General features: G+C 71.6%; 90 protein-coding genes (1 of these 90 only partly in view). 46 read left to right on the top strand and 44 right to left on the bottom strand.

What is annotated here, in order from left to right:
* Positions 1-213 precede the first annotated feature (213 nt).
* Together K7C98_RS04295 and K7C98_RS04290 are read left to right on the top strand one after the other, a co-directional pair.
* On the top strand, positions 214-3,636 hold the full coding sequence (locus tag K7C98_RS04295; RefSeq protein ID WP_224190216.1) for a VIT domain-containing protein: 3,423 nt from the start codon (positions 214-216) through the stop codon (positions 3,634-3,636).
* Positions 3,637-3,771: 135 nt separating this feature from the next.
* On the top strand, positions 3,772-6,189 hold the full coding sequence (locus K7C98_RS04290) for a DUF4215 domain-containing protein (RefSeq protein WP_224190215.1): 2,418 nt from the start codon (positions 3,772-3,774) through the stop codon (positions 6,187-6,189).
* Between the two features lie 234 nt (positions 6,190-6,423).
* Here the strand turns inward: K7C98_RS04290 and K7C98_RS44600 are convergent, their stop codons facing one another.
* From K7C98_RS44600 to K7C98_RS04275, 3 genes are all read right to left on the bottom strand, one after another.
* Complete coding sequence (locus tag K7C98_RS44600) at positions 6,424-7,623, bottom strand: adenylate/guanylate cyclase domain-containing protein (RefSeq protein ID WP_224190214.1); 1,200 nt, start codon at positions 7,621-7,623, stop codon at positions 6,424-6,426.
* A complete protein-coding gene (locus K7C98_RS04280; protein WP_224190213.1) occupies positions 7,620-8,789 on the bottom strand; it encodes an adenylate/guanylate cyclase domain-containing protein in 1,170 nt (389 codons plus the stop codon). Before K7C98_RS04280 ends, K7C98_RS44600 begins: the two co-directional genes overlap by 4 nt.
* Before the next feature lie 241 nt (positions 8,790-9,030).
* Positions 9,031-10,611: a cellulase family glycosylhydrolase gene (locus K7C98_RS04275; protein WP_224190212.1), complete on the bottom strand. Its 1,581-nt coding sequence runs from the start codon at positions 10,609-10,611 to the stop codon at positions 9,031-9,033.
* A 489-nt stretch (positions 10,612-11,100) separates the two neighbouring features.
* On the opposite strand from K7C98_RS04275, the gene eno reads away from it, so the two are divergent.
* The 6 genes from eno (at position 11,101) to K7C98_RS04245 (ending at position 18,775) form a co-directional block, all read left to right on the top strand.
* Positions 11,101-12,390 carry a phosphopyruvate hydratase gene (eno, locus tag K7C98_RS04270; protein ID WP_224190211.1) on the top strand — a complete coding sequence of 430 codons (1,290 nt, stop codon included), beginning with the start codon at positions 11,101-11,103 and terminating at the stop codon, positions 12,388-12,390.
* A gap of 305 nt (positions 12,391-12,695) precedes the next feature.
* The gene (locus K7C98_RS04265; protein ID WP_224190210.1) at positions 12,696-13,454 is read left to right on the top strand and encodes an MYXO-CTERM sorting domain-containing protein; all 759 of its coding nucleotides are present in this window, start codon (positions 12,696-12,698) and stop codon (positions 13,452-13,454) included.
* 212 nt (positions 13,455-13,666) lie between these two features.
* Positions 13,667-14,476 carry a substrate-binding domain-containing protein gene (locus K7C98_RS04260; RefSeq protein WP_224190209.1) on the top strand — a complete coding sequence of 270 codons (810 nt, stop codon included), beginning with the start codon at positions 13,667-13,669 and terminating at the stop codon, positions 14,474-14,476.
* A gap of 458 nt (positions 14,477-14,934) precedes the next feature.
* On the top strand, positions 14,935-16,554 hold the full coding sequence (locus K7C98_RS04255; protein WP_224190208.1) for a hypothetical protein: 1,620 nt from the start codon (positions 14,935-14,937) through the stop codon (positions 16,552-16,554).
* Entirely contained in the window at positions 16,551-18,080 is a 1,530-nt protein-coding gene (locus K7C98_RS04250; RefSeq protein WP_224190207.1) for a hypothetical protein, read from the top strand. Before K7C98_RS04255 ends, K7C98_RS04250 begins: the two co-directional genes overlap by 4 nt.
* 104 nt (positions 18,081-18,184) lie before the next feature.
* On the top strand, positions 18,185-18,775 hold the full coding sequence (locus K7C98_RS04245; RefSeq protein WP_224190206.1) for a hypothetical protein: 591 nt from the start codon (positions 18,185-18,187) through the stop codon (positions 18,773-18,775).
* Between the two features lie 197 nt (positions 18,776-18,972).
* Here K7C98_RS04245 and K7C98_RS04240 read toward each other — a convergent pair whose 3' ends face one another.
* Both K7C98_RS04240 and K7C98_RS04235 read right to left on the bottom strand, forming a co-directional pair.
* Entirely contained in the window at positions 18,973-19,374 is a 402-nt protein-coding gene (locus K7C98_RS04240; protein WP_224190205.1) for a hypothetical protein, read from the bottom strand.
* A 555-nt stretch (positions 19,375-19,929) separates the two neighbouring features.
* Positions 19,930-21,879 (bottom strand): permease, encoded by a 1,950-nt coding sequence (locus K7C98_RS04235; protein ID WP_224190204.1) that lies wholly within the window; start codon positions 21,877-21,879, stop codon positions 19,930-19,932.
* A 714-nt stretch (positions 21,880-22,593) separates the two neighbouring features.
* Between K7C98_RS04235 and K7C98_RS04230 the strand changes: the two genes are divergently transcribed.
* The 3 genes from K7C98_RS04230 to K7C98_RS04220 all read left to right on the top strand — a co-directional run bounded on the left by K7C98_RS04230 (position 22,594) and on the right by K7C98_RS04220 (position 26,218).
* Positions 22,594-24,021, top strand: coding sequence for an FG-GAP repeat domain-containing protein (locus K7C98_RS04230; protein WP_224190203.1), 1,428 nt, complete (start codon positions 22,594-22,596; stop codon positions 24,019-24,021).
* Between the two features lie 369 nt (positions 24,022-24,390).
* On the top strand, positions 24,391-25,284 hold the full coding sequence (locus K7C98_RS04225) for a DUF1036 domain-containing protein (RefSeq protein WP_224190202.1): 894 nt from the start codon (positions 24,391-24,393) through the stop codon (positions 25,282-25,284).
* 259 nt (positions 25,285-25,543) lie between these two features.
* Positions 25,544-26,218 carry a hypothetical protein gene (locus tag K7C98_RS04220; RefSeq protein ID WP_224190201.1) on the top strand — a complete coding sequence of 225 codons (675 nt, stop codon included), beginning with the start codon at positions 25,544-25,546 and terminating at the stop codon, positions 26,216-26,218.
* A 119-nt stretch (positions 26,219-26,337) separates the two neighbouring features.
* Here the strand turns inward: K7C98_RS04220 and K7C98_RS04215 are convergent, their stop codons facing one another.
* The 4 genes from K7C98_RS04215 to K7C98_RS04200 form a co-directional block, all read right to left on the bottom strand.
* Positions 26,338-26,862 carry a DUF2505 domain-containing protein gene (locus K7C98_RS04215; RefSeq protein ID WP_224190200.1) on the bottom strand — a complete coding sequence of 175 codons (525 nt, stop codon included), beginning with the start codon at positions 26,860-26,862 and terminating at the stop codon, positions 26,338-26,340.
* Between the two features lie 256 nt (positions 26,863-27,118).
* On the bottom strand, positions 27,119-28,177 hold the full coding sequence (locus K7C98_RS04210; RefSeq protein ID WP_224190199.1) for a formylglycine-generating enzyme family protein: 1,059 nt from the start codon (positions 28,175-28,177) through the stop codon (positions 27,119-27,121).
* Positions 28,178-28,302: 125 nt separating this feature from the next.
* On the bottom strand, positions 28,303-29,385 hold the full coding sequence (locus tag K7C98_RS04205) for an FKBP-type peptidyl-prolyl cis-trans isomerase (RefSeq protein ID WP_224190198.1): 1,083 nt from the start codon (positions 29,383-29,385) through the stop codon (positions 28,303-28,305).
* 53 nt (positions 29,386-29,438) lie between these two features.
* Entirely contained in the window at positions 29,439-30,320 is an 882-nt protein-coding gene (locus K7C98_RS04200; protein WP_224190197.1) for a universal stress protein, read from the bottom strand.
* A 442-nt stretch (positions 30,321-30,762) separates the two neighbouring features.
* Here K7C98_RS04200 and K7C98_RS04195 point away from each other — a divergent pair, with 442 nt between their 5' ends.
* The 3 genes from K7C98_RS04195 to K7C98_RS04185 all read left to right on the top strand — a co-directional run bounded on the left by K7C98_RS04195 (position 30,763) and on the right by K7C98_RS04185 (position 34,439).
* Positions 30,763-32,694, top strand: a complete 1,932-nt coding sequence (locus K7C98_RS04195; protein ID WP_224190196.1) for an FG-GAP repeat protein — start codon at positions 30,763-30,765, stop codon at positions 32,692-32,694.
* A 304-nt stretch (positions 32,695-32,998) separates the two neighbouring features.
* Positions 32,999-33,712, top strand: coding sequence for a hypothetical protein (locus K7C98_RS04190; RefSeq protein WP_224190195.1), 714 nt, complete (start codon positions 32,999-33,001; stop codon positions 33,710-33,712).
* A gap of 124 nt (positions 33,713-33,836) precedes the next feature.
* Entirely contained in the window at positions 33,837-34,439 is a 603-nt protein-coding gene (locus K7C98_RS04185) for a hypothetical protein (RefSeq protein WP_224190194.1), read from the top strand.
* A gap of 46 nt (positions 34,440-34,485) precedes the next feature.
* Here K7C98_RS04185 and K7C98_RS04180 read toward each other — a convergent pair whose 3' ends face one another.
* The 6 genes from K7C98_RS04180 to K7C98_RS04155 form a co-directional block, all read right to left on the bottom strand.
* The gene (locus K7C98_RS04180; RefSeq protein ID WP_224190193.1) at positions 34,486-35,865 is read right to left on the bottom strand and encodes a WD40/YVTN/BNR-like repeat-containing protein; all 1,380 of its coding nucleotides are present in this window, start codon (positions 35,863-35,865) and stop codon (positions 34,486-34,488) included.
* 74 nt (positions 35,866-35,939) lie between these two features.
* A complete protein-coding gene (locus tag K7C98_RS04175) occupies positions 35,940-36,761 on the bottom strand; it encodes a hypothetical protein (RefSeq protein ID WP_224190192.1) in 822 nt (273 codons plus the stop codon).
* Positions 36,762-36,772: 11 nt separating this feature from the next.
* Positions 36,773-37,354, bottom strand: a complete 582-nt coding sequence (locus K7C98_RS04170) for an RNA polymerase sigma factor (RefSeq protein WP_224190191.1) — start codon at positions 37,352-37,354, stop codon at positions 36,773-36,775.
* 84 nt (positions 37,355-37,438) lie between these two features.
* Complete coding sequence (locus K7C98_RS04165) at positions 37,439-38,752, bottom strand: hypothetical protein (RefSeq protein WP_224190190.1); 1,314 nt, start codon at positions 38,750-38,752, stop codon at positions 37,439-37,441.
* A 325-nt stretch (positions 38,753-39,077) separates the two neighbouring features.
* Positions 39,078-39,857 carry a methyltransferase domain-containing protein gene (locus K7C98_RS04160; RefSeq protein ID WP_224190189.1) on the bottom strand — a complete coding sequence of 260 codons (780 nt, stop codon included), beginning with the start codon at positions 39,855-39,857 and terminating at the stop codon, positions 39,078-39,080.
* A gap of 8 nt (positions 39,858-39,865) precedes the next feature.
* Positions 39,866-40,048 (bottom strand): hypothetical protein, encoded by a 183-nt coding sequence (locus K7C98_RS04155; RefSeq protein ID WP_224190188.1) that lies wholly within the window; start codon positions 40,046-40,048, stop codon positions 39,866-39,868.
* A gap of 184 nt (positions 40,049-40,232) precedes the next feature.
* On the opposite strand from K7C98_RS04155, the gene K7C98_RS04150 reads away from it, so the two are divergent.
* The 3 genes from K7C98_RS04150 to K7C98_RS04140 all read left to right on the top strand — a co-directional run bounded on the left by K7C98_RS04150 (position 40,233) and on the right by K7C98_RS04140 (position 42,677).
* Positions 40,233-41,114, top strand: a complete 882-nt coding sequence (locus tag K7C98_RS04150) for an SDR family oxidoreductase (RefSeq protein ID WP_224190187.1) — start codon at positions 40,233-40,235, stop codon at positions 41,112-41,114.
* A gap of 127 nt (positions 41,115-41,241) precedes the next feature.
* Positions 41,242-41,691, top strand: a complete 450-nt coding sequence (locus K7C98_RS04145) for a transporter substrate-binding domain-containing protein (RefSeq protein WP_224190186.1) — start codon at positions 41,242-41,244, stop codon at positions 41,689-41,691.
* Positions 41,688-42,677 carry a cation transporter gene (locus K7C98_RS04140; RefSeq protein WP_224190185.1) on the top strand — a complete coding sequence of 330 codons (990 nt, stop codon included), beginning with the start codon at positions 41,688-41,690 and terminating at the stop codon, positions 42,675-42,677. Before K7C98_RS04145 ends, K7C98_RS04140 begins: the two co-directional genes overlap by 4 nt.
* Before the next feature lie 129 nt (positions 42,678-42,806).
* On the opposite strand, the gene K7C98_RS04135 is transcribed toward K7C98_RS04140, so the two are convergent.
* Genes K7C98_RS04135 through K7C98_RS04110 form a run of 6 tightly spaced genes read right to left on the bottom strand, consistent with a single transcriptional unit; the run spans position 42,807 to position 51,442 of the window.
* Positions 42,807-44,231 (bottom strand): hypothetical protein, encoded by a 1,425-nt coding sequence (locus K7C98_RS04135; protein WP_224190184.1) that lies wholly within the window; start codon positions 44,229-44,231, stop codon positions 42,807-42,809.
* Positions 44,231-45,223 (bottom strand): AAA family ATPase, encoded by a 993-nt coding sequence (locus tag K7C98_RS04130; RefSeq protein ID WP_224190183.1) that lies wholly within the window; start codon positions 45,221-45,223, stop codon positions 44,231-44,233. Before K7C98_RS04130 ends, K7C98_RS04135 begins: the two co-directional genes overlap by 1 nt.
* On the bottom strand, positions 45,211-48,498 hold the full coding sequence (locus K7C98_RS04125; RefSeq protein ID WP_224190182.1) for a hypothetical protein: 3,288 nt from the start codon (positions 48,496-48,498) through the stop codon (positions 45,211-45,213). Before K7C98_RS04125 ends, K7C98_RS04130 begins: the two co-directional genes overlap by 13 nt.
* Before the next feature lie 20 nt (positions 48,499-48,518).
* Complete coding sequence (locus K7C98_RS04120; protein WP_224190181.1) at positions 48,519-48,782, bottom strand: hypothetical protein; 264 nt, start codon at positions 48,780-48,782, stop codon at positions 48,519-48,521.
* On the bottom strand, positions 48,775-50,889 hold the full coding sequence (locus K7C98_RS04115) for an AAA family ATPase (RefSeq protein ID WP_224190180.1): 2,115 nt from the start codon (positions 50,887-50,889) through the stop codon (positions 48,775-48,777). Before K7C98_RS04115 ends, K7C98_RS04120 begins: the two co-directional genes overlap by 8 nt.
* A gap of 1 nt (position 50,890) precedes the next feature.
* A complete protein-coding gene (locus K7C98_RS04110) occupies positions 50,891-51,442 on the bottom strand; it encodes a hypothetical protein (protein ID WP_224190179.1) in 552 nt (183 codons plus the stop codon).
* A gap of 204 nt (positions 51,443-51,646) precedes the next feature.
* On the opposite strand from K7C98_RS04110, the gene K7C98_RS04105 reads away from it, so the two are divergent.
* Positions 51,647-51,835 (top strand): hypothetical protein, encoded by a 189-nt coding sequence (locus tag K7C98_RS04105; protein WP_224190178.1) that lies wholly within the window; start codon positions 51,647-51,649, stop codon positions 51,833-51,835.
* Between the two features lie 37 nt (positions 51,836-51,872).
* Here K7C98_RS04105 and K7C98_RS04100 read toward each other — a convergent pair whose 3' ends face one another.
* Positions 51,873-52,802 carry an alpha/beta hydrolase family protein gene (locus tag K7C98_RS04100; RefSeq protein ID WP_224190177.1) on the bottom strand — a complete coding sequence of 310 codons (930 nt, stop codon included), beginning with the start codon at positions 52,800-52,802 and terminating at the stop codon, positions 51,873-51,875.
* Between the two features lie 95 nt (positions 52,803-52,897).
* On the opposite strand from K7C98_RS04100, the gene K7C98_RS04095 reads away from it, so the two are divergent.
* A complete protein-coding gene (locus tag K7C98_RS04095; RefSeq protein ID WP_224190176.1) occupies positions 52,898-53,716 on the top strand; it encodes a helix-turn-helix domain-containing protein in 819 nt (272 codons plus the stop codon).
* On the opposite strand, the gene K7C98_RS04090 is transcribed toward K7C98_RS04095, so the two are convergent.
* The 3 genes from K7C98_RS04090 to K7C98_RS04080 all read right to left on the bottom strand — a co-directional run bounded on the left by K7C98_RS04090 (position 53,707) and on the right by K7C98_RS04080 (position 56,234).
* Complete coding sequence (locus K7C98_RS04090) at positions 53,707-54,303, bottom strand: hypothetical protein (protein WP_224190175.1); 597 nt, start codon at positions 54,301-54,303, stop codon at positions 53,707-53,709. The two genes, K7C98_RS04095 and K7C98_RS04090, sit on opposite strands and share 10 nt — an antisense overlap.
* A gap of 231 nt (positions 54,304-54,534) precedes the next feature.
* Entirely contained in the window at positions 54,535-55,644 is a 1,110-nt protein-coding gene (locus K7C98_RS04085) for a hypothetical protein (RefSeq protein WP_224190174.1), read from the bottom strand.
* Positions 55,641-56,234 carry a 4Fe-4S single cluster domain-containing protein gene (locus tag K7C98_RS04080; RefSeq protein ID WP_224190173.1) on the bottom strand — a complete coding sequence of 198 codons (594 nt, stop codon included), beginning with the start codon at positions 56,232-56,234 and terminating at the stop codon, positions 55,641-55,643. Before K7C98_RS04080 ends, K7C98_RS04085 begins: the two co-directional genes overlap by 4 nt.
* A gap of 138 nt (positions 56,235-56,372) precedes the next feature.
* Between K7C98_RS04080 and K7C98_RS04075 the strand changes: the two genes are divergently transcribed.
* Positions 56,373-58,472 carry an SDR family NAD(P)-dependent oxidoreductase gene (locus K7C98_RS04075; RefSeq protein ID WP_224190172.1) on the top strand — a complete coding sequence of 700 codons (2,100 nt, stop codon included), beginning with the start codon at positions 56,373-56,375 and terminating at the stop codon, positions 58,470-58,472.
* Between the two features lie 80 nt (positions 58,473-58,552).
* On the top strand, positions 58,553-59,659 hold the full coding sequence (locus tag K7C98_RS04070) for a redoxin domain-containing protein (protein ID WP_224190171.1): 1,107 nt from the start codon (positions 58,553-58,555) through the stop codon (positions 59,657-59,659).
* A 25-nt stretch (positions 59,660-59,684) separates the two neighbouring features.
* Here the strand turns inward: K7C98_RS04070 and K7C98_RS04065 are convergent, their stop codons facing one another.
* The 4 genes from K7C98_RS04065 to K7C98_RS04050 all read right to left on the bottom strand — a co-directional run bounded on the left by K7C98_RS04065 (position 59,685) and on the right by K7C98_RS04050 (position 64,343).
* The gene (locus tag K7C98_RS04065; RefSeq protein ID WP_224190170.1) at positions 59,685-60,965 is read right to left on the bottom strand and encodes a GTP-binding protein; all 1,281 of its coding nucleotides are present in this window, start codon (positions 60,963-60,965) and stop codon (positions 59,685-59,687) included.
* Between the two features lie 93 nt (positions 60,966-61,058).
* Entirely contained in the window at positions 61,059-62,783 is a 1,725-nt protein-coding gene (locus K7C98_RS04060; RefSeq protein WP_224190169.1) for a hypothetical protein, read from the bottom strand.
* Positions 62,784-63,062: 279 nt separating this feature from the next.
* Positions 63,063-63,479, bottom strand: coding sequence for an organic hydroperoxide resistance protein (locus K7C98_RS04055; protein WP_224190168.1), 417 nt, complete (start codon positions 63,477-63,479; stop codon positions 63,063-63,065).
* Positions 63,480-63,536: 57 nt separating this feature from the next.
* Positions 63,537-64,343 carry a hypothetical protein gene (locus tag K7C98_RS04050; protein WP_224190167.1) on the bottom strand — a complete coding sequence of 269 codons (807 nt, stop codon included), beginning with the start codon at positions 64,341-64,343 and terminating at the stop codon, positions 63,537-63,539.
* 326 nt (positions 64,344-64,669) lie between these two features.
* On the opposite strand from K7C98_RS04050, the gene K7C98_RS04045 reads away from it, so the two are divergent.
* The 3 genes from K7C98_RS04045 (at position 64,670) to K7C98_RS04035 (ending at position 67,184) form a co-directional block, all read left to right on the top strand.
* A complete protein-coding gene (locus tag K7C98_RS04045; protein ID WP_224190166.1) occupies positions 64,670-65,287 on the top strand; it encodes a hypothetical protein in 618 nt (205 codons plus the stop codon).
* 299 nt (positions 65,288-65,586) lie between these two features.
* Positions 65,587-66,057, top strand: coding sequence for a ribosome-binding factor A (locus tag K7C98_RS04040; RefSeq protein WP_224190165.1), 471 nt, complete (start codon positions 65,587-65,589; stop codon positions 66,055-66,057).
* The gene (locus K7C98_RS04035; protein ID WP_224190164.1) at positions 66,054-67,184 is read left to right on the top strand and encodes an RtcB family protein; all 1,131 of its coding nucleotides are present in this window, start codon (positions 66,054-66,056) and stop codon (positions 67,182-67,184) included. The genes K7C98_RS04040 and K7C98_RS04035 overlap by 4 nt, the downstream gene beginning before the upstream one ends.
* A gap of 170 nt (positions 67,185-67,354) precedes the next feature.
* Here the strand turns inward: K7C98_RS04035 and K7C98_RS04030 are convergent, their stop codons facing one another.
* Positions 67,355-68,452 carry an IS5 family transposase gene (locus tag K7C98_RS04030; protein ID WP_224190163.1) on the bottom strand — a complete coding sequence of 366 codons (1,098 nt, stop codon included), beginning with the start codon at positions 68,450-68,452 and terminating at the stop codon, positions 67,355-67,357.
* An 853-nt stretch (positions 68,453-69,305) separates the two neighbouring features.
* Here K7C98_RS04030 and K7C98_RS04025 point away from each other — a divergent pair.
* The 3 genes from K7C98_RS04025 to K7C98_RS04015 all read left to right on the top strand — a co-directional run bounded on the left by K7C98_RS04025 (position 69,306) and on the right by K7C98_RS04015 (position 73,600).
* Positions 69,306-71,339: a calcium-binding protein gene (locus K7C98_RS04025; protein ID WP_224190162.1), complete on the top strand. Its 2,034-nt coding sequence runs from the start codon at positions 69,306-69,308 to the stop codon at positions 71,337-71,339.
* Between the two features lie 25 nt (positions 71,340-71,364).
* A complete protein-coding gene (locus tag K7C98_RS04020) occupies positions 71,365-72,678 on the top strand; it encodes a hypothetical protein (RefSeq protein WP_224190161.1) in 1,314 nt (437 codons plus the stop codon).
* Positions 72,679-72,871: 193 nt separating this feature from the next.
* Positions 72,872-73,600: a hypothetical protein gene (locus K7C98_RS04015; protein ID WP_224190160.1), complete on the top strand. Its 729-nt coding sequence runs from the start codon at positions 72,872-72,874 to the stop codon at positions 73,598-73,600.
* 765 nt (positions 73,601-74,365) lie between these two features.
* On the opposite strand, the gene K7C98_RS44595 is transcribed toward K7C98_RS04015, so the two are convergent.
* A complete protein-coding gene (locus K7C98_RS44595) occupies positions 74,366-76,816 on the bottom strand; it encodes a DEAD/DEAH box helicase (RefSeq protein WP_224190159.1) in 2,451 nt (816 codons plus the stop codon).
* A 306-nt stretch (positions 76,817-77,122) separates the two neighbouring features.
* Between K7C98_RS44595 and K7C98_RS04005 the strand changes: the two genes are divergently transcribed.
* The 3 genes from K7C98_RS04005 to K7C98_RS03995 all read left to right on the top strand — a co-directional run bounded on the left by K7C98_RS04005 (position 77,123) and on the right by K7C98_RS03995 (position 79,382).
* Positions 77,123-77,857 carry a hypothetical protein gene (locus K7C98_RS04005; protein ID WP_224190158.1) on the top strand — a complete coding sequence of 245 codons (735 nt, stop codon included), beginning with the start codon at positions 77,123-77,125 and terminating at the stop codon, positions 77,855-77,857.
* Between the two features lie 210 nt (positions 77,858-78,067).
* Positions 78,068-78,343 (top strand): hypothetical protein, encoded by a 276-nt coding sequence (locus tag K7C98_RS04000; RefSeq protein ID WP_224190157.1) that lies wholly within the window; start codon positions 78,068-78,070, stop codon positions 78,341-78,343.
* Positions 78,344-78,530: 187 nt separating this feature from the next.
* Positions 78,531-79,382 (top strand): ketopantoate reductase family protein, encoded by an 852-nt coding sequence (locus tag K7C98_RS03995; protein ID WP_224190156.1) that lies wholly within the window; start codon positions 78,531-78,533, stop codon positions 79,380-79,382.
* A gap of 58 nt (positions 79,383-79,440) precedes the next feature.
* Here K7C98_RS03995 and K7C98_RS03990 read toward each other — a convergent pair whose 3' ends face one another.
* Genes K7C98_RS03990 through K7C98_RS03975 form a run of 3 tightly spaced genes read right to left on the bottom strand, consistent with a single transcriptional unit; the run spans position 79,441 to position 86,403 of the window.
* A complete protein-coding gene (locus K7C98_RS03990) occupies positions 79,441-81,789 on the bottom strand; it encodes a DUF4215 domain-containing protein (RefSeq protein ID WP_224190155.1) in 2,349 nt (782 codons plus the stop codon).
* Between the two features lie 38 nt (positions 81,790-81,827).
* Positions 81,828-84,068 carry a DUF1554 domain-containing protein gene (locus K7C98_RS03985; RefSeq protein ID WP_224190154.1) on the bottom strand — a complete coding sequence of 747 codons (2,241 nt, stop codon included), beginning with the start codon at positions 84,066-84,068 and terminating at the stop codon, positions 81,828-81,830.
* Between the two features lie 46 nt (positions 84,069-84,114).
* Positions 84,115-86,403: a DUF4215 domain-containing protein gene (locus K7C98_RS03975; RefSeq protein WP_346660262.1), complete on the bottom strand. Its 2,289-nt coding sequence runs from the start codon at positions 86,401-86,403 to the stop codon at positions 84,115-84,117.
* A 615-nt stretch (positions 86,404-87,018) separates the two neighbouring features.
* Between K7C98_RS03975 and K7C98_RS03970 the strand changes: the two genes are divergently transcribed.
* Both K7C98_RS03970 and K7C98_RS03965 read left to right on the top strand, forming a co-directional pair.
* Positions 87,019-87,552, top strand: coding sequence for a hypothetical protein (locus K7C98_RS03970; protein ID WP_224190153.1), 534 nt, complete (start codon positions 87,019-87,021; stop codon positions 87,550-87,552).
* 9 nt (positions 87,553-87,561) lie between these two features.
* A complete protein-coding gene (locus K7C98_RS03965) occupies positions 87,562-88,176 on the top strand; it encodes a hypothetical protein (protein ID WP_224190152.1) in 615 nt (204 codons plus the stop codon).
* A gap of 7 nt (positions 88,177-88,183) precedes the next feature.
* Here K7C98_RS03965 and K7C98_RS03960 read toward each other — a convergent pair whose 3' ends face one another.
* From K7C98_RS03960 to K7C98_RS03950, 3 genes are all read right to left on the bottom strand, one after another.
* Entirely contained in the window at positions 88,184-89,350 is a 1,167-nt protein-coding gene (locus K7C98_RS03960) for a DUF2169 family type VI secretion system accessory protein (protein WP_224190151.1), read from the bottom strand.
* Between the two features lie 2 nt (positions 89,351-89,352).
* Entirely contained in the window at positions 89,353-90,135 is a 783-nt protein-coding gene (locus tag K7C98_RS03955) for a hypothetical protein (protein WP_224190150.1), read from the bottom strand.
* A gap of 64 nt (positions 90,136-90,199) precedes the next feature.
* Complete coding sequence (locus tag K7C98_RS03950; protein WP_224190149.1) at positions 90,200-91,342, bottom strand: DUF2169 family type VI secretion system accessory protein; 1,143 nt, start codon at positions 91,340-91,342, stop codon at positions 90,200-90,202.
* Positions 91,343-91,554: 212 nt separating this feature from the next.
* Here K7C98_RS03950 and K7C98_RS03945 point away from each other — a divergent pair, with 212 nt between their 5' ends.
* Positions 91,555-93,099, top strand: a complete 1,545-nt coding sequence (locus K7C98_RS03945; RefSeq protein ID WP_224190148.1) for a serine/threonine protein kinase — start codon at positions 91,555-91,557, stop codon at positions 93,097-93,099.
* 16 nt (positions 93,100-93,115) lie between these two features.
* Here K7C98_RS03945 and tssI read toward each other — a convergent pair whose 3' ends face one another.
* Positions 93,116-95,311, bottom strand: coding sequence for a type VI secretion system tip protein TssI/VgrG (gene tssI, locus K7C98_RS03940; RefSeq protein WP_224190147.1), 2,196 nt, complete (start codon positions 95,309-95,311; stop codon positions 93,116-93,118).
* A 205-nt stretch (positions 95,312-95,516) separates the two neighbouring features.
* The gene (locus K7C98_RS03935; protein WP_224190146.1) at positions 95,517-96,050 is read right to left on the bottom strand and encodes a hypothetical protein; all 534 of its coding nucleotides are present in this window, start codon (positions 96,048-96,050) and stop codon (positions 95,517-95,519) included.
* Between the two features lie 671 nt (positions 96,051-96,721).
* Here K7C98_RS03935 and K7C98_RS03930 point away from each other — a divergent pair.
* Positions 96,722-97,357 (top strand): class I SAM-dependent methyltransferase, encoded by a 636-nt coding sequence (locus tag K7C98_RS03930; RefSeq protein ID WP_224190145.1) that lies wholly within the window; start codon positions 96,722-96,724, stop codon positions 97,355-97,357.
* A gap of 187 nt (positions 97,358-97,544) precedes the next feature.
* On the opposite strand, the gene K7C98_RS03925 is transcribed toward K7C98_RS03930, so the two are convergent.
* The 3 genes from K7C98_RS03925 to K7C98_RS03915 form a co-directional block, all read right to left on the bottom strand.
* Positions 97,545-97,991 (bottom strand): YciI family protein, encoded by a 447-nt coding sequence (locus K7C98_RS03925; protein ID WP_224190144.1) that lies wholly within the window; start codon positions 97,989-97,991, stop codon positions 97,545-97,547.
* A 165-nt stretch (positions 97,992-98,156) separates the two neighbouring features.
* The gene (locus tag K7C98_RS03920; RefSeq protein WP_224190143.1) at positions 98,157-98,675 is read right to left on the bottom strand and encodes a TlpA family protein disulfide reductase; all 519 of its coding nucleotides are present in this window, start codon (positions 98,673-98,675) and stop codon (positions 98,157-98,159) included.
* Between the two features lie 25 nt (positions 98,676-98,700).
* Positions 98,701-99,768: a DUF3570 domain-containing protein gene (locus K7C98_RS03915; RefSeq protein ID WP_224190142.1), complete on the bottom strand. Its 1,068-nt coding sequence runs from the start codon at positions 99,766-99,768 to the stop codon at positions 98,701-98,703.
* A 138-nt stretch (positions 99,769-99,906) separates the two neighbouring features.
* Here K7C98_RS03915 and K7C98_RS03910 point away from each other — a divergent pair, with 138 nt between their 5' ends.
* The 12 genes from K7C98_RS03910 to K7C98_RS03855 all read left to right on the top strand — a co-directional run bounded on the left by K7C98_RS03910 (position 99,907) and on the right by K7C98_RS03855 (position 114,285).
* On the top strand, positions 99,907-100,353 hold the full coding sequence (locus K7C98_RS03910; RefSeq protein ID WP_224190141.1) for a hypothetical protein: 447 nt from the start codon (positions 99,907-99,909) through the stop codon (positions 100,351-100,353).
* 29 nt (positions 100,354-100,382) lie between these two features.
* Complete coding sequence (locus K7C98_RS44590; protein WP_224190140.1) at positions 100,383-101,846, top strand: spermidine synthase; 1,464 nt, start codon at positions 100,383-100,385, stop codon at positions 101,844-101,846.
* 574 nt (positions 101,847-102,420) lie between these two features.
* Positions 102,421-103,344, top strand: a complete 924-nt coding sequence (locus K7C98_RS03900; RefSeq protein WP_224190139.1) for a hypothetical protein — start codon at positions 102,421-102,423, stop codon at positions 103,342-103,344.
* On the top strand, positions 103,341-104,423 hold the full coding sequence (locus K7C98_RS44585) for a DUF4266 domain-containing protein (protein ID WP_224190138.1): 1,083 nt from the start codon (positions 103,341-103,343) through the stop codon (positions 104,421-104,423). The genes K7C98_RS03900 and K7C98_RS44585 overlap by 4 nt, the downstream gene beginning before the upstream one ends.
* Complete coding sequence (locus K7C98_RS03890; RefSeq protein ID WP_224190137.1) at positions 104,414-105,604, top strand: DUF2271 domain-containing protein; 1,191 nt, start codon at positions 104,414-104,416, stop codon at positions 105,602-105,604. Before K7C98_RS44585 ends, K7C98_RS03890 begins: the two co-directional genes overlap by 10 nt.
* A gap of 176 nt (positions 105,605-105,780) precedes the next feature.
* A complete protein-coding gene (locus tag K7C98_RS03885) occupies positions 105,781-106,983 on the top strand; it encodes an FIST signal transduction protein (RefSeq protein ID WP_224190136.1) in 1,203 nt (400 codons plus the stop codon).
* Entirely contained in the window at positions 106,970-108,325 is a 1,356-nt protein-coding gene (locus K7C98_RS03880) for a sensor histidine kinase (RefSeq protein ID WP_224190135.1), read from the top strand. Before K7C98_RS03885 ends, K7C98_RS03880 begins: the two co-directional genes overlap by 14 nt.
* Positions 108,326-108,705: 380 nt before the next feature.
* A complete protein-coding gene (locus K7C98_RS03875) occupies positions 108,706-110,109 on the top strand; it encodes a selenium-binding family protein (RefSeq protein ID WP_224190134.1) in 1,404 nt (467 codons plus the stop codon).
* A complete protein-coding gene (locus K7C98_RS03870; RefSeq protein WP_224190133.1) occupies positions 110,106-110,828 on the top strand; it encodes a hypothetical protein in 723 nt (240 codons plus the stop codon). Before K7C98_RS03875 ends, K7C98_RS03870 begins: the two co-directional genes overlap by 4 nt.
* 127 nt (positions 110,829-110,955) lie before the next feature.
* Entirely contained in the window at positions 110,956-112,152 is a 1,197-nt protein-coding gene (locus K7C98_RS03865) for a V4R domain-containing protein (RefSeq protein ID WP_224190132.1), read from the top strand.
* Between the two features lie 7 nt (positions 112,153-112,159).
* A complete protein-coding gene (locus tag K7C98_RS03860) occupies positions 112,160-112,429 on the top strand; it encodes a hypothetical protein (RefSeq protein WP_224190131.1) in 270 nt (89 codons plus the stop codon).
* Positions 112,426-114,285: a PAS domain-containing hybrid sensor histidine kinase/response regulator gene (locus tag K7C98_RS03855; RefSeq protein ID WP_224190130.1), complete on the top strand. Its 1,860-nt coding sequence runs from the start codon at positions 112,426-112,428 to the stop codon at positions 114,283-114,285. The genes K7C98_RS03860 and K7C98_RS03855 overlap by 4 nt, the downstream gene beginning before the upstream one ends.
* A 24-nt stretch (positions 114,286-114,309) precedes the next feature.
* On the opposite strand, the gene K7C98_RS03850 is transcribed toward K7C98_RS03855, so the two are convergent.
* Both K7C98_RS03850 and K7C98_RS03845 read right to left on the bottom strand, forming a co-directional pair.
* Positions 114,310-115,215: a hypothetical protein gene (locus tag K7C98_RS03850; protein ID WP_224190129.1), complete on the bottom strand. Its 906-nt coding sequence runs from the start codon at positions 115,213-115,215 to the stop codon at positions 114,310-114,312.
* 56 nt (positions 115,216-115,271) lie between these two features.
* A protein-coding gene (locus K7C98_RS03845; protein WP_224190128.1) for an erythromycin esterase family protein crosses the window boundary here: on the bottom strand, positions 115,272-115,343 show its 3' portion. It continues 1,275 nt past the right edge of the window; the window shows 72 of its 1,347 coding nt (coding positions 1,276-1,347); its start codon lies beyond the right edge, outside the window; its stop codon occupies positions 115,272-115,274.

The following is a 115,343-nucleotide window of genomic DNA, read 5'->3' as shown; positions in this document are numbered from 1 at the left end:
GCGCGTGCGCCCGCTCGCGGGCCGGCGTGAGCGATCTGCTCGCAAGGCCCTGTAAGCGCTCCGCGTGGTCCGGCGCGAGCGAGCGGCTCGCCGCGAGAACGCCATTCATCGCCGGTCCGTACGCCGATCGGAGGCGCGTGCGCGGGAAGACCCGCGGCGCCGGCGATCGCGTTGCAGACCGGCGAACGATACCCTCGCCCAACCGGAGAGATCATGCGCCGTCACATCCCGCTCGTCGTCTGCCTCGGCCTCGCCGGCCTCGTCGCCTGCACCGGCCGCTCGGGCCCTGCTTCGGACACCACCACCACGCAGTCGCAGTCCCCCGACGAGTGCAAGCTCGAGTGGAGCGCCCCCGATCCGCAGCCGAGCGCCGGCGTCGCCCCGTTCTCGCTCACCACCCAGGACGGCACCGGCCTCCAGCTCCTCAGCGTCAAGAGCCGCGCCGTCGTCGAGGACCCGCTCGCCTTCACCGAGCTCCACCTCGCGTTCCAGAACCCGAACGACCGCGTGATCGAGGGTCGCTTCGAGATCAACCTCCCGCCCAACTCGGCGATCTCGCGGTTCGCGATGTTGATCGACGGACGCTGGCAGGAGGCCGAGGTCGTCGAGCTTCAGGCCGCGCGCCAGGCCTACGAGGACTTCCTCCACCGCCGCCAGGACCCGGCCCTGCTCGAGAAGAGCGCCGGCAACCGCTTCAGCGCCCGCGTCTTCCCGATCCCCGCCCGCGGCGTCAAGGAGATCATCGTCAGTTACTCCGAGGAGCTGACCTCGAGCAGCGAGCCCTACCGCGTCTACCTGCGCGGCCTGCCGCAGCTGCAGGACCTCGACGTCGAGGTCGTCGTGCCGAAGGGCGGCGGCGTCCGCGAGAAGACCCGGATCCACGAGACCAACTTCATGCCGCAGCGGGACCTCGAGCTCGCCACCAGCCGGCGCGCCCCCGAGGTCGGCCTCCGCTACGACCGCCTCGCCGTCGCCCGCATCACCCCCGACGTCAAGCTGCCGCAGGTCCCGGTCACCGGCGTCACCCTGTTGTTCGACACCAGCGCCTCGCGGGCCCTCGACTTCAAGGGCCAGGTCGCGCGCCTCGGCGCCCTGGTCGCCGAGCTGCGCGGCGCCGCCGGCGTCGACTTCCCGCTGACCGTCGCCTGCTTCGACCAGGGCGTCGAGCAGGTGTTCTCCGGCCCGGCCAGCAGCTTCAGCGCCGCCGCCCAGGACGCGATCTTGAAGCGCGGGGCGCTCGGCGCCTCCGACGTCGTCGGCGCGCTGCGCTGGGCCGCCAACCAGTCGAAGGTCCACGACCGCGTCATCCTCGTCGGCGACGGCGTCGCCACCGCCGGCGGCATCGAGCGCGACGTCCTGCGCACCGCCGTGCAGGAGCTCGGCCGCGCCGGCGTGCGCCGCCTCGACGCGGTCGTCGACGGCGGCCTGCGCGACGAGGCCGCCCTGCGCCAGCTCACCACCGCCGGCCTGCAGGACGCCGGCATCCTCGTCGACGCCCGCTTGCCCGCGCCGCTGGTCGCCTCGCGCCTGGTGCGGGCCACTCTGGCAGGTGTCAAAGTACATGTCCCCGGGGCCACGTGGGTGTGGCCGCAGACGCTCGGCGCCGTGCAGCCCGGCGATCAGTTCCTGGTGTTCGCCGACCTCCCGGTCGACAAGTCGATGCGCGTCGAGCTCGGCGAGCGCGGCGACGACGTCCGCGAGGTCAGCCTCGCCCCGAGCGAGCGGCCGCTGCTCGAGCGGGCGTGGATCCGCGCCAGCATCGATCGCCTGAGCGCGATGATGGGCCAGGAGGCCGCCGGCGACGCCAGGGCCAAGGCCGATCTCAAGCAGCAGATCATCGACCTCTCGACCCGCTACCGCGTGCTCTCCGACTACACCGCCCTGCTCGTGCTCGAGACCGACTGGGACTACCAGCGGTTCGGCATCGACCGCACCGCGCTGGCGGAGATCCTCACCGTCGGACCCGAGGGCGTCGCCGTCGTCGACCGCACGCGCTTGCCCGACAAGCCGGTCGCCGTCGCCGTCGCCGAGCCGATCGTCCCCGAGGAGCACAACCGCGACGTCGACGACGACGGGCCGCTGCGGTGGTTCTTCGGCGACGAGAAGGCGAAGGCGAAGCAGAAGAAGGACAGCGGCCGCGCCGCCGCCGAGCCGGCCCCCGAGGCCAAGTCGGCCACGGCCGCGCTCGCCCCGCCGAAGGCCGCCGACGCGCTGAGCGCCAAGGGCGGTCGCGGCGGCGACGCCGAGGTCGAAGAGGAAGCTCTCGGCAGCCTCGGCGGCGGCGGCGCTCCCGGCGGCGCGCCTGTACCCGACAGCGCCGATGCTCCCGCGCTCGAGCCCCCGCGCGACGAGGCACTCCGCGTGGCCGCCGCCGAGCCCGAGATGGCGGCACCGCCGCCGCCGCCGGCGCCGGTGGAGGCGCCGGCGCGTCGCGTGGCCAACGAGCAAGCCGACGCCCGGGCCATGCGCGAGGTCGACGATTCCATCGCCAGCGACGGCGAACGGCGCGCGACCACGCGTTCGCGCGGCCTGCCCGGGCACCGCGGCCCGGTCGCGCCGAACTGGGACCCGCGCCCGCAGCCGACCTACGAGCAGCCCAAGCAGGCCGATGCGTGGGAGGGGCGATTCGCCGACGTCATGGTCGAGGTTCGCGCCGGCCGCGCCGCCGAAGGGTTGGCCAGGGCGTGGGCCTGGCGCGACAGCAATCCCGGTGACGAGCTCGCGCTGCTCGGTCTCGGCGAGGCCGCCGAGGCGGTCGGCGATCGGGCCCTCGCGGCGCGCGCCTACGGCTCGCTGATCGACCTGTTCCCCGGGCGCGCCGACATCCGGCGCATGGCCGGCGAGCGGCTCGAGGCGCTCGGCGACGTCGGTTTGCAGCTCGCGATCGACACGTACGCGCAAGCCGTGACGCAGCGGCCCGACCATCCTGCCAGTCACCGGCTCTACGCCTTCGCGCTGGTCAAGGCCGGCCGTCACGCCGAGGCCTTCGCGGCCGCGCTCGCCGGGGCCCGCCGCAGCTACCCGGGCGGCCGCTTCGCCGGCGTGCAGCAGATCCTCGAGGAGGACCTCGCCCTGATCGCCGCCGCGTGGCTCGCGGCCCGGCCCGGCGACCCGGCTGCGCAGTCGGCGATCGCCGCCGCCGGCGTCACCCCGGACAGCAGCCCCTCGCTCCGCTTCGTCCTCAACTGGGAGACCGACGCCAACGACGTCGATTTCCACATTTACGACGGCAAAGGCGGACACGCCTTCTTCAGCCAGCGGCAGCTGCCCACCGGTGGCCGGCTGTACGCCGACGTGACCACGGGTTACGGCCCTGAATGCTTCACGATCCCCGGCAACGCCGCCGCCTTCCCGTACGTCCTCCAGGCCCACTACTACAGCCGCGGCCCCATGGGTTACGGCATGGGCAAGCTGCAGGCCGTCCAGCACGACGGCAAGGGCGGTCTCGCGTTCATGGAACACCCGTTCGTCATCATGAAGGACCGCGCGTACGTCGACCTCGGCCGCGTCGACAGGCCGCTGTCGGAGGCCCAGATGGTCGTTCCGCGCCTGCCCTCGGGCCCCGACCCCAAGGGTCAACCTTACGCCCCGTACACGCCGCCGCCCCCGGCCCCGCCGCCGCCGTCGCGTTACTGAGAGCGCCGCGCGCCGGCGTCGCCCCGGCGCGTGCGCGTGCGCTTTTGCTCGCGCCGCAAACCGTGCCCGTTCTCGGGTACGGTTCGCCTAATTCCACGATCCAGACGGATCGGCCGCGTCGCTACCACTGCTGCCATGGACCCGCCTCGCGGGGCCATGGTCGCTTCGAACCACCTGCTTTTGAATCACTTCTCGTCCACCGAGGCTCGTATGTTTCGCTCCCGCGATTTCTTGTTGAAGCTCGTCGCTCCCATCTGTCTGTCCGCCGTGGGTCTCACCGCCTGCGGCGACAACGGCAACAGCAACAGCTCCGCCAGCGAGTCGAACTCCGGTATCGCCACCGACACTTCGACCGTGGGGATGACGGAGCCGACCGCCGGCAGCGTGAGCATGTCGGCGAGCGAGGCGACCGAGGGCACCCTGGGGGTGTCCGAGTCGAACTCGGGCATCCCGACGACCAGCGGCATGGGGATCTCCGAGTCGAACTCGAGCGACACCATGCCGCCCGAGGACACGACCACGGGCGAGGGCGGCGGCGGCTGCGGCGACGGCGTCGTCGACCCCGGCGAGGAATGTGACAGCGGGCCGAACCTCGGCGGCGGCGACGAGTGCAAGCCCGGCTGCCTGCTCAACTTCTGCGGCGACACCTACCTCGGGCCCGGCGAGCAGTGCGACAACGGGGCCGAGAACGGCGACATGAACGCCTGCAAGTCCGACTGCAAGAACGCCTTCTGCGGCGACGGCAAGGTCGGCCCGGGCGAGGGCTGCGACGACGGCAACCAGAACAACGCCGACGCCTGCACCAACAGCTGCGCCCTGGCCACCTGCGGCGACGGCGTGGTCTCGGCCCAGGAGCAGTGCGACGACGGCAACGCCAGCAACGACGACGCCTGCACCAACAACTGCACCGCCGCCAAGTGCGGCGACAACTTCGTCCAGAACAGCAACGGCGAGCAGTGCGACGAGGGCGTGGGCAACTCGAACACCGGCGACTGCACGCTCACCTGCAAGCCGGCGGTCTGCGGCGACGGCCTGGTGCACAACACCGGCAGCGGCACCGAGGAGTGCGACCTCGGGGCCAACAACGGCCCGGGCCAGTCGTGCAACGCCCAGTGCAAGCTGAACACCTGCGGCGACGGCGACAAGAGCCCGAGCGAGCAGTGCGACGACGGCAACAACCAGGGCGGCGACGGCTGCACCTCGCAGTGCAAGCTCGAGGAGTGCGGCAACAGCGTCGTCGACCCGGCCGAGCAGTGTGACGACGGCAAGAACGGCAACCAGGACGACGGCTGCACCGACGCCTGCGCCCTGCCGAAGTGCGGCGACGCGATCGTCCAGCCGAGCATCGACGAGGAGTGCGACCTCGGCCCGGGCAACAACAACGCCGGCGCCTGCACCCTCGTGTGCACGGCCGCCACGTGCGGCGACGGCCTGATCTGGCAGAACCACGAGGAGTGCGACGACGGGGCCAACAACTCCGACTCCGGCACCTGCAAGTCGGACTGCACCAAGCAGTTCTGCGGCGACGGCCACGTCGGCCCCGGCGAGGCCTGCGACGACGGCAACCAGAACAACAACGACGGCTGCACCAACGTGTGCAAGATGGCCAAGTGCGGCGACGGCTTCATCCAGCCGGGCGAGATGTGCGACAACGGCGCGCTCAACAGCGACACCGGCACGTGCACGACCGCCTGCCTCCCGCCGAAGTGCGGCGACGGCTTCATCCAGCCGAGCAACGGCGAGGTCTGCGACAACGGCGTCAACAACGGCGACAGCAAGGCCTGCCTGTCGACCTGCAAGCCGAACGTCTGCGGCGACGGCAAGACGCACATCGGCGTCGAGGAGTGCGACGACGGCAACCAGAGCAACAACGACGCCTGCACCAACACCTGCAAGGCGGCCAAGTGCGGCGACGGCTTCCTGCAGGCGGGCGCCGGCGAGCTCTGCGACGACGGCAACCAGGTCAACACCGACACGTGCACGAGCATGTGCGTCCCGGCCAAGTGCGGCGACGGCTACATCCAGGCCGGCGTCGAGGCCTGCGACGACGGCAACGCCGTCAACGACGACGCCTGCAGCAACATGTGCAAGGCGGCCAAGTGCGGCGACGGCATCGTCCAGCCGGCCGCGCCGTTCAACGAGACCTGCGACCAGGGCGCCGACAACGGCAACAACAAGGCGTGCAGCGCCACCTGCAAGAAGACGTTCTGCGGCGACAGCATCAAGCAGACCCCCAACGGCGACAACGTCAACGAGGACTGCGACGACGGCAACCAGAGCAACACCGACGCCTGCACCCCGCAGTGCGCCAAGACCTTCTGCGGCGACGGCGTCACCCAGAGCCCCAACGGCAACAACGGCATGGAAGCCTGCGACGACGGCAACCAGAGCAACACCGACCAGTGCACCCCGACCTGCGCCAAGACCTTCTGCGGCGACACCGTCATCCAGAAGCCCAACGGCGACGGCCAGATGGAACAGTGCGACAAGGGCGCCCAGAACGGCGTGCCGGGCAGCGGCTGCAGCGCCACCTGCCAGCTCCAGGCCGGCTGAGCCGCCCCTTCGGCGCGCTCGACCTCACGGTCGCGCCCTGACGAGCATCCGACGCCCGCCGCGGAGCCGCCCGGCTCCGCGGCGGGTCTTTCTCTGGCATGTCTCGGCCGAGGCCGAGCGCCCGGCTCCGCGCCAGGTCATTCCTGACATGTCTCGATGGTCATGCTCTCATGAACATAACTCATTGGTCATGTCCTAATGACCATGACCATTCCGACACTCGCCCCGACCGCCTCACCCCTTGGCCGTGGCCGGGCTGCGGTAGCCCTCGGGCTCGCCGCGGACCACCGCCGCGCGCTCCTCGGCGGCCAGCTCGGCCCACGTCGCCGCGTCGACGACCACTTGCTCCGGCGTCGCGCGCTCCTCCATCGCGAACGCCGCCTCGATCGCCGCGCCCCACATGTCGTAGGCCAGCTTGTTCGTGCCGACCACCCCGGCGATCACCTCGCCGGTGCCGACCCCGACGCGCACCCGCACCCCGCGGGCCTGGCACGCCTCCGAGCGCTCGACCGCCGCGCGCATGCGCAGCGCCAGGTCGACGGCCGCGCGCGCCGAGGGCTCCCCGCCGCCCAGGCCGACCGCCGCCACGTAGGCGTCGCCGACCGTCTTCACCTTGTCCGCGCCGCGCTCCTTGCACACCGCATCGAACGCGCTGAACGTCGCGTTGAGCACGCGGACGATGTCCTCCGCGGCTGCCTCTTCGGCCAGGCGGGTGAAGCCGGCGATGTCGCACACCACCACGCTGACCTGCGGGTAGCGGCGCCCGACCCCCTCGCTGCCCTCGCGCAGCGTCGCCACGAACTCGGCCGGCAGCACCGCCCCGAGCAGCGCGTCGGTGCGGGCCCGCAGCGACCGCAGCTCGTCGCGCGTCCGCGCCGTCACCCGCTGCGCGTAGTAGGTCGCCACCGCCGTCGCGACCGCCACCAGCGAGATGTTGACGTGGAAGTTGTCGCGCACGTCCCCCGGCGCCATCTCCGTCGCCGGCAGCAGCGTCGACGCGAACGAGAAGCCGAGGAACGCCGCCGCGTTGAGGCCCGCCACCGCCAGCGCCGTCTGCCGGCGCTCGCTCGGGAACAGCATGAACGTCAGCACGATCACCGGCATGTACCAGTACTGCAGCCCGAAGCTCGGCCCGAACAGCGACGCCGCCCCCGCGGTCGACAGCAGGGTGTAGATCACGAACAGCACCGCCGCGACCGCGTGGTGGCCCCGCGACGACAGCACCAGCGACACGATCGGCGGCACGACCCCGGCCAGCAGCGCGTACGCCAGTCCGCCCGCCGAGGTCGTCGCCGAGCTCAGCGAGAGCAGCATCGTCATCATCGTGAAGCCGCCGGCCAGGAGGCACAGCCCGCGGAGGAACACCACGTGCTGGCTCTCGAGCGGGGCCGCCTGCGGCGCCAGCCCCAGCCGCATCAGCCGCCCGAGCTTCACGGCCGCGGCCCTGCCTTGCGCGCGCCGCGGACGAAGTACGTCTTCATCGCCCCCTTGCCCTTGATCTCGACCCCTTCGCGGGCGCTGCACTCGAAGCGGTGGTTGACCTTGGCGAACGTCAGCGGCGAGATGTGGACCTCGCCGGCCTGCCCGTGCATCTCCATGCGCTGCGCCGTGTTGACCGTGTCGCCCCACAGGTCGTAGGTCGGCCGCACCTGCCCGATCACCCCTGCGACCACCGGCCCGGAGTTCACCCCGATCCGCACCGCGATCCCCGGGGCCTGCGCGAACTCCTCGCGCAGCGCCAGCGCCAGCGCCACCAGCACCTCGGCGTGGTCGGGGCGGTAGACCGGCAGCCCGGCCGCGGCGACGAAGCTCGTGCCGGTCGTCTTGATCTTCTCGGCCCCGAACTCGGCGCAGCGGCGGTCGATCGCGGCGATCACCGCGTGCAGGCGGGCCAGCCAGGCCTCCGGCGTCTGGCCCTCGGCCGGCCGGTCGAGCCCGATCACCCGGCAGAACAGCACCGACGCGTCGCCGTGGCGCTCCGCGATCTCCTGCTCGCCCGCTTGCAGGCGGCGCCCGATCTCCTCGGGGAACACGCTGCGGAGCAGCCGCTCCGACTTGGCGCGCTCGCCCTCGAGGTCCGCCTCGGCCAGCGCGTTGAACGAGCGCGAGCCGTAGCCGACCAGCAGGATCACCGCCGCCAGCATCCCCTGGTGCAGGTATTGATTGTGCCCGTACACCGCCACGCGGCGGGCCAGGTCGCCGTCGAGGTCCCAGCCGTAGACCACCACGATCAGGCAGATCGACGCCGCCAGCGCCGTGCCCAGCGCCGCCGTCTGCTCGCGGCTGGGGAACAGCAGGAACGGCGTCGCCGCGCACAGGACGAGCAGGAAGAAGTTGCCGTAGTCGAGCCCGAGCGTCCACGAGCCCATCAGGATCGACGTCAGGATCGTCCCGTGGAACGCCAGCGCCGCCTCGCGCGGGCGGCCGCCGGCGTGGAGGGCGAACACGGCCAAGAGCCCGCCGACCGTGACCCCCAGGTGGACCAGCAGCTCGGGGTCGAGCGGCCTCCCGGTGCCGAAGTGGCCGGCGCAGCTCATCACGACGCCGACCAGGGCCAGCCCGTTCTGCAGGCGGATCCGCCGACCGTCCTCTCGGGACATGTCCGAACGGACACCGACTCGGATGGCCCGCGACAGCGCCGCTCGCACCCCCAGGACCCCGTTCGTCACCGCCATGGCACCTTACCGGAAACCCCCGCAGGCGTCCTGCCGGGCGGCTCGCCGCCGCGGCGCGAAAGCGAGCCGCGCGCGCGGGGCGACGGCCCCCGGCGGCGATCACGATCTATCTCTCGGGACATGCCCTGAAGGACACGCGGACATTCGTCTGCCGCGGCGCCGCGGCTCACCCGTCGACCGTCACGCGCACCTCGACCTGGGCCCCGGCCGGGGCCTGGACGCGCAGCTCGCCGCGGCTCGGGTCGAGGGTCCAGCACGCGCCCTCCGGCCCGGCCAGCGTCGTCAGTTCGATGTCGAGCGCCGCGTCGGCGAACCGGCGCGGCGGCAGGGCGATCTCGCTGACGCCGCCGTCGCCGGTCCAGCTGGCCGTCGCCGTCGGCTCGGTCCACGCGAACGCGCTGTCCGTCCCCGCGACCGCGCGCAGGTACGGGCGCACGAACACGTCGAGCTCCGCGCGTTCGCTGCCGTCGGCCGCCAGCACCGACAGGTCCTCCTCGTTCCACAGGACCTCGTTCTGCGAGCACTCCCACAGCGTGGACGACAACCGGCGCGCGTCCATGTGGTCGAGCGCGCGCCGCAGCCACTCGGGCCCGCCGGCCGTGCCGGCGACGACGCCGTACTCGCCGATCAGCACCCCGAGCCCCTCTTCTGCGGCGAAGTCGGCCACCTGGTCGAGGTACGGCTCCGGCATCATCCCGATCGACGGCATGCCCTTGACCAGCCCCGCGTCGTACATGTGCGCGGCGTACACGATCCCCTGGCCCTCCGGCCGCACGTGCTCCACGGGCTGCAGACCGACCGCGTCGACCCCCGGGTTGTCGAACAGGATCAGCAGCTCCTCGCCGGCTTGCTCGCGCAGCGCCGCGATCACCGTCGAGTGGAACGGGTTCAGCGTGTCTTGCTTCCAGGCCGCGATGTCGGTCGCGGAGCCCGAGCCGGGCTCGTTGAGGATCTCGAGCCCCACCACCCCCGGGTGGTCGCCCACGCGCGCGATCATCTGTCCCCACATGGCGAGGAACTGCGCCTGCAGCCCGTCCTCGTCGGCCCAGAAGCGGTCGAACGCCGCCTGCACCTCGCCGTCGAACACGTACTTGAGCCCCCAGTCGGCGTCGGGGCACGCGTGCTGCTGCGGCGGCGGGTCCTGCGGCAGCGTCCACGGCGGGAACCCGTCGCCGCAGTACGTCGAGGTGTAGATGTCCTGGTGGAAGTCCACGACCACCCGCAGCCCGTGCGACCACGCCGCGTCGACCATCGCCGCGTAGCGGTCGAGGTAGCGCGCGTCGTACTGCCCCGGCGCCGGCTCGAGCGCCTCCCACGAGAACAGCAGCCGCACCACGTTGATCCCCCACGGCGGCAGGCGGGCGAAGAACTGCTCTGCCGCCGCTGCGAAGGCCGCCTGCTCGATGTCCGCGTCGATCGGGAACGGCACGAACGGCGCCCACTTCGAGCGCCCGCCCGTGTTGACCCCGCGCAGCAGCACGTCGCGTCCGAGCTCGTCGTGCATCCGCCCGGCCGCGTCCAGCGACACGCGCGCGCTGGTCAAGAGGACAGGTTCGATCGGGCTCGCGCACTCGCCCGGCGCCAGCGTCTCCCCGGTCGTCGGCGTCGCCGTCGTCCCCGTCGCTGTCGTCCCCGTCGGCGTGTCCGTCGTCGCGCTCCCCGTCGTCGTCTCCGTCGCCGAGGAGCTCGCCGGCGGATCTCCGCCGCAACCGATCACCGCCGCCCACAACACCAGCGCTCTGCGCATGCCGCATGGTAGGCCGTTTGCACGCCGCCCGTCCACGCAGCCGACGCAGGCGTGGCCGCGATTCCCCGAGCGGTCCGCGTGAAGTTCCCGACGACCTTCGACCGCCGCCACGATCCCAATCACATGACTCTCGGGACATGCCCGAAAGTCTCGCCGCCGCCCGTCTCCTGGCCCCGCGCCGGCCCGGGCCCAGGCCCACGCGCCCTCGCTGGCTCGCGCCGTCTCGCACGCACGAACCTCTCTCGGCCGGCCTCACCAGGACGCAGCGACCTGCCGGCACCAGAGCCCGCTCGCCTGCCGGCTGCCCGGTCCGCGCCCGGGCGCTCGAGCGCGGGCGATCTCGACGGTGCCACGAGTGAGCACCCGCGCGGCGGCGACGATTCCCCCGCCCCGTCGCCCGCGTCTGCGAATTCGTTCAGCCCCGGCGCTCGTTCGCCGCGTCGATCGCCTCTGGCTTGCGGCCGCGCCGGCGCGCTACCTTCCCCGCCCATGAGCGTCATCCTCAGCGTCCATGGGCGGGAGATCCTCGACTCGCGCGGCAACCCCACGATCGAGGTCGAGGTCGTCACCGACCGCGGCAACCTCGGTCGCTTCGCCGTCCCCTCGGGTGCCAGCACCGGCGAGCACGAGGCCCACGAGCTGCGCGACGGCGACGCCGGGCGCTACCTCGGCAAGGGCGTGCGGCAGGCCGTCGAGCACGTCAACGGCCCGCTCGCCGACGCCGTCACCGGCTTCGACGCCTTCGACCAGCTCGCCGTCGACCAGGCCCTGCTCGCCGCCGACGGCACCCCCAACAAGTCGAAGCTCGGGGCCAACGCCGTGCTCGGCGTCTCGCTCGCGGTCGCCCGCGCGGCCAGCCTCGACGCCGAGCTGCCGCTCTACCGCTACCTCGGCGGCCCGCTCGCCGACGTGCTGCCGGTCCCGCTGATGAACGTGATCAACGGCGGCGCGCACGCCGACAACAACCTCGACTTCCAGGAGACGATGTTGGTGCCGCACGGCTTCGCCACCTTCGGCGAGGCGCTGCGGGCCGGGGTGGAGATCTTCCACAACCTCAAGAAGATCCTGCGCTCGCAGAAGAAGGTCACCGCGGTCGGCGACGAGGGGGGCTTCGCGCCCGACATGGCGAGCAACGGCGAGGCGCTGGCGGTGCTCGTGCAGGCGATCGAGACCGCCGGCTACAAGCCCGGCGAGCAGGTCAGCCTCGCGCTCGACGTCGCCGCCTCCGAGTTCTACGACAAGAAGAAGGGCGTCTACGTGCTCAGCGGCGAGGGCGGCCGCGAGCTCGACGCCGCCGCGCTCGTCGGCCTCTACGCCGAGCTCGCCGGCAAGTACCCGCTGGTCTCGATCGAGGACGGCATGGCCGAGGACGACTGGACCGGCTGGCGCCTGCTCACCGAGCGCCTCGGCGACAAGCTGCAGCTCGTCGGCGACGACCTGTTCGTCACCAACCCCGTCCGCCTGCAGCGCGGCATCGACGACCGCGTCGCCAACAGCATCCTCGTCAAGGTCAACCAGATCGGCACCCTCAGCGAGACCCTGCAGGCCGTCCGCCTGGCCCAGCACAACCGCTACCGCGCCGTCATCTCTCACCGCAGCGGCGAGACCGGCGACACCTTCATCGCCGACCTCGCCGTCGCCACCTCCGCCGGCCAGATCAAGACCGGCTCCGCCTCGCGCTCCGACCGCGTCGAGAAGTACAACCAGCTGCTCCGCATCGAGGAGCAGCTCGGCGAGGCCGCCCGCTACCCCGGCCCCGCGCTGTTCGGCCGCCGCTGACGCCCCCGCTCCCCCTCGAAGACCGCCGCCCGAGCAGCGCTCGCGCGGCGGTCCTTCCAATTGCGTCCTCAGGGCACGCGGTGCCACGAGCGTGACCGGCGTGTCCGAGGAAGGGCAATCGTGTCGGCATCAGCCGTCGCAAGCGCATGAGATCACGACGCGGCACGGCCTGTGCACGCGGCGACCCCGACGTGAGACCACGGAGTTCCCTCTCTCGTATCGCGCCCCTCATCGCCATCACCACGGCCGGCGTGGCCGCATGGGCGACGCCGCAACGATCGAGCGCCTGTAGCTGCTCGCCGGGCGTGACGATCGATGCGCCGCTCGCCGGCGACGTCGCGCCGGCGAACGCGCTCGTGTGGATGTCGACCGCGAAGAATTGCGGCGGAGATCCCGAGAGCATTCACGTGCGCGTCGACGGCGAGCCGGCGACGCTCGTCGCGGTCCCGGACGGCCCGCCGGGCCTGGCCTTCCGCATCGAGCCGGAGCCGAGCGTCGGGGCGGTGGTTCAGCTCGAGGGCTGCCCCGGCTATGCGAGCTGCGAGGAGGCCGGGGACGACGTGTACGGCAAGGTCGACGTCTCGTTCACGGCCGGCGTCCGCGACGAGAAGGCCCCCGCGGCGCCGCTGCTTCACGACTTCGACTACGTGATCGAAGACGTCATGCCGGGCGCGTGCGACAGCAGCAGAACGGAGCCTGCGCGCGAGTGGTCGTTCGTCGTCGACGGCCAGGCCGCCGAGGCGCCGCTCATCTATCACGTGACCGTGGGGCCGAAGGACGGCGACGAGCCGACGACGAGCCGCCACGTGGCGGCCGACGGCGCAGCCGACCTCGCGCTGGCGCTGCTGCGGCGCGAGGAGGACGCGGGCTCGGAGGTGTGCGTCACCGTGCGGACCTTCGACCTGGCAGGCAACGAGGCCGAAGCCGCGCGCGCGTGCCGCGAGCTCGGCCGGAACGAGACGCTCGAGCAGGGCTGCGCCTGCTCGAGCGGCGGATCGGGGTGGTCGGCGGTGTGGCTGCTCGTCGGCGCGTGGTCGCTGCGGCGCCGGCGGCGAGGTCGCTGACCGCCTGCCGCGAAGAGTGTCAGGCCGAGTCACATGTCCCAGAGGACATCCCGCTCCGACGCCCAACGAGCCCCGCTTTCGCACCTGAGCCAAGAGACATGTCTCGCGTCACAACTGCGCCCGGACCCGCGCCGAAGCCCCGTGTTTCACCCCGCATCGCCGCGCCCGCCGCCCCGCTTGTCGGTCGCCCCGCGTGTGGTCATGCTCGGGTCATGCGCGCGCGTCGGGCCTTCGGCTGCCTCATCCTGCTGCTCGCCGTCCTGGCGGCCTGCGGCGGCGGCGAGCGCGGCCGGCCGCTGCGGCTCGCCACCACCACCAGCTTGCAGGACAGCGGCCTCCTCGGCGTCCTCGTGCCGATCTTCACCGGCGAGCACGACCGCACCGTCGAGGTCAGCGCGGTTGGTTCGGGGCGAGCCATCGAGCTGCTGCGCACCGGTCAGGCCGACGTCGCCATCACGCACAGCCCGGTCGAGGAGGCCGCGGCGCTGGCCGGCGGGCGGATCGCTGCGCGCACGCCGGTCATGCGCAACGCCTACGTGCTCGTCGGTCCCGTCGAGTTCGCCGGCATCGTCAGCGGCGCCGGCGACGTCCGCGAGGCCTTGCGGGCCGCCGCCGGCTCGGGTCGCCGCTTCGTCTCGCGCGACGACGGCTCGGGCACGCACCAGCGCGAGCTGCAGCTGTGGGCCGCCGCCGGGGTCCCGCGCGACAGCGCCTTTTCGCTCCCGTTTCATGGCGGCATGGCCGAGGCTTTGGAGCTCGCCGCCCGCGAGCGCGCCTTCACCCTCAGCGACCGCGCCACCTTCCTCACCCGCGGCCGCGAGCTCGGCCTCGCCATCCTCTTTCAGGGCGGCGACGACCTCGACAACGTCTACGCCGCGCTCGAGCCCGCCCCGGAGCTCGGCACCGACGTCGTCGGCGCCCGCGCCTTCGTCGAGTTTCTCCGCTCTCCCACCGGCCGCCGCCTGATCGGCGGCTTCGGCGTCGAAACCGTCGGCGAGCCGCTCTTCACCCCGGTCGACTGACCCACCGCCCGCACATGTCCCTTGAGACATCCTCTCGACGGCGCGCGAAGACCCCGGAATCACAGGCCGTAGCGATGAGCCCTCGCCACGAGTGAGCCGTTTTACATGTCCATTCGGACATGTCCTTCGTTACACCCTGAACGATCGCCCCACCGATCCCCTCGCACGAACCGACTCGCGGAGGCCGGGGCGCACGCGCGCGTTCCCCTCCCTGCAGCCGGCCCCGGTCGAGCAGGTGGCGCGCCAGCCGGCCCCTGGCATCGACTGCTCGAGCCCGCCCGAACCATCCGGGCACCGCCGATCTCCCCCAACTCTTTCGTTCTCTCCTTAAAATCTTAAAATGGAGTTTCGGCGGCCTGCGCGTCGTCTGGTCGCACGAGGCCGCGGACCTGCGCGCAACCCGCCTGCGCTGACAGATCCTTGCCCTCCTCGGCGCCAGCGGATACCACCTCTTCAGCATGCTCGCCCCCCGCCGTCTCCGCGCTCTCGGCGCGGCGCTCGTCCTCGTCGGACAGGTCGTCGGCGGGTCTGCGGTCCACGCCGCGCCCGAGAGTCCCGCGCCGCCCGCCGCGCCGCCCCCCGAACCTGTCCCTGCGGACAGCCCCGCGCCGAGCGCCGACACCGTCCTCGACCTCGTGCTGCCTTGCGGCCTGCGCGTGCTCGCGGCCCAGGATCTCAGCCTCCCTGTCGCTGCCGTCGTCCTCGCCGTCGAGACCGGCAGCGAGGACGACCCGCCCGAGCATCCGGGCCTCGTCCACGCCCTCGCCTACCACCTCCACCAGGGCAACCGCGAGCTGCGTCCGGGCGAGGCCATCTCTGCCGCGCAGGACGCCGGCGGCGTCCACCTCCTGTCCACAGGGCCAGGTCAGGTCCGGTTCGAATCACTCGTCCCGGTCACTCGCCTCGACGAGGTCCTGTTCGCCGAGTCGCAGCGCCTTCGCTTCCCCACCGTCGACACCCGCCGCTGGGACATCAGCCTCGGCTGGGCCGCCGCCGACGTGCGCAGCCCGCCTGGCTTGCGCCCGCGCGACCTCGCCGCGCTCCACGGCGCACCCGGCCTCGCCCACGACGGCCGCGCCGTCGACCGCTCGCTCGCCGAGATCACCCCGGCCGCCCTCGCGGCCGCCCTCGCCAGCAAGTTCAACTACGCCCGCGCCACCTTGATCGTCGTCGCGCCCGAGCCGGCCGCCACCATCCTCGACCAGGTCCGGAACCACTTTCGCGACTTGCCGCCGGCCGCCCGCGCCCTGCCGAACCGCCCGCCGCCGCCCCCGCGCGCTCCGGTCGAACCCGCCGTCGGCACGACCCCCGGTCCTTCCGCCCTCGCTCCCGCAGCCGCGACCGGCAACCTCCTCGGCCTCGCCCCGCGCACTCCCGCCGGGTCCGCGGGCAGCGCCGCCGCGACCGGCAACCTCCTCGGCTTCATCCCGCCTTCCTCCCCCTCCAATTTCCTCGCGCCCGGCGACCCCGCTCACACCTTCCTCGCCCTCGCGCCCGCCGAGGCCGGCAAGCCGGCCGCCACTCCGGCCGCAGGGCCCACCACCCTGCCGACCCCCGCCCCGGCCGCCGCGCCGCCCCCGGCCACCGCCGGCAAGCCGCCGCTGTTCGCCTGGCCGGTCCCGCCGACCGCGGCCGCCTCCGCCTGGGCCGGCGCGATCTGCCGCGCGCTCAACCGCCAGAAGCCCGCCGCCGACGAGCCGCGCAAGTCGCGGATCGGCTGCGACTTCGACCCCGACCCGCGCCGCGCCGCTCTGGTCCTGCGCCCGATCGGCGCCGACGACCCGGTCGCCTTCGTGCGCGCCCGCCTGGCCCGCCTCGGCGGCCCCGACCAGGGCCTGCTCGCGTCCCAGGCCCAGTTCATGGCCCAGGCCATCCGCCTCTACGGTCGCACCCCGCTCGGCCTCGCCCGCCTGCTCGCCGCCTCGCCCGCGCAGCTGCCGGGACCTGTCCCTCCGGACAGCCCCGTCACCCGCCGCCGCGACGAGCTCCTCGGCCTCGCCAGCCTCGGCGGCCGGCCCGCCCTCACCCTCACCGTCGAGGAAGCCCTCCTCATCGGCCCCGCGGAGCCCAAGCCGTGACGCGACGTCTGCCGAGCACCGCCCTGCTGTGCGCCCTGTCTCTCCTGTCCTTCGGGCCAGGTTGCAAGCGCAAGGACACCGTCAAGGTCGAGATCTTCGACGACGCCCCGCCGCCCGCGCTGACCGAGGCGCTCGGCGCCCTCACCCCGCCGTGGCCCGCGCCCGAGCGGGTCGTCCTGTCCGACGGCCTGCTCGTCCACTGGCTGCGCGAGGACGCCACCCCCGCCGTCCACCTGCGCCTGGTCTTTCCGACAGGTGACCTCAAGCCCGCGCTGCAGGGCGCCCCCGCGCTGATCGCCGCGCGCAGCGTCGCCCTCGAGCTCGAGGCCCTGGCCGCCCGCCTGGCCATCCGCGTCGAGTTGACCCCCCGCGCCGGCCGCCACGAGATCGCCATCCACGGCGTCGACGCCGAGCTGCCGGCCGTCCTCGCCGGCCTCGGCGACATCTTCTCCGCCCCCGGCCTCGACGGTCCGCTCGCGCGCGCCCGCAAGCAGGTCGCCGGCGAGCTGCGCCCGCCCGACGCCGAGGCCCTCGCGCTCGGCACCCTCACCGCGCGCCTCCTCGGCACCGCCCCCGGCGCCGAGTTCATCACCGCCGGCGCCGTGCAGGAGGCCTCCGAGACCGCCCTGCGCGACGCCTGGGAGGCCCTCACCGATCCGCGCAGCGCCCTCCTCGTCGTCCACGCCGGCGACCCGCTCGCCGAGCACGAGGACGCTCTCGGCGACCTCGCCGCCCGCTGGCGCCAGCGCGTCAAGCTCATCGCCGCCGGCGAGCCCTCGGCCGAGGCGCTCGTGCGCCTGCGCCAGGGCCCGCGCCCCGCCCCGCCGCCGAATCACCACCTCAAGCGGCCCCCGCTCGCCCCGCTCGAGCGCATCGACCCTCCGGCCAAGAACCGCAGCCTGCTCGTCCTCGGCCGCTCGCTCGCCCTGCCCACCGTGCGCGACCGCAGCCTCGCCCGCCTGGTCCAGCGCCACCTCCAGGCCGAGCTCGACATTCGCCTCAGCATCACCGGCACCGTCGGCCTGTTCACGATCCACGTCCCCCTCGGCGCCGCCGGCCGCGGCAAGCCGGCCGCCGACCCGCTCGAGGAGGTCGAGGCCGCCGAGACCCCCGCCGACCCCGCCGAGGCCGACCCGCTGAGCCGCCGCCTGCGCCGCGAGCTCACCGTCATCCGCGACTACCTGCGCGAGCGCCCGCTGGCCCAGGACCTCCACGGCGCCGCGCAGCTGTGGCTCGGCGCGCGCATGGTCGCCGCCAGCGTCGGCGGCGAGGACTGGACCGCGCTGTGGAGCGAGGCCCTCGACATCTCCACCGCCGACGGCGAGATCGTCGCCGCCCTCACCCGCGACGCCGAGACCATGCTCGCCGCCACCCCCGACGAGGCCGCCGCCTTCATCACGCGCTGGCTCGACCTCGAGAAGAGCGAGCCCGGCTGGGCCTGGGTCGCCGTCGGCAGCGAGGCCGACCTCAAGGGCATCATCGCCGCCCACAGCAAGGGCATCCAGTTCGAGCCGCCGCCCGAGTGAGCCCGCGGCGCTGAAGGGCGCGACGCGTCGCCGGCGACGATCGACACGACGACGGACTCGCGCCGGTATCGGCCGAGCCGGCGGTCCTGCTACGCTCCGGCGCCGTGGGCCTGACGCGATGCATCGACATGGACCTCGCGTGTCAGCGCTGCGGCCGGTCCTACCTGGCGCGGATTCAGTTCAAGACCGGCGACGACTGCGACCAGCGCTACAGGCCCGGCCAGCGCGTCGACGATCTGCCCCGCGACGATTCCTGGGAAGGCATCGCCCTCCGCCACTGTCCGCCCTGCCACGCCGAGCTCCGCCGCGAGCGCGAGCGAGCCGCGGCCGACGTCCTCGCCGCATTCGTGCGTGACGGCCGGCTCGCGCTCCGCCCTCGTCGCGGCGGTCCGCTGCTCGATGGCGATGCCCTCATCGCGCTGGGCGCCGCCCAGGCGGAAGTCGCCGGCCGCGAGGCCGGCCTGAGCTTCCCGCCGCGAATCCTCGACGAGCTGTCCTGGCGCGATCCGGCAGGCGCCTGGACCACCCGCGTCGAGCACGTGTGGTCGCGCGCCGTCCACGACGCCCACGACGCCGAAATGCGCCGGCGCGGCTGGCCGGACGGCGGCGACCCGTGGCGCGAGGATCTGGCGATCCGTCTCGACGACGAGCGCCGGATCCACGTGGTCCTGCTCCCGTCCCCCCTCGAGCCTTGAGCACGCCCATTCGTCGCGTCCGCAGCTCGCCGTCGTCATCACTATCGCCGATCGTCGCAACCCGAGCGCCGCCGATTCGTCATTGCTATCATCGATCCCACGGAGCTGCGACGCGCCGAAGCGACGCAGCGGGGCGGGACCGCTCCCCCTCGAACGATCCCGCCTCACCGTCGCATCCCGCGTCCTGTGCCCCGCGTTCAGCGCGGCAGCGGCAGCTCCTGGGTGCCCTCGCAGATCCGCGGCCCGCCGCACGACTCGTCGATGGCGCAGATCCGGCTCAGCGGCTCGAGGGCCGCCGTCAGGTCGAAGGCGTCGCAGCGGGTCCGCGCGCACTCCTCGAGGCCGACGCGCGAGTCGGACATACAATCGACCACGCAGCTGCAGGTGCGGTCGTCCTCGCAGGCGGCCAGGCCGTCGCAGCAGGCGATTCGCAGGCACGAACGGCACTCGGGCTCGCCCTCCTCGGGCTCGCACTCGACACCGGGTTCGGTGGTGTCGTTTTCCACGGGGACCTCGCCCCCGGGCGTGTCGCAGGTTTGAATGAACGGAATGGTGAACACGAAGGTCGCCGCGAGGACGCTCGCAGGATGAACTAGCATGGTTTTTTCCTCCTCTACGCCGGTGGGACGTGCCGTACGCCTGTCCTCCCCCGTCGTCAGCCTGAAATCTGCTTCAGGCTGCGGTACCGTCAATCGCAGAATGTTGACATCGGCCACACGGTCCCACCTGTGACGAACTGCCCTGATCCCGCGACCACCCGACGAACGTGCGCTGCAGAACGGCGGTCCGCGGGCGATCGCCCCCATGCCCCCGGCTCGGCACGACGCGCCCGCCTGCCGCGCCGCTCGAAGCGAGTGCCGGCCGACACATTCGCGGCTGCGATCCGGGCCACACCCACACCAATGCGCCCGCTCTTCCCCCGCCCGCTGGAAGGCTCGAAGACGCCCGGCTCCGAGCCGCGTCTTCATCTCGTGTCAGCGCTCACAAAATACGCATTTTATGACGTGCCCGCAATGAAACACCCGCGACCGGCGGCATGCCAGCTATCCCCGGAATAGGCCGCGCAAGGCCGCCCCGCCGCCGACATTCGCCCGTTCAGCCCCCGTCCGCCAGCGCGACGGCGTCGGGCGCAGCTGCCCGCAGGTGCGATGCCCTCAATGGTCGTGCGAATGCCCCGCATGCTCGTGCGAATGCCCCGAGTGTGAGTGTCCCGCGTGCTCGTGCGAATGCGAGTGCCCCGCGTGCTCGTGTGAATGCCCCGAGTGCTCGTGCGAATGAGAGTGTCCCGCATGCTCGTGCGAGTGCCCCGCGTGCTCGTGGCAGCACCCCCCATGCTCGTGCGAGTGCTCCCCGTGGTCGTGCCCGTCGTGCGCGTGCGAGTGCCCCTCGCGCTCCCACAGCCGCGAGAAGAACGCGTGCGGCCCCTGGCGCACGAACGACAGCAGGAACAGGCCCACGAGCCCCCACGCGGCCACCTCTGCCAGCGGCCCGTGGCCCGCGTGGGGCTGCACGCCTGCGACCGCGCGCAATTGCGGCAGCGCCAGATCGACCACCAGCCCGAGCCCGACCGCCAGCGCCAGCATCGCCGCGGCGAACCGGACCGCGGTCGCGCGCCCGTGCTCCTGCGCCAGCACCCCGAAGCTCGTCGCGTTCGTCGCCGGCCCCGTCAGCAGGAACGCCAGCGCCGCGCCCGGGCTCAGGCCCTTGGCCAGCAGCGCGGCGACCAGCGGCGTCGCCCCCGACGCGCACACGTAGACCGGCACCCCGATCGCCGCGAACAGCAGCACCTGCGCCGGCCCGGGGATCGCCGTCAGGGCCGACGGATCGATCCACGGCTGGATCAGCGCCGCCACCAGCAGCCCGAGCCCGATCCACGGCGCCGTCGTATCGACCAACTCGCCGAAGCCGGCGCGCAGCCCCTCGCGCAGGCGCGTCAGCGCCGACCCGCGCGGCCCGGTCTCTCCCGCCGTCGTCTCGCCGATCCGCCGCGCCTTGCCGCCGACCCACCAGCCGACCAGCCAGGCCACCAGCGCCGCCGCCAGCACGCGCAGCACCGTCATCTCGGCCCCGAGCAGCGGCCACGACAGCAAGATCGCGTCGAGCCCGAGCTCCGGCGTGGCGATGAAGAACGCCATCGCCGCCGCCGCCGGCACCCCGCGCTGCAGCAGGCTGCGGTACACCGGCACCACCCCGCACGAGCACAGCGGCAGCGGCAGCCCCACCGCCATCCCGCGCAGCGCCTGCCCGGCCGGACCTCCGCGTTGCAGCCAGCGCACCGGCGCCTCCGGCATCAGCCCCGACACCAGCCCCGCCAGCGCGTACGCCAGCAGCAGCGCCGGCGCGCTGTCTCGCACCAATTCGCCGAGGGCCGCCAGCGTGCGCGCCAGCGGGTCGTCGGGCCCGTGCGACTCGGCGGCCAGCGCGACCAGGAGCCCGAGCCCGAACAGCCCGCCGCAGGCCGCCGCGATCCGGGCCTTGCGATCACCTGTCCCCTGGGACCTGTGCCCCACGACATGTAACAAGAGACCGCCGACCACCGCCTGGAACAGCCCCAGCCACCAGGCGTCGAGCGCGGCGAACGAGGCGTCGGCGAACACGTAGCCGGCCACCGTGGCGGCGGCGAGCAGCGCCAGCGACCCGGCGGCGACCAGGAACCCGGCCGGCGACAGCAGCCACCACACCGCCACCGCCACCGGCAGCTGGTGGGCGATCACCGCCACCTCGAGCCCGTGCGACTCGCCGCCCTCGAGGTGGGTCGAGGCCAGCGCCAGGCCGTCGGTGAAGGCGTGCAGCGCCATGCCGAGGATCGCCAGCGTCAGCGCCGCCCTGTGCGTGCCACCGGCCGCCATCCGCAACGGGCCCTCGGCGATCGCCGGTCCGGCCAGCCCTGCCAGCAGCGCCACGAACGCCGGCCAGCCGGCCAGCGCCAGCGCGCGGGGCACGATCTCGAGCGCCACCAATCCGGCCACCGCCACCAGCACGAAGCTGTCCAGCGCCGCCATCGTCACGCGCTCGCGCCGGGCCGCCGCGTGGAGCAGCGGGCCGAGCACCAGCGCCGCGACGCTGATTGCGAGGATCCAGGTGCCGTGAGAGTCGCCGGGCATCGAGGGCGCGACCATAGCCTGAAATCGCCGCGGGGCGGCACCGGGCCGCGCGCCGTCCCCCGCCCGCGTCGGCCCGCCGCGGGCCACGGAAAAGCTCCCTGAGCTCGCCTTCCACGGCCTCGCCGGTCGCACGCGGCGCCCCCGAAGGCTCACCGAGCTCGCCTCCCACGGCCCATACCGGCCGCATGTGGCGCCGCGAAGGGCCTCCGAGCTCTCCTTCCACGGCCCACACCGGCCGCACGGTGCCCCCTCGAAGGCTCTCCGAACTCGCCTTCCACGCCCCACACCGGCTGCACGGGGCGCCCCTCGAAGGCTCTCCGAACTCGCCTTCCACGCCCCCACGGGAGGCTCTCCGAACTCGCCTTCCCTCGGCTCTACCGCTGCGAGCCGCCCCCCGGCCACCGCTCCGCCGCGACCGCTGACGCCCGCCGCGCAGCGGTCCGCCGGCGCTCGGCGGCAGAAGTGGAGCCCCAGACCTGCGGCGCCGCCGGGCGGCGGGCGCCGCTCGAGCGTCGCGCGTCCGCCCGACCGGCGGCGCCTTGCGACCTGGCGGATGTGCCATGACCCATTCGCCATGTCCTTTCGCACACGACGCAGCGTGCCGCGCAGCGTGCGCGAAGCCTTGCGCGCACCTCCGCTTTTGCCGCTCACGCCGACCCGGACGGGCGACGGTGAGCGTTGACGGCCCGGGCCGCGGCCCGCCATTCTCCCGCCATGGCCTCTTGGACACGGTACGGCCTCGCGCTCGTCGCCCTCACGGCGTGCGGCGGCGGCGACGGGGACGACACGGGCGCGACGACCAGCACGAGCCTCCCTTCCACCATGACGATGGCGTCGATGACGATGCCGGGCACCACCACCGGCGACGAGACCGGCGAGACGACCACCACCGGCGGGACCGCCGTCGAGCCGACCACCGTCGCGCCGACCACCGTCGCGCCGACCACCGGTCCGGCCTGCGTCGACGGCGAGGAGGGCTGTCCCTGCCTGCCCCTTGCGACATGTCTCGCAGGCCTTGTGTGCACCGCCGACATCTGCGTCGGCGAGGACACCGACGGCGCCACCACCGACGCCCCGCCGGCGCTGTGCGGCGACGGCCAGCCGGCCCCGGGCGAGGTCTGCTTCAAGCCGTTCACCGCGCTCGGCATGGGCTCCGGCCCGATCTCCGTCGCCGTCGCCGACTTCAACAAGGACGGCAACGACGACGTCGCCTGCGCCAACAACATGACAAACAACATGACCGTACGGACAGGCAAGGGCGACGGCAGCTTCAACGCCCTCGTCGCCCTCGCCGTCGGCATGGGTCCGTACTCCGCCGCCGTGCCCGACCTCAACAACGACGGCGCGCCCGACCTCGTCACCGCCAACATGGCCGGCAACGACGTCTCGGTCTATCAGAACAACGGCGCCGGCATGCTCGTCGGCCAGCCGGCGATCGCCGCCGGCGCGGGCGCCCGCTACATCCTCGCCACCAACCTCAACGGCGACGACTACGACGACCTCGTCGTCGCCAACTACGGCGCCGACAGCCTGACCGTGCTGATCTCCGACGGCGTCGGCTTCCCCGCGCCGGCGACCGTCGGCGTCGGCACGGGGCCGACCTGGGTCGCCGCCGCCGACATGAACGGCGACGGCTCGCTCGACCTCGTCAGCGCCAACTACGGCGGCAGCAACCTCAGCGTCTCGCTCGGCAACGGCGTCGGCAACTTCGGCCCGCCGACCAACTCGCCCGCCGGCGGCCAGGTCTACGCCGTCGGCCTCGCCGACCTCAACGGCGACGGCGACACCGACGCCGTCGTCACCGTGCCCGCCGCCGGCCAGGTGTTCGTCCTCCAGGGCGACGGCCTCGGCGGCTTCGGCGGCGCGATCCCCTACCCCTGCGGCGCCGACCCCATCGGCCTCGTCGTCCACGACATCTCCGGCGACGGCGCCCTCGACCTCGTCGTCGCCAACCGCGGCGCCAACACCGTCAGCGTCCTGCGCGGCAACGGCAACGGCGGCTTCGGAGCCCCCGAACCGTTCGCCGTCGGCATGGCCCCCTACGTCGTCGCCACCGGCGATTTTAATAAGGACGGCGCCGTCGACCTCGTCACCGCCAACAACGGCGACAGCACCGTCAGCGTCCTGCTCGCCGACCCGTGATCGCGCTTCCCGGGGACCTGTCCCCGGGGACACATCGCGGTGCGCCGCCATCGGCCGACCCGCCGGCGGTTGGCGGGGACTGCCTGGGTGTGCCGTTCGGCGTGACGTTCGAGGCCGGCGCGCGAGCTCGTCGAGGCGAGCAAACCCATCGGCCGGCGCGTCGCTACGAAGCATGGGCACACGCCGGTCCGCGAGTTCGTCGGGCCACGAACGTGCGTCGAGTGGGCCTCCAGCCTCGCCTGGAGTCGGTGGCTCCTGGTGTCCCGGTTTTTAATGGATTTCTTAGTGGTCCGCTCGACCGCGTAATTCATTGTACGCACGCGTTCGTGCATGCGAGCGCGAACGAGACATGGTGGAAAAGAGGCAGAGATGACGACGATTGGAAGACTCACGCGGATGCTGGCCGTCGGCGGGCTCGGGGCGCTCGCCTGGTCCGACCACGCCGGCGCGACCGCATGCGACGGGAACACGATCGGCGACCTGTGCACGGAGCGCAACACCAACGTCTACACGATCCCCTGCCCGCTGTGGAACGACCCCTTCCGCACCTGCGAGCAGGAGATGGTCGACGAGCTCGCCAAGACGGAATGCTTCTTCCGCGAGTGGATCAGCTGCGAGACGGGTGTGGGCCTGTGCGACGCCTACCCCGCGCTCAACGGCGACCTGATCGCGTGGCTCGAGGACGAGCGCGACGAGGGGAGGATCAGCTCCGCCAGCGAATGCTACAACCTCGGCTCGAACGCCGAGCTCGCCGCGAGCGTCGCGGGCATGATCGTCGAGTACGTCGCGGACGTGGGCATCCCCGGCGCCAGCAAGCTGGTGGGCCACTTCCTCAACTGTGCCTGCAACGAGGTCGATTGGTCGGTCACCACCGAGCCGATCGTCAGGACCTTGAGGGTCTGCAACAATTCGAGCTACTCCGCCAACCTTGCCGTCGGGTACCGGGGCGATGACGGGGTCTGGGTGGCCGAGGGGTGGTGGGTGCTCGACCCTGGCCAGTGCGGCGACCCGATCACCGGGTACCGCGGAAACGGCATGTTCTACGCCGTCGCCAAGGGCCCCCTCATCGACGCCGACACCTTCGTCGAGTGGATCAACCGCGGTTATGATACCGCATACTTCTGCGTCCACCGCGGCGACGAGTTCACGTACACCGACGACGAATGCGTGAATCCGACCAAGTTCAACATCTACATGCAGGAATTCGGAGCGATCGACGATCCGGACAGGGACGGCATCCACCAGTGGAATCTCTCCAACTAGCCTGACGTGAGACCGGTGAGGTCTGGGCACGATGCCGTCAATAGCCAGAACGGGAGTCCATCTGCAAATCCTCGAATCAGACGGTACGAGCCATCTTGCTTGACAAAAAACTCGAGCTCATGGACCTTCGCCACCCGGATCCGCACTGGAGTGTTTGACTTCATCTGCTCCGCGATCAAGACCACCCCAACGACGGACAACCATGCCTGCTACTGAGCATTCCGCGGACGCCCACCCGCCGAGGTTATGGCTCGCGCTCGTGCTGGGGCTCGCGCCGGCATGCGGGGAAGAGCCCTGTGATCTCGGCATATCGTGGCCGACCCTCACGCTGCAAGACACCCGTGGGAACTTGCTGCCCCAGGCCACCATCGCCGTGACCTGGACGGGTGAAGACGAGCACGTGGTAGATTTCGAGCTCTCATGCGGTATCCCCGCAGAGCCGGAGTCCGGGCACGCCGACACGTGTATCGTCACCGTAAACTATGCCCGCGAGCCCGGAACTTACCGCGCCGGGACATTGGCGCTCCGGATCGAGGCCCCGGGTCTCGTACCGCTCGAGAAAGAGTACAGCCGCACCGTGAACGGCTGCGAACTCGAGCCCGAGATCGACGAAGCTCTGACCCTCGCGGACGATCCTGACGTGAATACGTTGTGCACAGCCATGTGCATGGTGGATACCGAGTGCGATCCGGACTCCGGTTGGACCGCCGATGAATGTACGTCCTCCTGTGAAGAGGATCTCCTGCTGGCGGGAGACGCGTCGGACGAGTGCCGCCCCGCGTTCGCCGCGCTCCATGCGTGCACCGGGGCGCTGTCATGCGCCGAGTATTCGGCGTTCGTCGCGGGCGAGCCGAATCCCTGCTCCGTCGCCGAGGAGGACGTATCGACGTGCGAGGGGCAACGCTCGTCCCCGGGGGCGGAGCCGTCGCCCTGAAACGCGAACGCATGCCGACAGGATCGCCGCGACCCCAGGTTCGGCGACGTGCGCCCGCCCGACGAGGTCGGCCCCCGCGCCCTGCAGGCTCGCGCCTGCGGAGCCGCGAGCCCGCGCGATCAGCTCCCTGCCTTGCCGTTCGCCCGCAGCCACTGATTCGTGTAGTCGGCCGCCTTCTGATAGCTCTCGCGCATCGTCTTCTCGAGGAACTTCTCGACCATCCCGCCGACGCCGAACATCTTGACCTCGATCTCGAACTCGGCGACGCGGTCGGACTGACCGGGGCCGGTGCGCTCGAGCCACATCTCGGCCTTGATCGTCGTCTTGTCGGCCAGCTTGGACGGCAGCACCTTCGAGAACCACTTCGGCGTGTTGGGCCCGCTGACCTCGAGGCGTCCCTCTTCCACGTACGACACCGAGTCGCCGAGCACCTTGCGGATCGCCGCCGGCGCGTCGATCTTCGGCGTCACCCGCACCTTCCGCGTCTTGCGGCCGTCGGGCGGGCTCGTCTCCTCGACGATGTCGAACGCCTCGAACTCGAGGCCCTTTTTATAGAGCTTCTCGTTGTAATCGTGGTCGAAGAACACCTCGCGCCAGAACGGCTCCGGCTCGATCGCGTACGGGTGCCTGATCGTGAACTTCATCGCCGGGGGTTTTTTCACGCGGCCGCGCCCGCGTCAACCGCCCCGCACCGCGCCTGCGCCCGCCTGCATCGCCCGCGCACTTCGGGGCCCCGCTGCATCGGCGAGCCGCACCGTCACCGCGCCGCGCAAGCTGCGCGGCCTGCGAAGTCTGCCAGCAGACGACGACCCCCGAGCCGTGAGCTCGGGCGCCGTCCCGCTCGCCTCACCCCGCCACGCCGCCGCGCCGGAACGGCTGATGGGGGACTCTCCGGCCCGCTCACCCCGCCGGGTCGCGCTGCAGCGCCGCCGCCTCGCTCGCGTTCGCGGCGCAGCGGAAGCCGAAGTGGTGGAACGGCTGATTGCTGGGGAAGTGCGGCCGTCGCCACACGCCGGTCGCGTAGGAGGCGTCCCAGTACCACGACCCGCCGCGGACGATCTTGCGCAGCTTGCCCGGGCAGTCGCGGGCCGGCTCGCCGTCCTTCGCGCACGGGCCGAGGGGGTCGACGCCCTCGCAGTCGGCCCCGCACTCGGCGTAGCTGCGGGTGAACCAGTCGGCCACCCACTCCCATGAATTTCCGGACATGTCGTAAAGGCCATATCGCCCCGGAGGCCGCGAGCCGACCTCCCACGGGCGCCCGGTCTCCGGCTTGCTGCCCTGCTTCTTGACCCCGCAGCCGCGCCCGGTCTCGTCCTTCAAAATCGCCCGCTCGCACGTCGCCGGCTCGTCGCCCCACGGGTGCAGCGCTCCGTCGGGCCCGCGGGCGCCCTTCTCCCACTGCGCCTCGCTCGGCAGCCGCTTGCCCTGGGCCTTGCAGTAGCCGTCGGCGTGGAACCAGCTCACCCCGTTGATCGGCTGCTTCGGCCGGTCGAAGTCGGTGTACGCCGGCCCACCTTTCGGGTCGCACTTCTTGGCCTTCACGCACGCCTTGTACTCGGCGTAGGTCACCTCGTTGAGGTCGAGGTAGTACGTCTGCAGCCACACCCGCGCCTGCGGCCGCGCGTGCTCCGGCCCGGTGTCGCTGCCGCGGATGAACCACCCGGCCGGGATGCACGCCATCCCCGGCGGCGGCGGGTCGAGGCAGGCTATCGGCGCCGGCGCCCCGGGAGGCGGCGGATCGGCGCTCGCACTACCTGTCCCTGCGGACAGCCTTGCATCGCCGCCCGCGCCGCCTGTCCCTGCAGCCAGCTTCGCGTCGCCGCCCGCACCACCTGTCCCTGCGGACATCCCGGCCCCGGCGGCCCCGCCCGGGCCAGCGAGCGCGCCCGCGTCGGCCGCCGGAGTACCTGCCCCTTCGGCCAGCTTCGCCGGGCCCTTCTCACCTGCCCCCACGGACATGTCCGCAGAGTCACCTGGGCCGGCGGCCGCGCCGACCCCCGGCCTCGCGGCACCGGGCGCCTGCTCCGAGGGACCTGCCCGACAGGACAGGCCCACGGAGAGCGCCACGATCGCCGCGGAGGGCCTCACTCGGCCTTCTTCTCCGCGGGCTTCGCGTCGGGCCTGGCGGGCTGGGCCGCCCCACCGGCGGGCTGGGCCGCGCCGGGCGTCGCCGGCTGGCCCGGAGCCGCCCCCGGCGCGGTGGCGCCGGCCGGCGGCGTCGGGGCCGGCTTGACCGACATCAGCTCGACGGTGAAGGTCAGGTCGGAGTTGGCGGGGATCTTGCCCTTGGCCCGCTCGCCGTACGCCAGCTTGGCCGGGATCTCGAGCTTGCGCAGGCCGCCGACCTTCATGCCGGCGATGCCGAGGTCCCAGCCCTTGATCACGCGGCCCTGGCCGAGCGGGAAGCTGATCGGCTTGCGCGCCAGCGACGAGTCGAACTCGGTCCCGTCCTTGAGCGTGCCGCGGTAGTGGACCGCGACCGTGTCGCCGGTCTTGGCCTCGGCGCCCTCGCCGAGCTTGTAGTCGGTGATCTTCACGCCCTCGATCGTCTTGGTGCCGACCGGCTTGGCCTCGAACGCGGTGAGCGGCTGCGGCGGCGGCGGCGGCGGCGTGAACGACAGCAGCTCGATGGTGAACACCAGCGTCGCGCCCGGGGGGATCTTGCCGGCCCGGCGGTCACCGTAGCCGAGCGCCGCGGGCACGATCAGGCGCCGCTTGCCGCCGACCTTCATGCCGACCACGCCCTCGTCCCAGCCCTTGATCACGCGGCCCTCGCCGAGCGAGAACGTGAACGGCCGGTTGCGCTTCTTCGAGGTGTCGAACACCACGCCGTCGGTCAAATACCCGGTGTAGTGGACCTCGACCTCGCCGCCCTTGACCGCCTCGGCCCCGTCGCCGACCACGAAGTCCTCGATCGTCAGCCCGCTCTCGGTCTTGTCGCTGCTGAGCGGCTTGCCGTCGAACGGCGGCTCGTACTTGATCGCGTCGGTCGGCTCGAGCGGCAGCGGCGGCGCCTCGGCCTTGGCGGGCTCGGCCTTGACCTCGGCCTTGTCGGGCTCGGCCTTGGCCGGTTCCGTCTTGGTGGTGTCGGTCTTGGGCGCCTCGCCGCCGGTGCAAGCGGCCAGGACGACGGGGAGGAGGAGCGCGAACGGAGCGCGGAACTTCATGGCGCGGCGTCTATATCTCACTTTCGCGGCGGGCGCACGCCCCACCGGCCTCGTCAAGCACGCGCGTCGGGCGGGACCACCAGCACGGGGATCGCGGCCCGGGCCGCCAGCTCGCTCGAGGTACTGAGGGCGATGACCCGCTCGACCCGGCTGAGCAGCCGCGATCCGCACACCAGGAACGGCGCCCCCTGTTCGGCCGCGACCGCGAGGATCTCCGTGATCGTGTCGCCATAGCGGACCACCACCGGCTCGCTGCGGCCGTGGTCGGCCAGCCACTCGGCGCTGCGGTCCTTGGCGGCCGCGATCGTCTGGCCCTTGAACTGCGCCAGCGCGTCGGTCGACCAGTAGATCTGCGTGTACTCCTCCGGCACGCTGACCACGCGCACGAACACCAGCGGCCGGCCGAGCGCCCTCGCCATCGCCGCGCCGACCTCGACCGCGCCGGCGCTCGCGTCCGCCGGCGTCACGGCGACGACGATGGGCCCGCTGCCCAGCTGGTCGGCGGCGAGGTCCGGAGGCACCACGAAGGTCGGCACCACCAGCCGCTGCAGCAGCCGGCGCGCCACGCTGCCGAGCCGCACCAGGTCGCGCCCGTCGCTGGCGGCCTTGCGCCCGACGATCAGCCCGACCGCGGTCCGCCCGGCCCGCGCGTTCGCCAGCGCCTCGGCCGGCTCGTCCGCCTCGATCAGCTCGACCTCGGCGTACGCGTCGCGCACGCCCGCCCGGTCCATCGCCAGCTCGGCCTCCGTCTTCAGCCGCTCGCGCACCCGCACCCGCCCCTCGAACTGGTCGAGCTGGTCGACCACGTCCGTGGGCGCTACGTGCACCCCCACCAGCTCGATCGCACCGCCCGTCTGCGCGCGCAACCACGCCCCGAAACGCACCGCGCCGTCGCTGCGGTGACGAAGGTCGACCCCGACGATCCACGAGTTCATGCCGCAACGATGACAGCGCTTGGCCGACGAGCAACGCAGCCCGCCACCCTCCAGCCCCGTCGCCTCGACGCGCCCGCACGCCGGCCCCGTCCTTCCAGCCCCCTCGCGCCCGCTTCGCCTGCCGCTCCGCGGCGCCCGCCAACCTCGCGAGCCCGACCGCGGCAACCCCGCCCTGGGCGAGGTCGGCAGCCCCCGCCCGCCCCCGCGCGGAGCAACATGTCTCTTCAGCCAGGTCATCAGCTCGACAACATGCCCCATTGAACATGTCTCAATAGACACATTTTGAATCACTCAACGAACCACAGACGTCGCGACGGGGGGCCCAAACGCAGTACCCAACCACGGTTGGGGTCCCCAACTCGGCCTGCCCCGGGACCGCCGCCGAACCCCGGGATCGCGGCCCGCGGGCCCTGGCATGGCGCTTGCCTTGTCCGCCGCCACGATGTCGATCCTCCCGCGTATCTATCCGCTCCTCACGCTCTGCACGCTCGGCTGCACGCTGCCTCCCGACTCTGCAGACACGACCACCACGACGGACGACGGCACCACCGGGACCAGCGCCGAGGCCCTCGAGGATCCGACGATCACCGAGTCGATCCTCACCTCGACCACCGAAGAGCCCACGAGCGGCACCACCGGCGGCGACGGCACCGGCGCCAAGGCCGGGGCGCCTCCCGCCGCCCCGACCCTCGCCCTCGGCTACTCACCGATCAAACAATACGACTTCTCGTGGGCCCCCGTCGCCGGCGCCGGGTACTATCAATTGTTCGAGCGCCCCTATCCCGGCGTCCCCGGCTGGTCGCAGCTCGGCGGCGATCTCGTCGAGGCCGCGACCTCCTGGTCGATGCCGATCCACCTGCGCATGGAAGCCAGCTATATGCTCCGCGCCTGCAACGCCTCCGGCTGCAGCGAATCGCAGCCGATCCCGGTCAAGCCCGCGGTCGACCAGGCGATCGGCTATTTCAAGGCCAGCAACGCCGAGAGCGGCGACTCCTTCGGCGGCGGCCTCGCCATCTCCGCCGACGGCACGACGATGGTCGTCGGGGCCACGTACGAGAACGGCGGCGCGCACGGCGTCGACGGCCCCCAATACGACAACAGCAGCCCGAAGAGCGGCGCCGCCTACGTGTTCGTGCGCGAAGGCGACGCGTGGAAGCAGCAGGCGTACCTCAAAGCCTTCAACGTCAACGCTGACGATCGGTTCGGAGGCGAGGTCGCCATCTCCGCGAGCGGCGACACCATCGCCGTCGGCGCCCGCTTCGAGGACAGCGCAGCCACGGGCATCGGCGGCCAGTCCACCGACAACAGCGCGGCCAATTCAGGCGCCGTCTACGTGTTCGAGCGCCAGGCCGGCGCATGGTCGCAGTCGGCGTACATCAAGGCCACCAACACCGGTCCGGGCGCCGAGTTCGGCTACGCGCTGGCGCTGTCCGCCGACGGCAAGACCCTCGCGGTCGGCGCTCCCGACGAGAGCAACGCCGCCACCGGCGTCGACGGCGCTCCAGGGCAGGGCGTCGCCCCCGAGTCCGGCGCCGTCTATGTCTATTCGCATGACGGCGGCGAATGGGCGCACCGCGCCTACCTGAAGGCGTCGAACACGGGCCAGCAAGACGCGTTCGGGGCCGCCGTCGCGCTGTCCGCCGACGGCACCACGCTCGCCGTGGGCGCGCCCTACGAGAGCAGCAGATCGCCGGGGATCGACGGCGATCAATCCGACGACTCGCTGATCTCGGGCGCGGCCTACGTGTTCAGCCTCAAGAACGACGTCTGGACGCAACAGGCGTACATCAAGGCGTCGAACCCGGGCTCCGGAGACTGCTTCGGCTACGCCATCGCGCTCGCGCTCGACGGCGACACCCTGGCCATCGGGGCGCCCCTCGAGTCCTCCACGAGCAACGAGATGGACGATGAACAGCCGAACGACTGGGCGCTCAACGCGGGCGCCGTCTACGTCTTCTCTCGTCGCTACCAGACCTGGCAGCAAGACGCCTATGTCAAGGCTCCGAACGCAGATATCGTGGATGCCTTCGGTGCTTCGGTCGCGCTGTCCGGGGACGGCGGCATCCTCGTCGCCGGCGCGCCGAACGAAAGCGGCGGCGACGCCGGAAGTTTCGCCGACCCTCTCGACGAGACCAAGCCTGACTCCGGCGCCGCCTACGTCTTCACGCGCGTGGCCGGCACCTGGACGCACCGCAGCTACCTCAAGGCGCCGAATTCGGGCAGTCACGAGTCGTTCGGCGCCGACGTCGCGCTCACCGCCGACGGCGGCACGCTGGCGATCGCCGCCCCGCTCGAGCGCAGCCTCGCCACCGGCATCGGCGGGCACCAGTACCCCAAGCAGGGGACGCAAGTCGGCGCCGTGTACATGTATTGACCAGGGCGAGGACGCGGCCCTGTCCTGATTCGGAATCGAAGGGCCGCCGCTGAAGCGGCCCTCCTCCGGCCGCAAGGTCGTGAACGAGCTGCAGGAGTTCCTCGCCGAGCTGGGCCTCGCCCTCGGCACGGAGCATCCGGAGTGGAGCCGCCCCGACGGCGAGCCGATCGTCCGGCCGTGACGCGGTGGTCTGCCATTTTTCCAGACCAAACTGATGCCCGCCCGGGCATCGCCTCGCGCCTTGGCCCGCGGCCTCACGAGCGCCACCACTCGCCGCGGGACGTATTGACCACTGTCTCGCACCGTGTCCGCGAAGACGCGTTCATTCCGGCACGCGACGGCGCGTTCCGCCGTCGAACATTGCTCGGATTTAGATCACGCGACCTCTGCATCCAGGCGCTTGCATGCATGGTCGGAAACGCTCTACACCCTTCGGGTCGTCTGGCGCATGACTGACCGAGCATCCGTGATGGTCGCCCTGGAGAACCTCTTGCTCGAGCTGTTCTCCGCCACCGAACTCCGAATGTGGGTGGCACACACCGAGATTGTCAAGGCACACGAACTCCCGGGGGAGCACGTCGCATTCGCCACGCTCGCCCATGATTTCGTGCAACTCGCCCTACGCCGCGGGCGTGTCGACCCCGCGCTTTTCGCGGCCTTGCACGAGGTCCGCCCTGGCCGGAAAGACGACATCGACCGTGTCAGCTCCTTGTATGAATCATGCGCGGCGCAGTTCCAGCCCTCTCCGGCAGGCGACTCGGCTCTCGCCTCCGTCTGGCACAAGCGCTTCAGACTCACCAGGAGCCTCCTCGTCGGCTTCGCCGCTGCCTGGTTGCTCACTCGAGCGTACCCCACGCTCGACGTCTCGAAGGCCCTGATCACCGTCGAGCGCAGCCTGTTCAAATTCCTTCCCCTACCCTATCAGCGCCTGGGTCTCCTCGGCGTCATCGCCATCCTGTTCCTGTGCACCTGTGCGTCGGGCGCACTGGCCTGGCGGGCGACGCGCCAGAGATCGTGATTCAACCGCTCGAATATCTCATCCCGGAGAATCTTCAAAGATGCTCAGTCCTGCGACCCTGTATCGCACTATCGCACTTGTCGCCCTTCTCTGCTCCTCCGCCTGCTCCGACGACAATGATCCGTTGTCGACGCTCAGCGCCCCCATCGGCACCTCCAGCGGTACCCCTCCCGGCACCTCGACCGACGACGCGACCACCGGCGCCGGCGACGATTCGACCAGCAGCACGTCCGAGGACCCGACCGGAGGCACAGGCCTGCCCGCCGATCGTCCAGCCTGCAACCCTGCCGACGATCTCGAGCCCAACGAGATCGAAGACGAGGCGTACGTCCTCAACAACATCACGGACGACGACAGCTCGGGAGACTTCGTCGAGTCGATCCTCGCGGGCGACGTCGACGTCGACTGGTTCGCCTACATGGGCCAGGACGTGGCCTTCGCCGTCGTCGACCCGACGAGCACCCTCGCAGCCGACCAGGAGATCCGGCTCTGCGTCTTCGTCGAGTGCGCGGACGGCAACACCGTCCCGTTCACCTGCGTCGACAGCATCTACGACGAATCACCGGACGGCCGGCCCGGCTGCTGTGACACGGGCGTGAGCGCCCTCGTCTCGATCGATCTCTATTGCGGCAACGACGGCGGCGACGAGAGCGCCTACATCTTCATGCGGGTCGATCGCGGCCATCCCGACGCGTGCGTCCCCTACGACATCGACTACCATTTCTGACCGACGCTCGAAGCGGCGCCACGAGGCCGCCGCTCCCGTTCCAGGCTCACCCGCCCCCGGGCTCGATCGACAGCCCGAGATAGATCACCGACGGGTCGCCCGGCAGAAACGTGATCACCGTGTCGTGCCACATGTTGTGCGTCAGCGTGATCTCGTCTGCCCCGTGATCGTAGCGGTACAGGTCGGTCCCGTAGGCCTGGTAGTTCGAGCCGAACACGAAGTACAGGATGTCCGGGTCGGTCGGGTGCGGGAACAGGTGGTTGCCGTTGTAAAGTTGGGCCTCGTTGGCCTCGATCACCGCCGTGAACGACAGCCCGCCGTCTTCCGAGCGGTACACGTGGCGTTGCGTCTGGTCGTTGGGGTCTTCGAGGTCGAGGCCCTCGACCCACACGATGTCGCCGTCGACCGGCGACACCACCAGGTTGAAGCCGTTGGCGTCGCCGGTGCTGAGGCCGGCGGCGGATTGCCAGCCCTCGCCGGCGTCGTGCGACACCAGCACGCCCTCGCCCAGCGCGCCGACCACCACGTGGTCGATGTCTTGCGGGTCGAACGCCACGCGATAGGCCAGGGAGCCGGCGAACGCCGGGATCCCGCTCGGCTGCCACGATTCGCCGGCGTCGATCGAGTCCCACAGGCGACCGGCCGAGTCGCCGATCCGCACGTGGTCGGGGTCGTTCGGGTCGACGCCGAGGCCGACGATCCCGTCCTGTCCGGCCGGCGAGCTCAACTTGTGGATCACCTCGTCGTCGACGCGCATGATCGCCTCGTTGTTGTCGCCGTACGCGTAGGCGCGCGTCTCGCCGGCCGCGTGGAGGCGCACCGCGGGCGCGTTCGGGTTGCCGGCCGGCCCGATCGAGTGCCACGAGCAGCCTGCGTCGCTCGACGCCAGGATCTGCTGCCCCGTGCCGGCCAGCATCGCCCCCGGCTTGCCGAGCGCCACCAGGCCGAAGGTGTACGTCACCGGGAAGATCTGCTGATCCATCGGTGCCAGCGTCGCGCCCTGATCGAAGCTGAACGTCACCGCCCCGGTGCCGGTCACCGACTCGCAATTCGGCGGCTGCCAGCCCTCGCCCGGGCCGGTCGTCGAATCCGAGGTGCTCGAATCACCGCTCGTGTCGCCCGTGCTCGTCTCGGTCGTCGCCTCGCCGGTCGTCGTCGTCGTCGTCTCGCTGCTCGCGGTCGTCTCCGTCGTCGGTTCGACCGCCGTCGTCCCCGTGCTGGTCGGCTCGACCGACGTCCCCGTCGACTCGGTCGTCGTCTCGCCGGTCGTCGGCGACTCCGTCGTCGGCGTCTCGTTCGTGGTGGTCTCGCTCGTCGGCTGCGTCGTCGCGTCGGTCGACGTGTCGGTGCCGGTCTGGCCGACCGGCAAGCCGTCGACGCACGCGCCGAGCAGGCACGCCGGCCCGGCGAGCAAGAGGATTCGCATGGAGGAGGAAGCGGACAAGTAATTCATGGCGCGTCTCGCGTTGCGAGTGTGTTTCCCGCCCGCCGCCCTCGCCATTAATCGATCGTCGTCGTCGTCTCCGGCGCTGCAGCGATCGGGCACGTCGCGCGCACCCGCTCGCGGTACGCCGAGCGGGGATACGCACGAAGAAACGCCTCCCGCGCGCGCTCCCCTCGAGTTCGCTCGCCCGCGTCGCACAGCGCCACCACCCGCAGCGCCTCGCGCTCCTCCGCCAGGCTCCCGCGGGCGAATTCGCGGGCGTGCGCCTCGATCGCCGCCAGCGCCGCGGCGGGCCGATCCGCGTCGAGCGCGTCCTTGATCTTCTGGATCAGCACCAGCTCGGCGAGGACCGGATCGCTCGCCGGCTCCTGGCCCGCCGCCGTCCGCTCCCCCGCGAGCGGACGCGGCTGTGATCGCGTCGGCTTGCGCGGCGCCGCCTCGACGATCGCTTCCGCCACCGGCGGCTCCACCGGCTCACTCGCCGCTTCTGGCGCCGGCTCCTGCTCGAGCATCACCGGCGCCGCCACCTCGATCACCGGCTTCGTCGCTCGCTCCGGCTCGACCTGCCGCGGCAGCGCCGTCCCCTGCGTCAGGTCGGCGTCTTGTGGTGCCATCAGCAGATCGGCCGGCCCCTGCGCCTGCCGCTGCTGCGTGCTCACCAACCAATAGGAGGACCCCGCGATCAGCAGCAGCGCCGCCGCCACCGCCAGCCAGCCGACCGGCATCGTGCGACGGCGACGCGGCGGCCGCAGCCGGATCACCGTCGCCGCGCGCGGAGCGGGCACCGCCGCTGCCAGCGCTCGCGCCATCCGCTCCTTCGCCGCATCGGACGGCCGCTCCATGCTGCGAAACGCGGCCACGAGCTCACGCGTGCTCACCGGTTCGTCGCTCATACATGCCTCCGTTCGCTGCGGGCGTGCAGCCGCAGGCGGAATCGCTCGAGTTTGGCCCGCGCCGCGCGCAGCCGCGAATACACCGTGCCCAGCGGGATCGTCAGCGCCTCGGCGATCTCCTCGGCCGTCATCTCCTCGATCTCCGTCATCTGAAACACCAGGCGCTTGTCGAGGTCGAGCTCGTCGAGGAACGATTGCATCAATTCGGCCGCCTGGCGCACGCGCACCGTCGCGTCGGGTTCGCGGGTCGTCGTGGTCGTCGTCGGCTGCGACAGCGCGGCCAGGCGGCGCTCGCGGCGGGCGTGGCTGCGGCGGTCGTGGAGCACGAGGTTGCGGGTGATGCCGAACAGCCACGCCCGCATCGATCCGCCGGGGCGGAATGTGTGGAGTTTGTGGTGCACGCAGAGGAACACCTCCTGGGTGACGTCCTCGGCCGCGTCGGCGGGGATCCCCAGGCTCCGCGCGATCCGCCACACGTAGTCCACGTGGGCGCGATAGATCTCCATCAGCTCCGGCACGCGCGGCTCCGCGGGCGGCGGCCCGTCGCTGGCGTACGGCGGTTCAGGCGCGGGGATCATGGCAGCGTGCTCTCCCGCGGCCGCCCGCTCGCATTAATGAGATTGCACGGGTGAAATCGCGCCCGCCCCTGACCGCCACGCCCATCAGAACAGCCGGGCCTCGAGCTGCACCCCCGCGCGCAGGCCCACGGCGCCGAGGCGGAAGATCGGGTCGTCGTTGTAGAGGAGCGTCGGCCGGTGCAGCGGCACCACCAGCTCCGCCTGCACCACCAGCGCACCGTGGCCCCGCAGCGCCCGCGGGACCCAGGCCAGCGCCCCGCCGCCGAGCGCCCCGCCCCACCACGTGCGGCCGTCCAGGTTCGTCGGGCTGCCGAAGCCCAGCGCCCGCATCGCCCCGAACTCCAGCCCCAGCCCCGCCTGCAGCTCGACCGGCCCGACGCGGCGCACCGGCCCTGCGCGCAGCGAGGCCGCGTGCACCGACACCTCGGCGCCGATGTCGCGCTCCACCGACCAGCGCGCCTCGCTGCGGAACAGCCGGGTGTAGCCCAGCGCCAGGCGGAGCCGCGGCCACGCCACGCCGAGCGCCGCCGTCAGCGCTGGCGTCACCCGCGGCACGATCCCCGCCGCCACCGCCGGCCCCACCTGCGCGAACGCTCGCGCGCGCGCGCCGCCCGACGCTCCGAAGGGACGCCCCCGCGCAGCGTCTCGCGCCCCGTCCAGGCCCACCGCCTGCGTCTCGCCGCTCGCCGCGCGACTGCGCGCATTCGTCTCGCCCTCGCCCCCCGCCGCCGCGCGACCGCGCCCATTCGCCTCGCCCTCGCTCCCTGCCGCCGCGCGAGTACGCCCATTCGCCTCGCCCGTCGCCGCGCGAATGCGCACATTCGCCTCGCCCCCGCTCCCCGTCGCAGCGCGCTCGCGCCCACTCGCCTCGCCCTCGCTCCCCGCCGACGCGCGCCCGCGCCCGTCCTCCCCGCCCTCGCCCGGCCCCGCCGCGCGCGAGCGCCCATGCGCGCCCATCGTCTCCTCGCCTCTCGCCGCCGCACCGGAGCTCCCGCTCGCCGCACCCGCGCCCGTCGCCCCTGGTCCTCGCTCTGCCGCCTCCGGCACCGGCACCGCCAGCGGGATCGCCTCCCTCTTGCTCTCCGGCGCCTCGACCAGCGCGATGCCGACGAGCAGCGCCGTCGCGTTCGCCGTCGCCTCGCAGTCGTGCAGCGTCAGCCGCCGCTCCGTCGTGCCGTCGTCGCGGGTGAACACCACCGCCAGCAGCCACCCCTCGCCCTGGCGCTTCACGCGGGCGTGCACCGCCGTCACGGCCGGCGAGACCGGCCGCGCGCCGACGACCTCGCGGATCCGCGCCTCCACGCGCTGGGCCTCGGGGCAGCCGGCGGGCGCCTCCCAGCGGATGGCGGGCAGCGCGTTCGCTCGCCCCGCCGTGAGCCCGAGCGCCGCCGCCAGCACGCACCCTGCGGCCCGCGCCGCGCGCTCACGTGTCCTCGCTGAGTCCCGGCTGCGCACGTCGCTCGCTGGCGGTGATACCACCTGGGCCCCGCCCGCGCCTCGGCGCCGTGCCCGAGCCGCCAGCGCACTCTGCCCCCTCGCGCGCATGCACCCCGGACCCGCGCCGAATTTCGCGCCCTCGCCTCGCCGATCATCGCGCCCGCCGGTCTCACCGATTCGCCGAGCAGCGGCCCTCCAATCTCGCGACCCGCGCCCCGGCCGGCGAGATCGAAACCTCGGGACATGTCTCGAGAGACATATCCATCGACTCGCCTGACGGCCGCGACTAGCGGCGCGGCTTCTTCGCCAGCCAGATCCGCTCGTCGAGTGATTCGGCGGCGCCGGTCGACAGGCCGTGACGAGCGACCAGCCACGCCGGCAGGCGCGAGAGTGGGTCGGCGGGCTCGACGACGAAGCCGGCCGCTTCGAGCCGCGACTTGAGGTCGCGCGCCGCGTAGATGCGTACGTGGTCGCCCTGCCCGAAGTGCGCGAGTCGCTGGTACGGGTCGACGATCGTCGGGTCCTCGTAGGTGTGCGTGCGGCCGGGCTCGAGCGGGACCTGCACGAGGGCGAGGCCACCCGGACGGAGCACGCGGTACATCTCGCCGATCGCGGCGCGGTCGTCCTCGATGTGCTCGAGCACGTGGTAGACGATCAGAAGGTCCCAGGTCGCGTCGTCGAGGAACAGCAGCGAGGTCAGGTCGAGATAGAGGTCTTCTCTGCCGCGGATAGAATCAGCGGTGCGGTAGCGCCAACGGGTGCGCCGGCGGTAGGCGTCCTTTTCGCCCGGCATCGGCGAGAAGTGCAGGACGTCGAACGCTCGCGCCGGCAGCGTCGTCTCGTTCTCGAGCCAATGGAGCAGCAAACGGTGGCGTTCGCGCGACTTGCAGCGCGGGCAAGCAGCGCCAGGACGGCCACCGGCGGCGTCGAACCGGCCCGTGAGGCCACACAAGTTGCATGTATGGACGTCGGGATCGTGCGCTCCGGGGCGAGCGGCGTACAAGCCGACGACGGCGGTCGAAGCGGCGAGCAGGGCGAGCAGGGTGAGGCGGCGGTTCACACGCATCGACGCCTTCACCATCCGGCCCGCATCAGGGTGAGCAGCGGCTCGCCGGTCAGACGGATGCTCGTCCACGCGGACCGGCGGCCGCGCCAGATCGAGTCGTCGTGGGTGACGTGACGGCGCTGCATCGCGGTCGCGTCGGTGATCCGAGCGGCCTCGCCAACCCCGTGATTGTCGCCCAGGGTGCCCTTCACGGGCGCGAGTGTAACCCGCGCCCCTCTGCTCGTCCGTCACGCCTGCCACGAATGCCCGCGCGCATTCGCGCCATTTGCGCGTCCTTCGCTGTCACAGCGAGCCCTGCCGGCATCGACCGCTCGCGCGCTCGCCTCCTGGTCTGCGCATTGACAGCGAGGCCGCGCGTGCCAAGAGCCCCGGGCCATGGGAAACGCCTCCAAGCGCGACGAGAAGAGCGAACAGCGGCCCGCGCAGACGCAGAAGCCGCCCGGACACGAGGAGAAGATGGCCCCGCGTCCGCGTTATCGCCGGCCCGAGTATCGCGGCAGCGACAAGCTCGCCGGGCGGGTCGCTTTGATCAGCGGGGGCGACAGCGGCATCGGTCGCGCCACCGCCGTGCTGTTCGCCCGCGAGGGCGCCGACATCGCCATCGTCTATCTCAGCGAGGACGCCGACGCGCGCGAGACCGTCGCCCAGGTCGAGAAAGAGGGCCGCGCCTGCCTCGCCCTGCGCGGCGACCTCGGCGACAAGAAGTTCTGCGACGACGTCGTGCGCAAGGTCGTCGACCGCTTCGGCCGGCTCGACATCCTCGTCAACAACGCCGCCGAACAGCACCCGCAGAAGTCGCTGGAGGACATCGACGAGGACCAGCTCGTCCGCACCTTCCGCACCAACATCTTCTCGATGTTCTTCCTCACCCAGGCCGCGCTGCCGCACCTGCGCGAGCAGGACGGCGCCACCATCGTCAACACCACCTCCGTCACCGCCTACCGCGGCAGCCAGGCCCTGCTCGACTACAGCGCCACCAAGGGGGCGATCGTCGCCTTCACCCGCTCGCTCGCGGCCAACCTCGCCGGCGACGGCATCCGCGTCAATGCCGTCGCCCCCGGCCCGATCTGGACCCCCCTGATCCCCTCCACCTTCGACCGCGAGAAAGTCGCCACCTTCGGCAGCGACACCCCGCTCGGCCGCGCCGGCGAGCCCGAGGAGGTCGCCACCTGCTTCGTCTTCCTCGCCAGCGCCGACGCCTCCTACATGACCGGCCAGGTGCTCCACCCGAATGGCGGCGAGATCGTCAACGCCTGAGCCGCGCCGGCGCGCGCCGCGATCATGCTCGCCCCGCGCGACCGCGGCGGAGCCCCGCGTCGGCGATGAGCGATCGACCCAGCGAGCTCGGACGAGCCCGGCCCGCCCCACCGCGATCGCGGCGCTCGTGCTCGGCGTCGCCTGCGGCCTCCCGCGCGACCCCCAGGGCACCGCGGCCCACGTCGCCGCCGACGGCGCCCGCGTCGGCGTCGTCCTCCAGGCGCCGTGGGCCTGCGAGCGCGACGGCCGGCTCGCCGGCGCCGAAGTCGCGCTGCTCCGCCGGTTCGCGCGCGCCCGCGGCATCGACATGTCCTTCGAGACAGGCGGAGAGACCCGCCTGCTCGCCGCCCTGCAGCGCTTCGAGCTCGACCTCGTGATCGGCGGCCTGGTCGAGGACAACCCGTGGAGCGACCGCGTCGGCTTCACCCGCCCCTACCACGAGGACGGCGCCGGCGAGCACGTGCTGGCCGTCCCGCCCGGCGAGAACGCGTGGACCATGCAGCTCGAGGCGTTCCTCGCCGGGGCCGACCTCGCCGGCGCCCTCGCGCGCGGCGCCGCGGAGTGCGGCGACCCGTGAGCGAGCGGTGGGGCCACACCCCCGCGCACGAGCTCCCGTGCGCCAAGGAGCCGGCGATGCGCAGCGCCGTGCGGGTCGAGGTGGTCTCGCTGTTCTTCTTCGCCAGCGCGATCGCCTTCACCGCCGTCGTGATGGGACAGTCGCAGGCGATGAAGACCGTGTGGATCGACGACATGCTCGGCATGGTCCCGCCGATCGCCGTGCTGGCGGCCTCGCACCTGCGCCGGCGCGAGGCCACCGACGCCTACCGCTACGGCTACCACCGCGCCGTCACCATCGCCTTCCTCGTCGCCGCCGTCGCCCTGCTCGGCTTCGGCACCTACCTGCTCGGCGAGAGCCTCTACACCCTCTTCCGCGCCGAGCGGCCGACGATCGGCAGCGTCACCGTGTTCGGCCGCGACCTCTGGCTCGGCTGGCTGATGCTCGCCGCCCTCGTGTGGAGCGCCGCGCCGACCGTCATCCTCGGGCGGATCAAGCTGCGGCTCGCCCACGACCTCCACGACAAGGCGCTCTACACCGACGCCCTCATGAACAAGGCCGACTGGATGACCGGCCTCGCCGGCGTCCTCGGCGTCCTCGGCATCGGCGTCGGCCTGTGGTGGGCCGACGCCGCGGCCGCCTGTGCCATCGCCGTCGACATCACCCGCGACGGCGCCCGCAACCTCATCGCCGCTTTCGGCGACCTCATGGACCGCCGCCCGCGCGACGTCGCCTGCCAGTGCGACGACCCGCTGCCCGAGCGCCTCGCCGCCGCCGTGCTCGCCCTCCCCTGGGTCCGCGACGTCTCGGTGCGCCTGCGCGAGCACGGCCACGTGTTCATCGGCGAGGTCTTCGTCGTCCCCGTCGACGAGTCCACCCCGCTCCGGCGCATCGAACAGGTCGGCGCCCTCGCGCGCGCCCTCCACTGGCGCCTCACCGACGTCACCGTCCAGCTCGTGCCCAGCCTGATCCAGGACACCTGCGACGAAGCCTGCGGCGACGCGTGAGCGGCCCCTCCCGTACACGCCACATCGCCGCATCATGAGTGCCGGCGCCGATCCACCGTGCATGGTGGCCTCGACGATCAGGAGATGAACCCGGTACTCCGACTGGTCTGATCGATCCCCATCACGCCCTCACGCGAACAGCCGCAGCAACAGCGCGTCGAGCAGCGCTCGCAGCCCGCCGGGCTCCCCGACCGCGAAGCTCTCCTCGCCCAGCGCCCAGCGCGGCTCGCCGACGCGCACCCACACCCGCGCACCTGCGCGCGGGTCCTCCTGGTGCGCCGCGAACACCACCATCCCGCGCGGCGGAGCCTCCGCCCATTCGCTCATCGTCCCGAGCGTCACCCGGCGGTGCGCCAGCTCGTCGGCCAGCGTCATCGCCATCAGCCGCGCCTCCTCCTCCGCCGCCTCCGCGTCCGCCTTCCCGTTCGTGCGCCAGCGCAGGTGCAGCTCCGCCCCCGACGGTCCGAACACCTGCATCATGTCGGCCTGCAGGCGCAGCGTCGCCGCGTCGACCAGCACCAGCGTCTGCGCCGCCAGCTCCGGGTGTTTGTGGCGCTGGTCGAGCGGCCGCTCGACCACCACCGTCACGCGGCGGCGCTGGTCGAACAGCGGGCTCTCGTCGCGGGTGTAGAACAGCAGCTCGCCCTGCGCGAAGCGGACGTCGAACAGATCGATCGCCCCCAGCTCCTCGCGCCCGGCATCGACATACGCCACCTCGCTGCGCACCAGGTTCTCGAAGCGCCCGCGGGTGCTGAGCGCATCGAAGCCGCCGGCCGGGTAGTGGCTCGCGTCCTCCTCGTCGACCGCCACCTCCTGCGCCTTGCGGCGCACCGTCATCGCCACGCCCGGGCTCACCCCGCCGATCGCCGCCGTCGCCGCGTGCAGCTCACGCAGCGCCAGCCGGCTCGACTCGTTGGGCAGGTCGGCCAGGTGCGCCAGCTCCCACAGGTCCTCCGCCGAGAACAACTTCCCCTCGCCGAGCCGCCCCACGATCGCCGCCCGGATCGCCAGCGCCCACGCTCGCCAGCTCGCCTCGACCGGCGGCTCCTCCCACGCCCCGTGCCGCGCCGGCCACAGCCCGAACAGCGCCAGCGCCTCGCGCCACGACGAGCGCAGGATCGCCGGGTTGCCGGCATCGAGCTCGGTCGCCCGCGAAGCTGTCCCGAGGGCCAGCCCGATCGCGTGCGCCAGCGCCCGCGGCCGCAGCTCGCCCGACAGCCCCGAGATCGCCACGTGCGCGTCGCCCACGCTCGGGTCGAGGATCCACCGCCCGAGCACGCGATCCTCGTACTCGAGCCGTTGCGCGCGCTCGTCCTCCGGCCAGTCGGCCAGGTCGCGGCTCGACGCGAACGCGAACGAGCGCCCCTCGACCAGCAGCGTCCCGAGGTCGTGCACGAGGTCGAGCGGCAGCGCGTCGAAGCCCTCCTCCCACAGCGCGCGCAGCCACCCCAGCGCCACCGGCAGCGACTCGGCCAGCGGCCCGCCGTAGCCGCTGACGTACGCCCACGCCTTCAGCGCCGGCAGCAGCTCCTCGCGGCTCAGTCGCCGTGCCATCACCCGCCCGTGCCGAGGCCCAGCAGCGCCTTGACCTTGCTCGCCACCACCGGCAGCTCGTCGCGACGGTTGCCCACGTACGCGAGCAGCCCCAGGTCCTGCGTCTGCACCGCCCCCCCGTGGTTCAGGAACGCCTGCGTGCGGATCACCTTGTAGAGTTTGACCAGCTTGCGATCGCTGACCAGCACCTTGTCCTCGGTCTCGAGCGCCCGCACGATCCGCCGCATCTCCGCGAACACCGGGCGCGGGAACCACTGCTCGCGGTCGCGACCCGGCTCGCGCCCGAGCCCGAAGCTCAGGTCCATGAAGCGCTTCAGCTTCAAGAAATCGTCGAGCGACGCCGCCCCGCGGGTCCACGGCTTGTGTCCGCTCGCGCGGTACGACTCGTTCATCACCCCCGCGTCGATCAGCTCCGCGAAGTGGCGGTCCTTCACCGGTCGCGTCTCCACCTTGAGGATGAAGCGGTCGGCCATCGCCTCGAGCTCGCTCTGGTCGGGGATGTCGTTCGTCGCCGCGAACAACATCACCAGGCGCACCGGCGTCGGCTGCCCGTCCTGATAGAACTTGCGCTCGTTGAGGATCGTCAGCAGCGTGTTGAGGATCGCCGAGTTCGACTTGAAAATTTCGTCGAGGAACGCCACCCGGCAGTCGGGCAGCAGCCCGCGCGTGCGCCGGAGGTAGCGCCCCTCCTTGAGCACCGCGATGTCGATCGGCCCGAGGATCTCGCTCGGCTCGGTGAACTTCGTCAGCATGTATTCGAAGTAATCGCCGGCGCCGAGGCCGAGGCTCTCCGTCAGCTTGACCACCAGGTCGCTCTTCGCCGTCCCCGGCGGCCCCACCAGCAGGAGCGGCTCCTGGGCCACCGCGCACAGGATCGCCAGATCGATCTCCTCGTCGCGGGCCACGAAGTACTCCTTCAGGCCCCGGCGGTGCTGCTGGATCCGCGCGCGGATGTCGTCGATCTCGGGCTCGAGCTCCTCTAGCGTCCACATACTGCGCTCCAGTCGGTGACGATGCGCCGGCGCAGGGCGTGCTCCTCCTGGTCGAGGAAGCCCTGCACGCGGTCGCTGTGGCGGGTGCGGCTGTCCGCCAGGCTGTCGACGACAGCCTCCAGGATCAGGATCTTGTGCGTGTCGAACCAGCGGCTGGTGGTGAAGGTGTCGCGGAACTGATGCAGCTCGGCGACGAAGCGGCGGAACCGGTCGATGCGCGTCACGTTGGGCCAGTGACGCAGCGCCCCCGCCACCGCCAGCCCGCCCTGCGCCCGCGTCACGTAGTCGAGCGACCCGCCGAGCACCTGATCGCACAGCGTGCCCAGCACCTCGTCGGCCACCCGCTCCTCGCCGATCTGCACGAACCCGGTCGCCACCGTCGCCAGCAGCGAGATCTGGTCGCTCGACGTGTACGCGTGCACCCGCGACAGCGCCTCCAGCAACGCGCGCGCCGGCTCGAGCCCGCCGAAGCGGCGCAGCGCCGTCAATCCGCGCTGGGTCGCCCGCACCAGCTCGCGCGCCGAGCCGAGCTTGTCGCTGCGGGCGATGTTCACCAGCGCCTCGAGCAGGCGCCCGAGCATCGCGTCGTCGCCGAGGCTCGCCGCCCCGTGGATGCACGCCGCCACCGCCTCCGCGCGGTGGCTCAAGATCTGGATGTTGCCGAGGCCCGGCTCTGCGCTCGCCAGCACCTCCGCCACCACCGCGTCGCTGCCGCTCGCCAGCGCCCGGCGCACGCACACGTCGACCGCCTCCGCGATCAAGTAATCGAACGTGCGCGAGCCGTGGGACACCTCGCGCGCCACCACCTCGGCCAGCCCGCCGACGTCGACGCCCGGCGGCAGCTTGAAGCGCGTCGTCCGGCCGGCGAGCGCCTCCTCCTCCGGCGTCGTGCGCAGCCACATCGAGCGCTTCTGCAGCCACACCACCGCCTGCTGGGCCCGCGCCTCGCGGACCCCGCCGGCGATCCGCGCGACCTCGGCCGCCCACACCTCCGCGCTGCCGCCCGAGCTCTCGTGGGCCAGGCGGGCCATGTACAGGCGGAACAGCGCCCGGTTGGCCACCTCGTGCACGTCGATCTCGAGCTCGATCGGCGCGATGAGCTCCTGCGCCAGCGAGCGGGCGCCCAGGCGCGCGAACCCGACGGCGAAGATCAGCCGCAGGAAGTTCGCGCTCGCGTCCATCTCCGGCAGCCCTGCGTGGGCCGCCTCGTGCCACATCGCCTCGAGCGCGATGAGCTGCCCCTGCTGCAGGCGGTCGTCGCGGCTCTCCGGCGCCTCGTCGCTCGCGTCCTCGCCCTCGCGCGCCAGCGCGTGCCGCACGAAGCGCGGCAGGTCGTGCAATTCGGACAGCCCGCGCTCGTTGATCCCGCCGAGGATCGCCTCCTTCGCGCGCGTGACGCCGAGGCGGTCGCGCGCGTGATGATGCCACCCTGCGAGCACCGCCCACGCCAGCCGGCGCGACACCGGCAGGCGCGGGTCGGCGAAGATCGGCAGCGCCAGCTGCATCACCTCGTCCGCCGGCGGCCGCTGCGTCGCCACGCGGGCCACCAGCGACGCCCCCAGCCGGCTCGCCTCGGCCGGCGTCCGCCGGTCCGCCACCACCCACTCCATCAACGCGTCGTCCGACTCGCTCCCGCGCGTCGCCGCCATCAACCGCTGCGCCAGCGTCGCGTCGTACGGCGGCCCCCCGTGCAGCAGCGCCATCTCGAGGCAATCGGCCGCCTCGTCCCCGTCGCCGAGCAGCGCCTTGACCTCGCCGAGCTCGCGCCACACCTCCGGCTCGTCGCAGCCGCCGGCGATCACCCGCCGCTCGAGCGTCCGCACCTGCTCCCGCAGCGCCCGCAGCTGCGCCGCCGCGTCCGCGTCGATCGTGCTCGCCGCCTCCTCCTGCACCACCGGCTTCGACGGCGCCGCCCGCTTGACCGGCGCCTCGCGCCGCTCGGCCTTCTTCGGCGCCGGCTGCCGCGCCTCCTTCGGCCACTCGATCGTCACCTCCGGGAACTCGAACACGCTGCGCTCGAGCAGCTTGTCGAGCTCGAGCCGGCGGTCGGTCGCCACGTAGTCGATCCACCGCTGCAGCGGCTGCTCGTCGACCTCCACGATCGTCACCACCCGCGGCCCGTCGCGGTCCTCCGTGATCACCACCGTGTGCGCCCGCTCGAGCCCGAGCAGCGCCCGCAGGTCGTCGCGGCGCAGCACCGGCAGCAGTCGTCGACCCGTCGGGACGTACAGGTTGTCCGCCCCCGCCACCTGCGAATAACCGGGCACCCCGAGCGTGTCGCTGACCCGCGCCGCCATGCGCGCCGCCCCCGGCCGCACCCGCTCGCGCAGCAGGTAGACCGTCCCCTCCGCGCCCGTCAATCGCGCCACCGTCAGCCGCGACAATTCATCGCTCGTGCTCGCCTCGATCAGCGGCTCGAGCTCGAGCAATTGCTCCGGCGTCAACAGCCACAGATCCGGATCGCTGATCACCGCCGGCGCCAGGCGGATCGGCACCTGGAAGCGCACCTCCGACGCCACCGGCCGCAGCGCCACCTGCGTGGCCTGCAGCGCCGGCGCGATCGCGTCGTGGATCGCCCGCACCCGCCACTCGGCCGGCGTGCGCAGCCACGCCCCGTCGCGGTCGACCAGCGCGAACTGATTCGCCCGCGTCAGCGACGCCACCGCCGGTCCCGGCGTCGGGTGTTCGAACGACCACGCGACCCACAGCGGGCTGTTGCCGTCGCGCCCGTACACCGCCACGTCGCCGGCCCCGTCGCGCGCCGCCATCATCAGGTAGATCGGCGGCGACTTCACCTTCACCGCGAAGCTGCCCGCCCCGGCCGCGTCGACGAAGCTCACCACCTGCGCGTCCGCGCGGCCGAGCAGCAGCAGCCGCTCGAGCAGCAGCCGCGGCGCCGGCGACTCGCTGCGCATCACGAACAGCGCCTCGTCGACCAGCGGCTCGCCCGCGATCCGGCGCGGCCGCAGCGCCTCCACCAGGCGCGGCGCCGTGCGCTCGCGCCACACCTGCCAGCGCGTCGCCGTGCTCTCGCGCAGCGGCGTCACCACCAGCGTCTCGTCCTGCTCGACCAGCGTCGCCAGCGGCAGCCCGCGCGGGAGCAACCTGTCCGCGAGGACAGCATCGAGCGCCTCGCAGGCGATCGCGCTGCCCGGCCCGGACAGGTCGAGCATCACCGACCATGTCCTTTCGGCCAGCCACGGCGCCGCCTCGACCAGCACCGCCAGCGCCGCGCCGTCGCTCGCCGTCCCTGTCAGCAGCAGGCAGAACCGCACGCTCGGCTCGCTCTCCGCGCTCAGCTGCGGACCCCGGCCTTCTCGCGCGCGGCCTCCTCGCCGGCCGCCGCGCCGGCCTTCGGCGCCTTCTCGACCACCACGCGGTCGACCACCATCCCGCCGAGCGCCTGCTCGAGCGGCCGGCCGATCAGCCGCTCGGCCAGCGCCCGGTGGTCGCGCTCGTGCTCGTGCGGCAGCGCGTCGCTGTCGGACTCGTAGTGGATCACCACCTCGCGCTCCCCCGTGCGCGGGTTGTGGCGCAGACGGATCGTCACTTCAGCCATGGCTCTCTCCTCCGGTCAGCGCGCGCAGCTCCGCGCGGTCGAGCACCTTGCGCGCCAACAGTGCCTCCGCCAGCGCCTCGAGCAGCGAGCGACTGCCCGCCAACAACTCATGCGCCCGCGCCAGCTCCTTCTCGAGGATCTCCGTCACCTCGGCGTCGACGCGTTCGCGGCGGCGCTCCGACATCGGCGTCCCGTGGCGCGGCGCGTCGTCGAGGCGCACCAGCACCCCCGTGCTCGCGCCCATCCCGTACTCCTCGACCATCGCCCGCGCGATCCGGTTGACCTGCTGCAGGTCGGTGTGCGCCCCGATCGACACCTCGCCGAACACCAGCCGCTCCGCGCACATCCCTCCGAGCCCGACGCAGATGTCGGCGCGCATGTCGGCCGCCGTGATCGCGTAGGGCCGGGCTCGCGCCGCCCGCAGCACGTAGCCGAGCGCGCCCTCCATGTCGGCCGCGATCGAGATCCGCTCCGGCGGCGTCGCGTGCTCGACCAGCATCGCCAGCAGCGCGTGCCCGGCCTCGTGGATCGCCACTACCCTCTCTTCCGGCGGGCTCAGCACCACCGCCGCCCGCGTCTTGCGCTGCAGCGCGCGGTCGATGTCCTCCGGCGAGAAATTCTTCTCGCCGGTGCGGATCGCCTGGCGCTTCAGCGCCCGGCACACCGCGTAGATATGGTCGCCCGTGAACGGCAGCCCGCGCGCCCGCTCGGCGAACCCCTCCGTGCGCCGCACCAGGTGCTCTTGCAATTCGCGCGACAGCCCGAGCTCGAGCTTGCGGTCGTAGATCTCCACGATCTCGCGCCGGTCCTGCACCCCCGGCGCCGGGATTTCGATCAAGAACTCGAACCGCCCGGGGCGCAGCAATGCCCCGTCGAGGCTCTCCAGGAAATTCGTCGTGCCGACCACGAACACGCTCTCGCTGCCGCGGAAGCCGTCCATCTCGGTCAGCAATTGGTTCACCATCGAGTGCTCGACCCCCGAGCCCTCGTACGTCCCGCGCGCGTGGGCGAACGCGTCGATCTCGTCGAAGACCACCACCGCCGGCGCGCTGCGGCGGGCCTGGCGGAACACCCGGCGCAGGTTCTCCTCGCTCTCGCCGACCCACTTCGACTTCAGCTCCGGCCCCGACACGATGATCACCGTCGCGTCCATCGCCGTCGCCATCGCCTTGGCGAAGTACGTCTTGCCGGTGCCGGGGGGCCCGTGGAAGATGATCCCGCGCGGCAGGAGCCCCTCGAGCGCCTGGATCTCGCCCTCGCTGCCGAGGCTGTCCTTGCGCCTCAGCAGGTCGAGCAGCTCCTCGCGCAGGCGCGCCTTCACCTCGGGGTAGCCGCCGATGTCGCGCTCGAGGTCGACGTTGGGCAGCTCGACGTCCTCGCTGACCGTCTGCCGACGCAGCTCGCGGTACACCTGCGTCGCCTGCGGGCGCCCGGGCATCGCCTCGCGGCGCAGCCCGACGGCTTGCATCAATCGCCGCAGCCGCACCGGGTTCAGCCCCGACACGTATTTGTAGAGCGCGAACGGATCGAAGCTGTCGGCGTCGATCGACCGCGCCTCGCGCTGGGTCACGATCTTCGCCAGCGACTCGCGCGGCACCCCGACGATCTCGCGCTTCACCGCGAACACGCCCTCGATCACCCGCGGCAGCGGGAAGCTCGGGTCGCGGAAGCCGAGCAGCACCGCCTCCGGGTTCTCGTACAGCAGCGGGATCGCCTCGCGCGCCTCCATCGTCAGGCTCGTGTGCGTCGTCGTCAGCACGTCGAGGTGCAGCAATACGATGATCGTGCGCTCGACGCTGCCGCGGATCGCCGTCGTCAGCTGCGTCAGCATCGACGCCAGGTTGCCGCGGCTCTCCTCGCCCTCGCGCGGGCGCCCGTCGACGATCACGATCTGCGGCCCGCGCTCCTTGCCGGCCCCGCGGCGCAGGCGCGCGCGCACGGCCAGGTACACGTGCAGCGCCAGCTCCTTGTCGCACTCGACCAGCACGCTCATCCCGCGGCGCAGCCGCTCCTCGATGAACGTCACGTCCTGCGCGCACGCCATCTCGACCGCGTCCTCGACGCGGACCTCGCCCGGCAGCGTGTCGATGGGGACCGTGCGCCGCACGCTAGACCCGCACCTTGATCGTCAGCTCGAGCTCGCCGCCTTCCCCGCGGCCCTCGTGCACGCTCTCGATCTGCCCCATCGACGCCGCCTTCTGCCGCAGCGCCTGCACGTACACCTTCTGCAGCGCCGCCTGCAGCTCGCCGCGGATCTCGCCCTCCTGCGCCCCGAGCCGCCGCGCCACCTCCTCCGCCAGGTCGCGCTCGGCCCGCTTGCCCGCCTCTTCCAGGCGCGACGCCGCCTGCGCCTCGCTCGTCGCCCGCGACGTCACCTGCCGCGACGCCGCCGCCCGCGCCGTCACCGTGCGCCCGTCGGGCGACAGCGTCACCTCGACCGCCCCGGAATTGCGCGTCATCGACCCGTCCTGTCCCTTGGACCAGCCGGCCGCCGCCAGCTCCTCGCGCAGCAGCGCCGTCATCTCCGCCTCCGGCAGGATCTCCAGCACCCCGACGTCCATCTCGATCGCGTCGGCCGTCTCGACCTGCTTCGCCGCGTCGTGGTACGTGACCGGCCGCCAGCTCGGCGCGCCCATGCGAACTCGGTAACCTCGGCTCACCGTGCCTCCTCGCGGACGCCCATCCTAACCGACCCGCGAGCGCCCTGGCGAGGCCGATATTTCTCGCGCCACCCCTGCGGCGCCCGCCGGAGCACCGGTCGCGCGCTCCCGCTCGCCGGCCGCGGGCTCGCTCCGCGCGTCGAGCCGGCGCGATGACATCACGACGCGCTGCGACACGACGCCCGCATACACGAGGAGCCGACCATGAAGCAGCTTGCATTCATCCTGTCGTTCGCCTTCGCCGCTCAGCCCACCGAGGCCTGCACTGCCAGCAACGCCGGGGAGATCGTGAGCACGCGAAACAAGGCGCACACCCGCGAGGAGACCTACGTCTGCGATTCGGGCTGGCAGTTGATCCGCGTCTGCAGCGACGGCGTCTGCGAACACTCCTGAGAATCGTCCCTCGCCGAGCGCCGCGCCCGATGTCCGCTTATTTGGACTCGACCCGTCCGAGCGGCTCGGCCGCGCCGGTCAGCGCGTCCTGTGCTTCCTGCCAGGCGCGGTCTCCGGGGAAGAGCCGGCTGCGGAGGTAGGCCGCCGTGACGAGCTGGACCGCGGCGACGCGTTCGAGGCTCTCGTCGGTCGTCTCGGCGGCGTCATAGCCCGAGACGCCGCCGAGGCCGTGCCCCGCGCCGAACAGCGTGACCAGGGACTTGGGGCCGGGGGCGAGGAAGTAGGGATCGGCGTGCCAGGCGGCCCCTGCGGTCGTCAGGTGGGGAGACCCGTCCTTGTCCCCGACAACGACCAGCGCCGGCGTCGTCATCGTCGAGAAGTCGATCGTCGAGAAGAACGGGTAGTGCTCGGCGGCGTACTTGCTGAGGGTGTCGCCTCTGCCGGGCGCGGCGAGCAGCACCCCCGCCCCGATGCGAGGCTCCGCCAGGCTCACCTCGCTACCGTCGCGCGGATCTCTGTGCCGCGCGCCGAGCAGCACGCTCGCGGTGTGCCCGCCCATCGAGTGCCCGAGGACGGCGACCTTGCTCCGGTCCACGCGCCCGGCGATCGCAGGCACGGCGCGCTCGATCGCCTCGAACCGGTCGAGGATCCGCTTCATGTCCTCGGCCCGCGCGCGCCAGAAGAGCGGCGCATCGGGGTGATCGGAGCTGCGGAAGGGCAGCGTCTTCGAGTCGAGGTGGGTCGGCTGGATCACGACGAAGCCGTGTGCCGCGAAGTAGTTGGCGAGCGGGGCGTACCCGTTCAAGGACGAGAGGTGGTTGGAGGGGCCGTGGCCGTGTGAGAGCAGCAGGACGGGCAGCTCGCCTCCGGTCACGGGCGCCGAGACGCGCAGCTGGAGCTCCACGGTGCGGCCGGGGGCCGGCAGCACGACGGGGCTGATCGAGAGGACCTGAGTGGGCTGGCTCATGGCGTAGATGGGTAGCGCCCGCCGCCGCCCTCCGATTGGAAGGACCGGACATTTTCCGCTCGTCCACGCCGTAGCGGCTTGAACGATCGCCGCCGGTGCGCCACAGTCCGTGGGTGCTGCACACGCAGGACGCCGCCGCGACGTTTTCGCTCTCGCGCTTCATCGAGCACGTTCACGTGCTCGTGCCGGCCGCCGGACGCGCCCGCTACGAACGGCTCCCCGACGGCAGGACGACGATCGTCTTTCGCGTGCTCGAGGAGGGCCGGCGAGGCGACGTGAGCGTCGTCGGCCCGCGGATGCGCGCGATGTTCAAGAACCCCACCGACATCGCGCGGGCGATCGTCCTTCAGTTCAAGCCCGGCTGGTCGGCGCCGCTCCTCGGCGTGGCAGCGAGCGCGCTGGCGGATCGGGTCGTCCCGCTGGAAGACATCTGGGGCCGTCCGGGCAGCGATCTCTGCCGCGAGCTCCTCGCCGCAGGGAGCCTGCGGGAAGTCGTCGATCGGGTCGCCCGCGCGGTCGCTGTGCGGACGCACCACGCCCTGGAGCCGTCATCGGCACGGCTCGCGCGCCGCGCGGTTCAATTGTTCGAGGCAGGCGAGGCTCGCGTGGAGAGCGTGGCGGAGCAGCTCGGCGTCACCGCCCGACATCTTCGCCGCGCCTTCACCGAGAGCGTCGGCATCGGCCCCAAGGACTTCGCGCGGACGGTCCGCCTCCAGCGCGCCGTGCGGCTGGCGGCGACCTCGAAGGACTGGGCGCGCATCGCCGCGGACGCCGGCTATTACGACCAGGCGCACCTCATCACCGACTTCCGCGAGCTCGTCGGGCTCACGCCGGGCTCCTTTTTGAAGCGCGCGGGCGATCGCCAGCCCGCGCACGGCCCTGACCCGGCGCACAGCTCCCGGGCTCACTCCTGAAGCCGGAACAGCTGCAGGACCGGCACCCCGACGTGGCCCATGTCGCCGATCGTGATGCGCGTCGCCTTCACGTAGCCCGACGCGAGGCCGTCGCAGAACCCGCCGCCGAGGAAGACCTCGTAGACATTGTCGGCGACGTAGCCGTAGCCGAAGCCCATCGTCGGGCTGCCGCGCGTGAACTTCTCGATTGTGCACACCAGGTTTTGCAAGGCCTGGTCCGAGTACACCTCGATCCGGGCGAAGGCGACGTACTCCGAGTCCAGCGCCGCGCCCTCGGCGAGGCACGGCGCGTCGATCGGCGCGGCCTCCACGTCGAGCTCGAGGTCGAACGCGCCGTCCTGATGCTGATACACGAGCGCCGGCGAGTCCGGCAGGCCGGTGAGCAAGTAGCGCTGCCCCTCCTCGGCGTGGAGCGCGACGTCGCCGCCGAGGTTGAGGATGTCGTGCTCCCCCGTGAAGGTCGCGATGCAGTAGCCCTCGAGCTCGTCGCTGACCTGACCGTTGTTGCCGGCGCCACTGCCATCACCGCCGTCGTCGCCGCAGGCAGCGAACGCGAGGGCACATACGAGCACCTTGGATCCACGCATGGGGTCTCTCCTCGAGGGCTCGCGCCAGAGTGCACCGCGCGTGCGACGATGCTGAAGGTCCACGGGTGAGGGTCTTCGCGGCGCGAACCCCCGCGCTCTCCGTCTCCTGGCCCATAGAACGGCCCTGCTTCCTGCTCAGGCCGCCGGCTCGCGTCCAGTCATCCCGCGCGCCGCGCGGATCTGCGGCAGCGCCTCGCGCCCCGCCTTCACCTGTTCTACGACCAAAATCTCTCAGCCCAGCCGACCCGTCAGCACCCTGACGAGCGCATCGAGGCGCCGGAGATGCGGCCGCAGCAGCGTATCGTGGACCTCGAGGTACAGCTGCGACTCCTCGTAGCGCGGATCGCCGAACGCCTCGCGGGCCATCGCCTCGCGCAGCTCCGTCAGCCGCTCGCCCAGCCCGACGATCCGCGCCAGCGTGCGCCGCAGCGCGTCCTGCTGGCTGCGCAGCGCCAGGCCCGAGTCCGCGACCAGCCGCGCCGACACCACCTCCGGCGGATCGGCCCACGCGCCCGCCGCCAGCCGCGCCAGCGCGCGACACAGCGGCCGCGCCAGATCGAGGCGGCGGTGCTTGTCGAGCGCCGCCACGAATTGCTCGAGCACGCGCGCCGCCGACTGCAGCCGCGCCGTGCGGTCGCTCCCCGGCGACCAGCCCATGCACGCCACGATCTGCTCCGCCCACTGCTCCTCGAGCAGGTCCTCGAGGCACTCGAGCAGCACCACCTGCGGCCCCGTCAGCAGGCGATCGACGCGACCCGTCGGCTCCTCCCCCTCGTCGATCTGGTGCGACCAGTCCTCGAGCGCGAACAACGTCGCCAGCGGCGAGCCGAGGCACAACCGGCGCCCGAGGTCCTCGCGGATCTCCCGCGGCATGTTCATGCGCCCGAGGTGGCGCACCGCCAGCGCGTAGACCAACCAGTCGCCCGTGTCCGTCTCCGCAATTTTAATAATTCGACGGATCTGCCGCCGTGCGCGGCGCGAGCTGCCCTCGCCCTCGACCACCTCCGTCGGGCGCGAGATCTCCGCCAATCGCTGCGTCGCCTGCACCCACAGCTCGTAGGTCGCCTCGGTGAAGCGCAGGCGAAAGCCCGTGCTGCGGGCCGCGTCCCAGATCCGCCCGCGCACGCGCCGGCCGCGGCGCAGCACCACCCGCTCGCGCCGGCCCGACTCTGCCAGCACGCGCAGGCAGGTCGCCGCGATCCTGCGCCCCGCGACCTCGATCAGCTCCGGCCGCGGCTGCGAGATCGGCTGCGCCGGCACGATCCGCACCGAGCGCCCGCGGCACAGCATGTCGAGCACCTCGAGCGCGTGGCCCTCGTCGACGCTGACCGACAGGTTCATCGGGCCACCCGCGTGCGCGGCCCGAGCAGCGGCCAGCCGTTGAGCGTGATCTCGCCGCCGCGGATCCGCAGCTCCACCGTGTTGCCGCCGGCGAGCTTCGGATCGTCGGGCCGGTAGCGGTCCGTCAAGAAGTGCAGCACCTGGTTGTCGGAGCCGATGAAGCGCCGCTTCTGCGAGCGCAAATTCGCCTCGAAGCGCCCGTCGACCAGCAGGTCGGTCGCCGCCAGCAGCCGCGCCGCCGCCGGTCCTTGCGCGTGCAACTCGGCCAGCGTGTACCCCGAATAGATCATCACCGACAGCCCGCGCGCCCGTACTCCCTCCGCCAGCGGCGCCAGCGCCTCCGCCTGCGCGAACGGCTCCCCGCCGAGCAGCGAGACCCCCTCGCTCCCCGAATCACATGCCTCTTCGACCAGGTCGGCCGCCCGCCGCCGCACCGCGTCCTCGCCCCCGAACGCCAGCATCTCCGGGTTGCAGCAGCCCGGGCAGCGCAGCGGGCAGCCCTGCACCCACACCGCGTAGCGCACCCCCGGCCCCTCCGCCTCGGTCCGCGGCACGATCATCGCCACCTCGATCGTCGCCGCGGCAGTCATCGTCGCGCCGCAGCGTACCACGCTCGCCGCTCCCCGAGCGCGCACCGGCAGCGATGCCCTCGCCGCTCCTCGCCGCGCATCGAACCTTGCGCCACCGATGGCCAGCCGCGCTGGTGTATCCTCCTCGCGCGCTCGTTCATGGCCACGCCGATCGACCGCGCGAGCCTCCTCGCCGACCTCCACCGCGACCGCGAGCTCGCGCGGCCGCGGCGTCTCGTCCACGGCGCCGTCCTGCCCGGCGCGCACCTCGACCTCGAGGGCTTCGCGGTCGCGGCCTGCCTCGCCGACCTCCACCTCCCGGCCCTGCGCGGCCTGTGGCTCGGCGTCTGCGCCCTCGGTCCCGACGCCGCCGGCGCCCTCGCCGAGCTGCTCGCCCGCCACCCGCGCCTCGAGCACCTCTCGCTGCGCGGCGACCCGCTCGGCGGGCCCGCCCTGCAGTTCCTCCTCCCCCGTTTCACCGCCCACCCCGCGCTGCGCAGCCTCGACCTCGGCGACACCGCCCTCGACCCGACCTCCATCTGTCACATCGGACATGCCCTCGAGGACACCTCCATCGGTGACCTCCGGCTCGGCGGCCGCACCCATCGCCTCGACCTCCCCGCCACCGACGCCTGGGCCGTCTTGCTCGCCCGCGTCCGCTGGCGTCGCCTCGCCCTCCCGGCCTCGCCCGACCCCGAGCGCCTCCTCGCCGCCCTCGACCGCAACACCAGCCTCTGCGCCCTCGACCTCGGCGACCTCGCGCCCGACCAGCGCCAGCGGCTCGTCGCGCGGCTGTGTCACAACGCCAATCGCCAGCCCGCGCGCCGGCCCGTCGCCGACCTCGCCCGCCTGCGTCGCGCCCTCCCGCCCGTCGAGCGTCCGCGTGAGCTGCCCGCCCCGCTGACCGACGCCGACCTCGACGTCGCCCTGCGCGTCCTCTCGCACCTGTCCCTGCGGCCATCGCTCGTCCGCACCGACCACCCGCGGCTCGCCGAGCTGCGCCGGGCCCTGTTCGGCTTCCAGCGCGACGAGCGGCGCAGCGCTCGCGTCGAGCGGCGGCGCGACCACCGGCGCCGCGAGGCCCAGCAGGCCGACGATCGCCGGCGCATCGACGACGCCGCGATCCGCCGGCGCGAGCAGGGCGTCGCCGCCGCGCAGCCGGAGCCCGCCGACCCGACGATCCACGAGCTGCACACCGCCCGTCCCTGCTACGTGTGCAAGCAGCCCTACACCGGCCTCCACTTCTTCTACGACCGCCTGTGCCCCGCGTGCGCCGCCCGCAGCTACGCGCGTCGCGGCGACGTCCTCGACCTCCGCGGCCGCGTCGCCCTCGTCACCGGCGGCCGGATCAAGATCGGCCATCACGTCGCCCTGCGGCTGCTGCGCTGGGGCGCGCGCGTCCTCGTCACCTCGCGCTTCCCGCGGGACACCGCCCGCCGCTTCGCCGCCCACCCCGACTTCGCCGAGTTCCGCGAGCGCCTCGAGATCTTCGGCCTCGACCTGCGCCAGATCCCCCGCGTCGAGGCCTTCGCCGCCAGGCTCGCCGCCGAGCTGCCCGCGCTCGACATCCTCGTCAACAACGCCGCCCAGACCGTCCACCGCCCGCCCGAGTTCTACGCCGCCCTGCTCGCCGACGAGGCCCGCCCCGACGCCCTGCCGCCCGCCCTGCAGTCGCTGCTCCCCGAACCACATGTCCCCGGGGACATCCTGCCCGCCGAGCACCCGCTGTTCCCCCAGCGCAGCGACGACGGCTTCGGCCAGCCGCTCGACCTGCGCGAGCGCAACAGCTGGCGCCTGCGCCTCGACGAGGTCGGCACCATCGAGATGGTCGAGGTCCAGCTGATCAACGCCGTCGCCCCGTTCGTCCTCAACGCCCGCCTGCGCCGGCTCATGGCCCGCGCCGCCGGGGCCGCCTTCATCGTCAACGTCAGCGCCCCCGAGGGCCGCTTCGACCGCGACTGGAAGTCGCCGAACCACCCGCACACCAACATGGCCAAGGCCGCCCTCAACATGATGACGCGCACCGCCGCCGAGGACTACGCCGCCGACCGGATCTACATGACCAGCGTCGACACCGGCTGGGCCTCCAACGAGAACCCGGCGCCGATCGCCGCGGCCATGCGCGAGCGCGGCTTCACCCCGCCGCTCGACCTCGTCGACGCCGCCGCCCGCGTGTGCGATCCCATCGTCCGCGGCCTCCGCGACGGCGAATTCCTGCGCGGCATTTTTTTAAAGGACTTCGAGCCGATCAGCTGGTGACCGCGAGGACATGTCTGAAGGGCCATAATAGCGCGCCCGCTTGTCCTGACCGACGAGGGAGAACGACGATGATCGCACCGATGAATTCACGAACGCAGGCGGCGCGGATGCGCACACTCGGCCTCGCAGTGCTCTCCACCCTGAGCGCCTGCCGGGCCCAGGATCCCGGCCTCGGCGACGCCGTCGAGGTGCGGCCTGCGCCCGCGCCCGCGCCCGCGGTCGCCGAGTCGACCCAGGACGACGACGGCGAGCAGCGGGCGGTGGCCGCGAGCGCCGGGCTGATCGGTCGACCCGCGCCGGCGATCACGCTCACGACGATCGACGGCCAGCCGATCGACCTGGCGCAGCTCATCGGGAAGAAGCCCGTCTACCTCAAGTTCTGGGCGACCTGGTGCGTGCCCTGTCGCGAGCAGATGCCGGGCTTCGCGGAGATCCACGCGAAGATGGCGGACCGGCTCGAGGTCATCGCGGTCAACACCGGCTTCACCGACGACGAGGCGGCCGTACGCGCCTTTCGTCAGGAGTTCGGATTGCGCATGCCGGTCGTCATCGACGACGGCAGGCTGGCCGAGGCGTTCAACCTGCGCGTCACGCCGCAGCACGTGCTGATCGGCCGCGACGGGCGCATCGCCCACGTCGGTCACCTCGCCGACGCGCGCCTGGACGAGGCGCTGCGCGCGGCGCTCGCCGACGGCGGCCAGGCCCCCGCCGCGAGCCCCGCCGCGACGGGTCCGGACGCGCGCCCGCTCGCGCCCGGGGACCTCGTCCGCGATCTCTCGCTCACGACCGGCGGCAAGACCGTGGCCCTGGGCGGCGTGGGCAAGCCGAGCGCGCTGGTGTTCTTCTCGCCGTGGTGCGAGTCGTATCTCGCCGAGAGCCGGCCCGCGACCGCGACCGCCTGCCGCCGCGTGCGTGAGCAGGTCGAGGCGCTCGCGGCGAAGGGCGATGTTCACTGGCTGGGGGTCTCGAGCAATCTGTGGGCGTCCGAGCGCGACCTGGACGAATACAGGACGACCACCGGGACGAAGCTCCCGCTCGCGCTCGATACCTCGGGCGCGGTCTTTCGCGCCTTCGGCGTGCGGGAGATCCCCGCGGTCGCGGTGCTCGACGCCACCGGACGGTTGGTGCGCGTGCTCGGCCCCCAGGACCAGGACATCGCCGCGGCACTCACTGCCGCAGGCGTTTAAAAAACAAAACGGGCGGGTCGCGGCGCTACGCCTTCACCTCGAACACGCGTCCCATCCCCGACGTCCCGGCCCAGCGCGCCGCCTGTCCGGCGGGCAAGAGCGGCCCCTGGTTGCCGTCGCGCAGCAAGAACGTCATCCCGGCCTCGAGGTACACCGGCTGCACCAGCTCGACCGCCACCGTCGCCCCGGCCCCCGGCGCGACCGTCTCCTGCCCGAGCACCTCGAACGTCCCGGCGACCACCGTCGTCCCGAACAACAGCAAGCCGATGTGACCGCTGCGCACCGGCGTGCGGCGTCCGTTCGTCTCCGGCGCCAGCAGGTCGAGGTGGGCCGTCACTCGCCGCACCGGCAGCTTGCCGGGCCGCACCAGCGCCTGGCCGGTGCGCAGCTCCTGGCGCTGCAGCGGCCGCACCGATCGCACCAGCCGCAGCCCGACGAACTCGCCGGCCTGCGCCGCCTCGACCTTGCGCCGCTCGCTCTCGAGCTTCGACACCTGCAGCTCGATCGGCTCGCCGAAGCCGACCACCGCGATCGTGTCGCCGGGGCGCACGTGCCCGCGTCGCACCCGCCCGTCGACCACGATCCCCTCCGTGCCCGGCCGGCGCGAGTACACGTGATCGATGTAGAGGAGCAGCGGGCCGCCCACCGGGTGCTCGGGGATCTGCAGCTCCACGTCGAGCGCCTCGAGCAGGTCGCCGATGCAGCCCTCCCACCGCTCGGGCGCGCTCCGCGGCGCCGCCGCCCCGCGGACGATGCGGGTCCCGTCGCCGTCGAAGCCGCAGCGGATCAGCAGCTCGCGCACGTCCTGCTCGACCATGTCGAGCCACTCGACGTCGCTCACCTGATCGCACTTGTTCAAGAAGACCACCAGCTGCGACAGCCCGAGCGCGCGCGCCAGCAGCAGGTGCTCGTGCGTCTGCGCCTGCACCCCGTCGGGCGCCGACACCACCACGATCAGCGCGTCGACCACCGCCTGGGCCCGCGCCGCGTTCTTCAGCCACGGCCGCCAGCCGGGGCTGTCGATGTGGACGTAGTTGCGGCGCTCGGTCGAATAGCGGACCTCGCTCGCCGCGATCGTGCGCGTCTCGATCCACCCGTTCTCGCGGTCGTGCACGTCGCCGTGCCACACCGACCACAACCCGCCGCGCCGCTCCAGATCGAGCAGCTTCACCGCCTTGATCGCTCCTTGCGTCCGGCGCGAGAGCAGCTCGGTGATGGCGCAGGTCAGCGACGTCTTGCCGCTGTGGTGATGGCCGATGGTCGCGACCGCGAGGGTCGGTCGATTCGAGGCGGAATCTTCGGACATGCGGGCCGCCCATCATAAGCCCTCGGCCGCGCGCCCGGCGCGGGCATTTTCGCCCGCATCACACCAACATCAAGACATGTCCCGGAGGACATCTCATTCGTCGCCGAACACCCGCGCCGCCGCCTCCGCCAGCGGCTCGTAGGCCTCGCGGGGCCCGTCGTAGAACACGTAGAACGGCTCGACCAGCGCGAACACCTCGCGCCACGTCGCCGCGTCGTCGAGGCTGGCCAGGTGCTGCTCCGCCAGCCCGTCGACGAAGCGCTCGTAGAACGCCCGCGCCCGGGCGATCTCCGGCGAGCCGAGGCGTCCCCGGTGCGCCGTCACGAACGTCGTCAGGCGGTCGCGGGCCAGCCTCGCCCCCGGCGCCTCGGGGTGGCGCGCGAACACCCCGAACTGCCCGACCAGCCAGCGGAGGAACGCCCGCTCGCGCCGCTCCGCCGGCGACGCCGTCGCCACCGCTCCGCGCAGCGCCGGCTCGATGCGCGTCGCCATCACCCGCGCGAACACCCGGTCGACCAGCGTCCCCTCTCCCGTCGCCACCTCGCCGGCGAACGCGTCGACCGTCTCGAGCCCGAGGTCGGCCAGCGCCCGCAGCGGCGCCGTGTCGGCCCACCAGCGCGCGAACTCGTCGGCGCGGCTCGTCATCGTCTCCCAGTTGCGCGCCGTCCACCGCAGGTCCTCGACGAAGTACGGCGCGTACTTCTGTTGATAATCGACGAGCGCCGCGTCCGACGCCCCCGCGCCGGCCAGCAGCGCCCGCCAGCGCGAATCGTCGCCCTGCACGCAATAGCCGACGTTGGCCGCCAGCAGCGCGCGCAGCCCGGCCGGCTCGGCCGGGTCGACGCCGGTCGCCTGCAGCAGCGGGTGCGCGTGCCGGCGGGTCCAGTCGTAGTCGACCCCGCCGCGCCGCAGCGCCTCGACGAACACCATGTCGGCGAGCACCAGCGTCACCGCCTCGGAGATCATGCGATACGCGACATAGACCCGGCGACCGAGCTCGGTGACCGTCCCGGTGAACACCAGGTCGGGCAGCAGGAAGTGCCCGAAGTCGTGCATCATGAAGGTCGCCTCGTGGACCTCGTCGCGCTTCGGCGTGTAGGGGATCCCGGCGTTGAGGCCCGGCCACCAGTAGACCTTCTCGCGCCGGTTCTGCGCCGCCCGGAAGAACACGCCCTGGTCGATCACCGCCGCCAGCGCGCGGTCGAGGCCGAAGCGCGCCAGCTCCGGGTGGTCAAGCCACGGGCTGCGCTTCACGAACGCCGCCACGTCGTCGTCGAAATCGATCGTCCGCGTCGGCCGGCGCGGCGTGGTCGCCAGGTCGACGCGCCGGCGGTAGTACACCCGGTCGAGCAAGAACCGCGAGATCGCCATGTCGCGCGACGACTGCTTGCGCTCGCGCATCTCGCCGTAGGTCAGCCCCGTCGCGCGCAGGCGGAAGATCGCGTCCCACCAGCCGCCCGCCTCCTCGCTCGCCCCGTGCGAGCGGTCGACGAAGCCCTCCGCCCGGTGCTCGTAACGCGCCTCGCGGAGCTCGCCGTCCTCGACGAACCAGGCGACGATCGCCGTCACGTGCTCGACCAGCTCGAGGTCGTGTCGCTCGCTGCGCACGTCGGTGCCGCGCACGAACAGGTCGCTGTCCTCGCGGCACACCGCGAGCACCCGGACCCCCGGCGCCGCCGCGTCGATCAGCCTCCGGGCCGTCGCCGCCGAGGCCGAGGCCGCCACCGCCCGCACCGCGATTCCGTAGCGCACGAAGTTGCGGCGCCACTCCTCGGCCTTGCGGCCGTTCGTCGTCAGCAGCACGATCTCGGGCGCCATCGCGGCGAGGATACCCCGCCGCGAGGCCGCGCCCGCGCGCACGATCGCCCGTGACCGACCGCGGCGCGGCCCGCCGCTCGCACGGCGCGCGCCGTCGACCTCTCGCACGCCTCGACCCCGTCCGCCCCCGCGACAGCGGACGTCCCCCGAGCTCGCGACCACCGACGGCACGCCGGGCGCCCCTCTGCGTCGATCGGGCGCGTCACCACGGGCATACTATTAAAAGGCCATGTCCTCTCGGACATGGCCTTTCAAACATTCTCTTTACGACATATCGTGTCAGAGCACGCTGAGCGCGACCTCGATGTTGCCGCGGGTCGCGTTCGAGTACGGGCACACCTGGTGGGCCTTGGCGACCAGCTCCTCGGCGGTCGCGCGGTCGACGTTGGGCATGCGCACGGCGAGGGCCGCGGCCAGGCCGAAGCCGCCGTCGTCGCGACGGCCGATGCTGACGGTCGCGGACACCTCGGTGCCGGAGGCGTCGGCCTTGGCGCGGCCGGCGACCAGCTTGAGCGCCGAGTGGAAGCAGGCGGCGTAGCCGGCGGCGAACAGCTGCTCGGGGTTGGTGGCCCCGCCGGCGCCGCCCATCGACTTGGGGATCCGGAGGTCGAGGTCGAGGGTGCCATCGTCGGTGCGGGCGTGGCCGTTGCGGCCGTCGCCGGTGGCGAGCGCGGTGGTGGTGTAGAGCGGCGTCATCTGGGGATCTCCTCGCGCCTCAGTCTGCCACGCGGGTGCGGCCGTCTGACCGCGCCGTCACGGCCGCGGGAACCCGACCAGCCAGGTCACGCGGAGCGGGCTGCGACCGAGCCGCTCGGCCTCGATGCGCCAGGTGTACCCGTCGGCCCCCGGCACGCTCGCCAGCAGCTCGCGCAGCTCCTCGGGCGAGTAGACGCGCAGGCACGAGACCACCCCGTCCCATGTCGCCACGAACGGGATCGCCGGCACCAGCCACGTCAGCGCCAGGCGCGACAGCCGGCGCGGACGCATGACCAGCGAGGTCGCCAGCACGCCGAGGCTGGTGACCGCGCAGGCGGCGATCGAGGCCGGGTAGCGGCCGACGCCCTCGAACACGGCGATCCCGCGCCGCTGCGCGACCGCGTCGGCGAGGATCGCCCGCGCCTTGGCGGGCCGGAAGTGATGGAACGCGTTGCACAGCAGGCGAAAGCCGGCGAGCTCGGCCGGGACCGCGGTCGCGTCGACCGGCCGCGCCTCGTGGGTGATGCGCCCCGGCACCGCCGCGGCCGCGGCCGTCATCGCCTCGATGTTGGGGAACAGGTCGGACAGGCGCACGCGCACCGCCACGTCGCGCCGGTCGAGCTCGCCGATCAGCGTCGGCAGCGGCCCGGCCGAGCCCGAACACAGGTCGAGCAGCTCGCGCTCGCCGGTGGCCCGCAGCCCGGCCGCCAGGGCGTCGCAGAAGCTCCGGTACGGCCGCGCGTCGAGGTTGCCGATGAAGTTGAGGTAACCGGTCACGCCGTCGCGGATCGCCTGCGGCAACCACGGCTGGTCTTCGATCTCGAACACGTGCCGGCGCCGCGCCGGCAGGGTCTGTGCGGACATCACGACCTCCTCGGGACACCATAGGACCGGCCGCCCGCCGCCGCGGCTTGTCCCCGCGTGACATGTCCCCGGAGACAGCTCACCGCGCGAACCCCGGGACACCCGAGGGACGGCCCGTTCGCTGCAAACTGCCGGTCGGTTCCGCCCAGTCCTCGCGGCCCGGGGGTCAGCGGCCCCGGGCACGTAACCGCTCGTCCGCCAACGCACGACAAGTCGGCTTCCGCGACGACGGGCGGTTGTGTAGCGTGCGAGCACGGCCGCACGCTGCGCGCCCCAATTCCCGCGGAGAGAACATGTCCATTCGTTCCCTTACCTCAGTTTCCCTGATGTCCGTCCTCGCGCTCGGCCTCGTGGCCTGCGGCGACGACGGCAAGCCGATGCTCACGAGCGCGACCAACGCGACGACCCAGACCACCCAGACCACCCAGACCACCCAGACCACCCAGTCCACCACCACCGAGACCGAGGGCACCGAGACCGACGGCGAGACCGAGGCGGTGACCGAGGGCACGACCGTCGCCCCGACCACCACCACGCCGTCCCCGACGACCACCGAGCCGGCGACGACGACGACGATGACCGAGCCGGCGACGTCGACCACGACGACCGCCAACCCTGCCACCACCGACGACGACACGACCGCCGGCCCCGGCGGCGAGTACGGCCCGTGCGACGCGATGGGCGGGTGCCCGGCCGGCTCGGACTGCGTGTCGCTGACCGGCGTCGAGGGCAACTTCTGCTCGCCGCAGTGCGACGGCATGACGTGCCCCGCGACCGGCACGCAGGCGCAGGCTCAGTGCGTCCTCATCCTCGAGATGGGCATGGACCCGACCAACTGCGCCGCCCTGTGCCCGCCCGGCAACGACGCCGCCTGCCCGGCCGGCACGACCTGCAAGGAAGTCCCGGACCAGATGCAGCCCGTCGGCATCTGCACCGCGCCCTGAGTGCGCCTCATTCGTGCGAGCGCGGCGAAGCGTCCTCGCCGCGCTCGCGCACGCGCCGGACCTCCGTGACCGCCCGGCGAAGCATCGGCGCCCGCGACCTCATTGTCCGCAGCGAACGCGCTCCCGAGCGCGCCCGATCGCCCGTGCGCCCGCCCGCTTGCGCCGCGCCGCGAGATCGCCTAGCTTCGTGATCCCTTCGGAGTCGGCCATGCGTGTCTCTCCACATCCACGCGTCTGAGCTCCGGATCGCCCCGGTGATCCGGTCCGTGTGTGTGCATTGAGTCCGCAAAGAGCCACTCATGAATCGACATCGAGACCGCCGGCGCCGTCGCGCGCCGGCCACAACTGAATATTCGCAGTCCGCACCATCGATCCCGGGCGCCGTCGATCCCGCCGTGCTGTTCGGCGCGGCCCTGCCGGCGCAGGCGCGGCGCAAGCTCGACCAGCTGTCGCGGCAGGTCGAGGAGCGCCTCGCGCTCGTGCTCGCCGGCGAGGTCGACGACCCGCACGTCTCGGCGCTGACGCTGCTCGGCGTCGAACCCGAGCCCGGCAGCGGCAACCTCGTCGTCGTGCTGGCGCTGCCGATCGGCGCCGGCGGCGAGGAGGCGCAGCTGACAATGCGCCGCCTCGACGCCCTGCGCCCGTACCTGCGCTCGGAGATCGCCGGCGCCATCCACCGCAAGCGCACCCCGAACCTCGTGTTCCGGGTCGTGCCCGCGCCGCGCGGCCCGGGCGGCGCCAGCGACGACGACGAGGAGGTGGATCCATGACGGCGACCCTCACCCGCTTCGTCGCCCAGCCGCCCCCGCGCGACGTCCAGGACGCGCTCGAGCGGCTGCGGCACCTCGACGACGTCGCCCGGATCGCCGTCATGCCCGACGTCCACCTCGCCGAGGGCGTGTGCGTCGGCACCGTCGTCGCCACCCGCACCCTCCTGCTGCCCGCGGCCGTCGGCGGCGACATCGGCTGCGGCATGGCGGCCGTCGCCTGCGACGTCGAGGTCGGCGTCCTCGCCGATCCACGCACCGCGGCGGCCGTGCTCGTCGGCCTGCAGCGGGCGATCCCGGCGCTGCGCCACCCGGGCCCGCCCGGCGAGCACCCGCTCCCGCCCGCGCTCGCCGACCGCCCGCTGTCGGCCCCCTCACTTCAATCGGAGCAGCGTCGGACCGCCGGCCTGCAGCTCGGCACGCTCGGCCGCGGCAATCATTTTTTAGAATTGCAGGCCGACGACGACGACCGCCTGTGGTTGATGGTGCACAGCGGCTCGCGGGCGATCGGCACGGCGATCCGCGACCACCACGACGCGCTCGCCGAGCCGATCGGCGCCGGCCTGCGCGGCCTCGTCGCCGACAGCCCGGCCGGCGCGGCCTACCTCGCCGACGTGCAGTGGGCCCTCGACTACGCCGCCGAGAGCCGCGCGCACATGATCACCCGCGCCGCCGACATCCTTAAAAGTTGTTTCAATGGACATGTCCTCGTGGACACGTGGATCTCCTGCCACCACAACTTCGTCCGCCGCGAGCAGCACGGCGACGAGGCGCTGTGGGTCCATCGCAAGGGGGCGGTGTCGGCACAAGCGGGCGAGCCGGGGATCGTGCCCGGCTCGATGGGCACGCCGAGCTACCACACCTGCGGTCGCGGCGAGGTCGCGGGGCTGTGCTCGAGCGCGCACGGGGCCGGGCGGGTCCTCGGCCGCGGCGAGGCGCGCCGGCAGATCCGCGCCGCCGACGTCGTGGCCCAGATGGGCGGCGTGTGGTTCGACCACCGCGCCGCCGACGCGCTGCGCGACGAGGCGCCCGCGGCCTACAAGGACATCGGCGCCGTCATGCGAGCCCAGCGCGAGCTGACCCGCGTCGTCCGTCGACTGCGTCCGGTGCTGAGCTTCAAGGCCACCTAAGGCGCCGGCTCGCACCTAGCAGGATGCTGAAGAATGACTCGGGTGCTCGGATCTGAGCCCATCGCTGGCTCGAATCACCTGTCCGAGAGGACTTGTTGGGCCGGCCGCCTCCCCGCGGGAGGCCTGCCGGCCCTCTGCGAGTCCGGGTTCGACCCCGGACCCGCGGGGCCTCATGCGATCGGCAGCATCAATTTCGCCATTCGGACAAGGTTGTAGGCGGCGCCGATGAGAAGCGACGCCATCTCGTTCCGCTGCTTGCCTCGGAATCGGGTCTTGCGGAAGTTGGCGACCGTCTTCTCCCAGCCGAAGATCTCTTCGATCCGCTTGCGGAAGCGCTGACTGGTCAGGTAGCCCTCGTGCCTCGATGTACGGCCATCGATCGCCGAGCCGCCGCTGCGGCCTGTGTTCATGGCCACGTGCGGGGTCACGCCGATCTTGCGGCAGCCCTCGACGAAGTCGCGTGTGTCGTAGCCCTTGTCGGCGGCGACGGTGCGACGGCTTCGCGTCGGATCGTTGCGCTCGAGCATCATATACGCGGCCTCGACCTCGGCGCGGCCGTGGGCGTGCGTGATGCACATGTCGACGATGAGCCCGTTGCGGTTCTCCATCAGCACGTGCTGCGCGTACGACAGCTTGGCCTCCTTGCCGTTGCCCTTGCGCGCGAGTCGGGCCTCCGGGTCCGTCGTCGACTCGTGCGTGTCGTTGCCGCGCTTCTCGCCATGGAAGTCGACGGTCGGGTTCTTGGTCTCGTCGACGGGCGGCTTCTCCTCGATGGCTTCCTCTTTGCGCTTGAAGCTCTTGAGCGATGCCCACGCCTCGATCAGCGTGCCATCGACCGAGAAGTGCTCGTTGCTCATCAGGCCGGCGGCCTTCGCCTGGCCCACGACCAGCGCGAAGAACTCGCGGGCGACGTCGTGGTCCATGAGCCGCTCGCGGTTCTTCGTGAAGGTCGTCGGGTGGAACGCATCCTCGGTCATGTCCATGTCGAGGAACCACCGGAAGAGCAGGTTGTAGCCGAGCTGGTCCCAGAACATCCGGTCGCTGCGGACCGAGAACAGGGCCATGAGCAGCGTCGCCTTGAGCAGCGACTCCGGCGGGATCGAAGGCCGCCCGATGTTCGAGTACATGCCTTCGAACACCGGCGCGAGGTCCTTCAGCGCCGCATCGACCAGCTTCTTCACCGCGCGCAGCGGGTGCCGCTCGGGGATCCTCGACTCGGGCGAAACGAGGCAGATCATGCTGGACTGAGGGGCCTTGGTGCCGCGCATACGACCAATGTACGAAATCGCGCATCGCTCGCAAGGCCTTCAGTCGGGTCTCCGGCGTGTGGTTACGCCGTCCTTTTTCAGCATCCTGCTAGGGGCGAGCCGGTGCATAAAATAACCTGTTTCTTGAAACATGTCACACTTGGCGCATTAGAGAACGCACGGGTCGAGCGATACCAGGGAATTCTCTACCACGCGAAACATGACTGCGAGAACCGCGCGAACGACCAGAGAGCCGGCCACCACGTTGGCCGTCCTTTCACTCAAAATACCGCTTGACGTGTCCGGGCGGCCTGTGTCATTCACTTATCGTGAAGAAGTGGTGAGGTGGTTTAGATGTGGCTGAAGAATGGTCGTGCTCGCGGGGCCGCCTGGCTTGTCTGTTTCGGTCTGGTCGGAGGTTTGCTGACCTATGGAGGAGGACGGGACATTAAAGCCCCTCCACACCAGGCAACTCTTGCCAAAGAGCGGTCGTCACCCCCGCCGCTGACGGAACGAGCGGCGCCCACATCGACCTCCGAGAAGGCACTGGTGAATACCACTCCTATACCACATGTTTCCATACGGCCGTCCCAGCATCCCTCCGTTGAACAGGGTAGCCTGCCCTCGGGCTCGAACGAGCTGGAGAGCACTGAACGGGTTCAGCATCTGGAAGCCCGCTTCAAGGCGGCCCTCGCGGCGATAGAAGCAGGAGGCCCCCCGAGAAAAGAGGATGTGAACGCCGCCCAATCCGCGCTCACGTCGTTACGGTCGGAACTGTACAAATCCGAATCGGGGCGTGCGAAACACAATGAACACGAATCCAGGCTGGACCGCGCGCTCGGTGAAGGATCCACACCAGAAAAGGAGCGCTGAGATGAAACCCAAAAAGATATCCGCGCTCGCAGCTGGGTCGCTGGCGATGCTCGCGTTCGCCCCCGAAGCAACTGCCTCACTCATCGACATATCAGGGACCGTGCGATGGGGAGACTTCGACGGCGACAACAGCTTGGAGATCGTGGTCTCCTCGCCCGAGACCGATTGCGGCAAGGGAGCTGTATACGTCGTCAACTCTGCCGGCGATCTCACCACCTGGGGACGAGATACATCGGGTGTCCTGGGCACGGCCGCCTGCAACGACCTGTTTGGTGCGTCCCTCGCTACGGGCGACTTCAATGATGATGGATACGACGATCTCGCCATCGCAGCGCCGGGCGCGAATGATACCGGCTTTGCAGCCAGCGGTTCGGTGCATGTGCTCTACGGTTCCTCGACCGGCCTGACAGAGGTGGGTGACCAACTCTGGACTCTGGACACCCCAGATGTCGAAGGCGGCGCCCAAGCGAACAGCTATTTCGGCGACGCTTTGGCCGTGGGAGATTTTAATTGCGACGGCGACGATGACCTCGCCATCGGCGTTCCGAGACAGTCGGGCGGTTTGGTAAACGTGCTCAACGGCAGCAGCGGCGGCATCACTAGCGTCGGTGACCGTCAGTTGAGCGGGCCAATCCTGACGCCCACCGGAAGGTTCGGCGCAACGCTGGCCGCTGGTAACTTCAACGGCGACCAGTCGTCGGGCATCGGCTGTGCGGACCTCGTCGTCGCAGCACCTTTTTACGGCGGCAGCATGGGTGCCATCTTCCGCTACAGCGGCGGGCCTGCCGGGCTTCCTCCCACCCACTTGGGCTACAACCAAGATAGCGGCGGCGTCGCAGATACTGCGGAGCAGGGCGATTTATTCGGCTGGCACCTGGCCGCTGCAAATGTCGACGGGGACGCCTACGACGATCTTTTGGTAGGTGTGCCCGGAGACGCCTGTTCCGGTGGTGTCGGTATGGGCCGGCACACCTTCTTCGGCAGCGCAACCGGACTCACCACTGTCAACAACGCGCTCAGTTGCGACACCTACGGCTGCTCAGTGCTCGACGGCGGGTTCCTGGGCTGTCATGCGGGCAGTAGCCCGGTGTATGGCTGGTCCACAGCCGATGTGATTTCCCTCGGATCGAGTACCGGGGTTGTCTGGGGTGGCGGAGGGAATGATAAACTGTTCGGCGACCAGGGCAACGATGTGCTCTTCGGCGGCGCTGGCGCGGACGTCTTCCAGAGTGGCCCAGGGCGCGACATCATCATCGCAGGCGCCGGCGACGACACGATCCTCATCGACCTCGATTGCATGGTACTGGAGGGTGAGGTCGTCGACGGCGGCCCCGGCACTGACACGATCCGCAGCCATCGCAACCAGACACAACTGGCCGCTCTTGGGCTCACGATGGTTTCGATCGAGCAATTTGTGGTCGTCCCTGAGAATCCAAGGGGCGTAACCGTCTGCGAGCCAACACCGATCGACGACGGCCCATACCTGCAGCCGCCGGTCAAGTTGTCGTGGTCCGGCTTGACCACGCCGAACTCGGTGCTGAACTCGTCGGACGGGCTCCTCACCCTGCAGCTCCAGAACACTAGCGCCAACACGATCGTTGCCGATCTCGAGTTCGTGCTGCGAGTGCGCGGCGAGGAACTCCGGATTGAGCAAGGGCCCGAGACACTCGCGGCCGCCACGAGCACCTCGGTTTCGTTCGACCTCAATGATTTCATCCCTGGCGGGGTCAACCCTAGCAGCGTGAACCCCGCGCTGCTGGTGTTGCCGACTTCCGCATCGATCTCCGTCCGGGCGCGGCTGAGCGCCAACAGCGCGCACGTGGGGAACAGCTTTGCTCCCACTATCTTCGGCCACCTTGATAAAGATGGCACTGGTGGCGACATCGCGGTCTTGTATCGCGAGGGTGCATTGCATGACACCTATTACCACGGCGACCTCGCCAGTTGGCGCGCAAATGCCGCTCCGTACACCGGTACCGCGACACTCTTGGGCCGAATCGAAGCCCATGGCTCGCGTGGCATTCCAGGCTTCTGACCCTTTCGCGGAGCGATAGACGACCATGGCGCGCATTCGCACAATCCTCCCCATCTTCATTGCGAGCCTTGCCTTCGCGGCCCCGAGCATCGCGTCGGCCTGCCAAGCGAGGACGCTCTGTGTCAACTGGGAGACCGAAATCATTGACAACGGGTTCGGCGAGGATCTCTTGCTGGAGGACAAGGTTCGCGCCCGCGGCGCTCGAGTCCTGTTGCTGCCTCCGGCACCCGAACCACCGCTGAGCACGCTTCTTGATCAAGAGGGGTGCCTCACCTTCGAGACACAGTACGCCAACGGGCACAAACTGGTGGTGTTCGCCGAAGCATGGGTCGGCGAGCCGGACCCGGTGAGGATTCACGCACAACGGCAAGATGTACAAGAGGGTGCTATCGAGACCGAGTTCATCTGGATCGTCGATCTGCATAATTTGTCACCGAACGACGTGGTAGAGTTCTCGATTCACGGCACAGCGTTGGATCCGATCGCGCCCCTGATGGCGGTTGCGACAGACGTGATGCACCGCTTCAGCGAACTCGACGTTCTCCCACCAGCGCCGGCATCGATGCTCGTCGAGTATCTGGATTGGAAGGGAAATGCCCGTGGAGGAGTGGCAGGGATTGAGCTCGGGCCAGATTCGTTTCGAGAGAAGTACCTTATCGCGCACGAGATGGGGCATTGGCTGCAGCTTAGATGGCAGGGAATGCTCGGCCTAGGCGATTACAACTTCCAAGCAGAGGATCCGGACTGCCGCTTCAGCACAAAGATTCCCATAATTAATCTTATGGGAATCGAAATTGATGACACCGACGCCAATGGGCATGGCATGCGATCTGCTGAGTGGAGCGCAACGGCCATGAGAGAAGGTTTCGCGCACTTCATCGCGGCAATCGCATTCAATCACGCGATTAGCGCTGACGCCGACGGCATCTTCCGCTACTACAAAGACATTACTCACTCTTCATACACAGATTTTCTGGCGGACAACTCCCTTGTATCCTTGTTCGGAGGCGCCGCCAATCAAGACCCCTTGGGGGGAGAGAATCGATGGACGGCCAACAAGTGTGGGCAAGACTGGGTCAAGCCAGAGACGAGTACCGGGCTCGATTGGATGCGTTTCTTTTGGCACTTTCTCACCAGAGCGGGCTCTCGCCCCGACTTGCGTGAGCTCCTCGAATTCTTCAATTTCGCTGCGACTGGCCCCTATACGTTTGACGACGTCAACATCTTCCCTGAGCTCCGAGATGCCATGGGGGATTCGCCCACGATGTCGCCGTTCGTCTCAAGATTCAACCAGGCTAACTGCGACATGGGAGTCTTCAATGAGAATACATGCCCCTAGAGCTTCTTGGAGACGAGGCCTGATCGTCGTGGCGCTTGCGGCGTGTACACCGGCCCCCTCAGATGGGGATAGTACCCAAACTGACGGCAACTCCCTGGACACGACAGTCGGCTCCACCAGCAACTCCACCGGCAACGTCGATACATCGACCAGCAGTTCCACCAATGGACCCACCAGTCCCTCTACGAGCATCTTGACCGACAGCTCCACAAACAGCTCGACAGACGCAACCGAACCGTGCAGCGATGTTCACGAGGGTGATCTCTTCATCTGGGAAGACACCGATCTCGCCTCCCTCGCCAATATTGGCCATGTGACAAACAGCCTGTACATTTCGATGGGCGCACAGGATCAAGCGGACCTCTCCTTCTTGAACTGCGTTCACACGATCGGCTCTGCGTTGATCATCGACTGGAACGATCGACTGGAGACCACCGAGGGTCTGGCAAATTTGACATCTCTTCGCGCGCTCCTGATCAATAACAATGCAAATTTACGCATTGTCGCCGGCTTCGATCAATTCAGCGACCTGGCTTCTGTGATTATTTCCGGCAACCCCGCACTTGAAGAGATCAATCTCGACTCTCTGCAGAATGTCGAAACCCTGAAGATTGGTTTCTGTCAATTCGAGATGGCTTCAGCATCCCACTTCGAGCTCGTCGATCTCTCGGGATTCAGCAGCCTGACGAGGGTCAAGCGGCTCACGATCGATGGCAATGAGGCCCTCCTCTCCGCAGATCTGTTGGATGTTCTGGCGGCGAACGGAGACCCCATGCCGCTCGAACAGACTTGGATTCGATTCAATCCTCTGCTCTCTGAAACTCTCGTCCATGAGAAATTAAATGCGCTTGGCGTGAATAAGCGCGAAGTTTGCGGAAACGCGGAAGGAGCGCTCGGATGCTTCTGTCTAGTGGGCGACTGATCCATCGAATCTCTATCGTAGGGCTCGTACTCTTCGGCGCCGGCGCGAGTGGTTGCGGCGACGACACCGCCACGTCGGCGTCTGATAGTGCGACGGCAACGACGACGGGACCCACGAGCACGACGACGACGGCACCCACGACCACGGACGTCCCAACGACGACCGGGTCATCCACCACGGACGTGTCCGGTAGCGGAAGCGGTGGCGAGACGACAGGTGTCTTGCCCGACCCGGAGCCGTGCGAGCCCAAAACGTGCGTCGACGCAGCGGACTGCTGCCCGAGCCGGCTTGTCCCCGGGCAAACTTGCCCAGGGGTGGGGTACCCCAACAACTGGACCTGTGTGAATTCGAAGTGCACCCAGGGCGGCTGCAGTACCAACGCCGACTGCATCGTCCCGGGATTCGAATGCCTTCAGGTCAGCGGAATCAATAGCTGCGTAGCGCCCTGCCAGAACGACGATGATTGTGAGAAGGACAAAATTATGCCGGGAACGCGCTGCATTGGTGTGAGCGCTACGTCAAACTTTTGTCTCGAAGAGATTCCACCGCCCTGATACGAACCCTGAGGATGATCCGACGACTGTTCGAGGAACCCGCCAGCGTATCTTCGCACATATGCGATCCGAAATGACGTGCTGATTCGGCCAGCTGGGACGCGAGGATACTCCCGCGCGTCCGCGGTTGTCCGGCGCGCGCGAGTGCAAACATTCCTGGGACCGCGCGGCCGGGTGCGATCGGCCCGCACCTGCGACCCCGGGCCGGCGCTCAGCGCAGCAGCTCGAGCAGCTCCTCGCGTCCGAGGCCCGAGACATCGCCGTCGTCGACCGTCGCCTGCGCCAGCGCCCGCTTGCGCGCGTGCAGCTCGAGGATCTTCTCCTCGACCGTGTCCTCGCTGATCAGGCGGTGCAGGAACACCGGCCGCGACTGACCGATCCGGTGGGCTCGCGCGCCGGCCTGATCTTCGATCGACGGGTTCCACCACGGGTCGAGCAGGTACACGTAATCGGCCGCCGTCAGGTTGAGCCCCGTGCCGCCGGCCTTGAGCGAGATCAGCATCACCGGCGGCCCGTCCTCGGCCTGGAAGCGGGCCACCACCCCCGCGCGGTCCTCGGTGTGACCGTCGAGGCGCACGTGCTCGAGCTCGGCCGCCGTCAGCGCGTCCTCGACGAGGTCGAGCAGGCTGGTCCACTGCGAGAACACCAGCGCCCGGTGGCCCGCCGCCGTGACCTCGCCGAGCTGCGCCAGCAGCAGCTCGATCTTGCTCGAGCGCGTCGCCTCCTGGCCCGGCACCAGGGCGCTGTGGCAGGCCGCCTGGCGCAGACGCAGCAGCAGCTCGAGCGCCTCGAGCATCCCGCCGCTCGACTGCAGCTTCGGCAGCTCGAGCTCGGCCGCCACCCGCAGCCCGTCGTAGACCTTGCGCTCCTCCGCGTCGAGCGGGCAGCGCAGCACGATCTCCGTCAGCGGCGGCAGCTCCGGCGCCACCTCGGCCTTGCGCCGGCGCAGCAGGAACGGCCGCAGCTTGGCCTGCAGCTCGGCCGTGCGGGCCGCCCGGCCCTGCTCGACCGCCTTGCCGTAGCCGGCCACGAACTCGCGCAGCTGCCCGAGCAGCCCCGGGTTGAGGAAGTGACACAGGCTCCACAGCTCGGTCAGGCGGTTCTGCACCGGCGTCCCGGTCAGCGCCACCCGCCAGCCCGCGCGCAACGCGAACGCCGCGCCTGCGGTCGCCGTGGTCGGCTCCTTGATCGCGTGCGCCTCGTCGAGCACCACCGTGTCCCATGTCTCTCGGGACAGCTTCTCCTTGTCGAGCCGCAGCACCGCGTAGCTGGTGATCGTGATGTCCGCCCCCGGGTCGAGGCTGCGCTTCGGTCCGTGGTAGGCCGCCGCGCGCAGGCCCGGGCGGAACCGCCGCGCCTCCGCCAGCCAGTTGTGCAGCGTCGACGTCGGCGCCACCACCAGCGTCCGCCCGCGCACCGCCGTGAGCGTCTGCAGCGTCTTGCCGAGGCCCATGTCGTCGGCGAGCAGCGCTCCGATGCCCGCGTCGCGCAGCAGGCACAGCCAGTCGACGCCGCGGCGCTGGTAGTCGCGCAGCTGCGCCTGCAGGTCCGCCGGCAGCGTCGCCGGCGGCAGGTTGTTCAGGAAGTCCTCGCGCGACAGCCCGGCCAGGCCCGCCAGCTCCGGCGGCGGCGGCACCTCCAGCGCCTCGCACAGGGCCGCCGCCGCGCTCCGGGCCCAGCGCGGCCGCTTGCCGTCGGCCCGCCGCGCCGCCACGAATTGCTCGAGCATCGGCCCGTAGCGCTCGAGCCAGTCGCGCGGCAGCCACACCAGCCCGCCGTCCTCGGCCGCCAGCGCGTACTGCCCCGAGCGCCACGCCTGCACCACCCGCGCCGCGTCGACCTGCGTCTCGCCCGCGCCGCTCGGCGCCCGGAACGTCACCTCCGGCTCGGCCTCCCCGCCCGGCTCGGCGGCCCCCGGCTCCCAGCGCGGCTCGAGCGTGCGCCGCTCCGGCTCGCGCTCCGGTGACTCCGGCGACTGCGGTGATTCGCCTGGCGAATGTGCAGACTCGGGCGCCGCCACGCGCTCGACGAATCGCAGCACCTGCCCGCACAGCGCCACCCGCCCGCCGACGAACGTGCGCCCCTCGATCACCCCCGCCGAGGCCACCCGCAGCGGCGCCGCCTCGGCCGCGACCGGCGCCCCGTCGAGCGTCACGTCGAACGCGCCCACCAGGCGCGCGACCACGAATTCGGCGATGTCGGGGTAGATCTGCAGCGCATTGGCGCCCGCCGGCATCGCCGCCAGCAACGGGTCGTCGGCGTCGACCGCCCCCGGCAGCACCGCCTCGCCGCCGGCCCCGACCGCCACCACCCGCAGCAGCAGGCGGTCGCCGGCGCTCGCCAGACGATAGCCGAGCTTCAGCGCCTCCGTCACCTGCGGCCCGATCTGCTCGAGCAGCCCGCCCGCCGTGTGCAGCACCAGTGCCGCCGCCACCACGTGCTCGCACGCCGCCGGCCCGCCGCAGTCGCAGCGCCACGCGTCCCAGGCCCAGCGCACCTCCGCCCGCACCCCGCTGCCCGCCAGGCGGGCGATCGCGAACACCCACCCGCCCGCGTCGCAGCGCTGCACTCGCGCCGCCCCGAGCCGCGCCAACGTCAGTCCGCGGTGCCACGCCGTCGGGCTCGCCGCGCGATGCAGGGGTTCGAGGATCTCCGCGAACACGAGGCCACGGTGGTACCACGCCCCGCCGCGGCGGTCAGCGCGCGAAATCGCCCACGCGTCCGCGGCGCCGGAAATGTCGACACCCGTCAATGCGAGCACCATGACAGCCTGAATGCCGGCACCACGCTCCTGATCGTCCCGTCAATGGCCGGCCGGGCTGTCGACGATCTTCGCCATGGTATAAATATTGCCGGTTCCTGCGGTGGCCCGGCAATCCGAGCCTGGCGCGTCGAAGCGGCGGCCTCCGCGGCTCGCTGCGCCGCCCGCGGAGTGGACGTCCTTCCGGGCGTGTGCGAGCGTCCGAGCGTGACCGACTGGACCGAGCTCCCCGAATTCCCCCGCACCTTCGCCTCGCAATGCGCCCCTTGGGGCAGCATGGTCCGGCTGGTCAACGGCGTGCGCGCCATGAAGGGCGGCAAGCCGGTGGTGCTCTCGGGCGCGAAGGCGTTCTTGCAGCGGCTCGAGACCGACCTCGTCGGCGGCCGCGGCAGCGCGCCGGACGTGGCGAGTCTGGTCAGCCGCGTGCTCGCGGCCAACGCCCGGCACATCGACATCGTCGAGTGGTGCCGCGTGAAGGGCGACGAGCTCGACCTCTCGCTGTGGGTCTACGGCACGCGCGGCAGCCAGCGCCTGCACCTCTCGCTGCTCGGCCCGATCGGCCGCTACGCCGACGAGCCGCTGCCGGAGCACGCGAAGCCCAAGAAGCCGCGAGCCGCCAAGAAAGCCGCGCCCGCGCCCGCGCCCGCGCCCGTCCCCGTCGCTCCCGCCGCTCCGCCCTCCGCCGCGCTGGTGTTGCGACCGCTGGTCGCCGGCGCCCGGCCGAGCTACGGCGACCCGCTCGCCCGCGACCTCGACGGCCGCATGCACCTCTTCGTGCGCCTGCCCGACCGCGACGCCTACGCTTGCATCGATCCGTCCGGCGCCGTGCTCGGCGAGGGCGAGCACGCGTGCGGCGACGCGGCCGGCCCCGCCGGCGACCTCGCCGTCGCTCTCGCCCTCCAGGACGGCCTCTCGTTGATCTGGTCCCCGCCGCTCGCATGAAACGATCGCGGCCGCGAGGCCGCCGATCGCCCCGGCGTCGGGTGGATCCCGACAATTTGTTCCACGCACGCTCGCGACCCGGACAGGACGTGTCCGACGGCTCTGGGCTGACCGCACGTTCCTCGGCTTGGCCCTGCGCGCGCACGCGTGATACCTTGTCGAGCCATCCCCTTATTGCTGGAGAACTTCATGGTCGAAGCAAGAGCTCTGTTGACATCTCTGACCGCGGTGCTCCTCGCGCTCGGTTGCGCCAAGAACCCCGGCGCGACCGAGGGCAGCGTCGGCTTCTGTTATCACGAGGCCGGCGGCGGAGCGGACACGCCCTCGATCTACTACGAGGTCGAGACCGGCCGGGTGTTCGTGTTCCCCAACACACCCACGCCGCCCCCCGACGGCTGGGTGGACTGCACGTGCGGCCCGCCGTCGCCCGAGGCCTGCTGGTTGTGCTGGGACCCGTGCAGCGAAGAGACGAGCTCGAGCGGTTGAGCCGGCGTCGCCGGCGGCACGACGTGCGCCCCGAGATCGCGGCAGACGCCGCCTGGTCGCTCGTCCGTCGCTGCGCACCCCGGACCGGCGTTCGCCCGGGCGGGTCCACGAGCCGCTGAACGACGTCATCCCATCCGCCGGCGAGCGCGAAGTTGTTCGGCCGATCTGCGTGTGGTATCCGCAGCGCATGAAGATCGCCATCGTCGGTCCGGGCGGGATCGGGAGCACGTTCGCGTTTCAGCTCGAGCAGGCCGGGCACGACGTCACCGTGGTCGCCCGCGGGCGGCGGCTCGAGCAGCTGCAGCGCGACGGCGCCATCGTCACCGCGACGGGCAAGCGCGCGCCGGTGCAGGTCGCGGCCGCGCTCGACCCGACGACGCCGTGGGACCTCGTGCTCGTCACCGTGCTCGTGTCGCAGGTCGAGGCGGTGCTGCCCGCGCTGGCCGCCAGCGCGGCGCGGACGATCATGTTCATGTTCAACACCTTCGAGCCGTTCGACCGCCTGCGTTACACCGTCGGCGAGGCGCGCTTCGCCTTCGGCTTCCCGGCGATCCTGGCCAGCCTCGACGACGGCGTGCTGACGACGCAGATCTTCGGCCGGCCGGTGAGCACGACCGTCACCGATCCGTCGTGGGCGAAGGTCTTCACCGACGCGGGCATCGCCTCCGTCGTGCACCCCGACATGGAGAGCTGGCTGCGCACGCACGCCGCGTTCGTCGCGCCGGTGATGATCGCCAGCGCCAGGGCCCACGAGCGCCGCGCCGGCGTGTCCTGGTCCGAGGCGGTGACCCTCGCGCGCGCGGTCGACGAGGGCTTCCGCCTGGTGCGCCGGCTCGGCAATGTCATCACTCCCGCGCCGATGACGGTGGCGAGCCGATTGCCCACACCGATGACCGCGGCCTTCCTGTGGGCGCTCACCCGGCTGTCCGCGATCCAGCGGTCGGGCGCCGCCGGCTTCGGCGAGCCGCGCGCGTTGATCGACGCCATGACCGCCGCATCGCCCGACCCGACGCCCGCGCTGCAGGCCATCCGGCCGTGACCACAAAAACGCCCAGAGGCCGGCGAGCGCCGGCCCCTGGGCTGTCTGGCGCCGGCGCCTAGATCTCGAAGCAGTAGAGGCGGCGGGTCGTGTTGCACGTCCCGGGGTCGCCGTTGTCGGTCCACGCCGAGGTGCCCAGGCCCGAGCGGCCGTACTCGCCGGTGTCGAGGGAGCTGTTCGACGTCCAGTTGTTGCAGGTGGCGGTGGTGGCCGCGCCGAAGGGGCTGGTGCCGGTCCACACCTCCGAGCCGGACACACTGGTGCCGGTCTCGGTGGCGTAGATGCCGCTGTCGAGCGTGCCGTCGGTGAGGTCGGCGAAGCTGTTGGCGACGATGATCCCGTGCATCGAGTAGCCGGCGAGGCACGGCACGAAGCGGGTCAGCGGGCTGCTGGCGTCGGTGCTGAGCCAGGCGTCCCAGGTGCCGCCGAGGCCGGCCGAGTTGGCCCGCGTCTGGCACTTCGCCGCGGCGCCGCTGAGGCCGCCGAGGTTGCCGTTGTAGGTCCCGCCGGTGACGAACGTGCGCTTGGCCGGCTCGCACGCGTAGCAGCCGTCGCCCGCGACGGCGTTGCCGTCGTCGCACGTCTCGTGGCCGGTCCAGACGAAGCCGTCGCCGCAGGTGGCGAGCTGGCAGTTGTTGAGGCAGTCGTTGGTCTGCACGAGGTCGTCGTCGTCGCAGCCCTCGCCGGGCTGGACGAACCCGTCGCCGCACACCGGCAGCGTGCAGGAGAGGGTGCACGTGCCGTTGTTGTCGTTGCCCGGGCCCTCGTCGCACGGCTCACCGGCCTGGACGAAGCCGTCGCCGCAGGTCGGCAGCTTGCACACGTTGGTGCATCCGTCCTCGTTGACGAGGTTGCCGTCGTCGCACGGCTCGCCCGGGCCGACGAAGCCGTCGCCGCAGATGGCGCCGGTGCAGTCGGGCTTGCAGGGCTGGTCCTCGCCGTTGTCGTCGCCGCCGTCGCACTGCTCGACGCCGAGCCACAGGTGGCCGTCGCCGCACACCGCGTGCTTGCAGCTCAGCGTGCACGCGCCGCCGTCGCTGTTGGTGTTGCTGGTGTCGCACTCCTCGCCGAGGCTCGGCTGGGTGAAGCCGTCGCCGCAGGCCGGGAGGCGGCACAGGTCGGTGCAGCCGTCGTCCTGGTCGTGATCCATGCCGTCGTCGCACTGCTCGCCCGGATCGACGACGCCGTTGCCGCACTCCTCGAGCGCGCACAACGGGCTGCAGCCGTCGCCGGCGACGAGGTTGCCGTCGTCGCAGCCCTCGCCGGGGCCGCGGTCGCCGTCGCCGCAGACGTTGAGGTGGCACCCGGCGAGGCAGCCCTTCTGCGGGCCGTTGTCGGGCCCGTTGTCGCACTCCTCGCTGCCGCTGCCCTGGTCGTGCACGAGGCCGTCGCCGCAGTGGGCGATCGTGCAGGCGAGCGTGCAGTCGCCGCCGTCGCTGTTCTCGACGCCGGCGTCGCAGGACTCTCCCGGCTGGATCAGGCCGTCGCCGCACGCCGCGAGGGTGCAAGCGGAGGTGCAATCGTCGGTGTCGATCGCGTTGCCGTCGTCACACGCCTCCGTCGCCTGGACGATCCCGTCGCCGCAGGTCGGGGCGGTGCACGCGTTGGTGCACCCGTCGTCGTCGACGGCGTTGCCGTCGTCGCAGCCCTCCATCGGGCCGACCTCGCCGTCGCCGCAGGTGTTGATCGTGCAATCGAGCTTGCAGCCGGCGTGGTCGCCGTTGTCCGGGCCGTTGTCGCACTGCTCGCCGGGGCCGTGGTCGCCGTCGCCGCACACGTTGATCCGGCAATTGGCGCGACAGCTCGCGCTCGCGCCGTTGGCGGGCCCGTCGTCGCACTCTTCGCCGATCTGCAGGACCGCGTCGCCGCAGGCGGCGGCGATGCAGGCGTTGCTGCAGGCGTCGTCGTCGACGGCGTTGCCGTCGTCGCAGTGCTCGGGCGGCTGGGCGACGCCGTCGCCGCAGGTGGCGGGCACGCAGGCGTTGCTGCAGGCGTCGCCGTCGACGTCGTTGCCGTCGTCGCACGCCTCGCCCGGGCCGAGCAGCCCGTCGCCGCACACCGCGAACAAGCACTGCGAGGTGCAGGCCTTGTGGTCGCCGTTGGCGACGCCGTGGTCGCACTCCTCTTCGGGGCCGACCTCGTAATCGCCGCAGACGTTGAGCCGGCAATTGCTGCGGCAGATCTGGCCGGCGCCGTTGGCGGGGCCGTGGTCGCACTCCTCGCCGACGGCGAGCTGGCCGTCGCCGCACGTGCCCAGGTTACCGCCGCCGCCGCCCGTGAGGTTCGGCGAGTCGATATCGAGGTCGACGCTGACGTCGGCGTCGCAGCCGGCGGCCGCGAGCAGCAGCGCGCCGGTGAGCAGGCCCGCGCGAATGCCGAGAGTGTGGAAGATCGTGTGGTACTTCATTTCGGTTCTCCTGTGATTCGAGAGGTCGCGCGGGTGGGTCATTGTTCGAAGCAGTAGAGACGGCGCGGCTCGTCGCACGGGAGCGTCTCGTAGGAGTCGTAATTCCAGGCGCCGGCGATGGCATGGGTCTGACCCGTCCACCCTTCGGCGCCGGGGCCGTCCTGGGTCCAGTCGCCGCACCGGGTGTAGAGCGGGAGGTAGTCCGGCCCGACGCCGGTCCACACCCGTTCGCTGCCGACCTGGCCGCCGAATTCGTTGATGTTGATCGGCGCGTCGATGGACGAGTCGTTGAGGTCGGCGAAGTCGTCGGCCACGATCGCGCCGTCGAGGCGCTGGTAGCCGGTGGCCGAGGGGATGAAGCGCGTCCAGGGGCTGCTGCCCGAGGCCACGAGGTACGCGTCCCACACGCCGCCGAGGTCGGCCGCGTCCGCGCGGGCCTGACACTTGGCCTTCGCGCCGGCGATCCCGCCCAGGTTGCCGGTGTAACCGATGGCGGTGACGAACACGCGCTTGGGCACGGTGCAGTCGTCGTTGCAGCCGTCGCCGTCGACGTTGCCGCCGTCGTCGCACTGCTCGTGGCCGGCCCACAGCACGCCGTCGCCGCAGGTGGCCGCCTGGCAGTCGTTCCTGCAGGCGTCGCCGTCGTCGTCGTCGCCGTCGTCGCAGGTCTCGCCGGCCTGGACGAAGCCGTCGCCGCAGCTCGCCACCAGGCAGGTGAGGGTGCAGGCGCCGGCGTTGTCGTTGGCCGGGCCGTCGTCGCACTCCTCGCCGACCTGCACCACGCCGTCGCCGCAGGTCATGGCCTTGCACGCGCTCGTGCACTCGTCGTCGTCGTCCTCGTCGGCGTCGTCACAGGCCTCGCCGGGGCCGACGACGCCGTCGCCGCACACCGCGCCGCTGCAGTCGAGCTTGCACGGCTTGTCGTCGCCGTTGTTCGCGCCGGCGTCGCATTGCTCGACCTCGAGCCATACGTGGCCGTCGCCGCACACGGCATGTCGACACGACAGCGTGCACGCGCCGCCGTCGCTGTTGGCCGCACCGGCGTCGCACTGCTCGCCCAGGCTGGCCTGCACGTGGCCGTCGCCGCAGGCCGGTACGGTGCACGCGTCGGTGCAGCCGTCGTCCTGATCGCCGTCCTGGCCGTCGTCGCAGGCCTCGCCCGGCTCGACGATCGCGTTGCCGCACTCCTCGAGCGCGCAGGTCGGGCTGCAGCCGTCGCCGGCGCCGACGTTGCCGTCGTCGCAGGCCTCACCGGGGCCGAGGTCACCGTCGCCGCAGACGTTGAGGGTGCAATCGGCGAGGCAAGCGTGACCCGGGCCGTTGGCGAGGCCCTCGTCGCACTGCTCGGCGCCGCCGCCCTGATCGTGAAGGAGGCCGTCGCCGCAGACCGCGAGCGCGCACGCGAGCGTGCAGCCGCCGCCGTCGCTGTTCGCCAGGCCGTCGTCGCACGCCTCGCCGGGCTGGAGGTGGCCGTCGCCGCAGGCCGCCGCGGTGCAGGCGGCGGTGCACAGGTCGGTGTCGATCGCGTTGCCGTCGTCGCAGGCCTCGGTCGCCTGCACGACGCCGTCGCCGCAGGTGGCCGCGACGCAGGTGTTGCTGCACGCGTCGAGGTCGACGGCGTTGCCGTCGTCGCAGCCCTCCAGCGGGCCGACGTGGCCGTCGCCGCACACGTTGAAGGCGCAATCGAGCCTGCACGCGGCGTTGTTCGCGTTGCTCGGGCCGTTGTCGCAGGCCTCGCCCGGGCCGATGTCGCCGTCGCCGCAGACATTGGTCATGCAATTGCTGCGACACGCCGCGCTCGGGCCGTTGGCGGGGCCGTCGTCGCACTGCTCGCCGGCCGCGGGCTGGTGAATGCCGTCGCCGCAGGCCGCGGGGACACAGGCGGAGGTGCACAGGTCGGTCTCGACGGCGTTGCCGTCGTCGCAGGCCTCGCCGGGGCCGACGAAACCGTCGCCGCAGGCGGCGTGCTGGCACTGGCCGGTGCAGGGCGCGTCGGGGCCGTTGTCTTCGCCGTCGTCGCAGGCCTCGCCGGGGCCGACGTCGCCGTCGCCGCAGACGTTGAGCCGACAGTCGGCGTGGCAAGCCTGGCCGGGGCCGTTGGCCTCGCCGTGGTCGCATTGCTCGCCGGGGTCGAGCTGACCGTCGCCGCAGGCGCTGCCGCCGGCAGAGACGTGGATGTCGACGGTGACGTCGAGGGCGCCGTCGCAGCCCGGGCTCAGGAGCGGAAGGCTCGCGGCGAGGAGGGCCGCTCGCGCGGAAGAAATGGTGCGGGTATTCATGAACATGGCAGTGAGATCTCCAGAAAATGGCGATGGTGAGGCCCCGTCATTGCTCGAAGCAGTACAGCCGCTGCGCGGCCGCACAGTGCAGGCTGAGGGCGAGCGAGCGGGCGCTCCAGTTGAAGTCGGTGGCGTCGTTGCGGCCGTCGTAGCCCTCCTGCAAGGTGCTGGAGGTCGACCACGTCTGGCAGTTCTCGACGAGCGGAGTCCCGTGCGCGGCGGTGCCGGTCCACACCATGGCTTGAGGCACGAGCGCGCCGAATTCATTGTGGTCGATCGGCGCGTCGAGGGTGCCGTCGGTCAGATCTTCCCAGGTCTGCGCGATCTCCGGGCCGTCGATGCGGGCGTAGTGCGTCGTCGACTTGACGAAGCGGGTCGCCGGGCTGCTGACCGCGCTGCTGATCCAGGCGTCCCAGGTGCCGCTCAGGCCGGCCGCGGCGGCGCGCGTCTGGCATTTGCTCGCGGCGCCGGCGATCCCGCCCAGGTTGCCGTTCCACGTGGTGCTGGTGACGAACACGCGCTTGGGCCGGACGCAGTCGGCGTTGCAGCCGTCGCCGTCGAGGTTGTTGCCGTCGTCGCAGACCTCGACGCCCGCGAGCACGGAGCCGTCGCCGCACACGGCGACCTCGCAATTGTTCAGGCAGCCGTCGGTGTTGTCGGCGTCGCCGTCGTCACAAGCCTCGACGCCGGCGTGCACGAAGCCGTCGCCGCACGCGGGCAGCGTGCACGCGAGGGTGCAATCGCCGGTGTTGCTGTTGAGCGGCCCGAGGTCGCACGCCTCGGCGCCCTGCTTGAGGCCGTCGCCGCAGGTCGGCAGCTTGCACGTGTTGCTGCAAGTGTCGTCGTCGAGCGCGTCGGCGTCGTCGCACGCCTCGCCGGGGCCGACGAAGCCGTCGCCGCAGAAGTTGTGGGTGCAATCGAGCTTGCAGGCGTGGGTGTTGGCGTTGCCCGGGCCGTCGTCGCATTGCTCGACCGCGAGCCACACGTGACCGTCGCCGCAGGTCGCGACCTTGCAGTCGCTCGTGCAGGCCCCGCCGTCGCTGTTGCCGGGCCCGTCGTCGCACTGCTCGCCCTTGCCCGGCTGGACGAGGCCGTCGCCGCAGGCCGGCAGCATGCACGCGTCGGTGCAGCCGTCGTCTGGATCGCCGTCCTGGCCGTCGTCGCACTGCTCGCCGGCGTCGACGATCTCGTTGCCGCACGCCTCGTGGGTGCACAGCGGACTGCAGCCGTCGCCGCCCGCGAGGTCGCCGTCGTCGCAGGCCTCGCCGGGCCCGAGGTCGCCGTCGCCACAGACGTTGAGGCTGCAATCGGCGAGGCAAGCGTGGCCGGGGCCGTTGTCGAGGCCCTCGTCGCACTCCTCGCCGCCGCCGCCCTGGTCGTGGACGAGGCCGTCGCCGCAGGTAGCGACGGCGCAGGCGAGCGTGCAATCGCTGCCGTCGCTGTTGTCCGGGCCGTCGTCGCACGCCTCGCCGGCCTGGATGAAGCCGTCGCCGCAGGCCGCCGCGGTGCACGCGTTGGTGCAGGCGTCCGTGTTGTCGCTGTTGCCGTCGTCGCACGCCTCGCTGGCCTGGACGATGCCGTCGCCGCACGGGGGGACGGTGCAAGCATTGGTGCACGCGTCGTCGTCGACGTCATTGCCGTCGTCGCAGCCCTCCATCGGACCGACGTGGCCGTCGCCGCAAAAATTGACGGTGCAGTCGAGCTTGCACGCGGCATGGTTCGCGTTGCTCGGGCCGTTGTCGCACGCCTCGCCGGGGCCGATGTCGCCGTCGCCGCAGACGTTGATCGTGCAATCGGCGCGACAGGCCGCATTCGGGCCGTTGCCGGCCCCGTCGTCGCACGCCTCGCCGGCGGCCGGCTGGAGGTGACCGTCGCCGCAGCCGGCCGGGACGCAGGCGGCGGTGCACAGGTCCGTATCGTCGCCGTTGCCGTCGTCGCAGGCCTCGCCGACCTGGACGATACCGTCGCCGCAGGCCGCGAGCGCGCAATCGTTGCTGCACGCGTCGTCGTCGACGTCGTTGCCGTCGTCGCAGGGCTCGCCCGGCTGCAACACGCCATCCCCGCAGACCGATCCCACGCAGGTGTTGCTGCACCCATCGTCGTCGACCTCGTTGCCGTCGTCGCATGTCTCGCCCGGGCCGACGTGGCCGTCGCCGCAGACGTTGAGGGTGCAATCGAGCTTGCAGGCCGCGTCGTTGCCGTTGTCCTCGCCGTCGTCGCATTCCTCGCCGGGCCCGATCTGCCCGTCGCCGCAGGGCAGCTCGGGCCCGGGGCTGGTGATATGGATCGAGATCTCCACGTCACCGTCACAGCCGGTGGCCAGGAGGTGCAGCACCGTCGCAAGCGCACACGGGTGCGCGCGACGAGTCGATTTCTTCGTATTCTCCATCTCTGTTCTACTCCGATCGTCTCGCTTGTTGGCGAACGAACGGCCCTCTTCGCCGGACCGCCAGCGGCGGCGAGCGTGAAGGCCTGCGTGACCGCGCCGGCCGCGGGTGAGCCCGCGGCCGGTCGCAATTCGTTCGCCCGGCCATGATCGCCGATGGTCGGCGCCGCGAGGCGATCACCTGAACTTCGAGCCATGTGAGTTTCGGGCCGCATGCCCGCGCAGCCGAGCGGTCGGAGTCGCGCCGCAGCGACGACTGCACCAGGACGCCCGGCGAGGGACGTGCCGGCGAGGCAGGTTGCCGAATCACGACGAGGCACGATCGACACGGCGGCATTCGATCCATCGCGCCGCTGTCACTTTTCTGCGAAGTCCGATGCGGGCTCGAAGCGATGTCCGATCGCGTCCGGACGAGATCGCCGGCCGTGCTCCCGGTCGGGCCTGTCCGTGAGCGACGCCCGCGCTGCAGGTCATCGGCCGAGAACGGCGGTCCCGGGCGAAGACGAGCGCGCGCCGCTTGGCGGACCTGTTCAGCCGTGATATCGATCGAACCCTCAGAGGATCATGCCGGCAGACGACAGCCATGACGAGGACAACGAGCGGCCCGCCGCCGCCGCGCCGACCACCACGTCGATGACCTTTCGCGCCGGTTATTCGCTCGAGTCGCTCGCCGGCCCCCGCGGCGACGTGCTCAGCATCAAGGCCCCCGACGGCAAGATCTTCTTAAAAATTTCGCTGCTCCCGGAGGGACCGGCGGTCGAGCTGCAGAGCGTGTCGCTGGCAGTGGCCGCCACCGGCGACCTCTCGCTCGATTGCCGCCGCCTCGCCATCCACGCCGAGGACGGCGTGGCGATCCACACCGGCGGCGACCTCGTGCAGGTCGCCCAGGGCGACGTACGCGTGGCAGCCGGCGGCGTCATCGACAGCGAGGGCCACGCCCAGCACCTGCGCGCCCGTCGCGGCGACGTCCAACTCACCGCCAACGACGACGTGGCCCTCGACGGCGAACGCGTCCGCCTCAACTCGCCAAAAGCCGGGATCCAGCCGCGCGCGGCGTTACAAGCACAGGCGCCGGGCCAGCTCGAACCCAAGCGGTAGAGGGCCGTCATGGAATCATCGACCCTCGAGACGGTGATGATGGTGATAAGCTTTAGCCTATTGGCTGCAACACTCATCACAGCTGTCAGGGCCGCTAATAATGCGTGGCCCGCACGAGAGCAGTATCTCCGAGCGATCGAACAGACCATACGCGAGCTCTCTGACGTGATCGGCGGACGGCTTGTCGACCCCCCTCACGACCATCTCCAAGCTCATGTCGTTCGCAACGGGCTGGACGTGTGCGTCTCCATCGAGCATGATAACAGCCCCAATGACGGCGTGTACACGGCAATAGCCGTCGCTCTGCCGCCCGGACGCGCTTGGCGGACCCCGCGCCTTTGCTACCGAAAAACAGCGCCCTTCGACATCGACCTCACCTCGCCTGAAGTTTTCGAGCGCTACTTTAGCGGTGCGCGCGCGCACGATCTACCAGAGGAAACGCGCAAGCGACTGCTGCAACTCGCTCAACAGGATTGCCTCATACGTCTGTATGACCGCGAACTGCTCCTGTTCGTGTCTCTGCCCGATCCGTCGTCGGGCCGGCGGACCTTCCTGACGAATGCCCAACGACAGAGCGTCCTCATCGACGCCACCGCTCAGGTAGCGCTCGACCTCATCCGATAAGCCGCGATCAGGGCATTGGTGCGATCGGTTGACCATCGACGAAGACCGTGACTCCGTCGAGATCGGCCCCCGCTGGTGCGTCGGGAGCCAGAGGGCTGTCGGGCAGCCCACGTGGTGTCGGCCACGCGCCATGCCACACCACGTACACGCCCATCTCCTCGAGGCTGATCAGAACGCGATGAACCACCGGCTCGATCTCGACCAGCTTGCCCTCGAAACGCACGGAAATGCGGGGCGGCTCACCCGGCAGGCAGACCACGATTTCTCCGTCCGGGGTCATGTTGCGGAAGCGGATCGCTTCGTCGCCGCGCATGAGCGGGACGACCAGCCCGGGAGCAGCCGCGTCAGCCCAACGCGGGTGAATCAGCTTCTCGATCGTGGCCTCCCGCTGCTGTTGATGCAGGTCGAACGGCAGGTACCCGCGCGCGGCCTCCGGGAGCAGCCGCATATCGTCGGGGAGAAATTCAGGACACACGCCGAGAAACGCACTTCGCGGGTACCAATCCGGATCGAACCAGTCACAGGACCATGGCAACGGCTGTCGCCACCAGTTCGCCACGTGCCGGGAGATTAGCCGCTCCGGCGTGATCAGGTCGCGTGGGTCCTCGATGTTGGGCAGCAACAGCCCGTCGATGAGCGCCGCATCGTCCGACACGACGTAGCCCCGCCCTGCAGGGTTGCGCGGGTAGATGCCCGGGTGTGGGGACATCGCCTCGAGCAGAGTCTTGGGCCGCTCCACCGGCACGGTAGGGTCGCAGCCGCCGAACGCAAACTCGTGACGCATCATGATCGTCTCGAATGGCTCGGGCCGAGAAAAGGCTACCGAGCCGGGCCCGCGATAGAGGCATCGGCGATCCCCGTGGATCAGGTACTCGCGGCGAATGTCGCCAAACTCGAGGCTGGCCACCACCTGCGTCGCTTTGCGCCCGGGTGGAGCGTGAGCTGTCGCCATGACGATGAGATCGGTGGCGGCCTTGTAGGGGATGATATCCAGCTCCGGCGGCGCTCCCTCCTCAAGTTCGTTGCTGACCATGTTGAGGAATGGCTGCTGGATCTCAGCGCGCACGCACTCGCCGTTCGGCAACAGGTCGTACGTTCGCTTGACGTGCACCGACACGATCTGCCGCCGCTCGGCGTCGGCCGCCAACAGAAAGGTCGCGGTAGCCGGATGCATGCTCAGTTCGCGGTGTTGCCCGACGACTTGCCGGGGAAGAAAGTGTACTTGATGTTGCTGCCGCGACCGATCGAGACGGTGGGCAGCGCTCCCCGCGGCACGTCTACAAGTGGCTGAGCGGTCTGGTAGATCGCACCCGAGACCACCGGGCTGACGATCCAGCTCTTGACCAGATGGTCCGCCAGCTTGCTCAGGACGTTGCGCGCAATCAGGACTGGGTTCGCGCCCTTCAGCTTCTTGTTAAAGATCGTCTCGAGAGCGTTTTTGTAGGCGGCCGGCATCGGCTTCCCCGACCCGAACTTGCCCCATTGATCGCCCTTCACGATCACCGACCAGATCGCATCAAGCGTCACGTCGACGGCGATGAAGCTGAGGCCGAGGATGATGTCCTTGAGCGTGAGGTAGGACATGACCGTCCCGCGCAAGCAAATCACAAATCCGGTCGGAAGCGACACCGGACTGGCGCAGATGAGCCCGAGGTACGCCGCCAGGTATGTGCCCATCGGCTTGCCCTCGATGAGTACGCTGGTGACCGGCATCATCACCTTGTGCTTCGAGAACATCGAGTTGATCAGGATCATCCAGTTCTTTGGGATCGCCGTGTGCGGGATCATGTAACCGACGTCGTGCCCTTGCTGGATCGCCGGGCAACCGTCGAAATATGTGTTCACTCCGACCTTGTGGCTCAGCAACCGGCCCGGGTGATACCCCATGAACGCCGGCCCCTCGACAAACCCCGGCACGAACTTCACCGGCTGCGGCGGCGGAAGCCACTGATCGTGCATGGTGAATGCCGATAGGCCGAATTGGTCGTAGCCTTGATGAAGACCGAGGCACAGCATGATCGTGTTATCCCGACGGGCAGAGAGGCAAATTCTCGAGAATGTCGGTCATGGGGTGGTTGGCGACGAGCACGTCCAGCGGCAAGTCGAGCTCCGTCGACGACTCGATGCAGATCGGCACCTCGTGCGACGGCGCCGTGCGCAGCTGCCGGATCGTCGTCGTGCGGGCGCGCGGAGCGGCCGCCTTCGCGCCGAGCACTCGCAGCGAGCGCAGGCGCTCCGGCAGGAATTGATAGATCAGCGCCTGCCGGGCCACCACCGAGAATTTGCCCTCGTCGGGCAGCAGGTACAGCGTATCGGCGGTCATCGGCAATTGATACAGTCGCCCGCCGAGATCGACCTCGATCCAGTATTTGAACGCCGGCAATTTAAAAATCCACGGCGCTCCGTGGCGCATCCCGGTCAGCGTCACCGATTCCCCCGCCGGGTAGGCCGGCAGCGCCATGCGCGGGTGGGAGAACGTGAACATCGCCGGCTCGATGCGGGTCGTCTGGGCCTCCACGTCCACCGAGATGCCGCGCATGCTGCGGAGCGTCGAATGCCGCGACACCGGGCCCATCCCGGCCACCCGGGGTCGTTGGTCCCACTCGGTCACCAGGTCGTCGAGCTCTTCCACGTTGGGCAGCGGCGCCCCGGCGACCGCCTCTTTCTGCACGACGAAGCCGCGGCCGTCCGGGTTGTCGAAGTACGCCCCGACCACGTTGTGGTTCGTCATCGCGCGGCCCCCGAACGCGCGCGCGTAGGTCAGCGGCATGCTGGTGAACGGCTGCGGGCGGCTCGGCCGGAACCCCGCCAGCGTCCGGACCCATTCGCGATCGCCGGACACCGCCACGCGCCGCGCGAACCGGCCGATCGCCAGCGACACCTCGAGCGCCTCCACCGGCTGGCGAGGGTCCGGGCAGCGCGCGTGCCCGAGGACCGCGACGTCGCAGCCGGCCTTGACCGGCACGATCTCGCAGTCGAGCGTCCCGAGCTCGGTCTCCGTGTCTTCGAGCAGCACCGGCGGCTGCGCCTCGCACAGGCTCACCTCGCCCGTCGACGCGACGACGAAGGTGCCCTTGACGACGACGATGGCCTGCAGCAGATCACGGTAGAACAGCTGTGCCCGAACGAGGCTGGTGGCGAGCGGAGTGTCGTTGAAGAACTGCATCGTTCCCGTGAGTTCGATGACGAGACCGCTGTCGTCTGCGCGACGAAGGAGAACACTACACAGCCTGCTTGTAAACGGCCCCGGCCTGCGCCCGACTCGGCGCGTCGCCCCGGCGGCGCGCCGCGGAGCGAGGCGGACACGCGCGCAATCTCGCTCTCGCCTCGGCCCGTGGACAGCCCACGCGACTCGGAAGTAGTCTCGCATGTCGTCGCGTGGTCGAACTGTTCCCACCGCCGCTCGGCGCCCGGATCGCCGGTCGCTTCGAACTCCTGGCCCCGCTGCGAGGTCAGGGCGCCGTGCGAACCTTCCTCGTGCGCGACCTGCAGACCAAGCAGCGGCGCGCGCTCTCGCTCTTCGATCCCGCTCGCGTACAGGCCGGCGTCTGGCAGGACTTCGCGCGGATCATCGCAGCGGCGGCAGCCGCCAAAGTCCCTGGACTCCTGGGCCCCGCGGAGGTCCCGGCGGAGCCGCCCGATCCGCCGCACATCGTCCACGATCTGTCGCCCCATCGCGACCTCGATCGCGTGCGCGCGCAGGACGGGCGAATCCCGTGGCAACGCGCCCTCGCCATCGGTGAACGGATCGCCGCCGTCCTGCACGGCGCCCTCGTCGCGACCGGCGTCGCGCATCGGGCCTTGACTCCGTCGTGCTGCCTCGTCGACGCGCGCGACGAGGTCGAGCTCCTCGACCATGGCGTCGCCGTGTTCGAGCCGGCCGGCGAATCGCACGAGGCCGACTATCGCGCTCCGGAGCAACGCCGCGGCCAGGGAGATCCACGCAGCGATGTCTATTCGCTCGCCGTCATCCTCTTCGAGTCGATCTGCGGCGAACGCCCCGCGGACGATTCATCGCCGGGCTCGTCCATCGACGCGCCTCCGGCCGTCGAACGGCTCTTCATTCAGGCCCTCGCGCCCGAGCCCGATCGGCGCTTCGCAGATGCGGGCGCCCTGCGGGCGGCCCTGCGCGAGGTCCTCGGACTCCCTGCATTGCCGGCGAGCGCGCCCCAGGCGGCCGTCCAGCCGCCCTCTGCGCCGCCCCTGTCCCAGACGCCGAATCGTGCCCTGCGAACCGCCCCCGCGCACTCGCGGCCCGATCTGCCGCCGCTCGAGACCGTCGTCGAATCGACCGAACGGCTCCCGCCCGTCGCATCATCGCAGCCGCCCGCGGCCACGCCCGCCGAGGTCGGCGATCCCGCGACCGAACGCCTGCCCGCCCGTGCCCCGCGCGATTCATCGCCCCGGCTCGTGCCCGCGAAGGAACGCGCCGGTGAGGCGGACGAGAGCACCTCGAAGTGGGGCAAGCGCGCCGACCTCGCGTCGCGTCCGCCCGAAGCCACCGAGGTCCTGACCCCCACGAGCGGCGCAGCCCAGCCGCGCGAGCGCACCGAGGTGCTGCCCCAGTCGCGGCCCCCCGAGCGGATCGAAGTCCTGCGAGGGCCCCCGCGCGAGCGACAAGCGCCAGCCGTCGCGCCGCCGGAGTCCTTCGAGGACAGGCAGACGATCGCCATGCCCGTGCGCAAGCGGGACGAGGAGCCGAGCGAGCAATCCGTGCGACCCCCGATCGAGCCCACCGTCATCGTGAGCAGCGCTGACGGTGCGACCGCGGCGAAGGGCCGCGAACGACTCGAAGCCCAGCCGCCGACCCTCGAGCTGTCGCCCGCTCGCGACGCCAAGCCGGCGCTGTCGACGACCTTGCTCGTCGTCAACGCCGGGCTCGGTCTTGCCATCTTGCTCGGCCTCCTCTGGGCCATCTCGTAGTCGAGGGGCGCGCCGCTCAATTGAGCTTCACGGGAGAGCCCACGATGTCGTGCGGGCCCGACGCGACGCTGGTCAGCTTGGGTCCGAAGATCGTGATTCCGTCGGCCCGGATCGTGATCGAGCTCAGCCCGACCTTCAGGACGATCTCCTCCTCGGCGGTCACCGTGATCGTCTTGCCCTGCACCTCGACCGAGTTCATCCCGAGGATGTTGACGGCGTCGATCGACGTCAGCGTCGCCTTGTCCTTGCTGCCCATCGTCAGCGTCGAGTTGGTCGACTCGAGCGACACCGCCTGCTTGCCGGACAGCACCAGCGCGCTCGCCTGCGACTTGAGCGACACGAGCTCCTTGGCCGTCAGCGCCAGCGCCCCCGTCTTGGCCGTGATCGCCGCCGAGCGCTCCGCCGTCGTCTTCACGTCGGCGGTCTCCGACGTCAGCGTCATCGTCGTGTGCGCCGTCAGACCGACGCTGTCGGTCTGCGACGTCGCAGCGATCGCCTGCTTGACCGTCACCGTGTGGGTCCCCGACTCGACCGTCAGCGAGCTGTTGCCCGCCTTCACCGTCACGCTGCGGTCCTGCTCGACCGTCGTGGTGCTCTTGCCGGCGCTGACGGTCAGCGACTCGTCGCCCTCCTCCACCGTCACCGCGCGGTGGCCGGCGATCGTGAACGTCTGGTCGCCGTCGACCGAGAGCGTCTGATCGCCGCCGACCGTGCGGGTGTTGTCGTGCAGCACCGTCTCGTTGAGGTCGCGCTGCGCGTGGAGGAACACCTCCTCGCCGCCCTTGGCGTCCTCGAAGCGGAGCTCGTTGAAGCCGCCGCCGCCGGGCGAGCTCTCCGAGCGGATCGTGCTCTTGGTCTTCTCGTCGGGCAGCGGGTACGGCAGCGCGTTGCCGGCGTGATAGACGCGGCCGGTGATGATCGGTCGGTCGGGGTCGCCCTCGATGAAATCGACGAGCACCTCGTGACCGACGCGCGGGATGAACATCGAGCCCCAGCCGAGCCCCGCCGAGCCTTGCGAGACCCGCACCCAGCACGACGACCGCTCGTCGTGCGTCCCCTGGCGGTCCCAGTGGAACTGCACCATCACGCGGCCCTGCGCGTCGACGTGGATCTCCTCCTGCGCCGGCCCGACCACCGTCGCCGATTGCACGCCGCGCATCACCGGTCGCGGCGTCGCGCGAGCCGGGCGCAAGGCCACGTGTCGCTCGACGCACTCGAACTCGTTGCCGTAATGGAACGACCCGTCGGCGCCGTCCTCGTCGAGGACCTGCGTCTGCGTCCCGGTGTGCTTCACGCGCGTCAGTACGCGGGCGCCGTTGAGGTCGGCGCGGCGGTGGCCCTCCACCGTGAACACGTGGCCCGGCACCAGGCGCATGCAATCGCTGCTGCCCTTCGCCTGGCGTCGCGTCACCTGCAGCTCTTCGAGGCGGATCTTCGCCAGCGAGCGGCCCTGGTGCGGCCCACCGGCGCCCGCGTCCTGGAACTCCCCCGGATACTCATAGACCTCGAGGTCGGTGTCCCGTTTGGCGCTGGCGTCGGCCTCCATCGCGTCCGTCGGCCTGTGGAAGTTGAAGTCGCGCAGCGACACCTTCCCCGGCCGCACGCGCTCGACGAGCCGCAACGCGCCGACGTGCTCCCGGTCGCGCAGCTGACCGCCGTCGTGGAACCATACCGTCGAGTCGCCGGCGATCGCGGGGAGCGCCCCCGAATGATCGGCCATCACCAGAGTCGCGTGCTTCTCGCCGTGCTCGAAGTAGTAGAAGATCCCGTCCTCCTCGAGCAGGCGACTGATGAACGCGAGGTCGCTCTCGCGGTATTGCACGCAGTAGTTCCGCGGAGCGTAGCTCGCCGCCAGGTCGAAGCGGAATTCCGTCTTGCCGAGCCCGGCGTCCTTCAGCACCGCGGCGACGACCTCCGCCGTGGTGTTGTTCTGGAAGATCCGGCAGCCCACGCGGTGCTGCAGCCGCCACACCCGCGGGACGAGCGTCAGCGCGTAGAGCTGATGGCGCCGCGACTCGCCGGTGTACTCGATGCTGGCGATCTCGCCGTGGACGAGGCGAGGCGGGCCGAGGCCCTCGAGCTGCAGCACCGCCGCGCGGCCGACCACCTGGGCGAGATCGAGCTCGTCGGTGGCGATCTGGACCTCGAATTCGTACAGCGAGCTGACCGCCTCGCGCCCCTCGAAGTGGACGACGCCGGGATGCCCTGCCATACCTTGAACCGACAGCGAGAACGACGCTCCACTCATTATTCGTGTGGGCACGGTAGGCGCACACCCGCGCCCTGGCAATCGCCCGCCGGCCCTGCGCCGAGAAGTTAAATCACGGCCAGGGCGCCCCAGGTGCGCCCATTGTCGATTTCGAGCGCGAGCGCCCCTCGGGTCCGGCCGGCCCAGGCCATTTCGCGGTCGCCTGCGATCAGCACGAGAACATGGTCAGGCAGCTCTGCGGCTTCGCCGGGCCGTCGACGGTGGGCTGCGTGAACGAGCACTGGATGCAGCGCACCGGCTTCTTCGGGGCTGCTGCGGGATCTGCCTGGGCCGGACGGATCTCGAGCACCGCGTTCGTGAACGCGACGTCCTGCTGCACGGCGACCGCGACGTCCTCGCTCTGCGCGCAGGCCGGCGCCGGCGGAGCCGACGACACCAGATCTTCGAACGTGGCGACGACGTTCGCGTCCCCGGACACCGAGACCACCTTCGTACCGGTCAGCACGAGCGGCTGCGCCGGCGGGTTCACGCCGCCCTCGCCGCAGACCACGCTCTCGGTCCCCGTGGCCAGGAGCTTGACCTCGTAGGTGCCGGCGGCGATGCCCTTGAGGTTCCCCGCGGCCGTCAGCGTGGCGCCGTCGTCGTTGAAGCTCGGCGTCTTCTTGATCGGCGGAGGGGCCGCAATGGTGATGGAGCCGATGAGCGCGAGCGCCGTCACGGTGATGTACGATGATTTGCGCATGTTCGATGATCTCCGGCGATAACCATGTGGCTCGCCGACGGCGCAGCGAGTGAAAATGGCGACCCCGGGGATATTCGTCACGGGGTACGCCGAGACCGACGATTCATTACCCGAGACATCGCATCGGCGGGCGCAGCGGGCGCGACGACACACTCAGCATAAAGCATGAATGCGTCGATCTGCCCGGTGGCGCGTGCAGCCACGAATGGCAGGCAGTCCTTTCGGACATGATGACGGGCCCATCGATTCGCGTGCGCGCCGGGGCGGACGCCCCGCGAGGGCCAGCGCAGCGGCCGCGGAGCGAGCTGCGGCGACGTCGGCGCTCTCCTGGCGAGCCGCGCTCGGCGGCCGGCGAGCGTCGCGACGTCCTCGCGGCGCGCCGGGCGATTCGCCCGCACGATCCCACCGGCGGCCCGGGCGTCGGACGGCCTGGCGCGCATCGTCCATTGCGCCGAGCCCCACGCCACTCGGTGCAGCCGGCCTTGGCCGCCGTCATCGACGCCTCCTCTTGTCGTCGGTGCGGCGCCGCCACGGTGAACTCGCCGAGCTCCTCGAGGCGGGCGCGCTGCTCGGTGCGGCCCTGGCGGGCACCGACAGCCCGGGCTCGGCCGGCTCGGCGATCTCCGTCGCGCCCCGACGACGCGCCGCCGCTCGCGTGCTAGCAATTGGCCATGACCGACTCCGACCGCTCCGACCGGGCCCCTCATCCTGGCGTCCCGCCGCAATTGTTCGAGCAGGCCTACGAGGGCACCCCGCCGTGGGACATCGGCGCCCCGCAGGCGGCCTTCGTCGAGCTAGCCGACGCCGGCCTCGTGCGCGGCGACGTGCTCGACGTCGGCTGCGGCCCCGGCGACAACGCGCTGATGGCGGCCGAGCGCGGGCACGCGGTGTGGGGCGTCGACTTCGTGGCCGAGGCGATCGCGCGCGCCCAGGCGAAGGCGGCCGCGCGCGGCTTGCAGGTCCGCTTCCTCGTCCACGACGCCCTCAACCTGGCCGCGCTGGGCCGGCGCTTCGCCACCATCTTCGACTCCGGCCTCTTCCACGTGTTCTCCGACCGCGACCGCATCGAGTACGAGCGCTCGCTGGCCGCGGCGATCGAGCCCGGCGGCCTCTTGCACATCCTGTGCTTCAGCGACGAGGAGGTCGGCGAGGGCGGCCCGCGGCGCGTCAGTCAGGCCGAGCTGCGCGCGACGTTTCACGAGGGCTGGCGCGTGACCGCGATCCGGCCGGCGCGTTTCGCCAGCCACCTCCACCCCGAGGGCGCGCGGGCCTGGTGCGCCACCATCGAGCGCGCCCGCGACGTCTGAGATCGCGGCGACGCGGTCGCCGTGATCTCGCTGCGCTCGCTCGCCGCGCGGACGTCGCTCGCCGCGACCTCGTCCTCGAAGCTCGGCCGGCTGCGCCGCGGCCCGGCCGCGGTCGATGCTCCTCACTGCATCGACCGCGACGGCCCGTCCGCGCCGGCGACCGACGTCCGCGCGCGCGACGAACTCGTCAGCTCGCGCTCTGCCGGCGGGCCAGCTCGTCGCGCAGCGCGTGCTCGCGGGCGGCCTCCTCCGGCGACATTACCTCGGCCGGGAAGTCCGCCGTCTCGAACACCTGGCGGATCTCCACCGTCCAGTCCTCGCTGCTGTGCGGGTCTTCGGGGATCCGCTTGACCCACTCGATCGCCTCTTCCCTCGATTGGGTCTGGAACAGCCAGAAGCCGGCGATCAGCTCCTTCGACTCCGAGAACGGCCCGTCGAGCACCACGGGCGCCTTGCCGCGGCTGAACGTCACGCGCGCCCCCTTCGAGCTCGGGTGCAGGCCCTCGCCGCCCACCATCACGCCCGCCTTCACCAGCTCCTCGTTGTAGCGGCCCATCGCCTCGATGAGCTCCTTGCTCGGCGCCGCGCCGGCTTCGGACCGAGCATCGGCATGAATGATGATCATGAATCGCATCGTCGTGTCTCCTTCTTCGCGGGTGGTTCTGGCGCCCGGGCCCGCGGTCCGCATCGGGACCGGGTTCGTCCGGGCTACACCTCCACGTCGAACGGGCTCCGGCCCGATCGACACGACGATCGAATTTTTTTCACGGCCGGGCCCGCCGCGCCGCGCTGCTCGCGCTCAGCCGGCGCCGAGGCGCTGCGTCACCTCGGCCTCGAGGTCCGCGACCTTGACCTCGCCCTCGTACACCTTGACGATCTTGCCGTCCTTGTCGACCACGTAGAGGGTCGGCATCTTCGGCGGCGACCACGACTTCGCCAGCGCCTGGCCCTCGTCGTGGATCATCGGGAACGAGACGACGACGTCGCGCAGGAACGCCTGGGCGTCGGCGCGCTGCTCGTCGAGGCTGACGCCGATCATCTCGAGGCCGCCGGCCTGGTGGCGCCGGTACAGCGCCTCGAGCTCGGGCAGCTCGCGCCGGCACGGCTCGCACCACGAGGCCCAGAAGTCGACCAGCACCAGCTTGCCGCGCATCGCGGCCAGGTCGACGGGTGCTGCGGACTCGTTCAGCGACTCGCCGGCCAGCGCCGGGGCCGGCGCGCCGGCGGCCGCGGTTTCGCCGGTGGGCGCCCTGGTGGCCGGCTGGGTCTCGCAGGCGGCGAGGATGAACATGGCGAAGAGGACAGGTCGTGAACGCATGCGTGTGCTCCGGGCGACGGCCGTGTCAGTAGCGCCCCCCGAGCATGGCCGACAGCTCGAGGGCCCACACCCGCGACAGGCCGACGAAGTCGTCGTAGCCGATCCGCGAGCCGGCGACCAGCGCCCCGGCCTCGATCGCCCCGCGCTTCAGCGGACGGGTGTAGATGCTGTGGAGCGCGAGGCGCTGGCTGCCGAGCGACGACAGCTCGCGGTCGCGGGTGAAGTAACCACCTGGCTCTGGGGACATGTAACGGGCGCGGTAGAAGAACGTCGACGACTGGGCGTACAGCCGGTACTCGAGCGCGAGCGTGAGCCCGCGGGCCGGCATCAGCGACAGGTCGGCCGCGGCGGTGTGCGAGCGCAGCTGCCACGAATCGTAGTAGAAGCGGTAGGTCGCGCCGAGCGAGACCTTGCGGTGCAGCGCCTGGCGGGCCCGCAGCACCCACGCGTGGCGGTTGCGCCGTCGCGGGTGCACCTCGGGCAGGCAGAACTGGGTCGTCTCGTTGCACAGCCCGTCGCCGCCGCCGACGGCGACGAAGCGGTACGGGCTCGCCATGTAGCCGAGCGAGCCGCGCAGCTCGTAGGCGAGCTGCAGCAGCGTCGTCCGGGTGAGCACGAAGGTCGCGCTGACCAGCGCCCCGCCGGCGCGCAGCGGCTCGCGGAAGGTCGGGTCGCCCGAGCGACCGACGCGGTCGAGCGCGCCGAACAGCCGGCCGGCCAGGGTGATCGTCCGCTGGGCCAGGTCGACCTTGCCGCCGAGCGTCGCGCTGTTGGCCAGGTAATCCGGCTCGTGCGAGAAGCGATACGACGCCGACCACGCCGTGTTGCCGCGCTCGCGCTCCACCCCCACGACCCCCTCGTGACGGTTCTCGCGGACGACCGGCGTGGCCGCGGTGCGGATGTCGACCGAGGCGCTGGTCCACGCGTCGAGGCTGTACGTGACGTCGAGGTTCGTCTGCGGGCTGCCGATCTGCTGCCGCACGTGCGCCCGCGGCGAAATGACGGTCGTCCGGTCGCTGTCGGTGCGCACGTAGATGCCGCCGCGCAACTGACCCCCAATCGGGGACGGCTCGCTCGCGAGGAGCAGAGCCACGCTCAGGGGGATCCACCTCATCGCCGGCGAACTACGTCAGCGCAAAACGCGCGAACCCCTGAAATTAATTTTGAAATCCATTTTCAGATCGGAGACTATCCCTGGCGCCGTTTCCCGTCAACTCCGGAGTTTTAAGACATGGCCATTAAGGCACGTAGCACACTCGCGCTGGCCCTCAGCCTGACCGCCTGCGGCGGGCTCGGTAACTCGGGCGACAGCGCGACCAATAACTTCACGACCGCGGTCCCGCCATGGATGGGCAGCGACAGCGACAGCGACAGCGACGGCAACAACTCCGGCGCGGCCCCCGGCACGACCACGAGCGGCGCTTCGGCCAGCGACAGCGCGACCACCGGTTCGCCGACGACCTCCGGCGGGACCACCGGCACGACGTCGACCTCGACGACCGCCCCGCCCGATCCGTCCGGCGCGCCGAAGCTCGACCTCCCGCCGAGCTTCACCACCGGCACCGACACCGACAAGGACAAGGACGAGGACAAGGACAAGGACAAGGACGAGGACAAGGACAAGGACGAGGACAAGGACAAGGACACCGACACGACCACCCTGCCCCTCCCGTTGTGACCGTCCGCGCCCCAGCGCGCGCCTCGCCGGTGCGAGAGGTCGCGACCCTGCTGCTGGCCGGCCTGTGCTTCGGGGCGAGCCAGCAGGTCGTCGTGCGCGAGCTCGTCAGCCTCCTCTACGGCGAGGAGGTCGTGCTGCTGGTGGTCTCCGCCGCCGCGCTCGCGGCCGCCTCGCTCGGCTATCAGCTCGGCGGCCGCCTGTCGCCCCGCGCGCTCGCCCGCCTGCTGCTGGCCTGCGGCGCGCTGCTGCTGCTGTCGCCGGCGCTGCCGCGATTCGCCGTCGCCGGCCTGTGCCTGCTGCGCGGCGGCTCGGGCCCCGAATTGCTGCTCGTGCTCGCGGTGTTGACATTCGCCGCCGCGGCCCCGTTCACCGCGATCGTCCCGGCCCTGCTCGACCGCCACGGCGAGCCGGCCGACCGCCTCGCCGCCTTGCGCCGCGGCTACACCGCCGAACTGCTCGGCTTCGGCCTCGGCAGCGCCGCCGCCCTCGCCCTCGGCAGCGCCCCCGGCCTGCGCTTCGCCGTCCTCGCCGCCGCCCTCGTCGGCCTGGTCCACGCCGCGATCGGCCGCCCGCTCGTCACCGTCGCTTGCACGATCGCCGCCGCGATCGCCTGCGCCACCCACCTGCCGCTGTCCCGCCTCGGCGCCGACCTCGTATATCGCCACAAGCACCAGATCGCCGGCGCCGAGGTGGTGTGGTCGGTCGATTCGCCCTACCAGCGGGTCGAGGTCGTGACCGCCCCGGGCCGCGGCCGCATGCTCTACCTCGACGGCCTGCGCGACCTCGACGACCGCGACCTCGGCACCCTCAACCACTACCTCGCGCGCGCCCCGGCCGGCCTGGTCCGCCCGGCTCGCGCGCTGCTGGTCGGCAACGGCACGCTGTCGATGGTGCCTGAACTTTCGGCCATGTCCGATCACCTGACGACGGTGGAGATCGATCCGGCGGTGGTCGACGCCGGCGCGCGCTTCTTCACACCCGGCGAGCCGCTGGCGCGCCTGCCCAACTGGCGGCTGGTCCTGGCCGACGGCAAGCAATTCCTGGCCGCCACCGACCAGCGCTTCGACCTCATCGCCGTCGACCTGCCGTCGCCGCTGACCCTCGGCGAGGCCTACCTGCACACCCGCGAGTTCTACGCGCTGTGCCGCGCCCGCCTGAGCCCCGGCGGCGTGCTCGCGGTGCAGCTCAGCGGCCGCCTCGGCGCCCCGACCCGCACCCCCGCGCGCCTGGTCGCCTCGCTGCGCGCCGAGTTCCCGGCCGTCGTCGTCGTCGACAGCGAGTCGGCCGAGCGCGCCTTCGCCTACGCCAGCGACGCCCTGCCGTTCACCCTCGACGCCCTGCGCGCCGCCGCGGCCCCCGGCGAACGCGCCCTGCAGATCGTCGCCGGCGAAGCACTCGAGCGAAAGATCTCCGGCGCCGCCCCCCTCACCCTCGACGACCTCGACCTCGTGCTCCGCCGCGGCGCCGAACGCCTGCGCGAGCGTTATTTTTAAAACTTTTAAACATCACCATGCCCGCGAATCACCACACCGCATCTCTCCGCCCGATCGGCCGCGCCGAAGTGTCGTCATTCGCCGCACTCACGAATCGCGCCCCGTTCACCGGCGCTGGGAATCACCGCGACCCGTCCCATCACCTCGCCGCGGTGCCACCACTCACCACCCTCGCAAATCACCGCGCCGCCCCCCTCCGCCCCGCGGCGCCGGCATTCACCGCGCTCACGCATCACCGCACCACCTCCCGCCCCGCGGCGCCGGCATTCACCGCGCTCACGCATCACCGCACCACCTCCCGCCCCGCGGCGCCGGCATTCACCGCGCTCACGGATCACCGCACCGCCTCCCTCCGCCCCGCGGCGCCGGCACTCGCCGAGCTGACGAATCACCGCACCACCTCCCTCCGCCCCGCGGTGCCAGCATTCACCGCGCTCACGCATCACCGCACCACCTCCCTCCGCCCCGCCGCGCCGGCATTCGCCCACCTCGCGAATCACCGCACCACCTCCCTCCGTCCCGCCGACCGCGCGCCCCTCATTTGCTCTTCTGCCCGCGTCCTCTCGTGATCGCCATGCCGCGCCCGTTGCCCTCCGCCCTGATCGTCGGCGTCCACCTCGGGCTGCTGCAGGCCGGGCTGCTGCTCACGCTGTCGCGCGCCATCTCGGCCGCGCACACCACCTACGCCCTCGTCCTCACCGCCTGGCTGGCCGGCTCCGCGCTCGGCCTGTGGTCGCGCGCGCCGGCCCGCGACCTCCCGCGCGCCCTCCTGCTCGGCCTCGTCGCCTACGCCGCCGCGGCAGCCGCGCTCGCCCGCGTCGACTTCGCGGCGGCGAGCCCGTGGTGGTTCGCGCCCGCGGTGGCCGCCGCCGGCCTCGCCTCCGGCACCTTCTTCGCCGCCGCGGTCGCCGGGGGCGCCGCCACCGGCCGCGTGTTCGCCCGCGAGACCTACGGCTTCCTCGCCGGCACCCTGCTGGCCGCGGCCGGCTACGCCTTCCTCGGAAGACATGCCCTTTTGTTCATGCCCCTCGTGACAGGCGCGATCCTCTTCGCCCCTCGCCGCCCGCGCGCCGCCGCGGCCGCGCTGGCCGTGCTGTTCGGCGGCTGCGACGACCCCGAGCGGGTGGTGCCCGCCCCCGACCGCGCCCGCTTCGGCGCCGAGGTCTACCCGCTGCTGCTGCGTGACTGCGCCTTCCCGGCCTGCCACGGCGACCCGCGCCGCCCGTTGTTCGTCCCCGGCCCCGGCCGCACCCGCCTCGGCGCGCCCGAGTCGCCGCTCGACGCCCCGACCCGCGCCGAGGTCGACCTCGCCTACGACCGGTCCCGCGCCTGGCTGCTCGCCGAGGGCGACGAGCCGCCGCCGCTGCTGCACAAGCCCGGCCCGCGCGCCGCCCACGAGGGCCGCGACGAGCACGGCCGCAACGTCTACGAGGACCCGGACGCCCCCGGCCTGGCGATCTTGCGCGGCTGGGCCGAGGACCAGGAGGTCTCGCCGTGAGCCGCCGACCGACCACCCGCCGCATCACATGCCCCGAAGGACAGGCCATCACCGGCGACCCATCTCACCTGCTCGGAAGGCCAAGTAGGTCCACGACCCGGCGCCCCGCGCTGTCTCGCGCCCCCGAGCCACCTGTCCCGGCGACCAGGTCACATTCATCCCTCCCTCGCCGCTCCACCTGCCCCGAAGACCAGGTCACCTCCCCGCCCCGCAAAGCCCGGCTGCTCCCCGCGCTCCTGCTCGCCCTCGCCGCCCTCGCCCCCGCCGCGGCCGCGGCCTACTCCACGCCCGCGCTCTACAACGCCGACCCCGCGCGCACCGGCGGCGCCGGCGGGCGGATCTTCAGCGGCAGCCCCGGCGACGGCTTCACCTGCGCCGTGTGCCACACCGGCGGCCCCGCGCCGGCCCCCGAGATCCGCGGCGGCCCGGGCGGCGCCTACGAACCTGGCTCGACGTACATGTTCGAAGTGACATGGCCCGAGGACGTGTTCGGGATCGTGCTCGAGGCCACCGACGCGAGCGGCGCCCCGCTCGGCGCCCTGCGCCTGCCGCCGCCCGACATCCTGATGGACGACGAGCTATGCCCCGGCGGCCGCGCGGCCGAGTGGATCGAGTTCCCCGAGGGCGACCCGCGCCAGGCGGTCGCCGTCAACGTGTGCGGCTCGCACCGCCTGCGCGTGCAGTGGACCGCCCCGGACGCCCACCTCCCCGGCGCGATCTACATGGCCGCCGTCGCCGCCGACGACGACGGCACCCCCGCGGGCGACGGCGCGGCCGCGTGGGAGTTCCCGATCGGACCGCCCGCCGCCGAGGGCTGCGCCGTCGCCGGCCCGACCCCGTGGTGGGCCCTGCTGCTGCTCACCCGCCGTCGCCGCCGCGCCGCCGCGCTCCTCGGCGTCCTGACCCTCGGGGCAGGTTGCACCCGCGTCCAGCCCTACGAGCGCGGCCGCCTGGCCCAGCCCGACATGCAGCTCAACGGCGACGGCGACCTGAACGCCGGCCCCGAACACGCCCTCGACTACCGCGAGGGCTCGGCCGGCGGCCTCGGCGGCGGCGGCGGAGGTTGTGGATGCAATTGACACGACCCGCCAATCTCTGCTGCGCCGCGCTCGTCCTCGCCTGCTCGCCCGAGGGCGGCGCCCGCTTCGAGTACCCGATGAGCAGCGCCGGCGGCAGCGAGGCCACCGGCGCGACCACGCACTACGGCACCAGCGAATTCGATCCGCTGACCTCCGGCGGCCCCGGCCTGCCGCCGCCGGGCCCGGTCACCGGCGATCCGAGCGCGGGCACCGGCGACAGCGACACCGGCGCGCCGATCCCCGGCGCGCTGATCCCCGCCAGGGCGACCTGGCGCTGGCAGCCGCTGCAGACCGCCGTCGACGGCGACTGGAAGGCCCTCGGCTTCGACGATTCGACCTGGTCCGAAGGACAGGCAGCGTTCGGCGACGGCCCCGGCGACGCCACCCCGATCGACCCCGCCACCGTCCCGCTCGGCCTGCGCCTGCGCCACACCTTCAGCGTCCCCGAGGCCGCCGACGACGTCCTGCTGCGCGCCTACCTGCGCCGCGGCGACGGCGTCGCCGTGTGGCTCAACGGCGCCCCGCTGGTGCGCTCGAACCTCCCGCCCGACCCGCTCGCCGCCGACGCGCGGGCCCAGTCCGACCTCAAGGGCAACGAGCCGCTGCGCTACATCCGGCTCGCCGCCCCCGGCGCCGCCCTGCTGGCCGGCGACAACGTCGTCGCCGTCGAGGTCCGCCGCTACCAGTCCGGCGCCGCCGGCCTCGGCTTCGACCTGCAGTTGGACGTCTGGGACATGTCCTACGAGCCAGCCGACACCATGACCGCGCAGGTGCGCACGCGCAGCTACAACGGCGAGTACGCCGACGAGCACGTCGGCGTGGCCTGGATCGAGGGCGCCGGCGGCCTCGTGCGCACCCTGGCGCTGTGGGCCGAGGTCCGCGAGCAGCACCTGATCCGCTGGCGCTCGCTGTCGGGGGGCGACAACGCCGACGCCATGACCTCGGCCACCCGCGGCTCGCACCGCACCACCGACCTCTCGTGGGACCTCAAGGATCGACTCGGCCAGCCGGTCGCGCCCGGGCCCTACAAGCTCGTCGTCGAGTTCACCGAGGACAACTCCAACGAGGGCGCCCCGCCGGGGCCTGTCCTCGAGATCCCGTTCACCCTCGGCGGCGGCCCGCACCTCGCCGACGTCCCCGCGCATCCGCAATTCGCCGACGCGTTGCTCGTGGCCCCCTGACCTCGCCCCCGCGCTGATATCGCGCGAAATCGTGTGCGAGCGCCCGCTTCGTCGGGGGCCCTCCGAAAACCCGGCACGGGGGCGCTCCGAGCGAGACCATATCGGACGGCCGTCCGCCGGTCGATATGGGCGGAGCGTATGCGCCAACTCGGTTCGTTGCCGCTACAATGCGCGCGGTGGACATTGCGACCAGCACGACCTCCGTCCGCGACTCCCGGCGCGCGGCCGTCGAGGCGTACGAGGCTCTGGTCGCGCGGCTCGCCGGACCGCCCAGCCTCTTGATCGTCTTCCCGACCGTCGGCCACGACATCCCCGTCGTCGCCGCCGCGCTGCGCGAGCTCGCCGGCGACGTGCCGATGCACGGCGCCACCACCTGCCAGGGCGTCATGAGCGAGGCCGGCTTCGTCGGCGACGCCGGCCTCGGCCTCGGCCTGCTCGGCATCCGCGACGACGACGGCGACTACGGCGTCGCCGCGCGCACGATCGGCGACGACCCGCGCGGCGCCGGCCGGGCCGTCATCGCCGCGGCGATCGCCGCCGCCGGCCGCGACGGCGAGCCGCCCGCGCTGGTGTGGCTGGCCGCCGACCCCGGCTTCGAGGAGGCCGTGATCGCCGGCATCCAGGACGTCCTCGGCCCCGACGTCCCGATCGCCGGCGGCAGCGCGGCCGACAACGACGTCGCCGGGCACTGGCAGGAGATCGCCAACGGCGACGCCCTGCGCGGCGCCGTCGTCGTCACCGCCATGTACCCCTCCGGCTCGATCCACGTCGCATTCCACAGCGGCTACTCGCCGAGCGACAGGAGCGGCGTGGCCACCCGCGTCGACGGCCGCACCCTGCACGAGATCGACGGCCGCCCCGCCGCCGAGGTCTACGACGAATGGACCGGCGGCGTGATCGCCGACGTGCTCGGGCGCGGCGGCAACGTCCTGCGCAGCACCACCTTGCACCCGCTCGGCCGCGTCGCCGGCGAGTACGGCGGCCTGCCGTTCCACCGCCTCTCGCACCCCGACTCGGTCACCGCCGAGGGCGCGCTCACCCTCTTCACCGAGATCGACGAGGGCGAGCGGCTGATCCAGATGGTCGGCACGCGCGAGAGCCTGGTCTCGCGCGCCGGTCGGGTCGCGCGCGCGGCCATGCGGGCCGGCAACCTCGAGGCGAGCGACCTCGCCGGGGCCCTGGTCGTCTACTGCGCCGGCTGCATGCTCACCATCCAGAGCGAGATCGGCGACGTCGCCGGCGAGGTCGCGCGCGAGCTCGGCGGCAAGCCCTTCCTCGGCACCTTCACGTTCGGCGAGCAGGGCTGCTTCGTCAATCGCCGCAGCCACCACGGCAACCTCATGATCTCCGTCGTCGTCTTCCGCCATGACGAACGCTGACCCCGACACCGAGCGCGTACGCGAGCTCGAGCGCCGGCTCGCGCTCGCCGAGCGGGCCCGCATCGCCGCCGAGGAGGAGGTCGCCGAGCTGCGCGTCGAGCTGGCCCACACCGGCGAGCGCGCCCGCGTCGCCGCCGCCCACACCGAGCGCCTGCTCGAGGGCCTCGAGGTGCTCGGCGAGGCGCGCGACGCCTTGCCGCTGTTCGCCGAGGTGCTGCGGGTGCTCGGCGACGTGCTCGAGTTCGACGCCGCCTTCGTCGTCGGCTTCGCCCCCGACGTCTCGCCGCAGATCGTCTCGGCCACCGACCCGCGGCTGCACGCGGTCGCCTGGCCCGGCGGCGCCTTCACCGACCGCGTCCTCGCCGGCAAGACGATCGCCCTGTTCGACCTCGCCGGCCACCCCGAGTGGCAGGCCGTCGACCCCGAGCTGCGCGGCGAGTACGCCTCGGCGCTGCACGTCCCGCTGCACGCGCTGCACTCGCAGGCGATGCTGGTCTGCCTCCACCGCCGGCGCGGCTTCTTCACCGCCGACCGGATCACCCGCGCGCGCCGCTTCGCCGCCCTCGCGCGCCAGGCCCTGCGGACCGCCGAGCAGCTCGTCGACCTCGAGGTCGACCGCAACGACGCCGTCGCGCTCAGCCGGGCCAAGAGCCGCTTCGTCGCCAGCATGAGCCACGAGCTGCGCACCCCGCTCGACGCCATCGTCGGCTACTGCGAATATTTACTGGAGAGCCCGGCCGCGCGCGAGGGCCCCGAGCTGGGCGAGACGCTCGGGCGGATCTACCTGTCGGCGCGGATCCTGTGCGACCTCATCGGCAACACCCTCGACCTCAGCAAGATCGAGGCCGGCCGCATGGACCTCGACCTCGACACCGTGGTGGTCGGCGACACCTGCCGGCTCGCCGTCATCACCGCCCTTCCGCTGGCCGCCCGCAATCACAACACCATCCGCGTCGACCTCGCCCCCGACCTGCCCGAGCTCCGCAGCGACGCCGGCAAGCTGCGCCAGATCCTCATCAACCTGCTCGCCAACGCCTGCAAGTTCACCGAGGCCGGCGCCGTCGACCTCGTCGTCCGCGCCGACCGCAGCGGCGACGCCCCCGCCCTGGTGTTCCAGGTCCGCGACACCGGGCGAGGCATCGCCCCCGAGCAGCTCGCCGTCGTGTTCCGGCCGTTCGCCCGGCTCGGCCCGGTCGACGGGCGCAAGGCCGGCAACACCGGCCTCGGCCTCACGATCGCCAAGTACCTCACCGAGCTCATGGGCGGCACCATCGACCTCGCCAGCGAGGTCGGCGTCGGCACCACCTTCACCGTCCGTCTGCCGCTCGCCGGCGCCGCCTGAACTGGCGCGAGGGACATGTCCGCACGGACATATCACGCCCGCTTCTCGACCTGGATCACAATTCGCGCGCCGTTCCGAGCGACGATCCCCGGCGACCCACGCGGCAGCAATGTGGGCACAGGTGATGCCTGCACCCCGGTCGCGCGACCCGGTCCGCCGGCGCCGACGCCCCGAGCTCCACGCCGACTCCGCCGTTTCGCCGGCGGCGATCGCCCGCGGTACGCGATCCTCCGGGCTCGCCAGCCGGCGTGGGGAGGATCGCGGCGCCCGGCCGCTGCACCAGGTGACGACCTGTCTCGAAGGCCATATCACCGCAGTCCGGCGGCGGCGACCTGCGGACCCTTGACGACCGCTGGCCGCGCGGGGCAGGCTGCGGACACATGGCGGCTCGCTTTCGTCCCGACCCGACCTTCTATCCCTCGCCGACGATGGCGATGCAGGCTCCGCCCGAGCAGCTCGCGTACGTGGCGATGCTCGACCCGACCGGCAAGACCCGACCCGACGCGATGGCGGTGGTCGACGTCGACCCGGCCTCGCAGAGCTTCGCCAGGGTGGTCGGCCAGGTCGACATGCCGCACATCGGCGACGAGCTGCACCACTTCGGCTGGAACGCCTGCAGCGCGTGCCTGTGCCCGTACGCCCCGCACCCGCACGTCGAGCGGCGCTACCTCGTGGTCCCGGGCATCAACTCGTCGCGGATCTACATCCTCGACACCCAGCCCGACCCCAGGCGGCCGCAGATCGTCCGCACGATCGAGCCCGACGAGGTGTTCAAGAAGACCGGCTACGCCGGCCCGCACACCACCCACTGCGGCCCCGAGGGCATCTACGTCAGCGCGCTCGGCAGCCCCGACGGCGGCGGCCCGGGCGGCATCTTCATGCTCGACCACGAGAGCTTCGACATCCGCGGCCGCTGGGAGATCGATCGCGGCCCGCAGGAGCTGCACTACGACTTCTGGTGGCACCTCGGCTACGACACCCTGATCTCGAGCGAGTGGGGCACGCCGAACATGGTGCGGAACGGCCTCGTCCCCGAGCTGCTGCTCGGCGGCAAGTACGGCAATTCGCTGCACGTGTGGGACCTGCGGCGGCGCAAGCACATCGAGCGGCTCGAGCTCGGCCCCGAGTATCAGATGGTGCTCGAGCTGCGCCCGGCCCACAACCCGACCCGCCCGTGGGGCTTCGCCAGCGTCGTCGTCTCGCTCAAGGACCTCTCGGCCTCGATCTGGTTGTGGTTCCTCGAGGGCGGCAAGTGGCAGATCAAGAAGGTCATCGAGATCCCCGCCGAACCGGCCGACCCCGCCCTGCTGCCGCCGCTGCTCAAGGGCTTCGGCGCCGTCCCGCCGCTCGTCACCGACATCAACCTCTCGCTCGACGACAGGACCCTCTACGTCTCGTGCTGGGGCACCGGCGAGTTCATCCAGTACGACGTCTCCGACCCGCACAACCCGAAGAAGACCGGCAGCATCCACCTCGGCGGCATCGTCCGCCAGACCGCGCACCCCGACCGGCCCGACGTCAAGCTCGGCGGCGGCCCGCAGATGGTCGAGGTCAGCCGCGACGGCCGCCGCGTCTACTTCACCAACTCGCTGTACGCCCCGTGGGACGAGCAGTTCTACCCGGGCGGCTTCGACGGCTGGATGGTCAAGCTCGACGTGCCGGAGAGCGGCCAGGGCATGAGCCTCGACCCGCGCTTCTTCCTGCAGTTCGAGCCCGGCCTGCGCGGCCACCAGGTCCGCCTGCAGGGCGGTGACAGCTCGTCCGACTCGTACTGCTACCCATGAGCGACGCCCAGGCATGGCTGGCCCTTTTGGGCCTCGGCGCCTTCCACGGCATCAACCCCGGCATGGGCTGGCTGTTCGCCGTCGCCCTCGGCCTGCAGGAGCAGCGCCGCGCCGCCGTCCTGCGCGCGCTGCTGCCGATCGCCCTCGGCCACGCGCTGTCGATCGCCGTGGTCCTGATCGTCATCGGCCTGCTGCACGACGCCTTGCCCGACGCCTATGTCCGCTGGCCGGTCGGCCTCGGCCTCACCGCGTTCGGCCTCTACAAGCTGGTCCGCTGCCGTCACCCGCGGTGGGTCGGCATGCGCGTCAGCTCGCTCGACCTGACGTGGTGGAGCTTCTTGATGGCGACCGCCCACGGGGCCGGCCTCATGCTCGCGCCCGTGCTGCTGGGCTGGCGCGCGGGCGGTGATTCCGCTGTTGACCACGCTTCAATGCACGAGCACATGCATCACGCGGGCCACCACGCGCAGCAGGCGGTCGACGTCGCCGGCGGTCACGCCGAGCACGCCGCCGCGCTCGGGGCGGCCGCCTCGACGCCGCTGCTGGGCCTGCTGGCCACGGCGCTGCACACGCTGGGCTACTTGCTGGTGATGGGGCTCGTCGCCGTCGTCATCTACGAGAAGGTCGGCCTGGCCATCCTCCGCAAGGCGTGGTTCAACCTCGACGTCGTGTGGGCCGCGGCGCTGGTGATCACCGGCGTCGTCACGCTGACGCTCTGATCCGCGCGGCCTGGGCCTGGGCCGGCTCACGCCGCGACGTCGCGGGCCCGCACGTGTGGAGTCGCGGCGGAGATGTCCGGCGGAGTATCATCGTCTGCGCGCGCCGCACTGCGCGAGGAGCGACCCGATGGTGACAGGCAGCGATTTGGTCCCGCGTCTGACCATGCAGTACGAGCCGGCGACCTATCGCCGCCGGATCGCCGGGCACGACGTCATCATCCACTGTCACCACTACAATGCGCGCCTGCAGCGGACCATCGAGGGCGCGCGCGGCATCGACGGCAAGGGCATCCTCGTCGGCGCCGCCGAGGTGGTGTTCGGCGATCAGCTGGCCCGCGCGCTGCGCCCCGGCGACGACGAGGTCACCCGCTGGGCCGTCGCCGAGCTGCTCTACCGCCACCTCGGCTTCGGCCGCATCGACCTGTCGCGGATCGGCGAGGGCATCGTCACCGCCGACTCGTCGCACTTCGTCGAGGGCTGGCTCGCCGGGCTCGGCGAGACCACCGACAACGTGTGCAGCTTCACCGAGGGCTACCTGCAGGGGGCCGTGCACGCCGTCACCGGCGCCGCCGTGCGCGTGCGCGAGGTCGAGTGCATGGCCCGCGGCGCCGGGCGCTGCCGCTTCGAGGTCGACCGCGGCGAGCGCCCCGCCGTCGCCGCCAATCACAAGGAGCCCGCGATCGCCAGCCCGCGCGAGCCCGGCGGGCCCTACGCCAAGTCGGCCCACGTCGACGAGCAGGCGATCATCGACGCCGTCGTCGGCATGCCGATGATCGGCGACGACGCCGGCCTGATCCCCGCCTTCAGCGTCTACCTCGCCAACATGCCGGCCGACTTCTACAACCGGATCTGCATCGGCTTCGTCGAGGCCATGCGCGGCCTCGGGCGCGACAAGGCGGCCATCCGCCTGCTCGTCTCCGACGCCGAGCACTGCGGCATGAACACCTTCCGCGGCATCATGCACTCGCCCGAGTGGGACGGCCTCATCGCCCCCATGGTGCGCGACCGGGCCGACGCCCTGCACGCCATCATCGCCATCAGCAACGCCCTCGGCTGGGGCGACTGGCACGTCACCGCCCACACCCCGCGCACGCTGGCGCTCGAGTCGCGCTACGGCTACGAGGCCGTCGGCTACCGCGAGTACCGCGGGCTGGCCGCGGCCCCGCAGTGCGCCATGCTCACCGGTGTGGCCGCCGGCGTCATGGAGCTCGTCTACGGCGAGGGCACGGTCGAGGAGCGCTACGGCACCTTCAGCGCCCGCGAGGAGCGCTGCGTCGGCTGCGGCGAGCCGTCTTGCAACTTCGCGGTCGAGCAGGTGGAGTAGCCGGCGCATGCACCGCGAGAAGGTCCCCGCCTGCGTACATCCGGAGACCTACAAGTACTTCCTCGACCGCGACGCCGTGATCTCGACGTGGCAGAGGCTCGCCGCCCGCTGGGGCGAGCCGCGGCACAACCCGAGCTTCCGGACCATGGAGATCGCCGCCCCGCGGTTCACCCTGCGCGCCACCGTGCTCGGCAACCCGATCACCGTCCTGCGCCGCCGCGAGTGCACCGCCGCCGACGTCGCCGAACTGCACGCATTGCTGGGGTACGGCGAATGACCGGAGACGCCGCGCGGGTGACGTCGTGGGCCTACGAGCTCGAGCTCGACGCCGAGCTGCGGATCGTCCACGCCGACCCGCAGCTGTGCGCGCGCCTCGGCTGCGACCCCGGCGGCATCGTCGGCGAGGGCCTCGACGAGCTGTTCTCGCCGCGCGACCGCAAGGGCCAGCGGCTGTTCTACGAGGCCCTGAGCCGCGCCGACGAGGCCGGCCTCGACCTCCTCATCACCTTGCACGTCGGCGGCCAGGAGGTCCTCTCGCGCCTGCAGATGTTCCCGCGCGGGCCCATGTGGGCCGCCCGCATCGAGCCGCTGACCGCCGACGGCAACCTCGTCTATCAGTTGTACTCCGCGCAGGAGCGGTGGGCCCACATCGTCAAGCGCAGCACCGAGGGCGTCGTCGTCCTCGACCCCGACGGCCGGATCGTCGACTCGAACGCCGCCTTCTTCGAGATCATGCGCTTCCGTTCGGCCCACGGCGTCATCCTCAGCGAGGAGGCGCTGCGCGGGCGCCCGCTGCAGCCGCTGCTGACCGCCCACGGCTCCGGCCTCGACCCGCTGGCCGAGCACCTGCAGAGCCCCCACGCCGCGCGCGAGCGCTTCGCCGCCGAGCTGGCCTCGGGCGACCGCTGGCTCGACATCGCCGTCACCCCGCTGCAGCTGCCGGTGCGCGGCTTCGTCGGCCTGTGCGTCACCCTGCGCGACGTCACCGAGCGGCGCCAGGCCGAGCTCCTCCTGCGCCAGAAGGAGGCCGCCGAGGCGGCCAGCATCGCCAAGAGCCGCTTCCTCGCCAACATGAGCCACGAGCTGCGGACCCCGCTCAACGCCATCATCGGCTACAGCGACCTGCTGCTCGAGGACGCCGAGGCGCGCGGCGACCACGAGAGCGTCGGCGACCTCAAGCGGATCGGCATCGCCGGCGTGCACCTGCTCGAGCTCATCAGCAGCATCCTCGACCTCACCAAGATCGAGGCCGGGCGCATGGAGGTGTGGCCCGAGCGCTTCAGCGCCCGCGCCCTCGTCCAGGGCGTCACCTCGGCGCTCGAGACCCTCGCCGAGCAACGCGGCAACCGCATCGAATTGCGGATCCCCCGCGAGGTCGGCTTCATGGTCACCGACATGCTCAAGCTGCGCCAGGTGCTGTTCAACCTGGTCGGCAACGCCATCAAGTTCACCGAGCGCGGCACCATCCGCGTCGGCGTGCGCCGCCTGACCGTCGACGACCGCGACTTCATGGAGATCAGCGTCGCCGACTCCGGCATCGGCATCGCCCCCGAGGCCCTGCCGCGCCTGTTTCAAGAGTTCACCCAGGCCGACTCCTCGACCACCCGCCGCTACGGCGGCGCCGGCCTCGGCCTCTCGATCGCCCGCGAGTTCTGCCGCCTCATGGGCGGAGACATCACCGCCACCAGCGTCCCCGGCGAGGGCTCCGTCTTCACCGTCACCGTCCCCACCGAGCTCGACACCACCACGTCACAGCCCGCCGAGGCGGCCGGCGCCCTGGGCCCCGTCCTCGTCATCGACGACGACCCCGCCACCCTCGAGCAGGTCCAGCGCGGCCTCCACGGCGAGCAGGTCCCCGTCGTCAGCTGCACCAGCGCCACCCAGGGCCTCGAGCTGGCCAGGACCGTGCGCCCGCAGGCGATCGTCCTCGGCATCGCCGTCCCCGACGACGACGCCTGGAACGCGCTCGTCCAGCTGCGCAGCGACGTCGGCCTGCGCAGCGTCCCCGTGATCGTCGCCTCGCTGCTCGACGAACAGGCCCGCGCCCTCGTCCTCGGCGCCTCCGCCTACGTCGGCAAGCCGATCGACCGCGACCACCTCCTCACCGCCCTCGCCCAGGTCCGCGCCGCCTGAACGGCGCCTGTCCCTCGGGACATTTTATATGTCCTTTCGGGCATCCTTCTCGACCCGACCGTCGGCCGAGGCGCTGCACCGGCGCGCGGATCTGGCAGCTGTCGCCGCGCCGCGACGCAGCCGCTGCCAACATTCGGGCCACGGCATCAGGACCACCAGCACCAGCGCGATCATCGGGCGAAAGTCGATGTGGAGGATCTGGTCGATCCCCACGTGGAGCCCCACCAGCCCGATCGCCAGCCACGGCCGCACCCGCGGCAGCGGCACCAGCAGCACCGCCGCCAGCTCGAGCAGCAGCGCCGTCGCGGCCAGCGCGGCAGCCACGCGCGCGTCGGCGATCGCCCACGCGCGCACCAGGCTGTCGCCGTCGCCGAGCCGCCACAACCACAGCTGCAGCGCCGTCCCGTCGGCCCAGCGCCAGCCCGACGCCAGCAGCTTGTGCAGCCCGGCGCCGGCGTAGAAGCACGCCAGCACGAACACCGCGCCCTCGCGGACCCACCGCGGCGCCTGCCCCGGCCGCGCCGGCGCGTGCTCTGCCGCCGCCAGCAGCACCAGCAACCACAGCGGCGGCACGAACTTGTGGCGGAACCACGGCAGGTCTTCCCAGTACAGCGAGCCGAGCGTCAGCATCCCGAGGGCCGTCGCCCAGCCGGCCGCACACCTGACCTTCCGCGCATGTCCGAACAGCCATATCACTGCCCCGCCCCACAGCAGCGCGCGCCCGCTCCACAGCAGCGCCGGCGCCGACCACCACGCGCTCGGCACCACCAGCCCTGCCGCCGACACCACCGCCCCTTTCGGCAGCGACGCCCAGCGCAGGTCGACCTCGAGCGACAGCCACAGCGCCGCCGCGATGCTCGTCACGCGCAGGCCGGCGGCGAACAGCGCCGGCTCGCGCTCGAACAGCCGCTGCCATCGCTCGCCCGGCACCGCGCGCAGCCTACCCGAGCCTGGCCCGGGCCCGGAAGGCGCGCCCGCTCGTCGCCTCACACCCCGCTCGGGTACGTCTCCGGCGCCTCGGCGCGGTCCCAGCGGGCCGTGCGTTCGAGCGGCTCGAG

It is taken from the genome of Nannocystis pusilla (genome assembly GCF_020073745.1).
Classification (GTDB): domain Bacteria; phylum Myxococcota_A; class Polyangia; order Nannocystales; family Nannocystaceae; genus Nannocystis; species Nannocystis radixulma.
Note: the sequence above shows the minus strand (reverse complement) of the source record. Positions and strands in the feature narration are given on the sequence as shown.

Bases quoted from the DNA above. Each gene is read 5' to 3' on its own strand.
- K7C98_RS04295 (WP_224190216.1), top strand. From the start codon at position 214: ATGCGCCGTCACATCCCGCTCGTCGTCTGCCTCGGCCTCGCCGGCCTC.
- K7C98_RS04290 (WP_224190215.1), top strand. From the start codon at position 3,772: ATGGACCCGCCTCGCGGGGCCATGGTCGCTTCGAACCACCTGCTTTTG.
- K7C98_RS04280 (WP_224190213.1), bottom strand. From the start codon at position 8,789: ATGTCCCGAGAGGACGGTCGGCGGATCCGCCTGCAGAACGGGCTGGCC.
- K7C98_RS04275 (WP_224190212.1), bottom strand. From the start codon at position 10,611: ATGCGCAGAGCGCTGGTGTTGTGGGCGGCGGTGATCGGTTGCGGCGGA.
- eno (WP_224190211.1), top strand. From the start codon at position 11,101: ATGAGCGTCATCCTCAGCGTCCATGGGCGGGAGATCCTCGACTCGCGC.
- K7C98_RS04260 (WP_224190209.1), top strand. From the start codon at position 13,667: ATGCGCGCGCGTCGGGCCTTCGGCTGCCTCATCCTGCTGCTCGCCGTC.
- K7C98_RS04255 (WP_224190208.1), top strand. From the start codon at position 14,935: ATGCTCGCCCCCCGCCGTCTCCGCGCTCTCGGCGCGGCGCTCGTCCTC.
- K7C98_RS04240 (WP_224190205.1), bottom strand. From the start codon at position 19,374: ATGCTAGTTCATCCTGCGAGCGTCCTCGCGGCGACCTTCGTGTTCACC.
- K7C98_RS04235 (WP_224190204.1), bottom strand. From the start codon at position 21,879: ATGCCCGGCGACTCTCACGGCACCTGGATCCTCGCAATCAGCGTCGCG.
- K7C98_RS04230 (WP_224190203.1), top strand. From the start codon at position 22,594: ATGGCCTCTTGGACACGGTACGGCCTCGCGCTCGTCGCCCTCACGGCG.
- K7C98_RS04225 (WP_224190202.1), top strand. From the start codon at position 24,391: ATGACGACGATTGGAAGACTCACGCGGATGCTGGCCGTCGGCGGGCTC.
- K7C98_RS04215 (WP_224190200.1), bottom strand. From the start codon at position 26,862: ATGAAGTTCACGATCAGGCACCCGTACGCGATCGAGCCGGAGCCGTTC.
- K7C98_RS04210 (WP_224190199.1), bottom strand. From the start codon at position 28,177: ATGTCCGTGGGGGCAGGTGAGAAGGGCCCGGCGAAGCTGGCCGAAGGG.
- K7C98_RS04205 (WP_224190198.1), bottom strand. From the start codon at position 29,385: ATGAAGTTCCGCGCTCCGTTCGCGCTCCTCCTCCCCGTCGTCCTGGCC.
- K7C98_RS04200 (WP_224190197.1), bottom strand. From the start codon at position 30,320: ATGAACTCGTGGATCGTCGGGGTCGACCTTCGTCACCGCAGCGACGGC.
- K7C98_RS04195 (WP_224190196.1), top strand. From the start codon at position 30,763: ATGTCGATCCTCCCGCGTATCTATCCGCTCCTCACGCTCTGCACGCTC.
- K7C98_RS04180 (WP_224190193.1), bottom strand. From the start codon at position 35,865: ATGCGAATCCTCTTGCTCGCCGGGCCGGCGTGCCTGCTCGGCGCGTGC.
- K7C98_RS04170 (WP_224190191.1), bottom strand. From the start codon at position 37,354: ATGATCCCCGCGCCTGAACCGCCGTACGCCAGCGACGGGCCGCCGCCC.
- K7C98_RS04160 (WP_224190189.1), bottom strand. From the start codon at position 39,857: ATGCGTGTGAACCGCCGCCTCACCCTGCTCGCCCTGCTCGCCGCTTCG.
- K7C98_RS04150 (WP_224190187.1), top strand. From the start codon at position 40,233: ATGGGAAACGCCTCCAAGCGCGACGAGAAGAGCGAACAGCGGCCCGCG.
- K7C98_RS04135 (WP_224190184.1), bottom strand. From the start codon at position 44,231: ATGGCACGGCGACTGAGCCGCGAGGAGCTGCTGCCGGCGCTGAAGGCG.
- K7C98_RS04130 (WP_224190183.1), bottom strand. From the start codon at position 45,223: ATGTGGACGCTAGAGGAGCTCGAGCCCGAGATCGACGACATCCGCGCG.
- K7C98_RS04120 (WP_224190181.1), bottom strand. From the start codon at position 48,782: ATGGCTGAAGTGACGATCCGTCTGCGCCACAACCCGCGCACGGGGGAG.
- K7C98_RS04105 (WP_224190178.1), top strand. From the start codon at position 51,647: ATGAAGCAGCTTGCATTCATCCTGTCGTTCGCCTTCGCCGCTCAGCCC.
- K7C98_RS04100 (WP_224190177.1), bottom strand. From the start codon at position 52,802: ATGAGCCAGCCCACTCAGGTCCTCTCGATCAGCCCCGTCGTGCTGCCG.
- K7C98_RS04090 (WP_224190175.1), bottom strand. From the start codon at position 54,303: ATGCGTGGATCCAAGGTGCTCGTATGTGCCCTCGCGTTCGCTGCCTGC.
- K7C98_RS04085 (WP_224190174.1), bottom strand. From the start codon at position 55,644: ATGAACCTGTCGGTCAGCGTCGACGAGGGCCACGCGCTCGAGGTGCTC.
- K7C98_RS04080 (WP_224190173.1), bottom strand. From the start codon at position 56,234: ATGACTGCCGCGGCGACGATCGAGGTGGCGATGATCGTGCCGCGGACC.
- K7C98_RS04075 (WP_224190172.1), top strand. From the start codon at position 56,373: ATGGCCACGCCGATCGACCGCGCGAGCCTCCTCGCCGACCTCCACCGC.
- K7C98_RS04070 (WP_224190171.1), top strand. From the start codon at position 58,553: ATGAATTCACGAACGCAGGCGGCGCGGATGCGCACACTCGGCCTCGCA.
- K7C98_RS04065 (WP_224190170.1), bottom strand. From the start codon at position 60,965: ATGTCCGAAGATTCCGCCTCGAATCGACCGACCCTCGCGGTCGCGACC.
- K7C98_RS04060 (WP_224190169.1), bottom strand. From the start codon at position 62,783: ATGGCGCCCGAGATCGTGCTGCTGACGACGAACGGCCGCAAGGCCGAG.
- K7C98_RS04055 (WP_224190168.1), bottom strand. From the start codon at position 63,479: ATGACGCCGCTCTACACCACCACCGCGCTCGCCACCGGCGACGGCCGC.
- K7C98_RS04050 (WP_224190167.1), bottom strand. From the start codon at position 64,343: ATGTCCGCACAGACCCTGCCGGCGCGGCGCCGGCACGTGTTCGAGATC.
- K7C98_RS04045 (WP_224190166.1), top strand. From the start codon at position 64,670: ATGTCCGTCCTCGCGCTCGGCCTCGTGGCCTGCGGCGACGACGGCAAG.
- K7C98_RS04040 (WP_224190165.1), top strand. From the start codon at position 65,587: ATGAATCGACATCGAGACCGCCGGCGCCGTCGCGCGCCGGCCACAACT.
- K7C98_RS04035 (WP_224190164.1), top strand. From the start codon at position 66,054: ATGACGGCGACCCTCACCCGCTTCGTCGCCCAGCCGCCCCCGCGCGAC.
- K7C98_RS04030 (WP_224190163.1), bottom strand. From the start codon at position 68,452: ATGCGCGGCACCAAGGCCCCTCAGTCCAGCATGATCTGCCTCGTTTCG.
- K7C98_RS04025 (WP_224190162.1), top strand. From the start codon at position 69,306: ATGAAACCCAAAAAGATATCCGCGCTCGCAGCTGGGTCGCTGGCGATG.
- K7C98_RS04020 (WP_224190161.1), top strand. From the start codon at position 71,365: ATGGCGCGCATTCGCACAATCCTCCCCATCTTCATTGCGAGCCTTGCC.
- K7C98_RS03995 (WP_224190156.1), top strand. From the start codon at position 78,531: ATGAAGATCGCCATCGTCGGTCCGGGCGGGATCGGGAGCACGTTCGCG.
- K7C98_RS03990 (WP_224190155.1), bottom strand. From the start codon at position 81,789: ATGAAGTACCACACGATCTTCCACACTCTCGGCATTCGCGCGGGCCTG.
- K7C98_RS03985 (WP_224190154.1), bottom strand. From the start codon at position 84,068: ATGAATACCCGCACCATTTCTTCCGCGCGAGCGGCCCTCCTCGCCGCG.
- K7C98_RS03970 (WP_224190153.1), top strand. From the start codon at position 87,019: ATGCCGGCAGACGACAGCCATGACGAGGACAACGAGCGGCCCGCCGCC.
- K7C98_RS03965 (WP_224190152.1), top strand. From the start codon at position 87,562: ATGGAATCATCGACCCTCGAGACGGTGATGATGGTGATAAGCTTTAGC.
- K7C98_RS03960 (WP_224190151.1), bottom strand. From the start codon at position 89,350: ATGCATCCGGCTACCGCGACCTTTCTGTTGGCGGCCGACGCCGAGCGG.
- K7C98_RS03955 (WP_224190150.1), bottom strand. From the start codon at position 90,135: ATGCACGATCAGTGGCTTCCGCCGCCGCAGCCGGTGAAGTTCGTGCCG.
- K7C98_RS03950 (WP_224190149.1), bottom strand. From the start codon at position 91,342: ATGCAGTTCTTCAACGACACTCCGCTCGCCACCAGCCTCGTTCGGGCA.
- tssI (WP_224190147.1), bottom strand. From the start codon at position 95,311: ATGGCAGGGCATCCCGGCGTCGTCCACTTCGAGGGGCGCGAGGCGGTC.
- K7C98_RS03935 (WP_224190146.1), bottom strand. From the start codon at position 96,050: ATGCGCAAATCATCGTACATCACCGTGACGGCGCTCGCGCTCATCGGC.
- K7C98_RS03930 (WP_224190145.1), top strand. From the start codon at position 96,722: ATGACCGACTCCGACCGCTCCGACCGGGCCCCTCATCCTGGCGTCCCG.
- K7C98_RS03925 (WP_224190144.1), bottom strand. From the start codon at position 97,991: ATGCGATTCATGATCATCATTCATGCCGATGCTCGGTCCGAAGCCGGC.
- K7C98_RS03920 (WP_224190143.1), bottom strand. From the start codon at position 98,675: ATGCGTTCACGACCTGTCCTCTTCGCCATGTTCATCCTCGCCGCCTGC.
- K7C98_RS03910 (WP_224190141.1), top strand. From the start codon at position 99,907: ATGGCCATTAAGGCACGTAGCACACTCGCGCTGGCCCTCAGCCTGACC.
- K7C98_RS03900 (WP_224190139.1), top strand. From the start codon at position 102,421: ATGCCGCGCCCGTTGCCCTCCGCCCTGATCGTCGGCGTCCACCTCGGG.
- K7C98_RS03890 (WP_224190137.1), top strand. From the start codon at position 104,414: ATGCAATTGACACGACCCGCCAATCTCTGCTGCGCCGCGCTCGTCCTC.
- K7C98_RS03880 (WP_224190135.1), top strand. From the start codon at position 106,970: ATGACGAACGCTGACCCCGACACCGAGCGCGTACGCGAGCTCGAGCGC.
- K7C98_RS03875 (WP_224190134.1), top strand. From the start codon at position 108,706: ATGGCGGCTCGCTTTCGTCCCGACCCGACCTTCTATCCCTCGCCGACG.
- K7C98_RS03870 (WP_224190133.1), top strand. From the start codon at position 110,106: ATGAGCGACGCCCAGGCATGGCTGGCCCTTTTGGGCCTCGGCGCCTTC.
- K7C98_RS03865 (WP_224190132.1), top strand. From the start codon at position 110,956: ATGGTGACAGGCAGCGATTTGGTCCCGCGTCTGACCATGCAGTACGAG.
- K7C98_RS03860 (WP_224190131.1), top strand. From the start codon at position 112,160: ATGCACCGCGAGAAGGTCCCCGCCTGCGTACATCCGGAGACCTACAAG.
- K7C98_RS03855 (WP_224190130.1), top strand. From the start codon at position 112,426: ATGACCGGAGACGCCGCGCGGGTGACGTCGTGGGCCTACGAGCTCGAG.